This window comes from Streptomyces sp. NPDC039430 (assembly GCF_055639435.1).
In genome coordinates this window covers 745,205-857,500 of the sequence record NZ_JBVKAK010000002.1, presented here as the reverse complement: position 1 = coordinate 857,500, position 112,296 = coordinate 745,205, and the positions used below count along the sequence as shown (strand labels likewise).

Annotated in this window: 108 protein-coding genes, 1 tRNA gene and 1 pseudogene (1 of these 110 running past the window's edge); 41 read left to right on the top strand and 69 right to left on the bottom strand. The window is 70.7% G+C overall.

Annotated elements, in window-relative coordinates; all coding sequences use genetic code 11:
- From ACZ7LS_RS08920 to ACZ7LS_RS08895, 6 genes are all read right to left on the bottom strand, one after another.
- A protein-coding gene (locus ACZ7LS_RS08920) for an ATP-binding cassette domain-containing protein (protein WP_385133214.1) crosses the window boundary here: on the bottom strand, positions 1–118 show its 5' end (the start). 899 nt of this gene lie to the left of the window's left edge; the window shows 118 of its 1,017 coding nt (coding positions 1–118); the start codon lies at positions 116–118; its stop codon lies beyond the left edge, outside the window.
- The gene (locus ACZ7LS_RS08915) at positions 115–549 is read right to left on the bottom strand and encodes a MarR family winged helix-turn-helix transcriptional regulator (RefSeq protein ID WP_382517944.1); all 435 of its coding nucleotides are present in this window, start codon (positions 547–549) and stop codon (positions 115–117) included. Before ACZ7LS_RS08915 ends, ACZ7LS_RS08920 begins: the two co-directional genes overlap by 4 nt.
- A 260-nt stretch (positions 550–809) precedes the next feature.
- The gene (locus ACZ7LS_RS08910; RefSeq protein ID WP_382517635.1) at positions 810–2,504 is read right to left on the bottom strand and encodes an acyl-CoA mutase large subunit family protein; all 1,695 of its coding nucleotides are present in this window, start codon (positions 2,502–2,504) and stop codon (positions 810–812) included.
- A 93-nt stretch (positions 2,505–2,597) separates the two neighbouring features.
- Positions 2,598–2,924, bottom strand: coding sequence for a DUF3817 domain-containing protein (locus ACZ7LS_RS08905; RefSeq protein WP_129769145.1), 327 nt, complete (start codon positions 2,922–2,924; stop codon positions 2,598–2,600).
- Positions 2,925–3,019: 95 nt separating this feature from the next.
- The gene (locus tag ACZ7LS_RS08900) at positions 3,020–3,532 is read right to left on the bottom strand and encodes a MarR family winged helix-turn-helix transcriptional regulator (RefSeq protein WP_129769144.1); all 513 of its coding nucleotides are present in this window, start codon (positions 3,530–3,532) and stop codon (positions 3,020–3,022) included.
- A 21-nt stretch (positions 3,533–3,553) separates the two neighbouring features.
- Positions 3,554–4,852 (bottom strand): MFS transporter, encoded by a 1,299-nt coding sequence (locus ACZ7LS_RS08895; protein ID WP_385133217.1) that lies wholly within the window; start codon positions 4,850–4,852, stop codon positions 3,554–3,556.
- A gap of 83 nt (positions 4,853–4,935) precedes the next feature.
- On the opposite strand from ACZ7LS_RS08895, the gene ACZ7LS_RS08890 reads away from it, so the two are divergent.
- Together ACZ7LS_RS08890 and ACZ7LS_RS08885 are read left to right on the top strand one after the other, a co-directional pair.
- Positions 4,936–5,934, top strand: a complete 999-nt coding sequence (locus ACZ7LS_RS08890) for an ArsR/SmtB family transcription factor (protein ID WP_382664943.1) — start codon at positions 4,936–4,938, stop codon at positions 5,932–5,934.
- 69 nt (positions 5,935–6,003) lie between these two features.
- Positions 6,004–7,104, top strand: coding sequence for a glycoside hydrolase family 6 protein (locus ACZ7LS_RS08885; RefSeq protein ID WP_382517645.1), 1,101 nt, complete (start codon positions 6,004–6,006; stop codon positions 7,102–7,104).
- Between the two features lie 38 nt (positions 7,105–7,142).
- Here the strand turns inward: ACZ7LS_RS08885 and glxA are convergent, their stop codons facing one another.
- From glxA to ACZ7LS_RS08865, 4 genes are all read right to left on the bottom strand, one after another.
- A complete protein-coding gene (gene glxA, locus ACZ7LS_RS08880; RefSeq protein WP_382517648.1) occupies positions 7,143–9,122 on the bottom strand; it encodes a radical copper oxidase GlxA in 1,980 nt (659 codons plus the stop codon).
- A gap of 3 nt (positions 9,123–9,125) precedes the next feature.
- Positions 9,126–11,090 (bottom strand): glycosyltransferase family 2 protein, encoded by a 1,965-nt coding sequence (locus ACZ7LS_RS08875; protein WP_469448296.1) that lies wholly within the window; start codon positions 11,088–11,090, stop codon positions 9,126–9,128.
- 183 nt (positions 11,091–11,273) lie between these two features.
- Positions 11,274–11,567: an MTH1187 family thiamine-binding protein gene (locus ACZ7LS_RS08870; protein ID WP_030916057.1), complete on the bottom strand. Its 294-nt coding sequence runs from the start codon at positions 11,565–11,567 to the stop codon at positions 11,274–11,276.
- Entirely contained in the window at positions 11,564–11,908 is a 345-nt protein-coding gene (locus ACZ7LS_RS08865; protein ID WP_030351952.1) for a DUF3817 domain-containing protein, read from the bottom strand. Before ACZ7LS_RS08865 ends, ACZ7LS_RS08870 begins: the two co-directional genes overlap by 4 nt.
- A gap of 168 nt (positions 11,909–12,076) precedes the next feature.
- Between ACZ7LS_RS08865 and ACZ7LS_RS08860 the strand changes: the two genes are divergently transcribed.
- The 4 genes from ACZ7LS_RS08860 to ACZ7LS_RS08845 all read left to right on the top strand — a co-directional run bounded on the left by ACZ7LS_RS08860 (position 12,077) and on the right by ACZ7LS_RS08845 (position 14,742).
- Positions 12,077–12,715 carry an AIM24 family protein gene (locus tag ACZ7LS_RS08860; protein WP_382517652.1) on the top strand — a complete coding sequence of 213 codons (639 nt, stop codon included), beginning with the start codon at positions 12,077–12,079 and terminating at the stop codon, positions 12,713–12,715.
- Complete coding sequence (locus ACZ7LS_RS08855) at positions 12,715–13,365, top strand: AIM24 family protein (RefSeq protein ID WP_382517655.1); 651 nt, start codon at positions 12,715–12,717, stop codon at positions 13,363–13,365. The genes ACZ7LS_RS08860 and ACZ7LS_RS08855 overlap by 1 nt, the downstream gene beginning before the upstream one ends.
- Positions 13,362–14,150 (top strand): AIM24 family protein, encoded by a 789-nt coding sequence (locus ACZ7LS_RS08850; RefSeq protein WP_382517657.1) that lies wholly within the window; start codon positions 13,362–13,364, stop codon positions 14,148–14,150. The genes ACZ7LS_RS08855 and ACZ7LS_RS08850 overlap by 4 nt, the downstream gene beginning before the upstream one ends.
- Before the next feature lie 115 nt (positions 14,151–14,265).
- On the top strand, positions 14,266–14,742 hold the full coding sequence (locus ACZ7LS_RS08845) for a MarR family winged helix-turn-helix transcriptional regulator (protein WP_382517660.1): 477 nt from the start codon (positions 14,266–14,268) through the stop codon (positions 14,740–14,742).
- A gap of 67 nt (positions 14,743–14,809) precedes the next feature.
- On the opposite strand, the gene ACZ7LS_RS08840 is transcribed toward ACZ7LS_RS08845, so the two are convergent.
- Positions 14,810–16,483 carry a sensor histidine kinase gene (locus ACZ7LS_RS08840; protein WP_385133223.1) on the bottom strand — a complete coding sequence of 558 codons (1,674 nt, stop codon included), beginning with the start codon at positions 16,481–16,483 and terminating at the stop codon, positions 14,810–14,812.
- Positions 16,480–17,142: a response regulator transcription factor gene (locus ACZ7LS_RS08835; protein WP_382517666.1), complete on the bottom strand. Its 663-nt coding sequence runs from the start codon at positions 17,140–17,142 to the stop codon at positions 16,480–16,482. Before ACZ7LS_RS08835 ends, ACZ7LS_RS08840 begins: the two co-directional genes overlap by 4 nt.
- Before the next feature lie 116 nt (positions 17,143–17,258).
- Between ACZ7LS_RS08835 and ACZ7LS_RS08830 the strand changes: the two genes are divergently transcribed.
- Positions 17,259–18,032: a PepSY domain-containing protein gene (locus tag ACZ7LS_RS08830; RefSeq protein WP_385133227.1), complete on the top strand. Its 774-nt coding sequence runs from the start codon at positions 17,259–17,261 to the stop codon at positions 18,030–18,032.
- 289 nt (positions 18,033–18,321) lie between these two features.
- Here the strand turns inward: ACZ7LS_RS08830 and meaB are convergent, their stop codons facing one another.
- Together meaB and ACZ7LS_RS08820 are read right to left on the bottom strand one after the other, a co-directional pair.
- Complete coding sequence (gene meaB, locus ACZ7LS_RS08825; RefSeq protein ID WP_129769185.1) at positions 18,322–19,281, bottom strand: methylmalonyl Co-A mutase-associated GTPase MeaB; 960 nt, start codon at positions 19,279–19,281, stop codon at positions 18,322–18,324.
- Between the two features lie 59 nt (positions 19,282–19,340).
- The gene (locus ACZ7LS_RS08820) at positions 19,341–20,540 is read right to left on the bottom strand and encodes an acetyl-CoA C-acetyltransferase (protein WP_382517672.1); all 1,200 of its coding nucleotides are present in this window, start codon (positions 20,538–20,540) and stop codon (positions 19,341–19,343) included.
- 145 nt (positions 20,541–20,685) lie between these two features.
- Here ACZ7LS_RS08820 and mce point away from each other — a divergent pair, with 145 nt between their 5' ends.
- The 7 genes from mce to ACZ7LS_RS08785 all read left to right on the top strand — a co-directional run bounded on the left by mce (position 20,686) and on the right by ACZ7LS_RS08785 (position 30,359).
- Complete coding sequence (gene mce / locus ACZ7LS_RS08815; protein ID WP_030351962.1) at positions 20,686–21,114, top strand: methylmalonyl-CoA epimerase; 429 nt, start codon at positions 20,686–20,688, stop codon at positions 21,112–21,114.
- A gap of 159 nt (positions 21,115–21,273) precedes the next feature.
- Positions 21,274–24,993 carry a polarized growth protein Scy gene (gene scy, locus ACZ7LS_RS08810; protein ID WP_385133231.1) on the top strand — a complete coding sequence of 1,240 codons (3,720 nt, stop codon included), beginning with the start codon at positions 21,274–21,276 and terminating at the stop codon, positions 24,991–24,993.
- A gap of 152 nt (positions 24,994–25,145) precedes the next feature.
- Positions 25,146–26,084 carry a coiled-coil domain-containing protein gene (locus ACZ7LS_RS08805; protein ID WP_030351964.1) on the top strand — a complete coding sequence of 313 codons (939 nt, stop codon included), beginning with the start codon at positions 25,146–25,148 and terminating at the stop codon, positions 26,082–26,084.
- Positions 26,085–26,206: 122 nt separating this feature from the next.
- Positions 26,207–27,256, top strand: a complete 1,050-nt coding sequence (locus ACZ7LS_RS08800; protein WP_385133234.1) for an ATP-binding cassette domain-containing protein — start codon at positions 26,207–26,209, stop codon at positions 27,254–27,256.
- 1 nt (position 27,257) lies between these two features.
- Positions 27,258–28,037, top strand: coding sequence for an ABC transporter permease (locus ACZ7LS_RS08795; protein ID WP_382664955.1), 780 nt, complete (start codon positions 27,258–27,260; stop codon positions 28,035–28,037).
- 211 nt (positions 28,038–28,248) lie between these two features.
- Positions 28,249–29,469 (top strand): ABC transporter ATP-binding protein, encoded by a 1,221-nt coding sequence (locus ACZ7LS_RS08790; RefSeq protein ID WP_382664957.1) that lies wholly within the window; start codon positions 28,249–28,251, stop codon positions 29,467–29,469.
- Positions 29,466–30,359, top strand: a complete 894-nt coding sequence (locus ACZ7LS_RS08785) for an ABC transporter permease (protein WP_385133237.1) — start codon at positions 29,466–29,468, stop codon at positions 30,357–30,359. The genes ACZ7LS_RS08790 and ACZ7LS_RS08785 overlap by 4 nt, the downstream gene beginning before the upstream one ends.
- Positions 30,360–30,390: 31 nt before the next feature.
- Here ACZ7LS_RS08785 and ACZ7LS_RS08780 read toward each other — a convergent pair whose 3' ends face one another.
- Positions 30,391–30,720, bottom strand: a complete 330-nt coding sequence (locus tag ACZ7LS_RS08780; RefSeq protein ID WP_382517691.1) for an ATP/GTP-binding protein — start codon at positions 30,718–30,720, stop codon at positions 30,391–30,393.
- 211 nt (positions 30,721–30,931) lie between these two features.
- Here ACZ7LS_RS08780 and ACZ7LS_RS08775 point away from each other — a divergent pair, with 211 nt between their 5' ends.
- Positions 30,932–31,960 (top strand): LLM class flavin-dependent oxidoreductase, encoded by a 1,029-nt coding sequence (locus ACZ7LS_RS08775; protein WP_382517694.1) that lies wholly within the window; start codon positions 30,932–30,934, stop codon positions 31,958–31,960.
- Between the two features lie 55 nt (positions 31,961–32,015).
- Here ACZ7LS_RS08775 and ACZ7LS_RS08770 read toward each other — a convergent pair whose 3' ends face one another.
- The gene (locus tag ACZ7LS_RS08770; RefSeq protein ID WP_385133240.1) at positions 32,016–32,408 is read right to left on the bottom strand and encodes an SCO5389 family protein; all 393 of its coding nucleotides are present in this window, start codon (positions 32,406–32,408) and stop codon (positions 32,016–32,018) included.
- 212 nt (positions 32,409–32,620) lie between these two features.
- Between ACZ7LS_RS08770 and nucS the strand changes: the two genes are divergently transcribed.
- The gene (nucS, locus tag ACZ7LS_RS08765; RefSeq protein ID WP_385133243.1) at positions 32,621–33,292 is read left to right on the top strand and encodes an endonuclease NucS; all 672 of its coding nucleotides are present in this window, start codon (positions 32,621–32,623) and stop codon (positions 33,290–33,292) included.
- Between the two features lie 90 nt (positions 33,293–33,382).
- Here the strand turns inward: nucS and ACZ7LS_RS08760 are convergent, their stop codons facing one another.
- Positions 33,383–34,102, bottom strand: coding sequence for a 5-formyltetrahydrofolate cyclo-ligase (locus ACZ7LS_RS08760; protein ID WP_382517703.1), 720 nt, complete (start codon positions 34,100–34,102; stop codon positions 33,383–33,385).
- Positions 34,103–34,117: 15 nt separating this feature from the next.
- On the bottom strand, positions 34,118–35,284 hold the full coding sequence (locus ACZ7LS_RS08755) for a helix-turn-helix transcriptional regulator (protein WP_385133246.1): 1,167 nt from the start codon (positions 35,282–35,284) through the stop codon (positions 34,118–34,120).
- A 243-nt stretch (positions 35,285–35,527) separates the two neighbouring features.
- Here ACZ7LS_RS08755 and ACZ7LS_RS08750 point away from each other — a divergent pair, with 243 nt between their 5' ends.
- The 3 genes from ACZ7LS_RS08750 to ACZ7LS_RS08740 are packed head-to-tail and all read left to right on the top strand — an operon-like array spanning position 35,528 to position 37,031.
- The gene (locus tag ACZ7LS_RS08750; RefSeq protein WP_382517710.1) at positions 35,528–35,827 is read left to right on the top strand and encodes a hypothetical protein; all 300 of its coding nucleotides are present in this window, start codon (positions 35,528–35,530) and stop codon (positions 35,825–35,827) included.
- Complete coding sequence (locus tag ACZ7LS_RS08745) at positions 35,824–36,687, top strand: ATP-binding protein (protein ID WP_385133249.1); 864 nt, start codon at positions 35,824–35,826, stop codon at positions 36,685–36,687. Before ACZ7LS_RS08750 ends, ACZ7LS_RS08745 begins: the two co-directional genes overlap by 4 nt.
- A complete protein-coding gene (locus tag ACZ7LS_RS08740) occupies positions 36,687–37,031 on the top strand; it encodes a DUF7848 domain-containing protein (RefSeq protein WP_469448306.1) in 345 nt (114 codons plus the stop codon). Before ACZ7LS_RS08745 ends, ACZ7LS_RS08740 begins: the two co-directional genes overlap by 1 nt.
- Before the next feature lie 187 nt (positions 37,032–37,218).
- Here ACZ7LS_RS08740 and ACZ7LS_RS08735 read toward each other — a convergent pair whose 3' ends face one another.
- The 4 genes from ACZ7LS_RS08735 to ACZ7LS_RS08720 form a co-directional block, all read right to left on the bottom strand.
- On the bottom strand, positions 37,219–39,783 hold the full coding sequence (locus ACZ7LS_RS08735) for an ATP-binding protein (RefSeq protein ID WP_385133251.1): 2,565 nt from the start codon (positions 39,781–39,783) through the stop codon (positions 37,219–37,221).
- Between the two features lie 205 nt (positions 39,784–39,988).
- Positions 39,989–40,312, bottom strand: a complete 324-nt coding sequence (locus ACZ7LS_RS08730; RefSeq protein ID WP_030351976.1) for an STAS domain-containing protein — start codon at positions 40,310–40,312, stop codon at positions 39,989–39,991.
- A gap of 151 nt (positions 40,313–40,463) precedes the next feature.
- The gene (locus tag ACZ7LS_RS08725) at positions 40,464–41,312 is read right to left on the bottom strand and encodes a 3-hydroxyacyl-CoA dehydrogenase family protein (protein WP_382517719.1); all 849 of its coding nucleotides are present in this window, start codon (positions 41,310–41,312) and stop codon (positions 40,464–40,466) included.
- A 155-nt stretch (positions 41,313–41,467) separates the two neighbouring features.
- Positions 41,468–42,106 carry a TetR/AcrR family transcriptional regulator gene (locus ACZ7LS_RS08720; RefSeq protein ID WP_382874727.1) on the bottom strand — a complete coding sequence of 213 codons (639 nt, stop codon included), beginning with the start codon at positions 42,104–42,106 and terminating at the stop codon, positions 41,468–41,470.
- 80 nt (positions 42,107–42,186) lie between these two features.
- On the opposite strand from ACZ7LS_RS08720, the gene ACZ7LS_RS08715 reads away from it, so the two are divergent.
- The 3 genes from ACZ7LS_RS08715 to ACZ7LS_RS08705 are packed head-to-tail and all read left to right on the top strand — an operon-like array spanning position 42,187 to position 44,360.
- Positions 42,187–42,969, top strand: coding sequence for an ABC transporter ATP-binding protein (locus tag ACZ7LS_RS08715; protein WP_385133256.1), 783 nt, complete (start codon positions 42,187–42,189; stop codon positions 42,967–42,969).
- A 49-nt stretch (positions 42,970–43,018) separates the two neighbouring features.
- Positions 43,019–43,774, top strand: coding sequence for an ABC transporter permease (locus ACZ7LS_RS08710; protein ID WP_385133259.1), 756 nt, complete (start codon positions 43,019–43,021; stop codon positions 43,772–43,774).
- A 13-nt stretch (positions 43,775–43,787) separates the two neighbouring features.
- Positions 43,788–44,360, top strand: a complete 573-nt coding sequence (locus tag ACZ7LS_RS08705) for a cob(I)yrinic acid a,c-diamide adenosyltransferase (RefSeq protein WP_382517730.1) — start codon at positions 43,788–43,790, stop codon at positions 44,358–44,360.
- A gap of 2 nt (positions 44,361–44,362) precedes the next feature.
- On the opposite strand, the gene ACZ7LS_RS08700 is transcribed toward ACZ7LS_RS08705, so the two are convergent.
- Positions 44,363–44,953 carry a hypothetical protein gene (locus ACZ7LS_RS08700; protein ID WP_382517733.1) on the bottom strand — a complete coding sequence of 197 codons (591 nt, stop codon included), beginning with the start codon at positions 44,951–44,953 and terminating at the stop codon, positions 44,363–44,365.
- Positions 44,954–45,041: 88 nt separating this feature from the next.
- Here ACZ7LS_RS08700 and ACZ7LS_RS08695 point away from each other — a divergent pair, with 88 nt between their 5' ends.
- The 3 genes from ACZ7LS_RS08695 to ACZ7LS_RS08685 all read left to right on the top strand — a co-directional run bounded on the left by ACZ7LS_RS08695 (position 45,042) and on the right by ACZ7LS_RS08685 (position 49,005).
- On the top strand, positions 45,042–46,355 hold the full coding sequence (locus tag ACZ7LS_RS08695; RefSeq protein WP_385133262.1) for a sensor histidine kinase: 1,314 nt from the start codon (positions 45,042–45,044) through the stop codon (positions 46,353–46,355).
- Positions 46,352–47,002, top strand: coding sequence for a response regulator (locus tag ACZ7LS_RS08690; RefSeq protein WP_385133265.1), 651 nt, complete (start codon positions 46,352–46,354; stop codon positions 47,000–47,002). Before ACZ7LS_RS08695 ends, ACZ7LS_RS08690 begins: the two co-directional genes overlap by 4 nt.
- Positions 47,003–47,148: 146 nt before the next feature.
- Positions 47,149–49,005: a glycosyl hydrolase family 18 protein gene (locus ACZ7LS_RS08685; RefSeq protein WP_382517742.1), complete on the top strand. Its 1,857-nt coding sequence runs from the start codon at positions 47,149–47,151 to the stop codon at positions 49,003–49,005.
- A 119-nt stretch (positions 49,006–49,124) separates the two neighbouring features.
- Here ACZ7LS_RS08685 and ACZ7LS_RS08680 read toward each other — a convergent pair whose 3' ends face one another.
- The 25 genes from ACZ7LS_RS08680 to ACZ7LS_RS08560 all read right to left on the bottom strand — a co-directional run bounded on the left by ACZ7LS_RS08680 (position 49,125) and on the right by ACZ7LS_RS08560 (position 75,794).
- Positions 49,125–49,571, bottom strand: coding sequence for a DUF2550 domain-containing protein (locus ACZ7LS_RS08680; protein ID WP_129771300.1), 447 nt, complete (start codon positions 49,569–49,571; stop codon positions 49,125–49,127).
- A gap of 127 nt (positions 49,572–49,698) precedes the next feature.
- Complete coding sequence (locus ACZ7LS_RS08675) at positions 49,699–50,073, bottom strand: F0F1 ATP synthase subunit epsilon (RefSeq protein ID WP_129771299.1); 375 nt, start codon at positions 50,071–50,073, stop codon at positions 49,699–49,701.
- 121 nt (positions 50,074–50,194) lie between these two features.
- A complete protein-coding gene (gene atpD / locus ACZ7LS_RS08670) occupies positions 50,195–51,637 on the bottom strand; it encodes a F0F1 ATP synthase subunit beta (RefSeq protein ID WP_129771298.1) in 1,443 nt (480 codons plus the stop codon).
- On the bottom strand, positions 51,637–52,602 hold the full coding sequence (locus ACZ7LS_RS08665) for a F0F1 ATP synthase subunit gamma (protein WP_382875746.1): 966 nt from the start codon (positions 52,600–52,602) through the stop codon (positions 51,637–51,639). Before ACZ7LS_RS08665 ends, atpD begins: the two co-directional genes overlap by 1 nt.
- A 20-nt stretch (positions 52,603–52,622) precedes the next feature.
- Positions 52,623–54,218: a F0F1 ATP synthase subunit alpha gene (gene atpA / locus ACZ7LS_RS08660; protein WP_382517750.1), complete on the bottom strand. Its 1,596-nt coding sequence runs from the start codon at positions 54,216–54,218 to the stop codon at positions 52,623–52,625.
- A 207-nt stretch (positions 54,219–54,425) separates the two neighbouring features.
- On the bottom strand, positions 54,426–55,241 hold the full coding sequence (locus tag ACZ7LS_RS08655; RefSeq protein ID WP_382664980.1) for a F0F1 ATP synthase subunit delta: 816 nt from the start codon (positions 55,239–55,241) through the stop codon (positions 54,426–54,428).
- Complete coding sequence (locus ACZ7LS_RS08650) at positions 55,238–55,792, bottom strand: F0F1 ATP synthase subunit B (RefSeq protein ID WP_129771294.1); 555 nt, start codon at positions 55,790–55,792, stop codon at positions 55,238–55,240. Before ACZ7LS_RS08650 ends, ACZ7LS_RS08655 begins: the two co-directional genes overlap by 4 nt.
- A 41-nt stretch (positions 55,793–55,833) precedes the next feature.
- On the bottom strand, positions 55,834–56,079 hold the full coding sequence (gene atpE, locus ACZ7LS_RS08645; protein WP_129771293.1) for an ATP synthase F0 subunit C: 246 nt from the start codon (positions 56,077–56,079) through the stop codon (positions 55,834–55,836).
- Positions 56,080–56,152: 73 nt separating this feature from the next.
- A complete protein-coding gene (atpB, locus tag ACZ7LS_RS08640) occupies positions 56,153–56,923 on the bottom strand; it encodes a F0F1 ATP synthase subunit A (RefSeq protein ID WP_129771316.1) in 771 nt (256 codons plus the stop codon).
- Between the two features lie 276 nt (positions 56,924–57,199).
- On the bottom strand, positions 57,200–57,637 hold the full coding sequence (locus tag ACZ7LS_RS08635; RefSeq protein WP_382875753.1) for a hypothetical protein: 438 nt from the start codon (positions 57,635–57,637) through the stop codon (positions 57,200–57,202).
- Between the two features lie 273 nt (positions 57,638–57,910).
- Positions 57,911–59,263 (bottom strand): MraY family glycosyltransferase, encoded by a 1,353-nt coding sequence (locus ACZ7LS_RS08630; RefSeq protein WP_382517760.1) that lies wholly within the window; start codon positions 59,261–59,263, stop codon positions 57,911–57,913.
- A gap of 145 nt (positions 59,264–59,408) precedes the next feature.
- A complete protein-coding gene (locus ACZ7LS_RS08625) occupies positions 59,409–60,665 on the bottom strand; it encodes a serine hydroxymethyltransferase (RefSeq protein ID WP_385133272.1) in 1,257 nt (418 codons plus the stop codon).
- Positions 60,666–61,006: 341 nt separating this feature from the next.
- A complete protein-coding gene (locus ACZ7LS_RS08620) occupies positions 61,007–61,666 on the bottom strand; it encodes an arsenate reductase/protein-tyrosine-phosphatase family protein (RefSeq protein ID WP_382664987.1) in 660 nt (219 codons plus the stop codon).
- Positions 61,663–62,310, bottom strand: coding sequence for an L-threonylcarbamoyladenylate synthase (locus ACZ7LS_RS08615; protein ID WP_356512124.1), 648 nt, complete (start codon positions 62,308–62,310; stop codon positions 61,663–61,665). The genes ACZ7LS_RS08620 and ACZ7LS_RS08615 overlap by 4 nt, the downstream gene beginning before the upstream one ends.
- A 110-nt stretch (positions 62,311–62,420) precedes the next feature.
- Positions 62,421–63,260, bottom strand: a complete 840-nt coding sequence (prmC, locus tag ACZ7LS_RS08610) for a peptide chain release factor N(5)-glutamine methyltransferase (protein WP_382517952.1) — start codon at positions 63,258–63,260, stop codon at positions 62,421–62,423.
- A gap of 96 nt (positions 63,261–63,356) precedes the next feature.
- A complete protein-coding gene (prfA, locus tag ACZ7LS_RS08605) occupies positions 63,357–64,436 on the bottom strand; it encodes a peptide chain release factor 1 (protein ID WP_382517767.1) in 1,080 nt (359 codons plus the stop codon).
- Positions 64,437–64,534: 98 nt separating this feature from the next.
- The gene (gene rpmE / locus ACZ7LS_RS08600) at positions 64,535–64,759 is read right to left on the bottom strand and encodes a 50S ribosomal protein L31 (protein WP_066950131.1); all 225 of its coding nucleotides are present in this window, start codon (positions 64,757–64,759) and stop codon (positions 64,535–64,537) included.
- A gap of 203 nt (positions 64,760–64,962) precedes the next feature.
- Positions 64,963–66,063: an LCP family protein gene (locus ACZ7LS_RS08595; protein WP_385133277.1), complete on the bottom strand. Its 1,101-nt coding sequence runs from the start codon at positions 66,061–66,063 to the stop codon at positions 64,963–64,965.
- 398 nt (positions 66,064–66,461) lie between these two features.
- Positions 66,462–68,534, bottom strand: coding sequence for a transcription termination factor Rho (gene rho / locus ACZ7LS_RS08590; RefSeq protein WP_382517772.1), 2,073 nt, complete (start codon positions 68,532–68,534; stop codon positions 66,462–66,464).
- A 394-nt stretch (positions 68,535–68,928) separates the two neighbouring features.
- A complete protein-coding gene (gene thrB, locus ACZ7LS_RS08585) occupies positions 68,929–69,846 on the bottom strand; it encodes a homoserine kinase (RefSeq protein ID WP_382517775.1) in 918 nt (305 codons plus the stop codon).
- 310 nt (positions 69,847–70,156) lie between these two features.
- A complete protein-coding gene (gene thrC / locus ACZ7LS_RS08580; protein WP_382517777.1) occupies positions 70,157–71,239 on the bottom strand; it encodes a threonine synthase in 1,083 nt (360 codons plus the stop codon).
- Positions 71,240–71,246: 7 nt separating this feature from the next.
- Positions 71,247–72,548, bottom strand: a complete 1,302-nt coding sequence (locus ACZ7LS_RS08575; RefSeq protein ID WP_382664993.1) for a homoserine dehydrogenase — start codon at positions 72,546–72,548, stop codon at positions 71,247–71,249.
- 108 nt (positions 72,549–72,656) lie between these two features.
- Positions 72,657–74,051 carry a diaminopimelate decarboxylase gene (lysA, locus tag ACZ7LS_RS08570; protein WP_382517783.1) on the bottom strand — a complete coding sequence of 465 codons (1,395 nt, stop codon included), beginning with the start codon at positions 74,049–74,051 and terminating at the stop codon, positions 72,657–72,659.
- A gap of 23 nt (positions 74,052–74,074) precedes the next feature.
- Complete coding sequence (gene nrtL / locus ACZ7LS_RS08565; RefSeq protein ID WP_385133282.1) at positions 74,075–75,256, bottom strand: ArgS-related anticodon-binding protein NrtL; 1,182 nt, start codon at positions 75,254–75,256, stop codon at positions 74,075–74,077.
- A 55-nt stretch (positions 75,257–75,311) separates the two neighbouring features.
- The gene (locus ACZ7LS_RS08560; protein ID WP_382517788.1) at positions 75,312–75,794 is read right to left on the bottom strand and encodes a response regulator; all 483 of its coding nucleotides are present in this window, start codon (positions 75,792–75,794) and stop codon (positions 75,312–75,314) included.
- A gap of 127 nt (positions 75,795–75,921) precedes the next feature.
- Between ACZ7LS_RS08560 and ACZ7LS_RS08555 the strand changes: the two genes are divergently transcribed.
- On the top strand, positions 75,922–76,347 hold the full coding sequence (locus ACZ7LS_RS08555) for a hypothetical protein (RefSeq protein WP_382664997.1): 426 nt from the start codon (positions 75,922–75,924) through the stop codon (positions 76,345–76,347).
- A 64-nt stretch (positions 76,348–76,411) separates the two neighbouring features.
- Here the strand turns inward: ACZ7LS_RS08555 and ACZ7LS_RS08550 are convergent.
- A pseudogene (locus tag ACZ7LS_RS08550) lies at positions 76,412–76,786 on the bottom strand (MerR family transcriptional regulator); the annotation flags it as partial.
- A gap of 100 nt (positions 76,787–76,886) precedes the next feature.
- Between ACZ7LS_RS08550 and ACZ7LS_RS08545 the strand changes: the two are divergent.
- Positions 76,887–78,095, top strand: coding sequence for an MFS transporter (locus ACZ7LS_RS08545; protein WP_385133285.1), 1,209 nt, complete (start codon positions 76,887–76,889; stop codon positions 78,093–78,095).
- Here the strand turns inward: ACZ7LS_RS08545 and ACZ7LS_RS08540 are convergent.
- From ACZ7LS_RS08540 to ACZ7LS_RS08525, 4 genes are read right to left on the bottom strand one after another with little or no spacing between them, the layout of a single operon-like run.
- A complete protein-coding gene (locus tag ACZ7LS_RS08540; protein WP_385133289.1) occupies positions 78,058–78,462 on the bottom strand; it encodes a MazG nucleotide pyrophosphohydrolase domain-containing protein in 405 nt (134 codons plus the stop codon). The genes ACZ7LS_RS08545 and ACZ7LS_RS08540 overlap by 38 nt on opposite strands.
- On the bottom strand, positions 78,449–79,021 hold the full coding sequence (locus ACZ7LS_RS08535) for an HIT family protein (RefSeq protein ID WP_385133292.1): 573 nt from the start codon (positions 79,019–79,021) through the stop codon (positions 78,449–78,451). The genes ACZ7LS_RS08540 and ACZ7LS_RS08535 overlap by 14 nt, the downstream gene beginning before the upstream one ends.
- Before the next feature lie 18 nt (positions 79,022–79,039).
- The gene (locus ACZ7LS_RS08530) at positions 79,040–80,383 is read right to left on the bottom strand and encodes a DUF5937 family protein (protein WP_385133295.1); all 1,344 of its coding nucleotides are present in this window, start codon (positions 80,381–80,383) and stop codon (positions 79,040–79,042) included.
- Positions 80,384–80,392: 9 nt separating this feature from the next.
- A complete protein-coding gene (locus tag ACZ7LS_RS08525; RefSeq protein WP_385133298.1) occupies positions 80,393–81,544 on the bottom strand; it encodes a M20 family metallopeptidase in 1,152 nt (383 codons plus the stop codon).
- 396 nt (positions 81,545–81,940) lie between these two features.
- On the opposite strand from ACZ7LS_RS08525, the gene ACZ7LS_RS08520 reads away from it, so the two are divergent.
- Both ACZ7LS_RS08520 and ACZ7LS_RS08515 read left to right on the top strand, forming a co-directional pair.
- Positions 81,941–83,509 (top strand): AbgT family transporter, encoded by a 1,569-nt coding sequence (locus tag ACZ7LS_RS08520; protein ID WP_385133301.1) that lies wholly within the window; start codon positions 81,941–81,943, stop codon positions 83,507–83,509.
- Between the two features lie 58 nt (positions 83,510–83,567).
- Positions 83,568–84,224, top strand: coding sequence for a response regulator (locus ACZ7LS_RS08515; protein ID WP_382517813.1), 657 nt, complete (start codon positions 83,568–83,570; stop codon positions 84,222–84,224).
- A gap of 45 nt (positions 84,225–84,269) precedes the next feature.
- Here the strand turns inward: ACZ7LS_RS08515 and ACZ7LS_RS08510 are convergent, their stop codons facing one another.
- From ACZ7LS_RS08510 to ku, 8 genes are all read right to left on the bottom strand, one after another.
- The gene (locus tag ACZ7LS_RS08510; RefSeq protein ID WP_385133305.1) at positions 84,270–85,484 is read right to left on the bottom strand and encodes a hypothetical protein; all 1,215 of its coding nucleotides are present in this window, start codon (positions 85,482–85,484) and stop codon (positions 84,270–84,272) included.
- Positions 85,485–85,674: 190 nt separating this feature from the next.
- Complete coding sequence (locus tag ACZ7LS_RS08505; RefSeq protein ID WP_385133308.1) at positions 85,675–86,886, bottom strand: sensor histidine kinase; 1,212 nt, start codon at positions 86,884–86,886, stop codon at positions 85,675–85,677.
- Between the two features lie 208 nt (positions 86,887–87,094).
- Positions 87,095–87,712, bottom strand: a complete 618-nt coding sequence (locus ACZ7LS_RS08500) for a hypothetical protein (protein WP_385133311.1) — start codon at positions 87,710–87,712, stop codon at positions 87,095–87,097.
- Entirely contained in the window at positions 87,684–88,055 is a 372-nt protein-coding gene (locus ACZ7LS_RS08495; RefSeq protein WP_385133314.1) for a hypothetical protein, read from the bottom strand. The genes ACZ7LS_RS08500 and ACZ7LS_RS08495 overlap by 29 nt, the downstream gene beginning before the upstream one ends.
- Before the next feature lie 245 nt (positions 88,056–88,300).
- A complete protein-coding gene (locus ACZ7LS_RS08490; protein ID WP_382517823.1) occupies positions 88,301–88,507 on the bottom strand; it encodes a hypothetical protein in 207 nt (68 codons plus the stop codon).
- A gap of 605 nt (positions 88,508–89,112) precedes the next feature.
- Positions 89,113–89,184 (bottom strand) — tRNA-Arg (locus ACZ7LS_RS08485).
- A gap of 149 nt (positions 89,185–89,333) precedes the next feature.
- Positions 89,334–89,966 carry a response regulator gene (locus tag ACZ7LS_RS08480; RefSeq protein WP_385133353.1) on the bottom strand — a complete coding sequence of 211 codons (633 nt, stop codon included), beginning with the start codon at positions 89,964–89,966 and terminating at the stop codon, positions 89,334–89,336.
- Positions 89,967–90,083: 117 nt separating this feature from the next.
- Entirely contained in the window at positions 90,084–91,121 is a 1,038-nt protein-coding gene (gene ku / locus ACZ7LS_RS08475; protein ID WP_385133317.1) for a non-homologous end joining protein Ku, read from the bottom strand.
- Positions 91,122–91,171: 50 nt separating this feature from the next.
- Here ku and ligD point away from each other — a divergent pair, with 50 nt between their 5' ends.
- Positions 91,172–92,056 carry a non-homologous end-joining DNA ligase gene (ligD, locus tag ACZ7LS_RS08470; protein ID WP_382517829.1) on the top strand — a complete coding sequence of 295 codons (885 nt, stop codon included), beginning with the start codon at positions 91,172–91,174 and terminating at the stop codon, positions 92,054–92,056.
- A gap of 118 nt (positions 92,057–92,174) precedes the next feature.
- On the opposite strand, the gene ACZ7LS_RS08465 is transcribed toward ligD, so the two are convergent.
- Positions 92,175–93,083, bottom strand: coding sequence for a nuclease-related domain-containing protein (locus ACZ7LS_RS08465; RefSeq protein WP_385133320.1), 909 nt, complete (start codon positions 93,081–93,083; stop codon positions 92,175–92,177).
- A gap of 240 nt (positions 93,084–93,323) precedes the next feature.
- Between ACZ7LS_RS08465 and ACZ7LS_RS08460 the strand changes: the two genes are divergently transcribed.
- The 4 genes from ACZ7LS_RS08460 to ACZ7LS_RS08445 all read left to right on the top strand — a co-directional run bounded on the left by ACZ7LS_RS08460 (position 93,324) and on the right by ACZ7LS_RS08445 (position 98,007).
- Positions 93,324–93,641, top strand: coding sequence for a zinc ribbon domain-containing protein (locus ACZ7LS_RS08460; RefSeq protein WP_385133322.1), 318 nt, complete (start codon positions 93,324–93,326; stop codon positions 93,639–93,641).
- A 139-nt stretch (positions 93,642–93,780) separates the two neighbouring features.
- Positions 93,781–95,178 (top strand): FtsW/RodA/SpoVE family cell cycle protein, encoded by a 1,398-nt coding sequence (locus ACZ7LS_RS08455; RefSeq protein WP_382517835.1) that lies wholly within the window; start codon positions 93,781–93,783, stop codon positions 95,176–95,178.
- 94 nt (positions 95,179–95,272) lie between these two features.
- Positions 95,273–96,730: a penicillin-binding transpeptidase domain-containing protein gene (locus tag ACZ7LS_RS08450; protein ID WP_385133326.1), complete on the top strand. Its 1,458-nt coding sequence runs from the start codon at positions 95,273–95,275 to the stop codon at positions 96,728–96,730.
- Between the two features lie 50 nt (positions 96,731–96,780).
- Positions 96,781–98,007 (top strand): amidase family protein, encoded by a 1,227-nt coding sequence (locus ACZ7LS_RS08445; RefSeq protein WP_385133329.1) that lies wholly within the window; start codon positions 96,781–96,783, stop codon positions 98,005–98,007.
- On the opposite strand, the gene ACZ7LS_RS08440 is transcribed toward ACZ7LS_RS08445, so the two are convergent.
- Positions 97,970–98,869: an ADP-ribosylglycohydrolase family protein gene (locus ACZ7LS_RS08440; protein ID WP_382517844.1), complete on the bottom strand. Its 900-nt coding sequence runs from the start codon at positions 98,867–98,869 to the stop codon at positions 97,970–97,972. The two genes, ACZ7LS_RS08445 and ACZ7LS_RS08440, sit on opposite strands and share 38 nt — an antisense overlap.
- Before the next feature lie 271 nt (positions 98,870–99,140).
- Here ACZ7LS_RS08440 and ACZ7LS_RS08435 point away from each other — a divergent pair, with 271 nt between their 5' ends.
- The 4 genes from ACZ7LS_RS08435 to ACZ7LS_RS08420 all read left to right on the top strand — a co-directional run bounded on the left by ACZ7LS_RS08435 (position 99,141) and on the right by ACZ7LS_RS08420 (position 102,795).
- Entirely contained in the window at positions 99,141–100,076 is a 936-nt protein-coding gene (locus ACZ7LS_RS08435; RefSeq protein WP_382517847.1) for an AurF N-oxygenase family protein, read from the top strand.
- Between the two features lie 131 nt (positions 100,077–100,207).
- On the top strand, positions 100,208–100,987 hold the full coding sequence (locus ACZ7LS_RS08430; RefSeq protein WP_382872034.1) for a TetR/AcrR family transcriptional regulator: 780 nt from the start codon (positions 100,208–100,210) through the stop codon (positions 100,985–100,987).
- A 66-nt stretch (positions 100,988–101,053) separates the two neighbouring features.
- Positions 101,054–101,371: a hypothetical protein gene (locus tag ACZ7LS_RS08425; RefSeq protein ID WP_382517851.1), complete on the top strand. Its 318-nt coding sequence runs from the start codon at positions 101,054–101,056 to the stop codon at positions 101,369–101,371.
- 101 nt (positions 101,372–101,472) lie between these two features.
- Complete coding sequence (locus ACZ7LS_RS08420) at positions 101,473–102,795, top strand: C40 family peptidase (RefSeq protein WP_385133333.1); 1,323 nt, start codon at positions 101,473–101,475, stop codon at positions 102,793–102,795.
- A 158-nt stretch (positions 102,796–102,953) separates the two neighbouring features.
- Here the strand turns inward: ACZ7LS_RS08420 and ACZ7LS_RS08415 are convergent, their stop codons facing one another.
- From ACZ7LS_RS08415 to ACZ7LS_RS08395, 5 genes are all read right to left on the bottom strand, one after another.
- On the bottom strand, positions 102,954–104,222 hold the full coding sequence (locus tag ACZ7LS_RS08415; RefSeq protein WP_385133336.1) for a styrene monooxygenase/indole monooxygenase family protein: 1,269 nt from the start codon (positions 104,220–104,222) through the stop codon (positions 102,954–102,956).
- Positions 104,223–104,321: 99 nt separating this feature from the next.
- The gene (locus ACZ7LS_RS08410; RefSeq protein ID WP_382517860.1) at positions 104,322–105,038 is read right to left on the bottom strand and encodes a GTP-binding protein; all 717 of its coding nucleotides are present in this window, start codon (positions 105,036–105,038) and stop codon (positions 104,322–104,324) included.
- A complete protein-coding gene (locus tag ACZ7LS_RS08405) occupies positions 105,019–105,432 on the bottom strand; it encodes a DUF742 domain-containing protein (RefSeq protein WP_385133339.1) in 414 nt (137 codons plus the stop codon). The genes ACZ7LS_RS08410 and ACZ7LS_RS08405 overlap by 20 nt, the downstream gene beginning before the upstream one ends.
- Positions 105,429–105,911, bottom strand: coding sequence for a roadblock/LC7 domain-containing protein (locus ACZ7LS_RS08400; RefSeq protein ID WP_382517866.1), 483 nt, complete (start codon positions 105,909–105,911; stop codon positions 105,429–105,431). Before ACZ7LS_RS08400 ends, ACZ7LS_RS08405 begins: the two co-directional genes overlap by 4 nt.
- Positions 105,908–108,943, bottom strand: coding sequence for a sensor histidine kinase (locus tag ACZ7LS_RS08395; protein WP_471064050.1), 3,036 nt, complete (start codon positions 108,941–108,943; stop codon positions 105,908–105,910). Before ACZ7LS_RS08395 ends, ACZ7LS_RS08400 begins: the two co-directional genes overlap by 4 nt.
- On the opposite strand from ACZ7LS_RS08395, the gene ACZ7LS_RS08390 reads away from it, so the two are divergent.
- Positions 108,942–109,331, top strand: a complete 390-nt coding sequence (locus ACZ7LS_RS08390) for a hypothetical protein (RefSeq protein WP_382517961.1) — start codon at positions 108,942–108,944, stop codon at positions 109,329–109,331. The genes ACZ7LS_RS08395 and ACZ7LS_RS08390 overlap by 2 nt on opposite strands.
- A gap of 287 nt (positions 109,332–109,618) precedes the next feature.
- Complete coding sequence (locus ACZ7LS_RS08385; protein WP_382517871.1) at positions 109,619–110,401, top strand: protein phosphatase 2C domain-containing protein; 783 nt, start codon at positions 109,619–109,621, stop codon at positions 110,399–110,401.
- A 141-nt stretch (positions 110,402–110,542) separates the two neighbouring features.
- Here the strand turns inward: ACZ7LS_RS08385 and ACZ7LS_RS08380 are convergent, their stop codons facing one another.
- Positions 110,543–111,037 (bottom strand): MarR family winged helix-turn-helix transcriptional regulator, encoded by a 495-nt coding sequence (locus ACZ7LS_RS08380; protein WP_385133346.1) that lies wholly within the window; start codon positions 111,035–111,037, stop codon positions 110,543–110,545.
- Positions 111,038–111,252: 215 nt separating this feature from the next.
- Here ACZ7LS_RS08380 and ACZ7LS_RS08375 point away from each other — a divergent pair, with 215 nt between their 5' ends.
- A complete protein-coding gene (locus ACZ7LS_RS08375) occupies positions 111,253–112,098 on the top strand; it encodes a lysozyme (protein WP_382665026.1) in 846 nt (281 codons plus the stop codon).
- The last annotated feature ends 198 nt before the right edge of the window (positions 112,099–112,296 follow it).

Genomic DNA, 112,296 nt, shown 5'->3' with positions numbered 1-112,296 from the left:
CGCGGCAGCTGACGGCGTCGGGCCCGGCGGGGTCCGCGCGGCCGGCCGCCGGAGGTGCGGTGCCCGCGGGCACCGCCCCGTCCGGGCCCGTGTCGCCGGTGAACGGTGTGTCGGTCATGTTCCCTCCACTCCCTGTCCCCCCGCTCCCGCTGTCGCCGCTCCCCCCTCCTCGCGCAGGTTCGCGGCGAGCCTGCGCAACGCCGGAAGGGCCGCCGCCAGCGCCTCGCGGTCCTCGTCCGACAGATGCTCCACCTGCTCGCGCATGAGCGCGCGCCGGCGGACGTCCCATTCGCCCAGCCGCGCCTCGGCCGCCGGGGTGGGCAGCAGCCGCGCGGAGCGCCGGTCGTCCGGGTCGGTCTCGCGGCGGAGATAGCCGGCCCGGCTGAGCTGATTGACCAGGGTGGAGACCGAGTTGCCGGCGAGATACAGCTCCTTGGCGGCGTCCGACACCCGGATCCCCGGACGCGCCGAGACCAGCCGCAGCAGCTCGATCTGCGCGCCGCGCAGCGGCGGCACGGGAAAGCCCTCACGCAGCCGCCGCCGCGTCATCCGCTGGACGCCCGCGAGGACGACGGCGAGCGAGTCGGGGAACTCGGGGAACTCCTCCGTGGCCACTCCCCTATTTTAGCTCTCACTCAGAGGTATTCGCGAGGAGAGGGACGCGGGGGGACACGCGGAGAGAGACGCGGGGGACGCGCGGAGAGGAACGCGGGGGACGCGCGGAGGAGACCAGCGGGAGGGCGCGGAGAAGAACGGCGGGCGGCCGCCCCCCAGGACCGGGGGACGGCCGCCCGTACCGCGTGCGCTGGCTAGAAACCGGGCGGCTCCGTGTACGTCCCCCACTCGTCGCGCAGCACCCCGCAGATCTCACCGAGCGTCGCCTCGGCTCGTACCGCCTCCAGCATCGGAGCGATCATGTTCGAGCCGTCGCGGGCGGCGCTCAGCATGGCCTCCAGGGCCGTACGGACCCGGGCGTCGTCCCGGGCGCCCTTGCGCTCGGCCAGGACCTGGACCTGGTCGCGCTCGACCTCGTGGCTGACCCGCAGGATCTCCAGATCGCCGGTGACCGAGCCGTGGTGCACATTGACGCCGACGACCCGCTTGTCGCCCTTCTCCAGCGCCCGCTGGTACCGGAACGCGGACTCCGCGATCTCACCGGTGAACCAGCCGTCCTCGATACCGCGCAGAATGCCGGAGGTGACGGGACCGATCGGATGCTGCCCGTCCGGGTGGGAGCGCAGGCCGCGCTCCTTGATCTGCTCGAAGATCTTCTCGGCGTCGGCCTCTATCCGGTCGGTCAGCTGCTCGACGTACCAGGAGCCGCCGAGCGGATCGGCCACATTGGCGACACCCGTCTCCTCCATCAGCACCTGCTGGGTACGGAGCGCGATCTCGGCGGCCTGCTCGCTCGGCAGGGCGAGGGTCTCGTCCAGCGCGTTCGTGTGCAGGGAGTTCGTGCCGCCGAGGACGGCCGCCAGTGCCTCCACCGCCGTCCGTACGACGTTGTTGTACGGCTGCTGCGCGGTGAGCGAGACGCCCGCCGTCTGGGTGTGGAAGCGCAGCCACTGCGCCTTGTCGGTCCGCGCTCCGTACACCTCCTTCATCCAGCGCGCCCAGATCCTTCGGGCCGCGCGGAACTTGGCGATCTCCTCGAAGAAGTCGACATGGGCGTCGAAGAAGAAGGAGAGACCGGACGCGAAGGCGTCCACGTCCAGCCCCCTGCTCAGCCCCAGCTCCACATAGCCGAAGCCGTCCGCGAGGGTGTACGCCAGCTCCTGCGCGGCCGTCGCCCCGGCCTCGCGGATGTGGTAGCCGGAGACCGAGAGCGGCTTGTACGCGGGGATGGAGGCGGCGCAGTGCTCCATCAGATCGCCGATCAGACGCAGATGCGGCTCCGGCTGGAAGAGCCACTCCTTCTGCGCGATGTACTCCTTGAAGATGTCGGTCTGGAGTGTGCCGTTGAGGACGGCGGGATCGACGCCCTGGCGCTCCGCCGCGACCAGATACATGCAGAAGACCGGGACCGCGGGGCCGCTGATGGTCATCGACGTGGTGACCTCGCCGAGCGGGATGCCGCCGAAGAGGATCTCCATGTCGGCGGCGGAGTCGATGGCGACCCCGCAGTGGCCGACCTCGCCGAGCGAGCGCGGGTCGTCGGAGTCGCGGCCCATGAGCGTCGGCATGTCGAAGGCGACGGAGAGCCCGCCGCCGCCGTTGGCCAGGATCTTCTTGTAGCGCTCGTTGGTCTGCAGGGCGTTGCCGAATCCGGCGAACTGGCGGATGGTCCAGGTCCGGCCTCGGTAGCCGGTGGGGTGCAGCCCGCGGGTGAAGGGGTACTCCCCCGGCCAGCCGATCCGCTCGAAGCCCTCATAGGTGTCGCCGGGCCGGGGCCCGTAGACCGGCTCCACCGGGTCACCGGAGAGCGTGCCGAAATCCGCGTCGCGCTTACGAGCCTTGTCGTATCGGGCCTGCCAGCGCAGGCGGCCCTCCTCCATGACGTCCATGCCTTCAAATTTACTAGGACGTCCAAGTAAATGTCGATGCCAAACCGCCCGCAGCTCGTGCGGGCGGGCCGGAACGGGGCCCGAGCGGGCCCGTCAGGCCTTGGCCGTGGCGGGCTCGCGGTCCGTGACCAGCGGCCGGGCCTCGCGGGTGATCTTCGGCTCGACGAAGAACGACGCGACGGGGATGCAGCCCGCGGCCAGCACCCAGAGGAGCTTGCCGAAGGGCCACTTCGCCTTGGTGCCCAGGTCGAAGGCGAACACGACGTACACGATGAACAGCACACCGTGGATCTGGGAGATCAGCATCGTGTCGCCGGTGTCGAATCCGTACTTCAGGATGATCGCCACGGTGAAGACCAGCAGCCATACGGCGGTGACGTACGCCATCACCCGGTAGCGGGACAGCACGCTCTGTTTCATGGCATCGAGCGTATCCCGGGCCCTTCCGGCGCCCGCGGGGCCCCCGGCCCTCGCCCGCCGGCCCCGGCTCCCGGCCCTCATCCCGTGGCCCCGGCTCAGCCCGCGTCGTCGAAGTCCCTGGCCGCCACCCGCAGCGGGCGGAGCATCGCGAAGATCTCCACGCACTCCTCGGCGTCGTACGCCCCGAGCCCGAAGTCCATCTCCGCCAGATCGCGGGTGGCCGACTCCACCACCTCGCGCCCCTTGTCCGTGATGGACGCGAGCGTGCCCCGGCCGTCGTTCGGATTGGGCCGCTTGTCGACCAGGCCGGATCTCACCAGCCGGTCCACGGTGTTGGTGACCGACGTCGGGTGGACCATCAGCCGCTCGCCGATCTTGGACATCGGCAGCTCGCCCTCCTTGGAGAAGGTGAGCAGCACCAGCGCCTCGTATCTGGCGAACGTCAGCCCGTACGGCTTGACCACCGCGTCCACGCCGGCCAGCAGGATCTGCTGCGCGCGCATGATCGAGGTGATCGCCGCCATGGAGGGCATGGGCCCCCAGCGCTGCTGCCAGAGTTCGTCGGCGCGGGCGATGGGATCGAAGGGAAGGCTGAGCGGTTTCGGCACGGCTCCGACCCTACCCAGAGGTCACCAGGCGGACGGCCCTGTCTCGGATTTCGGTCGTACGATCTGATCCTTCGCCCGCCTCTCCGGTCCGTCCGGGGCGGTGCGGTGGACCTCCCGTACCAGGACAAGGCAGCAGAGCGTGCCGATAACGCCCGCCCCGGCGACGACCTGATGCACGGGCAGGAACTCCGCGGCCAGCCCCGCGGCGGCCATGCCGAGCCCCTGGATGGTCATCAGTCCGGCCGTGAGCAGCGTCATGGCCCGGCCGCGCAGTTCCTCGGGGACCGCCGCGACGAACCACTGGTCGAGGCCGATGACGTACGCGGCCCCCGCTCCGGAGAGGGCGAGCGCGGTCAGCGTCCAGCCGAGGCCGGGCTCGGCCCCGTACACCAGCAGCGGCAGCAGGCCGAGGGCGGCGACCGGCAGGACGACACGGGAGCGGGCGCCCGGGGAGAGCGCCGTACCGACGTACAGCTCCGCCACGATGTGCCCCACCGGCATCGCGCACATCAGCAGCCCCAGCGCGGCGGGGCCGAGGCCGAGGGAATCCGCGTACGGCGCCGCCAGGGCCTCGGGCGCGACGACGAACATCGCGGGCACCCAGAAGAGCAGCAGCAGCGCCCGGATACGCCGGTCGCCGAGCAGCAGCCGCGCCCCGCCGAGCGAATCCCGGAGCAGCGCGCCGCCCCGCCCGGCCTCCTGGCCCGCCTCCCGGCCGGTGGCGCGGGCGGGCCGGTCGCGGGTCCCGAAGCGCAGCAGCGCGGCCGAGCAGAGGAACGTACCGACGGTGACACAGATCGCGCCCCGCGCGGGCACGACGGCGAGCAGCACCCCGCCCACCCCGAACCCGGCGAGCTGCGCGCTCTGCGAGACGATCCGCAGCAGCGAGCGGCCGAGTACGTACAGATCGCCCTCGCCGAGGATGTCGGTCAGCGCGGCCATCCTGGTCCCGGTGAAGACGGGCGCGATCGCGGCGACGACGCAGCGCAGGGCCAGCAGGCCGGCGATCGGGGTGCCGGGCAGCACCATCACCCCGACGCACGCGGCGCACAGCAGATCGCAGACCACCAGCACGCGCCGGGCGGGGTAGCGGTCGGCGACCCCGGCGAGGAGGGTCCCGCCGACGAGGTAGGGAAGCAGGCCGAGGGCGAAGGTGAGGGCGCTGAGCAGCGGGGATCCGGTGAGGTCGTAGACGAGGAAGGTCAGCGCGATCTCGCTGACGACCACGCCGAGCAGCGAGAGGAGGTGCGCGGCGAAGACGAACCGGAACTCGCGGACGGCGAAGACGGCGCCGTACCCCCGGGAGGCGTTCTTGGGCATGGAGGCAGACTGACGGGGTCAGCCGATCCGGAGACAGACATTCGGACCAGTCCGAATCTTCGGCACAGGGGGCCGCCCGAGCCATGCCGTTCCAGCTTCACTTCGACGAGAGCGATCTGCTCCGCTGCCGGTTCGCCGTCTCACCGCTCTGGGAGACGCAGGAGGCGGTCCGTACCCTCGCGCGCCCCGAGCGGCACGGCTACCACCTGCCGTGGCTGCGCGGGATCCGGACCGCGGCGGCGGCGATCGATCTCACGCCGCTGCATCTCCTGATGCCCGAGCGCGGGCACAACCCCGACTTCCTCAGCCGTCCGCCGTCGGTCCCGCTGCCCACCTTCGAGGAGGAGATCGCGGCCGTGCGCGCCACCGATCCGGAGCTGGTCAGGACCGACATCACGCTGGCGCTCGCGGACACCCCGGGGGCCGCGGCGAGCGCCGAGGGCCGGGCGATGACGGCGGATCCGGCAGGGGCCCTGCGGAAGCTCGCCGGACTGCTGGAGCGGGTGTGGCACGAGCTGGTCGAGCCCGACTGGCTCCGGCTGCGCACCCTGCTGGAGGCCGATGTGGCGTACCACTCGCGGCGGTTGGCGGAGAAGGGGCTGCACGGGCTGCTGGGGGAGCTGAGTCCGCAGCTCGGCTGGACCGACGGCTCGACGCTGACGATCACGGGGACGCACGGCAGCCATACGCGGGTCCTCGGCGGCGAGGGGCTGGTCCTGATGCCGAGTGTGTTCTGCTGGCCGAACGTCGTCAGCGGTTACCTGCCGCCGTGGCAGCCGGCCGTGATCTACCCGGCTCGGGGTATCGGCGGCCTGTGGACGCGGCCGTCGGACCGTACGCCCGACGCGCTGGCCCGGCTGCTGGGCAGGGCACGGGCGGATGTCCTGTGCGCGCTGGACGAACCGGCCGGGACGACGGCGCTCGCGGGGCTGCTGGGCCTGGCCCCCTCCTCCGTGTCGGCGCACCTGTCGGCGCTGCGCGGGGCGGGGCTTCTGACGTCGCGGCGGTACGGACATCAGGTGCTGTACGAGCGGACGCCGCTCGGGATCGCGCTGTCGGTGTCGCAGAGCGCGACCGACTGAACATTATGTAACGATATGCCGGTATTACCCCGTTCCCGTCGTCGCCCAGTCGTCTTCCGAGGGGGCTGGATGTCCGGCCGCAGACCGCACCGCCCGTACCCACCGCACCGCACGCGCGCACCACACCGCCGCCCGTGCCCGCTCGCCTCGGCCGCCCTCGCGGCGGCGCTCGCGCTGACGGCGGCGGGCTGCTCCCCCGAATCCCGCCAGGACCCCGTCGAGCGGACGGAGCGGGCCGGCCGCACCGGCTCCTCCGCGCTCCGGGGCGAAGTCCCCGCCGCTTCCTCGCCGTTCTGGGTCGATCCGCAGAGCGACGCGGCCCGCCAGGTGCGGGAGTGGGAGCAGCAGGGGCGTACGGACGACGCGAAGGCGCTGCGGCGGATCTCCGAGCGCGCGGTGGCCGACTGGCCGGCCGGCGACAATCCCGAGCCCGGCATCCAGCGGGCGGTACGGGGCGCGAAGGCCGCCAAGCGCACGGCCGTCTTCGTCGCGTACAACATCCCCCACCGCGACTGCGGGCTCTATTCCGCGGGCGGCGCGCACGACGCCGAGTCGTACCGCGACTGGATCGGCTCCTTCGCCGCCGCCCTCGGCGACGCCGACGCCGTCGTGATCCTGGAGCCGGACGCCGTTCCGCATCTGACGGACGGCTGCACCCCGGGGGAGTACCACGACGAGCGGTACGAGCTGCTCGCCCACGCCATCGGCAGGCTCAAGCGGCAGCCACATACCAGGGTCTATCTGGACGCCGGCAATCCGGACTGGATCGCCGACCCCGCCAAGCTCACCGAGCCGCTCCGGCGGGCCGGGATCGCCTCGGCCGACGGCTTCTCGCTCAATGTGTCCAACTTCCAGACGACCGAGGCGGTCAAGGCGTACGGCACCCGGCTCTCCGGGCTGCTGGGCGATGTCCACTTCACCATCGACACCAGCAGGAACGGCGCGGGCCCGCTGCGCGGCGACCGGGACCAGGCGTGGTGCAACCCGCCGGGCAGGGCGCTCGGCCCTGCGCCCACCACCAACACCGGCAACGAGCTGCTGGACGCCTACCTCTGGATCAAGCGCCCCGGCGACTCGGACGGCCCGTGCCGCGGCGGCCCCGCGGCCGGTACCTGGTGGCCCGACTACGCGCTGGGCCTCGCCCGCAGAAGCGGGGACACGACCGCCTGAGGGGCCGCCCCGGGCGCGGACCGCTCGACGCCCGGGGCTCAGTCCACCCGGACCCACTTCGCCTCGGACGGGACACCCGCGGAGTCGGTGACGAAGAGCATGTACCAGCCGGGCGGTACCAGCGCCCGGTCCTTCGGCACCTCCACCGTCACCGCGTCCTTCGTCTTCGTCAGCGCCAGCTCGACCGAGCGCTGCTCGACATCCGTCGTGTGCGTCACGGCGCTCGGCCGCATCAGCCGCGCCTTCGCGATCCGGTCGGGACGGGCGGCGCGGAAGGTGGCCCGGCCGTTCCGGTCGACCGCCTCCGGCCCCTCCCCCAGTGCCGGTCTGTTCGCACCGGCTCTGTCGCCCTGGAGGTAGGGAGGCGTGTAGATCTCCACCCGCTGTTCGAAGGTGCCGAGTCTGGTGTTGTCGGCGTCGCGGAAGAGCGGGTCGGATCCGAACGTGACCACACGTCCGTCGGGCAGCAGCAGCGCCTCCGAGTGGTAGTTGCGCCCCACGGTCGGGTCGGCGGCCGGCCGGAACGTGTTGGTCCGCGGCTCGTAGAACTGCGCCTTGAGGATGTCGCTGGCGCTGCGCCCGCGGTAGTCGGAGGAGCCGCCGGTGGTGAACACCGTGTCGTCCGGGAGCAGCACACTGCTCAGATAGCGCGTGCCCTTCGGCAGCCTGGGCCCCTCCTGGAAGGCCGGGCTGTCCCGGGTGAGGTCGACGATCGCCGTGCGCGCGGTGGCCTCGGAGGACTCGCCGACGCCTCCGCCGCCGAGCAGCATCACCCGCTGGTCCTGGGCCGGCGCCAGCATCAGGGAGGCCGAGGTCTCCGTCTGGTCGGGATCGGTGAGCCCGCCGACCTCGGTGAAGGTGTTCTTCGCGAGGTCCCAGATCCCCGGCTGCCTGCCCTTCTCGGCGGGCCCGTACCCCGCGTTGGAGCCCGAGTAGAAGAGCTTGCCGCCCTTGGTGAGGAAGAGCGCGGGATAGGTCGGGAAGTAGCGGGTGGGGCCCTTCGACCACTCCTTGGTCCTCGGGTCGTACAGCTCGTTGTCCCCGGTGACCACGGCGCCGACGTCGTCGAGACCGGAGACCGCGAGCACCTTCCCGTTGTCCAGGGTCACCAGCGTGGGGTACCAGCGGGCCTCCTTCATCGGGTTCACGGGGAGGTACTTCTCGGCCCTGGGGTCGAATTCGTAGGCGGATCTGATGCCCTGGAAGTCCTGCTTCTCCGTGGTGAGTTTCTGTGCCAGGCCGTAGAGGTTGTCCGCGTCCTTGCCCTTGAGCCCGACGATCTCGTACTGCGCGGCCTGGGTGGTCAGCCCCCGCGGTCCCTTCTCGGCCGCCTCCACGAACACCCGCGCCTCGCCGGCCGTCACCTTCGTACGCCAGGGCAGCATCCGGCCGCCCTTGCCGTACCCGACCTTCAGCTCCTTCTTCGCCCGGGGCACCGTGACATCGAACTTGCTGATGAACTCGACGCCCGAGGGGGAGCGGAAGCGGGTGCCCTTCTTGAAGGTGTGGGCCCGGTCCGGGTTCTCGTTCTTGACCCGCATCCGGCCGCCGGCCCGCTCCACCTCGCCGTCGAGGACCTCGTAGCGCGCCGTGCCGCCGGCCACCAGCAGCCGTCCGTCGGGGAGCTGGGAGTGGCCCGAGCAGAAGAAGTCCTCCGGGGTGGGGATCTTCTTGAAGGAGTTGTCGGCCGGGTTCCAGAGGATCGTGTCGAACGATCCCTCGTCGAACTTCTTCTGGTTGTTGCCCGAGCCGGCGATGATCAGCACCTTGCCGGTGTGCAGCAGGGCCGCGTGGATCGCGTTCGTACGGTATTCCTTCGGGACGTCGAGGATCTCCCAGGAGCCGTACTGCCGCTTGTAGCCCGGCTGCGCGATCTTGTACGCGTGGTACTTCTCCTCGGCGAACGAGAAGGCCGCGGGGGCGTTGAGGGCGGCCAGCACCACCAGCGCTCCGCCGCCGAGCAGCGTCCGCTTGAACTTCTCCGACGGCCTGCGGCGCGGCCTGTACCGCTGGGGCATGGGTCAGTTCCCTCCTGTCATCGTCACAGGCGTCACGGATGTCACTGACTTCACGGACGTCACGGACGTCACGGCCGACGCGGCGTAGACCGACGCGGGCTCCAGCTCGGGGTCCGGATCCGGGGCCGGCCCGGGGTCCAGATCCGAGGCCAGGTCCAGATCCGGGACCAGGTCCAGATCCGAGGCCGGCTCCAGGTCCGGGGCCGGGTCCGCGACGGCTTCCACGGGCGTACGGACGGACGCCGGTACGGTGCCGCCGGCGCGCCCGGCGCGCAGCGTCCAGCACCAGACACCGACCGGGGCGAGCGCGATGGCCAGCGCCAGGACCGCCCAGGTGCGCATCGCCGCGTGCGTGTGGCCGAGGACGACCGACGCGACGAGTGAGGCGGTGAGCACGACGGCCCAGAAGAGATGCAGCCGGAAGGTCATCAGCCGGTCGGGGCTCGCCCGGCCGCCCTTGGGCGTGACCACGAAGCGCCCGCGGGTGCGGAGGAGCGCCGAGACCAGCGATCTGAGATAGACCGGCGCGGAGAGCGCGGACATCGCCATTCCGGCGAGACCGCCCGAGCCGCGCGGCTCGTGGGGCGAGACGTTGTGCCGCCGGTTCCAGAGGTAGAGCCCGATCTGCAGCGCCGCGGCGTCGCTGTAGAGCATCAGCAGGACCGAGGACGAGACCTGGGTGCCCGAGGCGCCGAACCAGAGGAAGAGAACGCAGCTGAGAATGCCGAGGAACCAGTTGACGGCGGTCATCGGGTAGTAGACGAGCATCAGCGTGTAGCTGAGCAGCCGTCCGGGCGGCACCCGGAACGGCGCCTTCCAGTACTGCTTGAGCAGCGTCTCGTACGTCCCCCGCGACCAGCGCAGCTGCTGCGTGAAGAAGTCGGTCCAGGAGGCGGGGCCCTCGCCCACGGCCAGGACGTCGGGGGTGTAGACGGAGCGCCAGAACCGGCCGGTGACCGGGTTCCTGGTGCGGTGCAGCTCGAACCCGGTGGCCATGTCCTCGGTGATCGAGTCGTACAGCCCGCCTACCTGCAGGACCGCCCTGACCCGGACGACGTTGTTCGTACCGACGAACATCGGGGCGTGGTAGCGGTTGCCGGCCCGCTGGATCAGCGCGTGGAAGAGGAACTGCTGGGACTCGGCGGCCTTGGTGACCGGTGAGCTGTAGTTGCCGTACACCTGGGGGCCGACGACGAAGGCGGTGTCCGGGTCGCGGAAGTACCCCATCATCCGCTCCAGGAAGTTCGGGAGCGGCACATGGTCGGTGTCGACGGAGGCGAAGAAGTCGTACTCCTCGCCGTGCGCGGCCAGCCAGGCGTTGTAGTTGCCGTGTTTGGTGCGTGCCTTGTGCACGCCGCGCCGGCGGTTCCACTCCGGTATGCCGTGCCGGGTGAAGTGGCGGACCCCCAGCTCCTCGCAGAGCGCCCTGGCGGCGGTGTCGTCGCCCTCGTCCAGCAGCCAGATGTCGAGCGGGCCGCTGTGGCGCAGCCGTACGGCTCCTTCGAGCGTGGCCCGCACCATGGCGAGCGGTTCCTTGCCCGGGACGTAGGTGGTGAGGAACGCGACGCGGGTGCCGGGCTCGGCGGGGACGGGTATGGGGTCCCTGGCGACCATCGTGGCGTGGGCGACCGACGTGACGTTGACGAGCATGAAGAGGGCGATGAGCCCGATCGAGCCGAGCATCACCTGATCGAGGATCACCAGCAGCCGGCCGCCGCCGTCGCGCTCGGTCCGGTGGGTGGGCCAGACCAGATAGACCAGCAGGACGCCGGAGAGCAGCGGCGCCAGGGCCATCAGCAGGACGGCTCTTATTCGGTGGGGTTCCCGCGCGAGCAGACTCCGGTAGCGCACCCGGTAGGCCACGGCCAGGTCCGGTTCCCTGAGCGGACCGGCCAGGCAGCTGTGGACGTCGTAGTCGTAGTCGAACTCGGAACCCTCCGGCCGCACGGATGCCTCCAGCTGTCGCACCAGATCGATATCCCCACAAAAAGGGACATTCTTCGGCGTGTCGACTGGAGGCGTCCGAGTGAGCGGCGCTCTGCGCGGAGATTACTGCGTACGGGTTGACGCGGGTCGGTACGGATCGAGACGGGGCGGTACGCGTCGAGACGGAGCGGCACGGGCCGAGGCGGGTCGCGGAAGAGGCGGGGCTCAGCCGGCGAGGTAGCGCTCCACCGTCTCGACCTTCGAGGTGAGCCCGTCCGTGACCCCGGGCCGGATATCGGCCTTGAGGACGAGCGAGACGCGCCCGGCGCGGGCCTCGACCGCGGCGACGGCCCGCTTCACGACGTCCATCACCTCGTCCCACTCCCCCTCGATGGAGGTGAACATGGCGTCCGTACGGTTGGGCAGCCCGGACTCGCGGACGACACGGACGGCGTCGGCGACGTACTCCCCGACGTCCTCCCCCACGCCCAGCGGGCTCACCGAGAAGGCGACGATCATGCGCTCACCGTACCCTCGCGGCGCGCGCGGGAGGCGATGACCGCGTCGTCGGCGGCGCGCTTGAGCTTGCGCTCGGCGAAGAAGCCGCCGGCCGGCAGGACCGACAGGACGAAGTAGAGGGCCGCGGTGCCGAAGGACCACTTGGTGCGGTTCCAGGCGTCCAGCCAGAAGACCACGTACAGCACGAAGAGCAGACCGTGGACGGCGCCCATGACGGGGACCGCGTTGAAGTCCGTCGTGCGCTTGAGCACCGAGCAGACGAGGAGCAGCAGGAACGACACGGCCTCCGGGGCGGAGACCAGGCGGAGGCGATGGAGGGAGGAGGCGGTCTTGATGTCCACGGGGAGGCACCTTCGGCGTCGGGGGCAGACGTGATCTTGTGAATGTGTGCACAAGCGCGCTCTTATTGTGGCAGCACGGCTTTGCCCGACCGTTATCAGGGTCGGGTCGGGGGTGATCCCGGACCGTGGGCCCTGTTCCCTGTCGGTGCCGCCCGTTACCTTCGATCCGTGGCTCAGTTCCGACTGCAAGGCAGCAAGGTGCTCGCCGTCGACATGACCGGCGACGCCGTCAAGGCGAAGAACGGCTCGATGGTCGCGTACGACGGCCGGATGGCGTTCAAGAAGATGTCCGGCGGCGGTGAGGGTCTGCGCGGGATGGTGACCCGCCGGCTCACCGGCGAACAGATGACCGTGATGGAGGTGAAGGGCGAGGGCACCTGCTATTTCGCCGACCGCGCGAGCGAGATCAGCCTCGTCTCGCTGCACGGCGACAAGCTCTTCGTCGAGGCGAGCAATCTGCTCTGCGCGGACGCGGGGCTGCGTACCGGCACGTCGTTCACGGGGCTCCGGGGCGGGGCGTCCGGCAGCGGCCTGTTCACCACCACCGTCGAGGGCATGGGCCAGGCCGCGATCATGTCGGACGGCCAGGCGGTGATCCTGCGGGTGACCCCGCAGTACCCGCTCCAGGTCGACCCCGGCGCCTACATCGCCCACCAGGGCAACCTCCAGCAGAAGTTCCAGTCCGGCGTCAACTTCCGTACGTTCATGGGCGAGGGATCGGGCGAGGCCTTCCAGATCCGCTTCGAGGGCGACGGGCTCGTCTATGTCCAGCCGAGCGAGCGGAACACGATCGGGGGCGATGTCTGATGCCGTTCCGCGAGATCAACTCGAAGATGGTCGAGGCGACGGTCCTGCCCGGCCAGAAGATGTTCAGCCAGCGCGGCGCGATGCTCGCGTACCGCGGCGACGTCAGCTTCACGCCCAACATCCAGGGCGGCCAGGGCGGTCTGATGTCCATGATCGGACGGCGGGTGGCCAATGAGGCGACCCCGCTGATGACGGTCGAGGGGAGCGGCACCGTCATGTTCGGCCACGGCGGCCATCACATCCAGGTCATCAATCTGGCGGGCGACACCCTGTGCGTCGAGGCGGACCGGCTGCTCGCCTTCGACGGGACCCTCCAGCAGGGCACGATGTTCCTGGGCTCGCAGGGCGGGGTCATGGGCATGGTGCGCGGACAGGTGACAGGACAGGGCCTGTTCACCACCACGCTCAAGGGCCATGGCGCGGTCGCGGTGATGGCGCACGGCGGGGTGATCGAGGTGCCCATCACCCCGGGCCGGGAGATCCATGTGGACCCGCAGGCGTATGTCGCGCACCACGGCGACGTACGGAACAAGCTGTCCACGGCGCTCGGCTGGCGCGACATGGTCGGGCGCGGCTCCGGCGAGGCGTTCCAGCTGGAGCTGAGCGGCAGTGGCGCGGTGTACGTCCAGGCGTCGGAGGAGAAGCTGTGAGCACGCCCGTGATCCATGACCCGATGACGCTGCCGAGCGACGACAACGTCAACGCGTACACCTTCTGTGTGGAGTTGAAGGGGAGCCAGTGGTTCCTGCAGAAGGGGAAGATGATCGCCTACTACGGGCAGATCAACTTCGACGGCATCGGCCACGGCCGGTTCGAGCGGCTGGTGCGTACGAGCTTCCACTCACCGCTGCACGCCAGTGACTGGGTGGTGGCGGAGGGCAGCGGCAAGATGCTGCTCGCCGACCGCGCCTTCGACGTCAACTCGTTCGATCTGGAGGACGGCAATCTGACGATCCGGTCCGGGAATCTGCTGGCGTACCAGCCGACGCTGGCGCTGAAGCAGTCGATCGTGCCGGGCTTTCTGACGCTGATCGGTACGGGGAAGTTCGTGGCGGCGTCGAACGGACCCGTGGTCTTCATGGAGCCGCCGCTGCGGGTGGACCCGCAGGCGCTGGTGGGCTGGGCGGACTGCCCGTCCCCCTGCCACCACTACGATCATGGCTATATGTCCGGAGTGCTGGGCGGGCTCAGGTCGTTGACGGGGATCGGCGGTACGTCGGGCGAGGAGCATCAGTTCGAGTTCGTCGGAGCCGGGACGGTGCTGTTGCAGTCGACGGAACTGCTGATGGCGGAGCAGCCGTTGGGCGCGGTCGTGTCGGAGCCCGGGGTGCCGGGCGGTGCCCCCTCGGGACACTCCGGGCACCAGGGATCGCAGGGGTCCACGCCCCGGATGCCGGGGCAGCTCGGCGATCTCCAGCGTCGCTTCGGTCTGTGAGCGGTAGTCTGCGGAGTGTGACGTCGAACGCCTGCGCCCCCGGCCGGTGATCGGGTGCGCGGCGTCACATCCGGACGCTTCGTACAGATTTCAACTTCTTAGGTAGAATCCATACATGGAGACCGAGACCGCCACCCGCTGGCTGACCGACGCGGAGCAGTGCGCCTGGCGCACCCATCTGGATGTCAACAAACTGCTGACGCACCAGTTGGAGAAAGACCTTCAGCCGTTCGGCCTGACCATGAACGACTACGAGATCCTGGTGAACCTCTCGGAGTCGGCGGACCGGCGCATGCGGATGAGTGACCTCGCGGCCACCACGCTCCAGTCCAAGAGCCGGCTCTCCCATCAGATCACCCGGATGGAGACCGCGGAGCTGGTCCGCCGGGAGAACTGCGAGTCGGACCGGCGCGGGCTCTACGCGGTCCTGACGGACCACGGGATGGAGACCATGCAGAAGGTCGCGCCACACCATGTCGCGTCCGTACGGAAGCACTTCATCGATCTGCTCACGCCCGAGGCGCTGGCGGAGCTGCGGGCGTCGCTGACGCCGGTGGCCGAGCAGCTGCGCGGACGGCGCGGCAAGAGCTGAGACGAGACCGGGTCTCCCGGTCCGGGGACCCGGCCGCCGGAGCACTCCGGCGGCCGGGCTGCCCGGCTCAGGCGGCGTGACCGGCGTCGTTGGCACCGACGCCGCTGTCGGGGCTGTCGGGGCCGTCGGGGCCGTCGGCGGGGTCCGCCCCGTCCGGCCTGGGCAGGCGCAGCTCGAACAGGGCGCCGCCCTCCGGAGCCCGGCCGACCGTGAGCGTGCCGTCATGGCGCGCGGCCACATCGCGCGCGATGGCCAGACCGAGACCGGCGCCACCGTCGTCACGGCTGCGTGCGTCGTCGAGCCGTACGAACCGCTCGAAGATCCGCTCGCGCTCCGCCTCCGGCACCCCGGAGCCGTCGTCGGCCACCGCGAGCACCACCCGGCCGCCCGACCGGTACACGGACGCGGAGACCGACGCGTGCGCGTGGCGCTGGGCGTTGTCGAGCAGATTCCCCAGCACCCGGGCCAACTGGCCGCGTGATCCGGCCACTTCGAGCCCCGGCCGGACATCGAGCGTGACCGGGACACGGTCCGCGGTCCGCTGCGAGACCTCCTCACGGACCATCGCGCCCAGGTCGAACCGCGCCCGCCCCGGCCGCTCCCCCGCGTCCAGCCGGGCCAGCAGCAGCAGATCCGCGGCGAGCTGCTGGAGCCGTACGGTGTCCGCGACCGCGCCCGGCACGTCCAGCAACTCCGGGTGGGCGTCGCCCACTTCGAGCTGGGTACGGAGCGAGGCGATGGGGCTGCGCAGTTCGTGCGAGGCGTCCGCGACGAAGCGGCGCTGCCGCTCGACCGCGGCCTCCAGCGCGGTGAGCGTCTCGTTGGTCGTACGGGCCAGCCTGGCCACCTCGTCGTCCGTGGCCGGCTCGGGCACCCGCCGGGAGAGATCCGTCGAGGCGGTGATGGCCGCCATCTCGCGCCGGATGCCCTCCACCGGCCGGAACGCCCGCCGGGTCACCAGCCAGGTCACTCCCCCGACGACCAGCAGCAGGACGGGGAGCCCCAGCAGCATGGAAACGGTGGTGGTGTTGACCGCGGCCTGGCGGTCCGCGAGCGAGGCGCCCGCGTGGACGACGACCGTCTCGCCCGCGCGGTCGGTCACCTCCACCGCGGCGAAGCGGTAGTCACCGGTCCTGCCATCGACCGTCGCGCTGCCGTCGGTGTAGGAGGTGCGGTCGCTGATCTCGCCGACCGCGGGGTCGTCGTCGCCGCTCCCGTCGTCGTCCCCGCCCTTGTCGTCGCTCCCGTTGCCGTCCCCGCCGCTGTCGTCACTCCCCTTGCCGTCCCCGCCGCTGTCGTCACTCCCCTTGCCGTCCGCGTCGCTGTCGTCGTCGGCGCTGTCGTCGCCGCCCGGGGCCGCGGTGCCGCCCGGCGCGGGGCTCGCCGCGGGGCTCTTGGCAGGGGTCACCGCGGACACCCCCGTACCGCTGATCCGCTGGAGGTCCTCGCTCGCCCTGAGCAGCCGGCCGCGCTCGTCGCTCACCTGTACGGGATGTTCCGTGTCGTCCGGCAGGTCGAGCCCCGCGTACGACGTCTGGTCCGGCACCAGGGAGGCGATCTCCAGGGCGACATCGCGCGCCGCCCTGTCGGCGCTCCGGTCGGCCTGGGCGGTGAGGTTCGAGCGGAGCGAGAGGACGACCGCGATCCCGGCGGCCACCAGCGCGACCGCCACGACGGCCGTCGCGCCGAGCGAGGCCCTGGCCCGTACGGAGGACGCGAACCGGCGTCCACGCGCGCTCATGACGCGACCAGCCGGTACCCGGCGCCGCGCACCGTCTGGATGGCCGCGGCGCCGAGCTTGCGCCGCAGGGCGCTGATGTAGACCTCGATGATGTTGGGGTCGCCGTCGTAGGCGAAGTCCCAGACGTGCTCCAGGATCTCCGGTTTGCCGACCACCTCGCCGGCCCGGACCGCCAGCTGTTCGAGTACCGCGAACTCCTTGGCGGTGAGCGCCACTTCGGTCCCGTCCCGGAAGACACGGCGGGTGGCGGTGTCGACGGTGAGACGCCCGATCCGCAGCACGGGCGAGGCGCCGGACGAGCCGCGGCGGCGCAGCAGGGCCTTGACCCGGGCGACGAGCACGACGTACGAGAACGGCTTGGTCAGATAGTCGTCGGCGCCGGTGTCCAGCCCCTCCGCCTCGTCGTACTCGCCGTCCTTCGCGGTGAGCATCAGGATCGGTACGTCATGACCGGCCGCGCGCAGAGCGGCGCAGACGCGGTAGCCGTTCATACCGGGCAGCATGATGTCGAGCACGACCAGGTCGTATACGCCCTCGCCCGCCCGGTGCAGCCCTTCGAGGCCGTCGTGGACGACGTCGACGGCGAAGCCCTCGGCCCTCAGCCCCTTGGCGAGCGACACCGCGAGCCGCTTCTCGTCCTCCACGATCAACAAGCGCATGGCCCCAGCTTCCCAAACGGAACCTGAAGATCACTTCAGGTGGCTTCAGGCTGGCTTCAGCTTCCCTCCGCCACATTGAAGTCGTTCCACACAGACCGACTCGGGGAGGACCCCTCATGAAGCGCAATCTCGTCATCGCGGCCATTACCGCGGCGGCACTGATCGGCGGCGGCACCTACACGGCGGTCGCCATGGGAGGCGACGACAGCCGGGGGACCACGGGTTCGGCGACGCCGCCCGCGCCGGTCGCACAGCTCGGAGTGGTGTCGGACGACTCCGGGAACGACATCCTGGACGACTCCCAGGACGACGGGAGGGACGGCGCGAGGGAAGGCGGCAAGGACGATGGGAAGGACGACCGCGCGCCGGTGAAGCGGCAGCAGGCCGGCGGAAGCGGTACGGGCCTGACCGCGAGCGAGGCCGCCGCCGCGGCCCTGAGGGAGCACCCGGGCGCCGTGGCCTCCGTCGAGCGGGACGACGACGGCGGCCGCCACTGGGAGATCGACCTGTTCGGGAAGGACAACCGCCGGCACGAACTGCGCGTCGACGCGGCCACCGGCTCGGTGCGGGTGGACCGCGACGACGACGGTGACGACGACCGGGATGACGACCACGGCGACGACCGCGCCGCGCTGCGCGCCGCCTCCGTGGACGTCCGGCGCGCGGTGGCCGCCGCCCTCGCCTCCGTACCCGGAACGGTGACCTCCGCCGAGATCGACGACGACCACGACGGCCGCTGGGAGATCGACGTACGGGGCGAGGACGGCCGTACGCACGAGCTGAACGTGCACGCCACGACCGGCAAGGTCACCGTGGACCGCGACGACGACGACGGCCGTGACGGCCATGGCGACCGCGCTGACCACGACGACGACCGGTACGACGACTGAGACACCGGCCCGGGACTGCTGAGCCGCCCCACCGGCACGGTCACCCGCGCCCCCGCCCGGCCACCGCGGCCGGGCGGTCCGGCGCGTCGGACCCCATACGCCGGACCCATACGCCGGACCCGTACGTCAGACCCGTACGCCGGACCCCATACGCCAGGCCCGTACGCCGGACCCCGAACGCCGGACCCCGAGTACGTCAGACCCGAACGCCGGACCCGAACGCCGAAACCCGCGCGTCAGGCCCGGCGCGTCAGGCCGGTACGTCAGCCCGGTGCGTCAGAACCCTCCGTCACGCCCCGTCCGTCAGCCCCGCGACCAGCTCGTCCGCCGCCGTGTACGGGTCCAGCTCCCCCGCCACGATCCGCTCCGCCAGCGCGCCGAGCCGCCGGTCGCCGTGCAGATCGCCGATGCGCTCGCGGAGCGTGGTGACCGCGATGGTCTCCACCTCGCGGGCCGCGCGGCGGGCGCGGCGCAGAGCGAGGGCGTCGTGCTCCTCCAGCCAGGCGCGGTGCTTCTCCAGGGCCTCCACCACCTCGTCGATCCCCTCGCCCCGCGCGGCGACGGTCTTGACGATGGGCGGCCGCCAGTCGCCGGGGCCCCGGGATTCGCCGAGGCCCAGCATGTGATTGAGCTCGCGGGCCGTCGCGTCGGCGCCGTCACGGTCCGCCTTGTTGACCACGTACACATCGCCGATCTCCAGGATCCCGGCCTTCGCGGCCTGGATGCCGTCGCCCATGCCCGGCGCGAGCAGCACCACCGAGGTGTCGGCCTGGGAGGCGATCTCGACCTCCGACTGGCCGACCCCGACGGTCTCCACCAGGATCACGTCGCACCCCGCCGCGTCCAGCACCCTGATCGCCTGCGGCGCGGCCCAGGCCAGTCCGCCGAGATGGCCGCGGGTGGCCATGGAGCGGATGTAGACACCGGGGTCGGAGGCGTGCTCGGACATCCGGACGCGGTCGCCGAGCAGGGCGCCGCCGGAGAAGGGGGACGAGGGGTCGACGGCCAGGACCGCGACCCGCTTGCCCGCCTTCCGGTAGGCGGAGACCAGCGCGGAGGTCGAGGTCGATTTGCCGACACCGGGCGATCCGGTCACCCCGATGACATACGCGTTGCCCGCGAGCGGTGCCAGCGCGGCCATCACCTCGCGCAGCTGCGGGGACGCCCCCTCGACCAGTGAGATCAGCCGGGCCACGGCCCGCGGCCGGCCCTCTCGTGCCTGAGCCACCAGCTCGGGGACGTCCTGCATCACAGCTCCGTTCCTTCGGTCCGTACCCGTATCCGCACCGCCGCGTACCCGCTCGGTTCCTACTGGGCCACGCGCACGATCAGCGCGTCACCCTGGCCGCCGCCACCGCACAGCGCCGCCACGCCGGTCCCGCCGCCGCGCCGCTTCAGCTCCAGCGCGAGATGGAGAACGAGCCGGGCGCCCGACATGCCGATCGGGTGCCCGAGGGCGATCGCGCCGCCGTTCACATTCACCTTTTCCGGGGAAACCCCGAGGTCCTTCATTGACTGCACCGCGACGGCCGCGAACGCCTCGTTGATCTCGATGAGGTCGAGGTCGTCGACGCCGAGGCCCTCCTTCTTCAGGGCGTGCTGGATCGCGTTCGACGGCTGGGACTGGAGCGAGTTGTCCGGGCCCGCCACATTGCCGTGCGCGCCGATCTCGGCGATCCACTCAAGACCCAGCTCCAGGGCCTTGGCCTTGCTCATCACCACGACCGCCGCCGCGCCGTCGGAGATCTGCGAGGACGTGCCGGCCGTGATCGTGCCGTCCTTGGAGAACGCGGGCCGCAGTCTGGCCAGGGACTCCACGGTCGTCTCGGCGCGGATGCCCTCGTCCTGCGCGAAGAGCACCGGGTCGCCCTTGCGCTGCGGGATCTCGACGGGCGTGATCTCGGCCTCGAAGACACCGTTCTTCTGCGCCGCCGCGGCCCGCTGGTGGGAGAGCGCGCCGAACTCGTCCTGCGGGGCGCGCGCGATGCCGAGCCGGGTGTTGTGCTTCTCGGTCGAGGCGCCCATGGCGATGTCCTCGAACGAGTCGGTCAGTCCGTCGTACGCCATCGAGTCGAGCATTTCCATGGCGCCGTACTTGTAGCCCTCACGGGACTTGGGGAGCAGGTGGGGGGCGTTGGTCATCGACTCCTGGCCGCCCGCGACCACCACCTCGAACTCGCCGGCGCGGATCAGCTGGTCGGCCAGCGCGATCGCGTCGAGTCCGGAGAGACAGACCTTGTTGACGGTGAGCGCGGGGACGCTCATCGGGATGCCGCCCTTGACCGCGGCCTGGCGTGCCGGGATCTGCCCTGCCCCGGCCTGCAGCACCTGGCCCATGATCACGTACTGCACCTGGTCGCCGCTGATCCCGGCCCGGTCCAGCGCCGCCTTGATCGCGAAGCCGCCCAGCTCCGCGCCGGAGAAGGACTTCAGCGAGCCCAGGAGCCGCCCCATGGGCGTGCGGGCGCCCGCGACGATCACAGATCTGGTGGTGTTCGTATCCGACATGAGACGCGATCCCCTTTGCGTACAGCTTGAGGAGTGAACGAGGGTTTACTTTCAATGTACTGAGCGGTTCTCTCACGGGTCACCAGGCAGCGCGTGTGATCGCGCGCACGTTGCGTAATCACCCCGGTGACGCTGCACTGTCTCCATGCTGACGCGAATCGACCACATCGGAATCGCCTGCTTCGACCTCGACAAGACCGTCGAGTTCTACCGGGCGACCTACGGCTTCGAGGTCTTCCACACCGAGGTCAACGAGGAGCAGGGCGTCCGGGAGGCCATGCTCAAGATCAACGAGACGTCCGACGGCGGGGCTTCGTACCTCCAGCTCCTGGAATCCATCCGGGAGGATTCGGCCGTCGGGAAATGGCTGGCGAAGAACGGCGAGGGCGTTCACCACATCGCGTTCGGTACGGCGGATGTCGACGGTGACGCCCAGTCGGTCCGTGACAAGGGCGTACGCGTTCTGTACGACGAGCCCCGCACCGGCTCCATGGGCTCCCGCATCACGTTCCTCCACCCCAAGGACTGCCACGGCGTACTCACAGAACTCGTCACCTCCCGCCCGGAGCACTGACCTTAAGGATTCCCGGCCCGGTAGAGTGGGGCGCTCCGGGCCGGGGCCGGGCCGGGGCCGCGCCCCTGCCGAAGATCTGTCACCATTCCCCGGGGGGCCGTTCGCCGCGAACGGTGCTCAATTGGGCAGTTGCGACCAGGGGACGGATGGGACCGCGCAGTGCGGGGCTACGAACGCCAGGAGAGCCACCGAGCTGACGACGACCACCTCTCGCGGTTCGAAGCCGAGATGGACCGGCTGAAGACCGCGCGGGAGAAGGCCGTCCAGCACGCCGAGGACCTCGGTTACCAGGTCGAGGTCTTGCGCGCCAAGCTCCACGAGGCACGCCGTACGCTGGCGACCCGTCCCTCGTCGTACGACAGCGGGGACCTCGGCTATCAGGCCGAACAGCACCTGCGGAACGCCCAGATGCAGGCGGAGCAGATGCGCGCGGACGCCGAGCGCGAGCTGCGGGACGCGCGCGCCCAGACACAGCGCATCCTCCAGGAGCACGCCGAGCACCAGGCCAGGCTCCAGGCCGAGCTGCACGCCGAGGCCGTGCAGCGCAGGCAGCGGCTCGACCAGGAGCTGGCGGAGCGCCGGCAGACCGTCGAGTCGCATGTCAACGAGAACGTCGCGTGGGCCGAGCAGCTGCGTGCCCGTACCGAATCCCAGGCCAGGAGGCTGCTCGACGAGTCCCGCGCCGAGGCGGAGCAGTCCCTGGCCGCGGCCCGCGCGGAGGCCGCCCGGGTCACCGAGGAGGCACGGCGGCGGCTGGGCGCGGAGTCCGAGACGGCCCGCTCGGAAGCCGAAGCGATCCTGCTGCGGGCCCGCAGGGACGCCGAGCGGCTGCTGAACGCCGCCTCCTCGCAGGCGCAGGAGGCCACCAGCCACGCCGAGCAGCTCCGTATGTCCACCACCGCCGAGGCCGACCAGGCCCGCCAGCAGGCCGCCGAGCTGGGCCGCGCGGCCGAGCAGCGGATGCAGGAGGCGCAGGAGCGGCTGCGGGAGGCCCGCGCCGAGGCGGAGAAGGTCGCCGCGGAGGCCAAGGAGGCCGCGGTCAAGCGGCTGGCCGCCGCCGAGTCGCAGAACGAGCAGCGCACGCGTACGGCCAAGTCGGAGATCGCGCGGCTGGTCGGTGAGGCGACGCAGGAGGCCGAGGCGACCAAGGCCGAGGCCGAGCAGGCGCTCGCCGACGCCCGCGCCCAGGCCGAGAAGCTCGTCGCGGAGGCCGCCGAGAAGGCCCGTACGGTCGCCGCCGAGGACACCGCGGCCCAGCTGGCCAAGGCGGCCCGTACCGCGGAAGAGGTGCTCACCAAGGCATCCGACGACGCGAAGGCCACCACCAAGTCCGCGAGCGAGGAGGCCGAGCGGATCCGCCGCGAGGCCGAGGCCGAGGCGGACCGGCTGCGCGGCGAGGCCGCGGAACAGGCCGACCAGCTCAAGGGCGCGGCCAAGGACGACACCAAGGAGTACCGCGCCAAGACCGTCGAGCTGCAGGAGGAGGCGCGCAGGCTGCGCGGCGAGGCCGAGCAGCTGCGGGCCGAGGCGGTCGCGGAGGGCGAGCGGATCCGCGGCGAGGCGCGCCGCGAGGCCGTCCAGAAGATCGAGGAGGCGGCCAAGTCCGCCGAGGAACTGCTGACGAAGGCCAAGGCGGACGCGGACGAGCTGCGCTCGGGCGCCACCACCGAGAGCGAGCGCGTACGCACCGAGGCCATCGAGCGCGCCACGACGCTGCGCCGGCAGGCCGAGGAGACCCTGGAGCGCACCCGCGCCGAGGCGGACCGGCTGCGCGCCGAGGGCGAGGAGCAGGCCGAGGCCACCAAGTCCGCCGCCGAGCAGGCCGCGGCCGAGCTGCGCCAGGAGACCGAGCGGGGCGTCGAGTCCCGTAAGGCCGAGGCGGCCGACGAGCTGACGCGGCTGCACACGGAGGCGGAGCAGCGGCTGTCCTCCGCCGAGGAGGCGCTCACCGACGCCCGCGCCGAGAGCGAGCGGATCCGGCGGGAGGCCGCGGAGGAGACCGACCGGCTGCGCGCCGAGGCAGCGGAGCGGATCCGTACGCTCCAGGCGCAGGCCGAGCAGGAGGCGGAGCGGCTGCGTGACGAGGCCGCCGCCGACGCCTCGCAGTCGCGCGCCGAGGCGGAGACCGCGGCCGTACGGCTGCGCTCCGAGGCCGCCACGGAAGCCGAGCGGCTCAAGACCGAGGCGCAGGAGAGCGCCGACCGGATCAGGACCGAGGCAGCCGCCGCCGCCGAGCGGGTCGGCACCGAGGCCGCCGAGGCGCTTTCCGCCGCGCAGGAGGAGGCGACCCGCCGCCGCCGCGAGGCCGAGGAGACGCTGACGGCCGCCCGCGCGGAGGCGGAGCAGGAGCGCGAGCGGGCCCGCGAGCAGAGCGAGGAGCTGCTCGCCTCGGCCCGTAACCGCGTCGAGGAGGCCCAGACCGAGGCGCAGCGGCTGGTCTCGGAGGCGGACTACCGCGCCACGGAACTGGTCGCCGCCGCCGAACAGACCGCCCAGCAGGTACGGGACTCCGTCGCCGGTCTCCAGGACCAGGCCGAGCAGGAGATCACCGGGCTGCGGGCCGCCGCGGAGCACGCGGCCGAGCGGACGAAGACGGAGGCGCAGGAGGAGGCCGACCGGCTGCGCGCCGACGCGTACGCCGAGCGGGAGCGCGCCGCCGAGGACTCCAACCGGATCCGGCTCCGGGCCCAGGAGGAGACGGACGCCGCGCAGGCGCTCGCCGAGCGCACGGTCGGCGAGGCGATCGCGGAGGCGGAGCGGCTGCGTGCCGACACCGCCGAGTACGCGCAGCGGGTACGGACCGAGGCGTCGGACTCGCTCGCCTCGGCGGAGCAGGACGCGGCCCGTGCCCGTGCCGAGGCCCGTGAGGACGCCAACCGGATCCGCGGCGACGCCGCGGGCCAGGCAGACCGGCTCATCGGGGAGGCCACGAGCGAGGCCGAGCGGATGCGCGCGGAGGCCGCCGAGACGGTGGGCGCCGCGCAGCAGGCCGCCGAGCGGCTGCGAATCGACGCCGAGCAGTTCAAGCGGGAGGTCGAGGCCGCGGCGGAACGGCTCAGGAGCGAGGCCCAGGAGGAGACGGACTGGCTCCTGGACGAGGCGCGCAAGGACGCGGCCAAGCGCCGCTCGGACGCCGCGGAACAGGCCGATCAGCTCATCAACAAGGCCCAGGAGGAGGCTCTTCGGGCCGCCACCGAGGCCGAGACGCAGGCCGATACGATGGTGGGGGCCGCCCGCAAGGAGGCGGGCCGTATCACCGCGGACGCCACCGTCGAGGGCAACTCCCTGGTGGAGAGGGCCCGTACGGACGCGGACGAACTGCTCGTCGGCGCGCGCAGAGACGCGACGGCCGTCCGGGAACGGGCCGAGGAGCTGCGCGTACGCGTCGAGGCCGAGATCGAGCAACTGCACGAGCGGGCCAGGCGCGAGACGTCCGAGCAGCTGAGAACCGCGGGCGAGCGCGTCGACAATCTGATGAAGGCGGCCAACGAGCAGCGCGCGGAGGCGGAGGCGAAGGCCAAGGAGCTGGTGGCCGAGGCCGGTTCGGAGGCGAGCAAGGTCCGTATCGCCGCCGTGAAGAAGGCCGAGGGGCTGCTCAAGGAAGCCGAGCTGAAGAAGGCCGAACTCATCAGGGAAGCCGAGAAGTTGCGCGCGGACGCGGCCCAACAGGCCAAACAGACCGTCGACGAGGGCAAACGCGAACTCGACGTACTGGTCCGCAGACGGGAGGACATCCAGGCCGAGATCTCCCGTGTTCAGGACGTACTCGAAGCGTTGGAGTCGTTCGAGGCACCTGCCGTGCCCGCGAAGGACAACCCCGTCAAGGCGGGTGCGGCGGCGGGTACCACCCGTTCGAGTGGAAAATCTTCCGATAGCTAGTGCCGCGACACGGCCGACATGGCCGGGAGAGGCACTAGCCACTCAAAAGGCTGGACATTCTCCATACCAAACCTGCATCGGCTCGATGACACGCCGCTTCGGCCCCTAGGATTCCCTCTATCACCTCACCGGTCTCATTCGACAGGAACCCCATGAGCGACACTTCCTCCCCATTCGGCTTCGAGCTCGTGCGGCGTGGTTACGACCGCGGTCAGGTGGACGACCGCATTACCAAACTCGTCGCCGACCGTGACAGTGCTCTGGCCCGCATCACCTCTCTGGAAAAGCGCATCGAGGAGCTGCACCTCGAAACGCAGAACGCCCAGGCCCAGGTCAGCGACGCGGAGCCGTCGTACGCCGGCCTCGGCGCCCGCGTCGAGAAGATCCTCCGCCTCGCCGAGGAGGAGGCGAAGGACCTGCGCGAGGAGGCCCGCCGCGCGGCCGAGCAGCACCGCGAGCTGGCCGAGTCGGCGGCGCAGCAGGTGCGCAACGACGCCGAGTCGTTCGCCTCGGAGCGCAAGGCCAAGGCCGAGGACGAGGGCGTCCGTATCGTCGAGAAGGCGAAGGGTGACGCCGCGACGCTGCGCTCGGAGGCGCAGAAGGACGCGCAGTCCAAGCGCGAGGAGGCCGACGCGCTCTTCGAGGAGACCCGCGCCAAGGCCGCCCAGGCCGCAGCGGACTTCGAGACGAACCTCGCCAAGCGGCGTGAGCAGTCGGAGCGCGATCTGGCGTCGCGTCAGGCGAAGGCCGAGAAGCGTCTGGCCGAGATCGAGCACCGCGCCGAGCAGCTGCGTCTGGAGGCCGAGAAGCTGCGCACGGACGCGGAGCGCCGGGCGCGTCAGACGGTCGAGACGGCCCAGCGTCAGTCCGAGGACATCGTGGCGGACGCGAACGCCAAGGCCGACCGGATCCGCAGCGAGTCGGAGCGCGAGCTGGCGGCGCTCACCAACCGCCGCGACTCGATCAACGCCCAGCTGACCAACGTCCGCGAGATGCTGGCCACGCTGACCGGTGCCGCGGTGGCCGCCGCCGGCACCCCGGCCGATGACGAGCCGATCTCGCGCGGCGTCCCGGCCCAGCAGTCCCGCTGACCCGGGGCGGCCGTCCGGCCGGGAAAATTCTTCCGGCCGGACAACGCTCCTGATCAGTGCGCACGCCCGGCCCCTCGCCACTCCGGTGGCGGGGGGCTTTGTGCCGTCCTAGGTTGGTCCGCATGATCGAGGTCCAGGGGCTCACCAAACGCTTCGGCCGCACGGTGGCGGTCGATCGGCTCTCCTTCCGGGTGAGACCGGGGGTGGTGACGGGCTTTCTGGGCCCCAACGGCGCGGGCAAGTCGACCACGATGCGGATGATGCTCGATCTGGACAATCCGACCGGCGGTTCGGTACGGATCGATGGCAGGCGCTACCGCGAGCTGGCCGATCCGCTCAAGCACATCGGGGCGCTGCTGGAGGCCGGGGCCATGCACGGCGGGCGCACCGCCTACAACAATCTTCTCTGTCTGGCGCAGAGCAATCGCATCCCGGCGAGCCGGGTGACCGAGGTGCTGGACATGGTCGGACTGAGCGCCGTCGCGAAGAGGAAACCGAAAGGTTTCTCCCTCGGAATGGGGCAGCGGCTAGGGATCGCCTCCGCGCTCCTGGGCGATCCCGAGATCCTGATGTTCGACGAACCGGTGAATGGTCTGGACCCCGAAGGCATCCACTGGGTGCGCAATCTGATGAAGGCTCTGGCCCGTGAGGGACGCACGGTCTTCGTTTCCAGTCATCTGATGAGCGAAATGGCGCTGACCGCCGACCATTTGATCGTGATCGGTCAGGGCCGGCTACTGGCGGACACCTCGATGGCGGACTTCATCCGGGAGAACTCCCGCGGTTACGCGCGGCTGCGTTCGCCGGAGCGCGCGCGGCTCGAAGACGTGCTGCGCGCCGGGGGGTTCACCGTCGTCGAGGCGGAGGGCGACGTACTGGAAGTCGACGGGGCGTCCACCGAGGAGCTGGGGGAACTGGCCGCGCGGCACGGGATCGTGCTGCACGAGCTGACGTCCCGGCGCGCCTCGCTCGAAGAGGCGTTCATGCGGATGACGGCGGAGTCGGTGGAGTACCACGCCCACGCGGGCCCGCGGTGGGGCGAGGACCGGAGGGACGGCGACCGGCGGGGCGAGGGCCGGCGGGGCGAGGGCCGGCAGGACGAGGACCGGCAGGACGAGGACCGGCAGGACGAGGACCGGCAGGACGAGGGCCGGCAGGACGAGGGGGTCTGACATGGCATCGGTGCCGGCGGTCCTCCGGTCCGAGTGGACCAAGATCCGTACCGTCTCCTCCACCACCTGGACGCTGATCAGCGCCCTGGTGGTGACCGTCGCCCTGGGAGCCGCGCTGTCCGCGGTGCTGAACTCCCAGTTCGGTGATCTCTCCCTGGAGGAGCGGGCCACCTTCGACCCGACGTACACCAGCTTCTCGGGGATGGTTCTCGGTCAGCTGGCGATGGTCGTCTTCGGAGTGCTGGTGGTCGGCTCCGAGTACACCTCGGGCATGATCCGCACCTCGCTGGCCGCCGTACCGCGACGCGGCACGTTCCTCTTCTGCAAGGTCCTGGTGGCCGGGGTGCTGGCGCTGGCGGTCGCGGTGGTGACCGGATTCCTCGCCTTCTTCGTGGGCCAGGCGCTGCTCGGCGCGCACGGCACGGCCATCGGCGAGCCGAACGTGCTGCGCGCGGTGATCGGCAGCGGGCTGTACATGACGCTGATCGCGCTCTTCTCGATGGGGGTCGCGGCGATGCTGCGCAGCTCCGTCCTCTCGCTCGGCATTCTGATGCCGTTCTTCTTCCTGGTCTCGCAGATCCTGGCGGCCGTTCCCGGCGCCAAGGAGGTCGCCCGGTACTTCCCCGACCAGGCCGGCCGCCAGATCACCCAGGTCGTCCCCAACGCGCTGAGCTCCAGTCCGGCCCCCTACGGGCCATGGGGCGGTCTCGGGATCATGGCCCTGTGGGTGCTGGCGGCGCTGGCGGGCGGATACGCGGTCATGCGGAGGCGGGACGCGTAGGCTCTTGGCGAGGGGACACGGTTCCCCGCGGCACTTCGCATCGGTTCGCGGCACTTCGCGGCACCTCGTACGAGGAATTCACCCGGCGACGCTCCGTCGTAACGACTTGGCTGGAACCGTCAAGGCGCGGATATCCTCGTAACTCTTACGGGGGCTTTAGGTCAGGAACGGCCACTGCCCCGACGACCTGACCTGTCGATGGGGCTGGAGAATGATCGAGGCAGTCGGCCTGACGAAGCGCTACGGCGCCAAGACGGCCGTGTACAACCTTTCCTTCCAGGTACGGCCCGGATACGTCACCGGGTTCCTGGGCCCCAATGGTTCCGGCAAATCGACGACGATGCGGATGATCCTCGGGCTGGACCGGCCGACCGCCGGGCAGGTACGGGTCGGCGGGCATCCCTTCCGGCAGCTGCCGAACGCGCCGCGCCAGGTGGGCGCGCTGCTCGATGCCAAGGCGGTGCACGGCGGGCGCAGCGCGCGCAGTCACCTGCTGTCGCTGGCCCAGCTCTCCGGGATCCCGGCCTCGCGGGTCGACGAGGTGCTCGGGGTCGTCGGACTCCAGGACGTGGCCAAGAAGCGCTCCAAAGGCTTCTCGCTCGGTATGGGCCAGCGGCTCGGTATCGCGGCGGCGCTGCTCGGCGATCCGCAGGTGCTGCTGTTCGACGAGCCGGTGAACGGTCTCGACCCCGAGGGGATCCTCTGGGTCCGTAACCTGATGAAGCAGCTGGCCTCCGAGGGCCGTACCGTCTTCGTCTCCTCCCATCTGATGAGCGAGATGGCGGTGACCGCCGACCACCTGATAGTGATCGGGCGCGGTCAGCTGCTCGCCGATATGACGATCAAGGATTTCATCTCGGCCAACTCGGCGGACTTCGCGCGGGTGCGCACCCCGGAGACCGATCCGCAGCGGCGCGAGAAGCTGACCACGGCGCTCGCCGAGGCGGGCGGTCAGGTGCTCTCCGAGCCGGACGGGGCGCTGCGGGTCACGGGGCTGCCACTGTCCCGGATCAGCGATCTGGCGCACGAGGCGGAGGTGCGGCTCTGGGAGCTCTCGCCGCACCAGGCCTCGCTGGAGGAGGCGTACATGCGGATGACCCAGAACGCAGTGGACTACCGTTCGACGGCCGACGCGCTGGCCGGCTTCGCGCCGCCCTACCAGCCCGGCTACGGGCCGCCGCAGGGCTCAGCGGGGCCCGTGGGCCCCGTCGTCCCGGAGGTGCCGCAGCAGGGCTGGTACGCCCCGCCGCCGCCCGGAGCCAACCCGTACGCGGGCGCTCCCCCGGCCTCGGCGCCGGCCTCAGCGCCGGCCCCGGCGCCGGCCCCGGCTCCGACGGCGGCACCCGCGGGCGCGTCCGCGCCGCCGGCCGCTCCCGCGGCGGCGCCCGCCGCAGACATGACGAAGCGCGACAGCAACGAGGACGCCCGATGACGACCCCGTACCAGCAGCCTCCGCAGCCTCCGCAGCCTCCGCAGTCCCAGGCGCCACAGCAGGCCCCGCAGTGGCAGGGCGACGGGCTCGCCGCCGGCTACACCTCGCCGATCCCGGTCCGCCGGGCCCATCTCGGCGACGCCCTGGCCTCCGAGTGGACCAAGCTCCGTTCCGTGCGGTCCACGATGTGGACCCTCGGCGTCATGATCGTGCTGATGCTGGGCGTCGGACTCCTCACGGCCGTGGTGGTCTCCAGCGTCTCCGGCCAGCCGGCCCCCAGCGGCCAGGAAGTGCTCTCCCTCGGCTTCTTCGGCGTGCTGCTCGGCTCGATGTGCGTGATCACGCTGGGCGTGCTGACGATCGCGTCGGAGTACGGCACGGGCATGATCCGTACGACCCTCACCGCCTGCCCGAGCCGGGGCCGGGTGCTGGTGGCCAAGTCGCTGGTCTTCTTCCTGCTGGTCTTCGTGATCTCACTGGTGATCACGATGACGGTGTCGGCGCTGCAGCTCTCGATCCTGGGCGCGGAGTCGCCCTCCGGCGCGGACTGGCTGCGGGCCACGGCCGGGGTCAGCCTCTACCTGGCGACGCTCGGACTGCTCTCGCTGGCGGTCGGCACACTGATCCGGCACTCCGCCGGGGCGATCACCATCATGATCGGTGTGCTGCTGCTGCCGCTGGTGCTCGCGATGTTCATGTTCTCGGATTCGCTCACGGCGGTGCGCGAGGCGCTGTTCGACTACTCGGTCCCGAGCCAGTTGTCGGCGTTCTACGAGAGCGGTTCCCGCGTCTCCGGGCCCTCGGGCTGGGAGCCGCTGTGGATCCTGCTGGGTGTGACGGCGATCGCGATGCTCGCGGCGTTCTTCTCGCTCGACAAGCGCGACGTCTGAGCCGTCCCGCGGCCCCGCCGCGGTGTGCCGTTCAGTACTTGGGCGCGTTACGGGACCGCTGCACCCGCGTGGTGCGGCGGTCCTTCGCGTTCCAGCACGCCTGGTGCCAGTGCCGCCGGTCGTCGACACCGCCGTACTCGGGCCAGGCCACCACATGCGGCAGCGCGCCGGGGATCTCCTGGTCGCAGCCGGGGCAGCGATAGCGCTTGCCCGCGGCGCTCGCCCCGGCGACATGGCGCACCGACCAGCTCTCGCCCTGCCAGAACTCCGACCGCTGGAAGCCTCCGTACCGGTCGCCCGCCTCGCCTGCTCGCTCGGTCGGGTTCTCGCCGCCTCGGGGGCGGTTGCGGCGCGGGGACACAGGACACCTCACGGGGCAGACAGCACGGTTCCGTTCCAGCCTACGGCCCACGACATGGGGTACACGTACCTCGCGGCGTGAGTCCGCCACGCGCACGGAAGGCACTGACCGGACAATCGCAAGAATTTCCAAACCGGGCCGTGCCTTTGGCACGTGTCAGACGTTGTTGCCCGTAGGGGGAGCCGCGTCGGCCGCAAGGAGGCAGAAGGCGATGCGTGTTGGAGCTTTTGTACTGGCTGCCCAGTTCCCGGGCCAGGGACAGGGGGAGGCACTGCACCGTGCGGTGCGGACCACGGAGCTGGCGGAGGAATCCGGGCTCGACTCGGTCTGGCTCGCCGAGCACCATTTCGTGCCGTACGGCGTCTGTCCGTCGGCCGTGACCCTGGCCGGGGTGCTGCTCGGCCGAACCCGCCACATCCGGGTGGGTACGGCGGTCAGCGTGTTGCCGAACGTACATCCGGTGGCGCTCGGCGAGCAGGCGGCTCTGCTGCATCTCGTCTCCGGCGGCCGGTTCACGCTCGGTGTGGGGCGCGGCGGCCCCTGGGTCGATCTGGAGGTCTTCGGCACCGGCCTGCGGGCCTACGAGGAGGACTTCCCGGAGTCCCTCGCCCTGCTGCTGCGCTGGCTGCGCGAGCCGCGCGTGGCGGCATCGGGGGAACGCTTCCGCTTCCGCGAGGTCCCCGTCGTACCGCGCCCCGACGAGCTGATCGAACCGAGCACGGGCCCCGAGACGCTCATGGCCTGCACCTCGCCCAAGAGCGTCAGACTGGCCGCCGAGCACGGCCTGCCGATGCTCCTCGGCATGCACTGCGGCGACGAGGAGAAGGCGGAGATGGTCGCCCTGTGGCGTACGCACGCTCGTGCGGCGGGCCGTCCCGAGGACGAGATCGCCGGCGCCGCGCATGTATCGGCCGGGGTGGCGCAGATCGCCGACAGCCGCGCGGAGGCGAGCGAGACGCTCCTCAAGGCGATGCCCGGCTGGCTGCGCCAGGGCCTCGGCGCCCATGTCACGGTCGACGACAGAATCCGGGCGATGCGGGACCCGGTGGAGTACACCGAACTGCTCTGCGACCTCCATCCGGTGGGCCCGCCCGAGCTGGCCGCGGACCGGCTGGCGGCCACCTCGGAGCGCACCGGCATCACCCGCTTCGCCCTGCTCATGGAGGGCTCAGGCGATCTGGCGACGACGGAGGAGAACGTACGGCGGCTGGGCGCGGACGTCCTGCCCCGGCTCGCCTGAGTGACGCTGCCGCTCCGACACCGTCGGACACGGTGCGGAGCGGCAGCAAGAGGCGTCAGCAGTCCCGGAGTTCGGGTGACTGGTTGAGCAACTGAGCCCTCACCGAGGTGAATCGGGACAGCCGCTCGTCGACCGAGGAGTCCAGCGGGAACACCGCGACGCGGTGGCAGTTCTGGAATGCGAGACGCACCCCGAAGTGACGCTGCAGCGCACCGCGAATGGCATCACTCGCGAGCGCGCGCAACAGCTGACTACGTGCTTGCTCGTCCGGCGGGGGCGTCTGGTTGTCGGCGAACTGTCCACCGTCCACCTTCAGCTGTGCCACCAGAGAACTGATCATCTCCCATGCGTAAGGCAGGGAGGTCCGGACGCAGTCGACGAAAGCCGCTTCGTCGACCTCGCCTCGCTCGGCCTGATCCAACAGCGCCGGTGAGACGTCGAGCGACATGGGTTCTCCTCTCGCGACCCCGGGAGGCGGGGTCTTACGGGCAGGGAAGGAGGGGACGACGACGCAGCGTGCACGACCGGCGACCTCCTGCATCCACGTTAGGCGCGCTGTCCGGACCACACCAGCAGAATGGGAACACAACCGGCCAATAACGAAGGGGGCTTCCGGGGCGAATCGCGCGCGGCGGCGGCAGTCGAGTAGCGTTGCCGACCATGCGTCTCGTCATTGCCCGCTGCTCCGTCGACTACGCGGGCCGGCTCACCGCCCACCTGCCCTCCGCACCCCGTCTCATCCTGATCAAGGCTGACGGCAGTGTCTCGATCCACGCCGATGACCGGGCGTACAAACCCCTCAACTGGATGTCACCGCCCTGCACGCTGAAGGAAGGCACCGACGCGGACGCCGGCGTGTGGACCGTGGTGAACAAGGCGGGCGAGAAACTGATCATCACCATGGAGGAGGTCCTCCACGATTCCTCGCACGAACTGGGCGTTGATCCCGGCCTCATCAAAGACGGCGTGGAAGCACACCTCCAGGAGCTGCTCGCCGACCGGATCGAGACGCTCGGCGAGGGCTACACCCTGATCCGCCGCGAATACCCGACGGCGATCGGCCCGGTGGACATCCTGTGCCGGGACGCGGACGGCGTGACGGTGGCGGTGGAGATCAAGCGACGCGGCGAGATCGACGGCGTGGAACAGCTGACGCGCTACCTGGAACTGCTGAACCGGGACCCTCATCTGGCGCCGGTACGAGGTGTGTTCGCGGCGCAGGAGATCAAACCGCAGGCGCGGGTGCTGGCGACGGACCGGGGCATCGGGTGCGTGGTGCTGGACTACAACGGCATGAGGGGCATCGAGGACGACAAGCTGCGCCTGTTCTGACGGCTGGCCTCCGGCGGGGAGTGCGGTTGTCGTGGCTGGGCCGGGGGCCGGGGCCTCCGGCCATCGGTCTGCCGGCGCTCGGGTGCCGTACTACTGGCTGCGCTGCCGCTCCGCCAGTAACGGAATCGCCGCGATCTTCTCGGTCGTCAGGTCGCCCCATACGAGACCACGCGGCCGACGAGGGCTGGTGCAGGAGATCACCTCGTCGGGCGTGACGATGTAGTCGACACTGAAGTCGTGCTCCGTCTCAGGGATGTCTTCCTCGATCACCTGGAGCCCGTGCACCGGAGCGACGATCACCGTTCGATCCGTCACCAGGCCCGCCTCGATCAGAAGTGCCACCTCAAGGTCGGAGTAACCCGCCCCCTTGCCGATGCGCGCGCCCGACCGGTTGACCGCGACGCTGCCGCACACCACCACATCGATCGGCCGCATGTCGTCGACGCCGACGCGACGAGCGACCTGCGACGCACCCTGTTTCCCGGCGGCCTCCTCGGCCGGGATTCCGAGGGAGTCGGGATCGAGCAGGTAGAACGGCTGGAGCGTCGCCATCCTCGGTACGGCCATATAGACCCGCTTGCCATCCTTCAGCGCACGGACACGTACCGGGAGCTGCGCATAGTCAGGGTTGGCCTTGACGGTGGCGGCTCGCTGCCAGACGTCCAGCTCGGCGAGCCCTTCCGCCGTCGCTTCAGCGCCGTAGAACCCGGGAATCTTGCCGTACGAGTCCCCGGGGGCGCCGCCTCCGGCTATGAGACGACGCCACACCATCTCCCGTACGGCCTGCTTGGCTTGGTCGATGCTCCGCACGCGCTCCACCTGTCCTCACATCGCGGCCATCAGAGCAAGAAGACGATCGTTGATGTCCTGCGCCCAGGGCTCTCGCCTCCAGTGTCGAAGCTCCCGACCGGCCGAGAACGCCAGATTAAGACCTCCACCGCCACGCGTCAGTTCCACGGCATCAATCGTCCGATGCATGGCGCCGGCCGCCTCGTCCAGCTTTCCTTGACGGAGGAGTGCGAGTGTCAGGTTCCCGAGCGCGATGGCCTGGCTCTTCTTCTTGGAGACCAGCGCACGGGTGGTCGTGCGGAGGATCGGCTCGGCCAGTTCCGGTCGGTCGAGGAACAGGTAGCACGATCCAGCGAGCCGGTTGAACTCGTTGATCGTGTAGTACCCGGCCGACACATCGTCGTCATTCACACGGTCGAACTGGGCCTCTGCCCTCCTCAGCGCGGCCTCGCACTCCTTGAGCTCGCCGGTCATGGCGTACCCCTCGGCAACGTGCAGCAGGCTCAGGCCGGTCAAGGACGGACTGGCCGGCTTCGCGACGTCGGCAGCCTGCTGCGCGAGCAGCACGCCTTGTTCTGGTTTCTTCTCGCCGTAGAGGGCCACGAAGCTCATGCGTAGCGTGGCGTACGACTCGGTCGAGGGATCACGCACATGGCGCGCGGCGCTCACCGCTTCCTCGAAGTAGCCGAGCGGTGCTTGGTGGTCGCGCCGTTGGCTGACGTCCCAGACCAGTTGCCCCATGAGCATTGCCGAGTCCGCTTCCACCTCATACAGAGCCCTGCGCACGCGCGCATCGGCGGCGTTCTCACGGAGGAACCGCACCTGCCCGTGAATGGCACCGGCGGGCCCCAGCAAGCTGGTGGACGACGCTTGATCGTAGGATTCGTCAACCTGTCGCAGCCGCTCGTGCAGATAGGCGACAACCAGCAGGTCGGCCGAAGCCGGGTTATCAAGCGCATAGTTCACACGTTCACTTGATCGCGCTTCAGTGATCGTCACATCATCCAGAGCGGCTTGCAGTTCTTCGCGGCTGATGTGGAACGCACGAGCGAGCTTCGGCCGTAACCAAGCCTGCGGCTCTGTTTCAGCACTCTCCCAGCGACCCACTGTCGAACGCTCGACACCCAGGTATCCGGCAAGGGACTCCTGTGTGAAGCCTGCCGACTTACGACGCTGAACGAGCCGTATCCGCTTCGCGGCCATCGCCCATCCCTCCGACTGACGCGGGGCGGGAAACAGCCTAGCCAATCGAGTGACGTCTCCGCAGGCCAGTCGATCGTATGCGGCGTGGATGCGGCATTCACGCGGCAATCATGCTGTGGGTTTCCCCAGGTCAAACCGGTTTCCTGGCCATCGGGTCGACCGACGGCGCAGTGGATACCCACCGCCGGTCGAGTCCTCATGTTCCACCAGGAGGAATGGATGCGACTTGGAATGTATGGATATATGAGGCTGGCTGCTTCCGATGAATACGGCGTCGAAGACGACGCCTTGCAAAACGAGATGGCGGCGCACGCCGAGCGTGAGGGCTTCGCGTTGGAGCGCATCTTCATCGAGCGGCTTCGCTCCAACGAACCTGCCTTCGACTGCCTGACGGACGCGCTCAGAACGAGCCGCATCCGCGACGTAATCGTGCCGTCCCTTTGGCACTTCGCCCGGCTTCCCGGTCTGCAGAGAGCGATGCGCGAACACATCGAACAGGAAATCGGCGCGCGGATCTGGATCATCCAGGGGGCACAACAGTGAAGGACGAAAAGGATTTCGCGTATGGCTATATGCGCGTCTTCTCTGATGAGGCCGAACAGGAGGCATACGAGGTGGAGCGAATCCTGCGGCGCTACGCCGAGGCCAACCATCTCCACCTCGGTGGTATCTACCACGAGTTCGTCAGCGGCTCACTCGACGGCTTCAACGAGATGGTCGACGTACTCAGATGCACTGGTGCGGGCAACGTGATCCTGCCGTCCCTCCGTCACCTCAGCGAGAACCGTGCGCTCCGGAAGGCGTTGCTGGACCGGCTGGAGTTCAGCTTCTCAATCGAGGTGCACTCCCTTGCTGAACACCACGCCCAAACCAGTGATCGGCTACGGGCCTGGGACCGGCTGACACTCGTCGCGTTGCCCACAGCAGTGGGCTGCGCACGGGCGTTCACCAAGGTGATGCTGCGATGGTGGAGAGCATCGCGCATCCTCGACGAGGCACTACTCGTGACCTCCGAGTTGGTCACGAACGCTGTTCAGGCCACCGAGGCGGAGCGCCTCATCGGAGTGCAGCTTCAGATCATTGACGACAGCGTGCTTGTCGAGGTCTGGGACGACAGCCCAGCTCTCCCCGTTCTGAAAGATCCTGATGCGGACGCCGAAATCGGGCGCGGCCTCTGCCTCGTAGACGAGTTGGCCAAGCGCTGGGGCACCTCTGAGGCGCCGGCCGGAGGAAAGATCGTCTGGGCTGAGCTGGCGCTTTCACAGCAATCAGAGCCGTTCACTGGACCCGCGCCACTTCCGCATCGAGTGCCGGGCAACCTGCGGGTACCGGAAGGGCCGGCCAAAGAGAAGGTCGAGACCGCGCTGATGCGGCGCGTCTTGGAAGGGTTGGGCAACCTGTGATGCCTCAATTCGAAGAACCTCAGCTGCCCACGGTGATTCACCGGATCGGGTCCCTGGTACTGGGATCAGACAGCTCCGACAGGCCTGCGGCCCGCTTCATGGTGGAGTGCGAGGATTGCCACGACACGTCCGACCCGGTGGACGACGTCCAGCGGATTACGGAGGCGTGGGCGCTCAATCACGCGGCCGACAACCCCGGCCATGAGTACTACCAACTCACGGCACACCGATTCTGGCGGGTGACCCGCGGTCCGGCGCGGGACGGTGCCGCCGCCCCCGGGCACGGCCGGGTCGCTTGTGCGGGCGGTGAAGGGGGGCGCGCAGGGGGCGTGGCCGGGACGTAGAGCGTGCTGTGTGGTGCGCGGACGCCCGGACCAACGACAGGGCAGAGTCCCGCCGTACGGGGGTCCGGGGGTGTCCCCGGAAAAGCACGGCATGCAGTCCCGGACGCGAGCCCCGTACCGAACCACCGGCGCCGGCCCAACGGACCCCGGACCACGCCCCCGCCGAAGGCGACGACGCTGCGCCGGGCTACGCCTCCGTCGGTTCCGGGGACGTCTCGGACAGCGACGGGTCGGGGCCGCTCACCGTCGTCTGTGGGGACGACGGTGGTGGCGCGGTGTCCGTGGGGTCCTCCGTGGGGTCCTCGCTCGGTGACGGGGACGACGGTGACGACGGCGGGGTCGACGGGCTCGTCGGCGGCTTGCTCGGGGAGGTCGGGGGCTTCGACGTGGGCTTGGACGGGCTGCCCGGCTTCGACGGGGTGTCGTCGGGGGACGACGCGCTGTCCGACGGTGTGCCCGACGGTGACGCCGAGTCGGACGGGCTCGCGCTGTCCGAGGGGACGGCGCTTCCCGAGGTGCTCGGTGCGGGGAGCTGGACGTCCGTGTTCGGGGGCGCCTCGTCGACGGGCTGGTCGGCCGGCGGGTCGCCCTCGCCGTTGTCCGGGTCCGGGGACTGTCCCGTACGGACCCTGTCCGTACCGGTGTTGTCGCTGCCCGAGGTCGCGCCGAGCGTCACCACCGTGCCCAGGACGGCCGCGAGTACCGCGCCCGCTCCCGCCGCGACCAGGTTGCGGCGGGCGCCGGGCGCCGGGCGGCGGCGGTGGGGTACAGGCGTCGGCGCGGTGCGGTACCCCGGTCCTGGCGCCGGGGTATCGCGCCGGGTGACCAGCGTGACGTTCTCGTCCGACAGCGCGGCCGGGGCCGCGGACACGTCGGGGGCGAGTCCCGGTCCCGCCCCCGGCGGGAGCGCCAACGGCGTGGACGTGCCCGGCCGGCCCGTCTCGCGGTCCGTGACCAGTGCCAGCGCCCTGCGTCCCGCGACCGTGCCGACCTTGTCGGCGACGGCCCCGCGCATGCCGATCGACGCCTCCAGCTCCGCGCGGGCGCGGTCCAGGTTTCCGACGCAGAGCGCGAGGATGCCCAACTCGTGGTGGAAGTACGCCTCTTCCGCGACTTCTCCGGCGATCCTGGCGGCCTCGGAGCCGGACCGCAGGACGCGTTCCCAGGCGCCCCAGTGGAGCCCCGCCAGGAAGGCGGGCGCGGCGCTGCGGGCCAGCAGGACGGCCGCGCTCGGGTGTCCCGACTCCTGTCCGGGGACCAGCGGACCCATCGCCGCGAGGATGGCGTCCGCCTCGGCGGCGACGCGTTCGGGGGTGACGGACGGGTGCGCCGCCCACCAGGCGTAGTGCTGGGCGGCGGTGTGCGCGTGGGCCACGGCGTCGTCCGCGTACCCCTTCGCCTCCAACTGCGTGACGACGCCCGGGGCGAGCCGGTAGCGCGCGCCGACCGGGGTGAGGAGGCCGCAGCTCATCAGTTCGCCGAGCGCGGCGTCCGCGTGGGTGTCGCCCACCAGGGCCGGCAGATGCGCCTGGTGCGGGACCTCACCGCCGAGCGCGACCGCGAACCGCAGGGTGGCGCGGGCGGCCTCGCTCAGCCGGGAGGCGAGCAGGACCGCGGGCGCGGCGCCCTCGCCGAGGGTGGGCAGCGGAATGTCGTAGCCGTCGGGGGTACCGGCGGTGAGCGACGGCGCGTCGTCGGAGACCCGCTCGAACGGCCGGACAAAGGGCTCGAACTCGTCGGAGGCCTCGGAGCTGCCGCGCAGTTGGTCGCGCTGCCGCAGCAGCGCGCCCGCCTGGACGAAGCGGACGGGCAGGCCCTCGGACTCGAACCAGAGGTCGCCCGCCCAGTTCGCCTCCTCGTCGGTGAGGGACCGTTCGACGACGCGCTCCAGCAGTTCCAGCGAGGAGCCGCGGCCGAGGCCGCCGAGCGCGACCTCCTCCAGGCCCGCGTCCGCGGACGGCGGGTCGGTGTCGGGGGTCGCTGCCAGCAGATAGGCGCATTCGGGCGTGGCGGCGAGGAGTTCGTCCAGCGTGTCCCCGCCCAGCTCCAGATCGTCCAGGACGACGACCGCGCCGATGCCATGGACCAGTTCGAGCAGTCCCGCGCGGTCGGGGCGGCAGCGCGTGGAGTGGTGAACGGCCGCGTACAGCTCATACAGCAGCTCGGTGGTGGTGCGCCGGTGGCCGGAGAGGCGTACGACTCCGTCGGGCGCGAGATCCGCGCAGTCCGCGGCGACGGCTTCGAGCAGTGCGGTACGTCCCGACCCCGGGGCGCCGGTGAGGCGTACGGACCGGCCGCGCCCCAGCAGCCCCGTCAGCCGCTCCCGTTCGGCACCGCGCTCCAGCAGCGGAAGGGGTGGTGCGGCGGGTCCCGGCGGTACGGACGGCCGGCCCGCGCGCTGGAGATCGGCGCGTTCGGCGGCGGTGCGCCGTGTGGGGGCGTCGGGCCCTCTGCCGGGCGGGCAGAGCTCGATCTCGCTGCCGTCGACGGGGTTGACGGTCAGCAGGTACTCGCCGGAGATGAGCTGGACGGTGCGGACGGGCGGTGGGGTGGTCACAGGCCCTGCGCCCTTGAGGTGCGCGAGAGCCGGGGTGACCTGGGCAGGGGTGATACGGGCGGGGCCGGCGTGGGAAGGCATCGCGGGCGCGGCCGCGGGCACGATGTCGGTGCCCGGCGGACGTGCCGAATCCGCGCTCTCAGCCGCGCGTTCGTCGTGACCGTACTCGTCCGGTCCCCGGTCTATCGGGTCCATGGTGAAAAGCTCCCCAGATCGTGGCGTGCGATGCCCCCCGGCCTCACACGCCCATCTGTCGCTTCTGGTGCCGGTGTCTGCGCCTACGGGTCAGTCAATCGGCAGACGGCCGAACCCTAGACCTCCGCAGGGTATCCGCGTCCAGCCGGGGTACCACGCCGTCCAAGACATCACGATCTCATGAGAATTGTGCGAGCTGGGACGGTCAGACCCGAGGGAGCGATTCCGCGGCGATTCCGCCCTCGATGGCGAGAATGCGGTGCAATCGGGTCGCCACCAGCAGTCGCTGCATCTGCGGTGGGACACCGCGCAGCACAAGCCTACGGCCGCACCGCCCCGCGCGTCGGTGGGCTCCCATGATGACGCCGAGTCCCGTGGCGTCCCAGGAGTCCAGTGCGGTCAGGTCGAGCACCAGATCGCCGACTCCGTCGTCGACCGCCGAGTGCAGGACCGTACGGGCGTCCGCCGCGCTGCGTACGTCGAGGCGGCCCCCGACGACCAGCTCGGCGTGGTCGCCCCTGATGTGCATATGCGCTCCCCGAGAGTGCTTTCCGTGCTCCGTAGTCTGTTCCGGTCTTCCAACAACTGACTGCCACGCGGCCGAAGAAGTTGCCGTCTGTAAGCGAACCGATATCGAATTCACCCTGTGGGGTGCGGTGCGGGTACCGGTGTGACGCGGCTCAGTGCTTGTAGAACCCCTGCCCGCTCTTGCGCCCGATGTCACCCGCGTCCACCATCCGGCGCATCAGCTCCGGCGGGGCGAACTTCTCGTCCTGCGACTCGGTGTAGATGTTGTCGGCCGCGTGGAGCAGGATGTCGACGCCCGTCAGGTCGGCTGTGGCGAGCGGGCCCATGGCGTGGCCGAACCCCAGCTTGCAGGCGATGTCGATGTCCTCGGCCGACGCGACGCCCGACTCGTAGAGCTTGGCGGCCTCGACGACGAGGGCGGAGATCAGCCGTGTGGTCACGAAGCCCGCCACATCGCGGTTGACGACGACGCACGTCTTGCCCACCGACTCGGCGAATTCCCGTGCCGCGGCGAGGGTTTCGTCGCTCGTCTTGTAGCCGCGCACCAGTTCGCACAGGCGCATCATCGGCACGGGCGAGAAGAAGTGCGTCCCGACGACGCTCTCCGGACGCCCGGTCACGGCCGCGATCTTGGTGATCGGGATCGCCGAGGTGTTGGAGGCGAGCACGGCGTCGTCCCGTACGAGCTTGTCGAGCGTACGGAAGATCTCGTGCTTGACGTCGAGCTTCTCGAAGACGGCCTCGACGACGATGTCGGCGTCGGCGACGGCGTCCAGGTCGGTGGTCGTGGTGATCCGGGCGAGCGCCGCGTCGGCGTCGGCCTCTTCGAGCTTGCCCTTGGCGACGAACTTGCCGTACGAGGCCCTGATCCCGTCGATGCCCCGGGCCAGCGCCGCGTCGGTGACATCACGCAGGACGACGTCCCAGCCCGCCTGCGCCGAGACCTGCGCGATTCCGGACCCCATGAGTCCGGCCCCGATGACGGCGAGCTTCTTTGCCACGACGCACCCCACGATTCCTGTTCGGCTTCTGTTCAGCCTTAACACCTGTTTACATGCGAGCTCTCTGCCGGAGATTAGCGGGCGCGGACGGTCAAGTGACGGTGAAGAGATGCGCGTCACGTCTCACATGACGGACATCACACCGACGGGGACCATCAGGCGTCGCGCACCGCGTACTTGAGCACCTTCCCCCCCAGCACCGCTTCCATGTCGTCCAGCAGAACGAGCGCTTCGCGCGACACCGGGCCCGGCTTCCCGCCCTCCATCATCCGCTGGGCGATCCGCGCCATGAGCGTCCCGTGCACCCAGGAGAGCTGGCCGGCCACGAGCGTGGGGAGCGTGTCGTCCTCGTCGGCGCCGGTCTCCTCCCGCAGCGTCCTGTCGAGATCGACGAGGACTTCGTGCTGGAGGAGTCCGAGCCGCGAGCCGAGGACGTGCGAGCCGTGCACGACCTCCATGAAGCGCGCGTACCCATCCGAGAGCCCGACGACGGGTGACACGGCCTCGACCAGTTCGCGCAGCTCGCGGAAGACGGCGTCCGAGGCGGACTCGCCCTTGCCCCGGCCCCGTACGTAGCGCGAGAGCCGGTCCACGATGGACTTGCTGCGGTCGAGGAAGAGGTCTTCCTTCGCCTCGAAGTAGTTGTAGACGGTGTTGACGGAGACATCCGCCGCCTCGGCCACCTCCGCGATCGTCACCGCGTCGAAGCCCCGCTCCAGGAAGAGACCCGTGGCCACATCCGAGATGTGCTGCCTGGTCTGGCGCTTCTTCCGTTCCCTGAGGCCCTCGGACATGCCCCCATCCTAGGCTTCGCTGCAACCGACGAAAATTTGGAGTCATTGCAAACTTTAAGAGATTCTGTTTTTCTGTGGCCATGCCCATCATCAGTACGGCCGGGCTCGCCCGGACCTTCCAGACCGGGAACGGACCCGTCGAGGCCGTTCGCGGTATCGATCTGACCGTCAGGACCGGCGAGATCATCGGTTTCCTCGGCCCCAACGGCGCCGGCAAGACCACCACCCTGCGGATGCTCACCACGCTGCTGCCGCCCACCGGGGGCGCGGCGACCGTCGCGGGCTTCGACCTGGAGCGCGAACCGGACGCCGTGCGGCGGAAGATCGGGTACGTCGCCCAGGCCGGCGGCGTCGACCCGCAGATCTCCGTACGCGAGGAACTGGTCACCCAGGGACGGCTCTACCGCCTCGGCACACCGGCCGCCGTCGACCGGGCCGGGGAACTGGCCCGCGATCTCGGCCTCATGGAGCTGCTCGACCGCCCGTGCGGCGCGCTCTCCGGCGGCCAGCGGCGCCGGCTCGACATCGCGCTGGGGCTCATCCACCGGCCCGAGGTGCTCTTCCTCGACGAGCCGACCACCGGACTCGACCCGGGCAGCCGGGCCGATCTGTGGGAGCTGATCCGCTCCGTCCGCGAGCGGTACGGCACGACCGTCTTCCTGACCACGCACTATCTGGACGAGGCGGACGAGCTGTCCGACCGGCTGATCGTGGTCGACCGGGGCGTGGTGGCCGCCGAGGGCACCCCGAGCGCGCTCAAGCACGCGTACGCGGGCTCCCCAGGCGCCACGCTCCAGGACACCTTCCTCGCGATCACGGGGCGCGGGCTCGCCCCGGGCGACACCGCGCCCGTGGCCGTATGACCGCCGTCCCCCGGCCCGCCCGCCACCGTCCGGCCCCAGGAGTCACACGATGACCGCGCTGCTGTCCGACACCGCGCTGATCTTCGGGCGCTACGCCCGCCAGACCCTGCGCTCCCGTTTCCAGATCTTCTTCGGCGTGCTGATGCCGCTGCTCCATCTGCTCTTCTTCGGTCCGTTGCTGACCGGGCTGCCGCTCGGCGGCGCGGGTGACTCCTGGCAGGTCCTCGTCCCCGGCCTGCTGCTCCAGCTCGCCCTGTTCGGCGCGCTCTTCGCCGGTTTCTCGGTCATCGTCGAGAAGCAGCTCGGTGTGGTGGAGCGGATGCGGGTCACGCCCGTCAGCCGGCTCGCGCTGCTGCTGGGGCGGGTGCTGCGGGACGCCGCGCTCCTCGTCCTCCAGGCGGTGCTGCTGGTGCTGGCCGCGCTGCTGATGGGGTTGCGGGCGCCGCTCGCCGGGGTCCTCATCGGCTTCGGGTTCGTGGCCGTGCTGACGGTCGCGCTCGCCTCGCTCTCGTACGCCCTCGCCCTCAGGATCCGCTCACCGCAGGAGTTCGGACCCGCCATCAACGCCGTGAGCATGCCCTCGATGCTGCTCTCCGGGCTGATGCTGCCGATGACGCTCGCGCCGGGCTGGCTGGACGTGCTGTCGCACTTCGTCCCGTTCCGCTATCTGGTGGACGCGGTCCGGGCCGGCTACGTGGGCGACTACGCCGGTACGGCCATGCTGTACGGCGCCCTGGCGGCGATCGCGCTCACGCTCGTATCCGTCACTGTCGGTACGCGAGTCTTCCGGAAGGCCGGGGCCTAACTACTCTGGCCATATGGTCAATCTGACGCGCATCTACACCCGCACCGGCGACAACGGCACGACGGCGCTCGGCGACATGAGCCGTACCGCCAAGACCGATCTGCGGATCGCCGCGTACGCCGACGCCAACGAGGCCAACGCGGCCATCGGTACGGCGATCGCCCTCGGGCAGCTGTCCCCCGAGCTCGTGAAGGTCCTCGTCCGGGTCCAGAACGACCTGTTCGACGTGGGCGCGGATCTGTCCGCGCCGGTGGTGGAGAAGCCGGAGTTCCCGCCGCTGCGCGTCGAGCAGCAGTACATCGACAAGCTGGAGGCGGACTGCGACGCGTTCCTGGCGGAGCTGGACAAGCTGCGCAGCTTCATCCTCCCCGGCGGCACCCCGGGCGCGGCGCTGCTGCACCAGGCGTGCACGGTCGTACGGCGCGCGGAGCGCTCCACCTGGGCGGCGCTCGACGTGCACGGCGCGACCATGAACGCGCTCACGGCCACTTATCTGAACCGCCTCTCCGACCTCCTGTTCATTCTGGCCCGCGTGGCCAACAAGGAGGTCGGAGACGTGCTCTGGGTTCCCGGCGGGGAGCGCTGAGGTCAGCTCCGCGCGCCGGCGGACGGGGGGCGTTCCACCCGGGTGGGTTCCGCCGCGTCCGCCGGGGGCTTCTTCGGCCAGAGCGTGTACGTCAGGGCGATCACGCCGTGGATACCGGCGATACGCGCCGCGTTGAGCTGCCACGCGACCAGCGACTCGGTGCTGCCCGCGTCGCCCACGTACCAGATCGCGAGCTGGAGCAGGACGGCCGCGACGGCGGCGGCCACGACCGTACGGAGCCACAGCCGGCCCTCGTGCCGGGCGCGGGCCATGCCGTACTCGGGCGGTTTGACGGGCGGGGGGCCGCCGGCGAAGCGGTGGGCGACCCAGCCGTCGATCCGCTTGATCGTGTAGTGGCCGTAGCCGATGGTGAAGCCGATGTACATCGCGGCCAGACCGTGCTTCCAGTCCGGCTCCGCGCCGTTCCTGAGGTCGATGGTCGTGACCACCAGCAGCACGACCTCCAGCAGCGGTTCCAGCAGCAGGACCGCCGCGCCGAGCCTCGGCATCCTGGCCAGGTAGCGCAGGATCAACCCCGCGGCCAGCAACGCCCAGAAGCCGACCTCGCAGGCGACGATCAGTGTGACGATCACGGCGCCTCTCCTTTCTGTCGGTTCCAGCCTCCCGTCCGTCCGGCCACGGGTCGTCGTCGTCAGTGACGAACCGCGACTGCATCCTTCGATGTACCGGGCGCTCGGCCCGGATGGGGAGGACGGTGGCCGACGGGCCGTGTTGGATGGGGGGATGATCGCTTCTCCCCGATCTGCCGCGTCTGTCCTCCCGCGCCGGCCCAGGCCCTCCCCCTCCCCCTCCCGCCGGCCGCACCGCGTCGACGTGCTGATCGCCCTCGCCGGTCTGGCCGGCGGCGTCGCCCTGTGGGCCGTGGGACTTCACACCCAGGGGGGCCGCCTGCTGCCCGGGGCCTGGGTGCTGCTGCCGCTGGCCGTCATGGCGGGAGTGGAGCTGCTGCGCAGATCGGCGCCGGGGACCGCGCTGGTCGTCGGCACGCTCGCGCTGGTCGCCGATCAGTTCACGCGGGGCAGTCTGGCGACGGTGGTGATGTTCACGGATGTGATCTACGCGGCCGTGCTCTACGGGACACCGGCCGCCGCCCGCCGTATCCCCTGGACCGCCGGGCTGATCACGGTCGCGGTGACGATCGGGTTCGTGACCTGGCTGCGAACGCCCGAGGCGCTGCTGCTCGGGGTGGTCACCGCGTTGGTCGGCTTCTTCCCGGCCAGTACCGGTGTTCTCGTACGCAACCACCGGGACGCCGCCGAGTCGGCCAGGCTGCGCGCCGAGCAGACGGCGCTGCTGGCCGAGATGGACCGGACCCAGGCGGTGGCGGCGGAGCGCGCGCGGATGGCCCGGGAGCTGCATGACATGGTCGCCAACCATCTCTCGGCGATCGCCATCCACTCGACGGCCGCGCTCTCGCTGGACGACGAGCGCACGAGCCGGGACGCGCTCGGCGTCATCCGGGAGAACAGCGTCGAGGGGCTGGCCGAGATGCGCCGGCTGATCGGGCTGCTGCGGGAGCGTGACGACACCGGCACGGTCTCCGCCGCGCCGACGCTGCGGGCCGTGGACACACTGCTGGAGCAGGCCCGTACGAACGGTGCCTCCAGCGGGCTGCGGTTCACGCTGGACGACCGGCGCGGCGAGGGCGCCGCCCTGCCCGCGCCCATCGATCTGGCCGCGTACCGCATCGTCCAGGAGTCGCTGACCAACGCCCTCAAGCACGCGGTCCCCGGCACGACCACCGTCGAGCTGGACGGCTCGGAGCGCGCGCTGACGGTACGGGTCCGCAGTCCGTTCGGTGACCGCCCCGGGCCGCGCGCGCCGGGGTCGGCCGCCGGTCTGATCGGGATGCGCGAACGGGTCGAGCTGCTGGACGGAGAGTTCGAGGCGGGTCCCGTCACGGGCGCCGACGGGGCGAAGATCTGGCTGGTGAGGGCCGAACTGCCGGTCATGGAAGGGCGGGAGAGAACATGACGATCCGGGTGCTGGTCGCGGAGGACCAGTCGGCGGTACGCGCGGGGCTGGTGCTCATTCTGCGCAGCGCGCCGGACATCGAGGTCGTCGGGGAGGCGTCGGACGGCGAGGAGGCGGTCGCGCTGGCCCGGGAGCTGCGGCCCGATCTGGTGCTGATGGATGTGCAGATGCCACGGCTCGACGGGGTGTCGGCGACCGGGAAGGTGGTCGCGGAGCGGCTGGCCGATGTGCTGGTGCTGACCACCTTCGATCTGGACGAGTATGTCTTCGGGGCGCTGCGCGCCGGGGCCTCGGGCTTTCTGCTGAAGAACGCGGAGGCCGGTGAACTGCTCGCGGCGGTCCGTACGGTGGCGCGCGGCGAGGGCCTGATCGCCCCGGCCGTCACCCGCAGGCTCATCGCCGAATTCGCGGCGCCGACCCCCGTACGCACCTCGGACGCGCCCGATCCGGAGATCCTGAAGCCCCTCACGCGCCGCGAGCGCGAGGTGCTTTCGTGCCTCGGTGAGGGGATGTCGAACGCCGAGATCGCGGGGCGTCTCACGATGGCCGAGGCGACCGTGAAAACCCATGTGAGCAGGCTGCTGGCCAAGTTGGGGCTGCGCAGCCGGGTGCAGGCAGCCGTCCTCGCGCAGGAGCTGGGAATCTGACCGGCGAACTCCCACCTTTGGTCTGGACCTATTGACGAGTGGTCCAGACCTTCCTACTCTCACCGCACACACTGCGGTGAGCCGTCGCAGGGTGAGCAGTGCACGGACCCACCCCGTTTTGTCCTGTACTCATCTGAGGAGCACGCTTGAACTCCCAATCCGCCCTCCCTGGAGCCCGGTTCAGATCCAGAGCCGTCGCGGGTCTCACCGCGCTGCTGCTGCCTCTCGCCGCGCTCGTCGGGCTGGCCACCCCCGCGCAGGCCGCCACCTCGGCGACCGCCACGTACACCAAAGCCTCCGACTGGGGCTCGGGCTTCGAGGGCAAGTGGACGGTGAAGAACACCGGAACCACCAGCCTCAGCTCCTGGACCGTCGAGTGGGACTTCCCCGCCGGTACGGCGGTGACCTCCGGCTGGGACGCCGACATCACCGGAGCGGCCAACCACTGGACCGCCAAGAACAAGACCTGGAACGGCACGCTCGCCCCCGGCGCGAGCGTCACCTTCGGCTTCAACGGCACCGGCGCGGGCGCCCCGACCGGCTGCAAGCTCAACGGCGGTTCGTGCGACGGCGGCCCGAGCGTCCCGGGCGACAACCCGCCCTCGGCGCCCGGCACCCCGGCCGCGAGCGAGATCACCAATACCTCGGTCAAGCTGAGCTGGACCGCGGCCACCGACGACAAGGGCGTCAAGAACTACGACGTCCTGCGGGACGGCGCGAAGGTCGCCACGGTCACCGGTACGACGTACACCAACACCGGTCTGACCGCGGGCACCGACTACTCGTACACCGTCCAGGCCCGTGACACGGCCGACCAGACGGGCCCGGTCAGCGGCGCCCGCGCGGTCCGCACCACCGGAGGCGACACGGGCCCCGGCCCGGGTCCCGGCAGCAAGGTCAAGCTCGGCTACTTCACCGAGTGGGGCGTCTACGGCCGGAACTACCACGTCAAGAACCTGGACACGTCCGGTTCCGCCGCCAAGATCACCCACATCAACTACGCCTTCGGCAATGTCACCGGCGGCAAGTGCACGGTCGGCGACTCCTACGCCGACTACGAGAAGGCGTACACCGCCGACCAGTCCGTCGACGGCGTCGCCGACACCTGGGACCAGCCGCTGCGCGGCAGCTTCAACCAGCTGCGCAAGCTCAAGGCCAAGTACCCGCACATCAAGGTCCTCTGGTCGTTCGGCGGCTGGACCTGGTCCGGCGGCTTCGGCCAGGCCGTGCAGAACCCGGCCGCCTTCGCGCAGTCCTGCTACGACCTGGTGGAGGACCCGCGCTGGGCCGATGTCTTCGACGGCATCGACCTGGACTGGGAGTACCCCAACGCCTGCGGTCTGACCTGTGACACCAGCGGCCCGGCGTCGTTCAAGAACATGATGCAGGCCATGCGCGCCAAGTTCGGCGCCAACAACCTGGTCACGGCGGCCACCACGGCGGACGCCTCGGCCGGCGGCAAGATCGACAAGGTCGACTACGCGGGCGCGGCCCAGTACATGGACTGGTTCAACGTCATGACGTACGACTTCTTCGGCGCCTTCGCCGCGCAGGGCCCGACGGCTCCGCACTCCCCGCTCACCTCGTACCCGGGCATCCCGCAGGCGGGCTTCAACTCCGCCGAGGCGATCGCCAAGTTCAAGGCGCAGGGCGTGCCGGCCAACAAGCTCCTGCTCGGTATCGGCTTCTACGGGCGCGGCTGGACCGGCGTGACCCAGGCGACCCCGGGCGGCACCGCGACCGGCGCCGCTCCCGGTACGTACGAGCCCGGCATCGAGGACTACAAGGTCCTCAAGAACACCTGCCCGCCCACCGGCACCATCGCGGGCACCTCGTACGCCAAGTGCGGCAGCAACTGGTGGAGTTACGACACCCCGGCCACCATCACGTCCAAGATGGCCTGGGCGAAGCAGCAGAGCCTGGGAGGCGCCTTCTTCTGGGACTTCACGGGCGACACCGCCAACGGCGAGCTGGTGACCGCGATCAACAGCGGTCTCGGATAGCCCGAGCGGCACAGATGACCCGAACGGCACAGTGAAGGGGGCGGCGCCCGAGCGCCGCCCCCTTCTTCACGTTCACTGAGGTCTTCACGTCCGCTGAGGCCCCGCCAGGACGCCGGGGCTCAGGCCACGTTCACCCGCTGCCCCGGAGGAGCCGCCTCCAGCCAGGCGAGGAAACCGGTGAGGGCGTCATCACTCATCGCCAGCTCCAGCCGGACATCGCGGTGCGCGCAGCCCAGAATGACCGCGTCGGAGAGCAGCGCCAGCTCCTCCTCGCCCTCGGGCGCGCGGCGCGACAGCACCTCGATCGCGGAGCGCTCCAGCGTGCGGCGCGGGCGCGGGGCGTAGGAGAAGACCCGGAACCAGTTGATGCGGTCGCCGTTGTAGCGGGCGACGCCGTACACCCAGCCCTTGCCGGAGAGATCGGGCTCCGCCGGTACGTTCCAGCGCAGACTGCAGTCGAACGTCCCGCCGGAGCGCTGGATCAGCCGCCGGCGCAGACCGAAGACGAAGAGCCCCACCGCAACCAGTACGACGACCAGTCCGCAAATGAGCAGAGCGAGGACCATCAAACACCGACCTCCTCGCCTCATTCAGTACCGGAACAGGAACCGCACCCGCATCGCCTCAGCCGCGACCCGGTCCGGAGGGATCCGGAACGAGCCGCGGCTGAGGATAAATCAGTGGTGACAGCGCTCAGCGCACCGCCACCGCACGCAGTCGGACGTCGGCGCGCCGTTCGGCGGCGTCGTCGTCACCCGACTTCGCGCGCTCCAGCGCACGCTCGGCGCGCTGGGTGTCGATCTCATCCGCCAGCTCGGCGATCTCCGCCAGCAGCGAAAGCTTGTTGTCGGCGAACGAGAGGAAGCCGCCGTGCACAGCGGCCACGACCGTTTCGCCCTCACTCGTACGAATGGTCACCGGGCCCGACTCCAGCACACCGAGCAGCGGCTGGTGACCGGGCATGACGCCGATGTCGCCGGACGCGGTGCGCGCGACGACCAGGGTGGCCTCGCCGGACCAGATACTGCGGTCAGCGGCGACCAGCTCGACATGCAGCTCAGCAGCCAAGGGTGGCTCCTCGGGTCACCACCCGGCCGTATCGCCGGGTGTTGGCTTCAATTCTATGGGGTGTCGATAAGAGCGACGGAGGGGGGCGGGAGGTACCCGCCCCCCTCCATGCGCCGACGGGTCAGGAGACGCCGAGTTCCTTGGCCTTGGCCTTCAGGTCCTCGATGCCACCGCACATGAAGAACGCCTGCTCGGGGAAGTGGTCGTACTCCCCGTCACAGATCGCGTTGAACGCGGCGATCGACTCGTCGAGCGGCACGTCGGAACCGTCCAGGCCGGTGAACTGCTTGGCGGCGTGGGTGTTCTGCGACAGGAAGCGCTCGACGCGACGGGCACGGTGGACAACGAGCTTGTCCTCCTCGCCCAGCTCGTCGATACCGAGGATCGCGATGATGTCCTGGAGGTCCTTGTACTTCTGCAGGATTCCCTTGACGCGGCTGGCCGCGTCGTAGTGGGCCTGCGAGATGTAGCGCGGGTCCAGGATGCGGGACGTCGAGTCCAGCGGGTCCACCGCCGGGTAGATGCCCTTCTCCGAGATCGGACGCGACAGCACGGTCGTCGCGTCGAGGTGCGCGAAGGTCGTGGCCGGCGCCGGGTCGGTCAGGTCGTCGGCGGGGACGTAGATCGCCTGCATCGAGGTGATCGAGTGACCGCGGGTCGACGTGATGCGCTCCTGGAGCACACCCATCTCGTCCGCCAGGGTCGGCTGGTAACCCACCGCGGACGGCATACGGCCGAGCAGCGTGGAGACCTCGGAACCGGCCTGGGTGAAGCGGAAGATGTTGTCGATGAAGAGCAGCACGTCCTGCTTCTGCACATCGCGGAAGTACTCCGCCATGGTCAGCGCGGAGAGCGCCACACGCAGACGCGTGCCCGGCGGCTCGTCCATCTGGCCGAAGACCAGCGCGGTCTTGTCCAGCACGCCGGAGTCGGTCATCTCGTCGATGAGGTCGTTGCCCTCACGGGTGCGCTCACCGACACCGGCGAACACGGAAACACCGTCGTGCAGCTTGGCCACACGCATGATCATTTCCTGGATGAGGACCGTCTTGCCGACGCCCGCGCCACCGAACAGACCGATCTTGCCGCCCTTGACGTACGGGGTCAGCAGGTCGACGACCTTCAGGCCGGTCTCGAACATCTCGGTCTTGGACTCAAGCTGGTCGAAGGCCGGGGCCTTGCGGTGGATCGGCCAGCGCTCCGTGATCTGGGACTCGGCCTCGGGCTCGTTCAGGATCTGACCGAGGGTGTTGAACACCTTGCCCTTGGTCACATCGCCGACCGGAACGGTGATGCCGTTGCCCGTGTCGGTCACCGGGGCCTGGCGGACCAGACCGTCGGTGGGCTGCATCGAGACCGCGCGGACCACACCGTCGCCCAGGTGCTGGGCGACTTCGAGGGTCAGCGTCTTGAGCTTGCCCTCCTCGGCCGGGTCGGCGACCTCGACGTGCAGCGCGTTGTAGATGTCCGGCATCGCGTCGACGGGGAACTCCACGTCGACGACCGGGCCGATGACCCGGGCAACGCGGCCCGTGGCTGCGGCCGTCTCAACAGTGGTCGTCATTAATTTTCACTCCCCGCGGTCGCGTCGGCCAGGGCGCTCGCGCCACCGACGATCTCGCTGATTTCCTGGGTGATTTCGGCCTGGCGGGCCGCGTTGGCAAGCCGGGAGAGGCTCTTGATGAGGTCCCCGGCGTTGTCGGTCGCCGACTTCATCGCGCGGCGGGTGGCAGCGTGCTTGGAAGCGGCGGCCTGGAGCAGCGCGTTGTAGATACGGCTCTCGACGTAGCGCGGCAGCAGGGCGTCGAGGACGTCCTCCGCCGACGGCTCGAAGTCGAAGAGCGGAAGGATCTCGCCCTTCCCCGTGGCGGCAGCCGCTGATGTGCCCGTCGACTCCTCGGCCGCCCCCGCGGCGGCAGCCGCTGATGTCTGCGTCAGGCTGAGCGGCAGCAGCCGGTGCTGCACCGGCGTCTGCGTCAGCATCGACACGAACTCGGTGAAGACGATGTGGAGCTCGTCCACGCCGCCCTCGGCCGTGTCCTGCTGGACGGCCGCGATCAGCGGCGCCGCGACCTGCTTGGCGTCCGCGTACGTCGGGCTGTCGGTGAAGCCGCTCCACGAGTCCGTGACCTTGCGCTCACGGAAGCCGTAGTAGGCGACACCCTTGCGGCCGACGATGTACGTGTCGACCTCCTTGCCCTCACCGCGGAGCCGCTCGGTGAGCCGCTCCGCCGCCTTGATGGCGTTCGAGGAGTAGCCGCCGGCCAGACCGCGGTCGCTCGTGACGAGCAGGACCGCGGCGCGGGTCGGCGTCTCCGCCTCGGTGGTCAGGGGGTGCTTGGTCGTCGACCCCGTCGCCACCGCGGTGACCGCGCGGGTCAGCTCGGTCGCGTACGGAGTGGAGGCCGCCACCTGGCGCTGCGCCTTGACGATGCGCGAGGCGGCGATCATCTCCATCGCCTTGGTGATCTTCTTGGTCGCGGTGACGGATTTGATGCGACGCTTGTAGACCCGGAGCTGGGCTCCCATGAGTCAGGTCCCTTCCGTCGTCACTTGGAGACGTTGACGGCCGGCGCGTCGTCGCCGAGGAGCTTGCCGTCCGAGGTCTCGAACTGCCGCTTGAAGGCGGTGATGGCGTCCGCGATCGACTGGATCGTGTCGTCGGACATCTTGGCGCCCTCGGCGATGCTGGTCAGGAGGTCCTTGCGCTCACGGCGCAGGTACTCCAGCAGCTCGCTCTCGAAGCGGCGGATGTCGGCGACCGGTACGTCGTCCATCTTGCCGTTGGTGCCGGCCCAGACGGAGACGACCTGCTCCTCCACCGGGAACGGCGCGTACTGCGGCTGCTTCAGCAGCTCGACCATGCGCTTGCCGCGCTCCAGGGAGGCCTTGGAGGCCGCGTCCAGGTCGGAACCGAAGGACGCGAACGCCTCCAGCTCACGGTACTGGGCGAGGTCCACACGCAGTCGGCCGGAGACCTGCCGCATGGCCTTGTGCTGGGCGGAGCCACCGACTCGGGAGACCGAGATACCGACGTTCAGCGCGGGCCGCTGGCCGGCGTTGAACAGGTCGGACTCCAGGAAGCACTGGCCGTCGGTGATGGAGATGACGTTGGTCGGAATGAACGCCGACACGTCGTTGGCCTTCGTCTCGACGATCGGGAGACCCGTCATCGAACCGGCGCCCATGTCGTCGGAGAGCTTGGCGCAGCGCTCCAGCAGACGCGAGTGCAGGTAGAAGACGTCGCCCGGGTAGGCCTCACGGCCCGGCGGACGGCGCAGCAGCAGGGACACGGCGCGGTAGGCGTCGGCCTGCTTCGAGAGGTCGTCGAAGATGATCAGGACGTGCTTGCCCTGGTACATCCAGTGCTGGCCGATGGCCGAGCCGGTGTACGGCGCCAGGTACTTGAAGCCGGCCGGGTCGGACGCGGGGGCGGCGACGATCGTCGTGTACTCAAGGGCGCCCGCCTCCTCCAGCGCACCGCGGACGCCCGCGATGGTGGAGCCCTTCTGGCCGATGGCGACGTAGATGCAGCGGACCTGCTTGTTGGTGTCGCCCGAGCGCCAGTTGTCGCGCTGGTTGATGATCGTGTCGACGGCCAGAGCGGTCTTGCCGGTCTGCCGGTCGCCGATGATCAGCTGACGCTGGCCACGGCCGATCGGCACCATGGCGTCGACAGCCTTGTAGCCGGTCTGCATCGGCTCGTGGACCGACTTGCGGACCATGACGCCCGGGGCCTGCAGCTCCAGGGCGCGGCGGCCTTCGGTCTCGATCTCGCCGAGGCCGTCGATCGGGTTGCCGAGCGGGTCGACGACGCGACCCAGGTAGCCCTCGCCGACGGCGACGGAGAGGACCTCGCCGGTACGGGTGACCGACTGACCCTCCTCGATACCGCTGAACTCGCCGAGGATGATCGAACCGATCTCGCGCTCCTCAAGGTTGAGGGCGAGGCCGAGGGTGCCGTCCTCGAACTTCAGCAGTTCGTTCGCCATGGCCGAGGGCAGACCCTCGACCTTCGCGATGCCGTCACCGGCCACGCTGACCGTACCGACCTCCTCGCGCGAGGCCGCGTCCGGCTTGTACGACTGGACAAAGTTCTCCAGCGCGTCCCGGATCTCCTCCGGCCGGATCGTGAGCTCCGCCATCTGGGTTCCCTGCTCTCCTTGTTGGGCCCGAAGTTTCTTTGGGGGTCTGCGGGTCTGGGGGCGACCCCCAGGAATCTTCTGCAATCTCTGCACGGCCCAACCGGGCCGCTGGTGTTGCTCTGTTCTGTTGCCTGCGTCTGCGTTCTGTTGCCTGCGTCTGCCCGCGTCCGCTGTGCCCGCGTCCGTGGGCGGCTCCGCCGCTCGTCGTCAGCCCGCGAGCCGCCGTTCCGCCTCTTCGAGACGGTCCGCGACGGTGCCGTTGATGACCTCGTCGCCGACGCGCACCGAGATCCCGCCGAGGACCTCGGGGTCCACGTCCAGGTTCAGATGCATCGGGTGGCCGTACAGCCTGGCCAGAGCGGCGCCGAGACGCTGCTTCTGCCCGTCGCTGAGCGGCACGGCCGAGGTGACGACGGCGACCATCCGGTCCCGGCGCGCCGCGGCGAGCCGGGACAGGGTCTGGAGACCCGCTTCCAGGCTACGTCCCCGGGGCCGGGTCACGAGACGCACAACCAGACGCTCGGTGGCCGGATTGGCCCGGCCGCCCAGCAGACCGGCGAGGAGCCCGGTCTTGGCGGTGGCCGTCGCCGACCTGTCGGTCAGCGCGGACCGCAGTGCGGGACTGGACTCGACGATCCGGCCGAACCGGAACAGCTCGTCCTCCACGTCGTCGAGCGAACCGGTCTGCTGCGCGGCGGTGAGCTCGGCGGTCGCCGAGAGCTCCTCCACCGAGTCGACCAGGTCACGCGGCTGCGACCAGCGGGAACGGACCATGCCGGAGACCAGATCGGCGGCGGGACCGCCCACCTGGCCGCTCAGCAGCCGTCCGGCCAGCTCGGCCTTGGCCTCGCCGGCCTGCGCCGGGTCGGTCAGGACCCGACGCAGCGAGACCTCACGGTCGAGCAGCGCGGTCACGGCGGCCAGTTCGTCGGCGAGCTTCGCCGCGTCGACCGACGTGCTGTCGGTCAGCGTGTCGAGACGCTCACGCGCGGCGGCCAGCGCCTCGCGGCTCGCTCCGTTCATCGCGTGGCCTCGGCCTTCGAAGCGCCGTCCTCAAGCTCGTCGAGGAAGCGGTCGATGGTGCGGCTCTGCCGGGCGTGGTCCTCAAGGGACTCCCCGACCAGCTTGCCGGCCAGTTCGGTGGCGAGCTTGCCCACGTCCTGACGCAGCGCGCTGGCCGCGGCCTTGCGGTCGGCCTCGATCTGGGCGTGACCGGCGGCGACGATCTCCTCACGCTGCCGCTGCCCTTCCGCCCTCATCTCCTGGATGATGACGGTGCCCTGCTCGGTCGCCTCCTGGCGGAGACGGGCGGCCTCGTGGCGGGCCTCGGCGAGCTGAGCCTTGTACTGCTCCAGGACGCTTTGCGCCTCGGTCTTGGCCTCCTCCGCCTTCTCGATGCCACCCTCGATGGCCTCGCGACGCTCTTCCAGAACCTTGTTGATGTTCGGGAGGAGCTTCTTGGCGAGGAAGAAGAAGACGATGGCGAAGGCGATCAGCCCGACGAGGAGCTCCGGTCCGGGCGGGATGAGCGGGTTCTGCTGCTCCTCCGCCGCCAGGGATACCAGCGCGTTCACATCAGTGCCTTTCGTCGTAATGGGCTATTCGTCCCAGAACGTCAGCTGCCGTAGACGAACGGCATGACGATGCCGATCAGGGCGAGCGCCTCACAGAAGGCGAAACCGAGGATCTGGTTGGTACGGATCAGGCCGGCGGCCTCGGGCTGACGGGCCAGCGCCTGGGTGCCGTTACCGAAGATGATGCCGACGCCGACGCCGGGGCCGATGGCCGAGAGACCGTAACCGATGGAGCCGAGGGCCTTGAGGTCACCGGTGACGGCGGCGAGGTTCGAGAGAGCGGACATGCCGGTTCTTCCTTCTCTTTCACGGACCGGTGGGGGTTGGCCACCGGACGACAGGGGTGAGTGTGGAGAGGGCTCAGTGGCTCTTGGCCACAGCGCCCTGCAGGTAGGTGCAGGCCAGGAGTACGAAGACGTAGGCCTGGATGGCCTGGACGAACAGCTCGAAGACGATCATGCCCATGGTCATCACGAACGAGACGCCGGCGGCCGGGATCAGGAAGCCGTTCAGCAGGTACCAGCTGGCGACGGTGAACATCACGAGCAGCAGGTGACCGGCGAACATGTTGGCGAAGAGCCGGACCATGTGTGTGAAGGGCCGGACAAGGACGTTCGAGAAGAACTCGATGAGGACGACGAGCGGCAGGACCGGGCCGAGCGACTTGTCGTAGCCGGTGACGTTCTTCAGTCCGCCGACGAAGCCGTGGCGCTTGAACGTCACGGACATCCACATCAGGTACACGATGATCGCGAGACCCGCGGGGTAGGCGATGACGGAGGCGACCGGGAACTGGGCGAGCGGAACGACCGACCAGATGTTCATGATCCAGACGAAGAAGAACAGCGAGACCATGAACGGTACGTACTTCTCGCCCTCGCGCTTGCCCAGCGTCTCGTAGACGATGCCGCGGCGGACGAAGTCGTAACCGGCCTCACCGATCATCTGGACCTTGCCGGGGATCAACTTCGGCTTGTTGAACGCCATCCAGAAGAAGCCGACCACGATCACCGAGGCGAGCAGCGCCAGAAGCATCGTCTTGTTGAAGTAGAAGCCGCCGACCTCGACGATCGGCTTGAAGAGGAAGGAGTGCAGGCCCGGAGCCGGAAAGCCGCAGCCGTTGTCGGCCAAAATGCGGCAACTCCAGTCGAAGGCGAGCGTCGTCTGGTCAGCACTCACCGCGGGCTCCTTCAGAGTGGCGCATAGGTACGGCAACCTCGTTGTGTCGGTGCGGCGCAGGGCCGCGGTTCGGCACCGGACAGGTCTTACAGGTGTGGGAGCGGCAGCTCTCGGGCTTCAAGCCTCGCGTGAGAACAGGCGTCAGCTCGGATGCCCGCGCCCGCAATGCCGCAGTTGGAACCGGACGATAGCAGGGTTCCGAACGGGTACTTATCCCGGCCCTACTCCTCACGCCGACGACCCCGTCTTCTCGGCCTTACCGGCAGACGAAGACTCGGGTTCGACGTAGAGGATCTTGGCCTTCATGTGCGCACGCGCCTGAGCGGAAACCCAAGCGACGGTCGCCACGATCAATGTGATGGCGAACGCCTTCGGGTGGAACAGGGTGGTGTCCTTGAACAGGGCCACGAAGATGAACAGCAACAGCAGCTGGGCCGTATAGAGCATCAGCCCCATCGCCTGGAACAACTGCGGCAGGGACTTCGCCGTCCGCTGGAGGACCACCAGCCCGATGCCCATGAAGAGGATGACCACCAGCGTGCCGACGGCGGCTCCCAGAGCTCCCTTGCCGCCCACGACCACACCGCTGACCACAGCGGCGACAACGCCGACGGCAGCAGTGGGCACGGCGGTGTGAAGGAGGTTCCGGACGTCGTTGGACGGCATGGCGGCAGCTCCGCTGAATGGGTGGGGCAGATGGTGTCGTCATGGACGAGCGTAGGCCCGGTCCGAGAGAGGGTTTCTCGGGCCAACGGACCGTCGCACTACGGTCCTTCGGCTCTGTCGCCGGGTCTCGTGAACAGTATCACAAACTATTTGATGAGGTCTTTACCATGGTGGTGTGCTGACTGTCACACATGAGAGTTACCCCGCGCGTGTGCGCGGGACAGCAGGCGTTGTGTCTGGTATTAGGCCCTGACGAGGGTAATGGCCCCAGGGTCAGTGACTGGAATCGGCCTTGCTTCTGTCGGAAAAACGCGAACGAGCGCCGATGGCGGTCGCCCCGTTGACGCCGGCGGGAACAGGCGTACGCTCCCCCGCCATCGCCTGCGCTCCCAGCGGCTCGGGGACCGGCTCGGCAACGATCTCCTCGTGCGATCCGTCGGGTCCGGCGGCGGCCCGCTTACGGCGCCGGTAGCGCGGCGGTACGAAGGCCTGCGCCCAGAGCGGGGCCCGCGGCGTGAAGCGCGGCAGCAGCAGAAGCACCAGGCCCACGGCGCTCAGGACGACGACGACCGGCAGGATCCACATCGACGCCGAGTGCACCGAGTACAGGACCACTCCGAACGCGATCAGCGCCGACCAGAAGTACATGATCAGGACGGACCTGCTGTGCGAGTGCCCGATCTCCAGCAGCCGGTGGTGGAGATGGCCCCGGTCGGCCGCGAACGGCGACTGGCCGTTCCAGGCGCGGCGTACGACGGCCAGCACCAGGTCCGCGAACGGGATCGCGATGATCGTCAGCGGCAGCAGGAGCGGGATGAAGACCGGCAGGGCCGCGTGCGTGGCCGCGCGTCCCGACCCCTCGAAGACCTTCAGGACGTCCAGATCGACCTGGCCCGTCACGGAGATCGCGCCCGCCGAGAGCACCAGGCCGATCAGCATCGATCCGGAGTCGCCCATGAAGATGCGCGCCGGATGCATGTTGTGCGGCAGGAAGCCCACACACATGCCCATCAGGATGACGGCGAAGAGCGTGGCGGGGGCGGCGGCCTCGATGCCGTACCCGTACCAGAGCCGGTAGGTGTAGAGGAAGAAGGCGGTGGCGGCGATGCAGACCATGCCGGCCGCGAGCCCGTCGAGACCGTCCACGAAGTTGACCGCGTTGATGGTGATCACCACGAGCGCGACGGTGAGCAGCGTGCCCTGCCAGGAGGTCAGCGAGACCATGCCGATTCCGGGCACCGGGATCCACAGGATCGTCAGACCCTGCATGACCATCACACCCGCGGCGATCATCTGGGCGCCCAGCTTGATCAGGGCGTCGATCTCGAACTTGTCGTCGAGGACACCGATCAGCCAGATCAGCGCGGCGCCGGAGAGCAGCGCGCGCGGTTCGTTGGAGAGTTCGAAGACCCCGTTGAGGTTCTGCAGGTTGTCGGCGACGAGCAGTCCGGCGCACAGGCCGAAGAACATGGCGATGCCGCCGAGCCTCGGCGTCGGTTCGCGGTGCACGTCGCGGGCGCGGATCTCCGGCATCGCTCCGGTCGCGATGGCGAACTTCCGCACCGGGCCGGTCAGCAGATAGGTCACCGCAGCCGTCACACAGAGCGTCAGCAGGTAATCACGCACGGGCTGCCCCACAGGAATCGCTGGCCATCTCAGCCCCACACACTAGCCCGCTCCGGATCCGCCGATGGAAACCGAGTCGCGTTATGAGCGAGGACAACGCAATGGACGAGATGGTTGCACGGCTTCCCGCCCCCGGATGTTTCATTCAGGAAAGGGTCGCATACGGAGGAAAACGCCCGGTCAGACTCCGCACTTCACCGCGGATCCCCCGCGTCTTCGCAACATCCTCACCCAGCGCCGCGGTGAAGAGGGCCGCGATCCGGCGCATTTCCGCCTCTCCCATGCCCTGGGTGGTCACCGCGGCGGTGCCCAGCCGGAGGCCCCGGCGGTCCGCGTGGGGCAGCGCGCAGGTGTCCAGCACCACACCGGCGGCGGCCAGCCGGCCGCGGGCCGCTCTGCCGTCCACTCCCAGGGGCGACGGATCGGCGGTGATCAGATGGGTGTCGGTACCACCCGTGGTGATAAGGAAACCCTCCGTGGCCAACGCCTCGGCCAGCGCACGGGCGTTGGCGACGACCCGGTGCGCGTACGCCGTGAACGCGGGGGCCGCGGCCTCCCCGAAGGCGACCCCCTTGGCGGCGATGGTGTGCATCTGCGCGCCGCCCTGCGTGAACGGGAACACGGCCCGGTCGACGCGCTCCGCGTACTCCTCACCGCACAGGATCATTCCGCCGCGCGGCCCGCGCAGCACCTTGTGCGTCGTCGCGCACACGACATCGGCGTACGGCACGGGATTGGGCGCCGCTCCCCCGGCGACCAGCCCGATCGGATGGGCGGCGTCCGCGATCAGATACGCGCCGACGTCGTCGGCGATCTCCCGGAACGTGGCGTAGTCGATATGGCGGGGATAGGAGATCGACCCGCAGACGATGGCCTTGGGCCGGTGTGTCCGCGCCAGCTGGTGCACCTGCGCGTAGTCGATGATCCCGCTCTCCGCGTCGACCCCGTATCCGACGAAGTCGAACCACCGTCCGGAGAAGTTCACGGGCGCGCCATGGGTGAGATGGCCGCCGTACGGCAGCCCCATGGCCAGCACGGTGTCTTCCGGGCGCAGCAGGGCGGCGTACGTGGCGAGGACGGCGGAGGAGCCGGAGTGCGGCTGTACGTTGGCGTGCTCGGCCCCGAAGAGCGCCTTCGCCCGCGCGACGGCGATCCGCTCGGCGGCGTCGACCAGCTCGCAGCCGCCGTGGTGGCGGGCGCCGGGATAGCCCTCGGCGTACTTGTTGGCGAGCGGGGAGCCGAGGGCGGCGAGGACGGCGGGCGAGGTGAAGTTCTCCGCGGCGATGAGCTGAAGACTGTCCGCCTGCCGTCGCGCCTCTCCGAGGATGACCTCGGCCATCTCGGGGTCCTGCCGCCGCAGGACGTCCGGCGCTGTCGTGTGGGGGGCGGTGACGACGGGCATGGCGGACTCCGGACCTCGGAGGGGGTGCGTGCCTTCCAATGTAGGCCGGTGGGGACGCCGATGCGCGACGGGCGACGCGGCTGCCCCGGGCGCCGATCCGTTCCGGGCGCCGTCTTTCCGGCGGCGAGTGAGCCGAAGGGGCGCGCCGACGTCGTAAGGGAGAGCGCGCGGAGGTTCGTGAGGAACGAGCGAATCGAGCACGGTCGACCGTCGACGTTGGCTCAAGGCGCCCCGGAGGCGAACCGAGCCCTCAAAAAAGAGGCCGCGCGGCGGTTGCGCGAACGTAGGCGCTCACGTCTGTCTTGTGCACCCCGGCCCACGACCGGAGGCGAACCGAGCCCTCAAAAAAGAGGCGGCCGCGCCGGTACTCCCGTCAGGGCCGTCACGACCGGGTCCAGCGCCTGGTGGATCTCCTCGCCGATCGAGCGGAAGAACGTGATGGGCGCGCCGTACGGGTCGTAGACCTCGTCCGCCTCCGCCGTGGGCGCCAGCAGCCAGCCGCGCAGCGCGGCCGCAGCGCGGACCAGCGCGCGGGCGCGCTCGACGACCCCCTCGTCGAGGGGGTCGGGCAGGGTCGCCGGGTCTATGGCGCGCACCAGCCGGGTGAACTCCTTGAGCGTGAAGGTGCGCAGCCCCGCGGAGTGCCCCATGGAGATCACCTGGGCGCGGTGGTCGCGGGTCGCGGTGAGGACCAGGTCGGCGCGGATGACGTGTTCGTCGAGCAGTTCGCGGCCGACGAAACCGGAGGCGTCCGCGCCGAAGTCGGCCAGTACGGCTTCGGCGTTGGCCTCCATGGCGGCGCCTTCGTGCCCCCAGGTGCCCGCGCTCTCCACGATCAGGCCGCCGGTGAGCCGTTCGCCGAGGCGGACGGTCAGGGCATGCCGGTTCAGCCGCTCGGTGATCGGCGAGCGGCAGACGTTGCCGGTGCTGACGTGGAGGATGCGGAAGGTGTTGCCGGTGAATGCGGTCTCCGCTATGCCACGCCCCTCAGGGGCGGTCAATTGGCCACCTCAAGGTCGGGTACCACCTTGCGGAGCTCCTCCGCGTCGAGGGCGCCGGCCCGCAGCAGCACCGGGACCTTGCCGGTGACGTCGACGATGGAGGAGGGGACGTTGCCGGGCGTCGGGCCGCCGTCGAGGTAGACGGAGACGGCGTCCCCGAGCATCTCCTGGGCGGCGTCGCAGTCCTCGGGGGCCGGGTGTCCCGTGAGGTTGGCGCTGGAGACGGCCATCGGGCCGACCTCGGTGAGCAGTTCGATGGCGACGGGGTGGAGCGGCATCCGGATGGCGACGGTGCCGCGGGTGTCCCCGAGGTCCCACTGGAGGGACGGCTGGTGCTTGGCGACGAGCGTGAGGGCGCCGGGCCAGAACGCGTCGACCAGTTCCCAGGCCTGCTCGGAGAAGTCGGTGACGAGGCCGTGCAGGGTGTTCGGGGAGCCGATCAGGACAGGGGTGGGCATATTGCGGCCGCGCCCCTTGGCCTCCAGCAGGTCGACGACGGCCTCGGAGCTGAAGGCGTCCGCACCGATCCCGTAGACGGTGTCGGTGGGCAGCACGACCAGCTCACCACGGCGGACGGCCGACGCGGCCTCGCGCAGACCCGTCGTACGGTCGGTCGCGTCGTTGCAGTCGTATCGCCGTGCCATTTAGCCGGCCCTCCTGTGGTGTGATGCCCGGTGGTGTGGTGACCAGTGGTGTGCTGCCCGGTTCGCTGCCGGGACGGCCGCCCGTGCGGCTCTCGGTGCGGCCGGCGCTGTCACGGCATGGCCTTGCGGGCTGTCGCGAAGCGCGGTCGCTTGTTCAGATCGGGGTGGTCGGCGGCGTCGGCCCAGCCGGATTCCTCGCTGAAGATCCACGGCACCTGGCCGCCCTGGGTGTCCGCGTGTTCGACGACGACCAGACCGCCCGGCCGCAGCAGCCGGTGCGCGGTGCGTTCGATGCCGCGGATCGTGTCGAGGCCGTCCTCGCCGGAGAAGAGGGCCATCTCCGGATCGTGGTCACGGGCCTCGGGGGCGACGTACTCCCATTCGGTCAGCGGGATGTACGGCGGGTTGGAGATGACCAGGTCGACCTGGCCGTCGAACTCGGGAAGGGCGCTCAGAGCGTCTCCCCGGTGGACGGTGACCCTGGACCCCTCCGCGTTCTTCCGCGTCCAGGTGAGGGCCTGCTCGGACAGTTCCACGGCGTGTACGCGCGAGCGCGGCACCTCCTGCGCCATGGCGAGCGCGATCGCGCCGGAGCCCGAGCACAGGTCGACGATCAGCGGCTCGACGACGTCCATGGCGCGTACGGCGTCTATCGCCCAGCCGACGACCGATTCGGTCTCCGGGCGCGGCACGAACACGCCGGGGCCCACCTGGAGTTCCAGATAGCGGAAGAAGGCGCGTCCGGTGATGTGCTGGAGCGGCTCGCGGGCCTCACGGCGGGCGACGGCCTCCCAGTAGCGTGCGTCGAAGTCCGCGTCCTTGACGTGGTGCAGCTCTCCCCGCTTGACGCCGTGCACATACGCGGCGAGCTCCTCCGCGTCGAAGCGCGGCGAGGGGACGCCCGCGTCCGCCAGCCGCTGGGTGGCCTGCGCCACCTCGGCGAGCAGCAGGCTGCCGCGGCCGGCGGGCCCGCGACGGAGCCGCTGAGGGTCGCTGTGCCCACCGGGAAGTGGCTGCACGCTGGTTCCTCCGGACTGCGAGAGTGGTTACTGGGCGGCGGCGAGCTTCGCTGCGGAGTCGGCGTCGACACAGGCCTGGATGACGGCGTCCAGCTCTCCGTCGAGCACCTGGTCCAAGTTGTACGCCTTGAACCCGACGCGGTGGTCGGAGATCCGGTTTTCCGGGAAGTTGTATGTCCGGATCTTCTCGGACCTGTCGACCGTCCGCACCTGGCTGCGCCGGGCGTCGGCCGCGTTCTTCTCCGCCTCCTCCTGCGCGGCCGCGAGAAGCCGCGAGCGAAGGATACGCAGTGCCTGCTCCTTGTTCTGGAGCTGGCTCTTCTCGTTCTGGCAGGAGGCGACGACTCCGGTCGGCAGATGGGTGATGCGTACGGCGGAGTCGGTGGTGTTGACGGACTGGCCGCCGGGGCCCGAGGAGCGGTAGACGTCGATCCGCAGATCGTTCGCGTGGATCTCGACGTCGACCTCCTCGGCCTCGGGCGTGACGAGCACACCGGCGGCGGAGGTGTGGATACGGCCCTGCGACTCGGTGGACGGCACGCGCTGGACGCGGTGCACCCCGCCCTCGTACTTCAGCCGCGCCCAGACGCCCTGTCCCGGCTCGGTGGCGCCGTTGCCGCCCTTGGTCTTCACCGCGACCTGGACGTCCTTGTAGCCGCCCAGCTCGGATTCGGTGGCGTCGATGATCTCGGTCTTCCAGCCGACGCGCTCCGCGTACCGCAGATACATGCGCAGCAGGTCACCGGCGAAGAGCGCGGATTCGTCGCCGCCCGCGCCGGCCTTGACCTCAAGGATGACGTCCTTGTCGTCGCTGGGGTCGCGCGGTACGAGCAGCAGGCGGAGCTTCTCGGTCAGCTCTTCGCGCTGCTTCTCCAGTTCCTTGACCTCGGCGGCGAAATCGGGATCGTCGGCCGCGAACTCGCGGGCGGTCACGATGTCCTCGCCGGTCTGCTTCCAGGAGCGGTACGTGCCGATGATCGGGGTGAGCTCGGCGTAACGCTTGTTGAGCTTGCGCGCGTGTCCCTGGTCCGCGTGGACCGACGGGTCGGCGAGCTTCTTCTCCAGATCGGCGTGCTCGCCGATCAGTTCCTCGACCGCCTCGAACATCGGGGGCTCCTGGTTCGTACGTAAGGTGCTTCGGGACGCCAAAGCGCCGGTCTCGGCGCCCCGGATACGGGGCGCCGAGGACCGGCGCGGGTTGCTCGCTACTTCTTGGCGGAGGCGGCGGCCTTGCCGAAGCGGGCCTCGAAGCGGGCCACGCGGCCACCGGTGTCGAGGATCTTCTGCTTGCCCGTGTAGAACGGGTGGCACTCGGAGCAGAGGTCGGCACGGATGGTGCCGGACTCGATGGTGCTCCGGGTGGTGAACGACGCACCGCAGGTGCAGCTGACCTGGGTCTCGACGTACGCGGGGTGGATGTCGCGCTTCAAGGGGTTCTCCTAGGGAACATCCCCGCGCGGAGGCGGGGAGGGCGCCGGGTCGCACGTGCGGAGTGCGCGTGCGTGAACCGGGACCGACGTACCAGTCTGCCAGGACCGGCCGTATCTCCCAAAACGGGGGTACGGCGGAAAGTATTCCGGATTCCGCCGGGCACCTGTGGAAAGCCGGTGCCGATCGCCCGGGGCGGGACCGGTCAGCCGCTCCTGACCACGCCGTTCGCGTCGCCCTGGTCGCCCGCGGAGTCCTTGGTCGCGGAGGCGGGGATGGGCTTGTCCTGCCTGAGCGCCGTCCAGACCTGCCGGGAGGGGGCCTGGAGGGGCAGGACGCGGTTCGGGTCGGCGGGGTCGTACTGGACCGGGAGCGTGATCATCTTGACGTCCTTGGCCCCGAGGTCCTTGAGCCCGTCGGCGAATCCGATCAGCTTGTCGACCGAGTCGAGCTGGGTGTCGGGGGTGATCGCGCGGGTGGCGGTGTCGGCGAGGTCGTAGAGCTTCTTCGGGTTGCTGAACACGCCGATGCTCTTGACCTGCTCGATCAGCGCCTTGATGAACGCCTGCTGGAGCTCTATCCGCCCCAGGTCGCTGCCGTCGCCGACGCTGTGGCGGGTCCGTACGAGACCGAGGGACTGCTCACCGTCGAGGGTGTGGGTGCCGGGTGCCAGCTTCAGATGGCTCTTGGGGTCGTCGATGGCCCGCGTGGTGGTGATCTTCACGCCGCCGAGCTGGTCGACGAGCTTCTTGAAGCCGGTGAAGTCGACCTCGATGTAGTGGTCCATGCGGATGCCGGACATCTTCTCGACGGTCTTCACGGCGCAGGCGGGGCCGCCGACCTCGTACGCCGTGTTGAACATGGCCATCGGCGCGGCGGGCACGGCGGCGCCCCTGGAGTCGGTGCACTCGGGGCGGTCGATCAGGGTGTCCCGCGGTACGGAGACGACGCTGGCCGTCTTGTGGCCCTTGTAGACGTGGACGATCATCGCGGTGTCGGAGCGGGCGCCGCCGCCGTCCGTGCCGTACGCGGCGTTCGCGCCGGACCGGGAGTCCGAGCCGAGGACGAGGATGTCCTCGGAGCCGTTGTCGGCGTTGGCCGGGCGGTCGCCGCCGAGCTGGGCGTTGATGTCGACGCCCAGGAGGTTGCCGTTGAGCTTGTAGTAGACGTAACCGAGCCCGGATCCGCCGAGGAGGACCAGCCCCGCCGCCGACCACGCCACGATGGCGGTCGTGCGCCGGCGCTTGCCCGAGGTCTTGCGGCGCTTGCCGCCGCCGCGTATTCGGCTGTCGCTCCGGTCGGTCATGATCTCCCTCTGTCCGTCGTGCCGGTTCCGTTACCTCCCGCCGTGCGATGTGGGACGTTTCGTCGCCACTTGTACAGACAGTGAAGCACCAAGAAGGGTTGCACAGCATGCTGTGGCCGTCCCGGCGGAACGGGCGGCGGCGCCTGCCGGGGCGCTGCGCCGACCGGGTGGCGTCGCCCGTGGTCACCTGTGTCTTCGGCGTACGGAGCCGCCCACGGGCGGTTCAGGGCCGGTCCAGGGGGGTGTGGCGAAGGTCTCCGGGCGGCCGTCACCGGAAAGCGGCGGGCCCGGAGACGGAAAACCGCCCCCTCGCCGGAGCGAGGGGGCGGTTTCTGTGTCCATCCGACCTGGTCAGGCCGGTTCAGCCCGGTCGGTCATTACTGGCCCATAGTTACCCGTCAGTCGTTGCCGTTGCCGTTTCCGGGGCCCGGCGTCGTCTTCTGGATCTGGAGCAGGAACTCCGCGTTCGACTTCGTCTGCTTCATCTTGTCCAGCAGCAGCTCGATCGCCTGCTGCTGGTCGAGGGCGTGCAGCACCCGGCGCAGCTTCCAGACGACGGCCAGCTCGTCGCTGCCGAGCAGGATCTCTTCCTTACGCGTGCTGGACGCGTCCACGTCCACCGCCGGGAAGATGCGCTTGTCGGAGAGCTTCCGGTCGAGCTTGAGCTCCATGTTGCCGGTGCCCTTGAACTCCTCGAAGATCACCTCGTCCATGCGCGAGCCGGTCTCGACCAGCGCGGTGGCCAGGATGGTCAGCGAGCCGCCGTCCTCGATGTTGCGCGCCGCGCCGAAGAAGCGCTTCGGCGGGTAGAGCGCGGTCGAGTCGACACCACCGGACAGGATGCGTCCGGAGGCGGGAGCCGCGAGGTTGTACGCACGGCCCAGACGGGTGATGGAGTCCAGCAGGACGACCACGTCGTGACCCAGCTCGACGAGACGCTTGGCGCGCTCGATGGCCAGCTCGGCGACGGTGGTGTGGTCCTCGGCCGGGCGGTCGAAGGTCGAGGAGATGACCTCGCCCTTGACCGAGCGCTGCATGTCGGTGACCTCTTCAGGGCGCTCGTCGACGAGGACGACCATCAGATGGCACTCGGGGCTGTTGACCGTGATCGCGTTGGCGATGGCCTGGAGGATCATGGTCTTACCGGTCTTCGGCGGGGCCACGATCAGACCGCGCTGGCCCTTGCCGATGGGGGCGACCAGGTCGATGATCCGCGTCGTCAGCACACCCGGGTCGGTCTCCAGCCGGAGCCGGTCCTGCGGGTAGAGCGGCGTCAGCTTCTGGAACTCCGGTCGGCCACGGCCGGTTTCGGGCGCCATGCCGTTGACGGAGTCGAGGCGGACCAGCGCGTTGAACTTCTCGCGGCGCTCGCCTTCCTTCGGCTGGCGCACCGCGCCGGTGACGTGGTCGCCCTTGCGCAGGCCGTTCTTGCGGACCTGGGCGAGCGAGACGTACACGTCGTTCGGACCGGGCAGGTAGCCGGAGGTCCTGATGAACGCGTAGTTGTCGAGGATGTCGAGGATGCCCGCGACGGGGATCAGCACATCGTCGTCGGCGACCTGCGGCTCGCCGGGCCCGAACTCGTCGCGCCCACGGCGGCCACGGCGGTCGCGGTAGCGCCCGCGACGGCCGCGACGGCCGCCCGCCTCGTCGTCGAAGTCGTCCTGCGGGCCGGTGTTCTGGCCGCCGCCCTGGCTCTGGCCCTGGCCGCCGCCGCGGTTGTCGCGCTGCTGGCGCCCGCCGCCCTGCTGCTGACCGCCCTGGCCGCCCTGCTGGTCGTCGCCCTTGCCCCGCCGGTCGCGCTGGCGGTCACGGCGGTCGCCGCGCTCGCCGCGGTCACGGTCGCCTCGCTGGCCGCGGTCCTGGCGCTCGCCGCGCCGGCCGTCGGCCTCGGCCTGCGCCGAGCCGCCGGCGGACGCGGAGACGGCCGCCTCGGCCTTGGCGTCGGGCTGGGCCTCGACCTTCACGTCGGCCGGGGCCTCGGCCCTGGCGTCCGTGCTGGTCTCGGGGCTTCCCGCCTGCGCGGTGGCCCTGCGACGGCGGCGCTCGCCCGCGGGCTGGTCGTCACTGGCGGGCTGACCGGGGATGTCGATCTGCTGCTGGGCCACGGCCTTGTCTGCCTTGCCGGACTTCTCCTCGGCGGCCTCGCCCGTACGGGCCTTGGAGGTCGCGCGCCGCTTCGGCTTGGTCTCGGCGTCCGCGCTGCCGGAGTCGGCGCTCTTGGCGGCGGACGAGCCCCCGGCCTGCGCCTCCTTGATGACCTCGATCAGCTGGCTCTTGCGCATCCGCGCGGTGCCCCTGATGCCGAGGCCTGACGCGACCTGCTGCAGCTCGGCCAGGACCATGCCCTCGAGGCCGGTGCCGGAGCGGCGGCGCCGTGCGGTGGTGCCAGTGGCAGCACCTTCGGCGGGCGCGGTCGTGTCGACAGTGCTGTCGGCAGTCACGCCCATCAGATCGGTGGTGTCGCTCACGAAGGGTCCTTCCCTGGAGCGGACGTCGGCCTTCTGGCTCGGCGACCGGTTGTGCTGTCCGACTGCGGTCCTGTCTTGTGGACCGTGCCGGGGCGGTGGTCCCGCCGGGTATGGCGGAGAGATCTGCAAACGTGCGTACGTGCAATGGGTCCGGCCCGAGGTCCCCCTGCTCGGCCCACCGCTGGGAAAAACGGGGGGTGTCGTGCCGGTTCCGGTGCGTGCTCAAAACTGCTCAGGCAGGCTGCTCAGGCAGTTGGGGAGGCTCCCGGAAGAAGGGTGGTCCCGAAGCGGGACACGAAGCACCGCGCCTCAAAGACGTCGGTAGCAGACTTGAGGTTAACACTACCGGCTCCAACAAACATTCCCCCTCTCACTCACCGGCAATCTCCTGTGGCTACGAGCCGAGCGGCAGAACGCTCGTCCCCGCGGCGTCGAGGGAGAGCCGATTGGCCGCCCATCCCTCGCCCGCCAGCCGTGCGACCTTGTCGGCCGCACCGTCCTCGACCAGCGCGAGGACCGTGGGGCCCGCGCCGGAGACAACCGCTGGGACGCCGTCCGCGCGCAGCCGGTTGACAAGCGCGACGCTCTGCGGCATCGCCGGGGTCCGGTAATCCTGGTGGAGCCGGTCCTCGGTGGCCGGCAGCAGCAGCTCGGGGCGCCTGGTCAGCGCCTCGACGAGCAGGGCCGCGCGACCGGCGTTGACCGCCGCGTCCACATGGGGGACGGTGCGCGGCAGCAGGCCGCGCGCGGTCTCGGTGAGAACCGGGCTGCCGGGTACGAAAACCACCGGAACGATGGAATCGGCGGGCTTCATCCTGATGGCGCGCGCCGCTCCGCCGTCCATCCAGGCCACCGTGAATCCGCCGAGCAGACAGGCGGCGACATTGTCGGGATGCCCCTCGATCTCGGTGGCCAGTTCGAGCAGTGCCGCGTCGTCGAGCCGGGCGTCGCCGCCTATGGTCACCGCGCGGGCGGCCACGATCCCGGCGCAGATCGCGGCGGACGAGGAGCCCAGGCCGCGGCCGTGCGGGATGCGGTTGGCGCAGACGACCTCCAGGCCGCGCGGCTGCCCGCCGAGCAGTTCGAAGGCCGTGCGCAGGGACCGTACGAGCAGATGAGTTTCGTCACGGGGAAGCGTCTCGGCGCCCTCACCCGCGATGTCGACATGCAGGCCGGAGTCGGCGACGCGGACGACCACGTCGTCGTAGAGCCCCAGCGACAGGCCGAAGGCGTCGAAGCCCGGACCGAGATTGGCGCTGGTGGCGGGGGTGCGCACCCGTACGGCGGCGGCGCGGAACGCGGGACCGGCCATCGCTCTGACGACTCTCCTTGTGACTGCGGGACTACGGGACTACAGGGGTGGTGACTTGCGGGACTGCGGGATTCGGCTGCGAGACAGAGGCGGCTGCGAGACGTTCGAGGACATACGGAACACCCGAGGGCCACAGGGGCAACACCGCGGCATATGCGGCGGGGCGGGTTGGGTACAGCCTATCGAAGGAAGGTTCCATGGCGACATAGGGCGCACAGGAGGCGCACGATGCGTGTCGCATGGCTCCTGTGCGCCGACGCCGGGGCCGGCTCCCCGGACCGATACCGTGCCGGGCGCCTATGCCGCGCTGTTATGCCAGGCCCAGGCGCTGCGCCGCCGCGACGGCGTCGACCGGCACGGTGACCGGCTGGGGTGCTCCCGCGACCGCCCAGTCCGGGTCCTTGAGGCCGTTTCCGGTGACGGTGCAGACGATGCGCTGGCCGGGGTCGACCTTGCCCTCCTCCGCGGCCTTGAGCAGACCGGCGACCGAGGCGGCCGAGGCGGGCTCGACGAAAACGCCCTCCTGGGAGGCCAACAGCCGGTAGGCGGCCAGGATCTGCCGGTCCGTCACCTCGTCGATGAAGCCGCCGGACTCGTCACGGGCCGCCAGCGCGTACTGCCAGGACGCGGGGTTGCCGATCCGGATCGCGGTGGCGACGGTGTGCGGGTCCTTGACGATCTCGCCGCGCACGATCGGCGCGGAACCGGACGCCTGATAACCCCACATACGGGGGGTCTTCGCGGCCGGGCCGTCCGCGGCGTACTGGGTGTATCCCTTCCAGTACGCCGTGATGTTGCCGGCGTTCCCGACGGGCAGCACATGAATGTCGGGGGCGTCGCCCAGCGCGTCCACGATTTCGAAGGCGGCGGTCTTCTGGCCCTCGATACGGACCGGATTGACCGAATTGACCAGCGCCACCGGGAAGTTGTCGGACAGCGAGCGTGCCAGCGTCAGGCAGTCGTCGAAGTTGCCCTCGACCTGGAGGATGCGCGCGCCGTGGACCAGCGCCTGGCCCATCTTGCCCAGCGCGATCTTCCCCTGGGGCACGAGCACGGCGCAGACCATTCCGGCGCGTACCGCGTAGGCGGCGGCCGAGGCCGAGGTGTTGCCGGTGGAGGCGCAGATGACCGCCTGGGCGCCCTCCTCCTTGGCCCGGGTGATGGCCATGGTCATGCCACGGTCCTTGAAGGATCCGGTGGGGTTGGCGCCCTCGACCTTGAGATGAACCTCACACCCCGTGCGCTCGGACAGCACCTGGGCGGGGACGAGCGGCGTACCACCCTCACGAAGGGTGACAACCCGCGTCTTCTCCGTCACCGGGAGGCGGTCCCGGTACTCCTCGATGATGCCGCGCCACTGGTGGGTGCCCTGGCGGGTGCCGATGCTGGTCATGGGTCCCTTACTCCCCTTCAACACGCATGATGCTGGCGACACCGCGCACGGTGTCGAGCTTGCGCAGCGCTTCGACGGTCCCGGAGAGGGCGGCGTCTGGCGCGCGGTGGGTGACGACGACGAGGGCGGCCTCGCCGCCGCCGTCCTGTCGGCCTTTCTGACGTACGGTATCGATCGATACGCCATGCTCGGCGAAGACCGTCGCGACCTGGGCGAGTACACCCGGTTTGTCGGCCACGTCGAGGCTGATGTGGTAGCGCGTCACGACCTCGCCCATGGGGCTCACGGGCAGCTGCGTGTACGCCGACTCGCCGGGGCCCGTGGCCTCGTTGAGCTTGTTGCGGCAGACGGCGACGAGATCGCCGAGCACGGCGGAGGCCGTCGGGGAGCCGCCCGCGCCGGGGCCGTAGAACATCAGCTGTCCGGCCGCCTCGGCCTCGACGAAGACGGCGTTGTACGCCTCGCGCACAGAGGCGAGCGGATGGCTGAGCGGGATCATCGCCGGGTGGACCCGCGCGGTGACGGACTGGCCGTCGGCGGCGCGCTCGCAGATGGCGAGGAGTTTGACGGTGCAGCCCATCCGTGTCGCCGAGGCGAGATCGGCGGAGGTGACCTCCGTGATGCCCTCGCGGTGCACATCGTCGAGGCGTACCCGGGTGTGGAAGGCGATCCCGGCGAGGATCGCGGCCTTGGCGGCGGCGTCGAAGCCCTCGACGTCCGCGGTCGGATCGGCTTCCGCGTAGCCGAGGGCGGTGGCCTCGTCGAGCGCCTCGGAGTAGCCGGCGCCCGCGGTGTCCATCCGGTCGAGGATGAAGTTGGTGGTGCCGTTGACGATGCCGAGGACCCGGTTCACCTTGTCCCCGGCGAGGGACTCGCGCAGCGGCCTGATCAGCGGGATGGCTCCGGCGACGGCCGCCTCGAAGTACAGATCCCGGCCGTGGCGCTCGGCCGCCGCGTAGAGCGTCGCGCCGTCCTCGGCCAGCAGCGCCTTGTTGGCGGAGACGACGGAGGCGCCGTGCTCGAACGCGGTGGTGATGAGCGTACGGGCGGGCTCGATCCCGCCGATGACCTCGACCACCACATCTATGTCACCGCGCTTGACCAGCGCGGTCGCGTCGGTGGTGATCAGTGCGGGGTCGATGCCCGCACGCACCTTGGAGGGGCGCCGGACGGCCACCCCGGTCAGCTCGACCGGGGCGCCGATCCGCGCTTCGAGGTCGTCGGCGTGCGTCGTCATGATGCGCGCCACCTCTGAGCCGACCACACCACAGCCCAGCAGCGCCACCTTCAGCGGACGCGTACGCATCATCCGACCTACGCCTTTCATCCATCACAGCTGTTTGAAGCAGGAATCCGAACCAGTCTCACTCACCGGACGGGGGTTTCTGTGCCTCGTCCAGATTGCGAGACATGTATTTCAGTGGCCGACATCGAGACGCAGAAGATCTTCCTCCGTCTCACGCCGGACGATCACCCGGGCCTCACCGTCCCTGACGGCGACGACGGGCGGCCGGAGCGCGTGGTTGTAATTGCTCGCCATCGAGCGGCAGTACGCGCCGGTGGCGGGGACGGCGATCAGGTCACCGGGCGCCAGGTCGGCGGGCAGGAACGCGTCCCGTACGACGATGTCGCCGCTCTCGCAGTGCTTGCCGACGACGCGTGTCAGCATCGGCTCGGCGTCGGAGCGGCGGGAGACGAGCGCCACGCTGTACTCGGCGTCGTACAGGGCCGTACGGATGTTGTCGGACATGCCACCGTCCACACTGACATACGTACGAAGCCCTTCGAGCGGCTTGATGGTGCCGACCTCGTACAGGGTGAAGGCCGTGGGTCCCACGATCGCGCGTCCGGGCTCGACGGAGATGCGCGGGGTGCGCAGCCCGGCGGACTCACACTCACGGGTGACGATGTCGTTGAGGGCCTTCGCGATGTCGTGCGGCTCGCGCGGATCGTCCTCGGAGGTGTACGCGATGCCGAGGCCGCCGCCGAGATCGATCTCGGGCAGCTCCACGCCGTGCTCGTCGCGTACGTCGGCGAGGAGCTGGACGACGCGGCGGGCGGAGACCTCGAAGCCGGCCATGTCGAAGATCTGCGAGCCGATGTGGGAGTGGATGCCGATCAGTTCGAGCCCGTCGAGCTTGAGGGCCCGCCTGACGGCCTCGGCGGCCTGGCCGCCGGCGAGGGCGACCCCGAACTTCTGGTCCTCGTGCGCGGTGGCGATGAACTCGTGTGTGTGCGCCTCGACGCCGACCGTGACCCGGATCTGGACCGGCTGGCGCCTGCCGAGGCGCTGCGCGACATGCGCGACCTGCACGATCTCCTGGAAGGAGTCGAGGACGATACGGCCGACACCGGCGGAGACGGCGCGCTCGATCTCCTGGACGGACTTGTTGTTGCCGTGGAAGGCGATCCGCTCGGCGGGCATGCCGGCCGCGAGCGCGGTGGCGAGTTCACCGCCCGAGCAGACATCGAGGTTGAGGCCCTCCTCGTCGAGCCAGCGGACGACGGCCCGGGAGAGGAACGCCTTGCCCGCGTAGAACACGTCGGCGTCCTCGCCGAAGGCGTCGGCCCAGGCGCGGCAGCGGGCACGGAAGTCCGCCTCGTCGAGGAAGTACGCGGGGGTGCCGAACTCCTCGGCCAGCCGGGTCACTTCGATGCCCGCGACGGTCGCCACCCCGTCCTCGTTCCTGCGGACGGTTCGCGACCAGACCTTCTCGTCGAGGACGTTGAGGTCGGCGGCGGGCGCGGTGTAGTGCCCCTCGGGGAGGACATCCGCGTGACGGGGGCCTGCGGGGTGTGCGGAACGGCTCATGTTCTTGGCTCTCTTGGGTCTCTTCAGAGGTACGCGGGGGCATCGATGCCGAGCAGGGACAGGCCGCCGGCCAGCACGGCCCCGGCGGCGTCGGCGAGCGCGAGCCGGGAGCGGTGGGCGGCCGAGCGTTTCTCGTCGCCGAGGGGCAGCGGGCGGCAGGTCTCCTGGAAGCGCAGGAACGCGTCCGCGGTGTGTTCGAGATGGCGGGCGAGCCGGTCGGGCGCGCGCAGCCGGGCGGCGGCTTCGAGGACGGCGGGGTGGTCGCCGAGGGCGGTGAGGAGGAGCGCGGTGGCGCTGTCGTGACCGGTGGCCTCGGGGGTGCCGTCGGAGTTGCCGCCGCGGGCGGGGGCGGGCGCCGGGTCGGGGGCGGGCGCCGGGTCGGAGGCCGGGGCCGGGTCGGGGGTGATGCCGAGTTCCGCCGCGTTGCGGGCGAGGGCGCGCGTACGGGCGTACGCGTAGCGCACCCGGAAGAGGGGGTTGCTCTCGCGCTGGACCAGCAACTCGGCGCCGGTGTACGGGCGGTCGTGGGCGGCGGGCCGCAGCAGCCCCCAGCGGGCCGCGTCGGGGCCCAGCCGGGCGAAGGGGTCGTCGCCGGCGGGCGCGGGGAGCGGGCGCAGCCTCTCGCCGGCCCCGGGCACGATCTCCGCCGCCGCGCCCTGGCTGCGGAGCAGCTCCACGACCGTGTCGGCCCAGAGCGCGGCCCGGGGCTCGTCGGAGGGGGCGAAGGTCACGGCCGTACCGGCGAGCGCGTCGCCGTGTCCGTAGCGCGGTCCCGCCCGCAGGATCGTACGGACCAGTTCGGCGCGGGTGTCGCGGGCCAGGGTGAAGTTCAGGAAGCCGGGGCCGGTGATCTCGATGCGGTCGATGCCGGGGCTTGTGCGGGGTGCCGCGCCGGTCGAGGGGCCGGTCGAGGAGGCGGCTGCGGAGCCGGACTCGGAGGTGGCCGGGGATGTGGTCACGGAGGTGGCCGGGGAGGTGGTCGCCGAGAGCAGGATGTTCGCGCGTACGATCTCGGCCACCTCTCGGGGCGGGCGCCCGGCCGGGCCCGCGAGCTGCAGCGCGATATTGCTGGCGTAGTCCCCCCGGCCGCCGGGCCGGGGCCGTTCGATCGTGACCCGTTCGGGCACGGGCCCGGGGAGGGCGTCGTCCTCGACCGCGCGGCACACGGCGCGCCGTACGGTTCGGGAGAGCTCGGCGGGGGTCACGGGACAAGCGTATGGGAGGAGGGGGGCCTCTTCGCGAACCGGTTTCGCGATGCGGTCAGCCGCGGGCGCTTCCGGCCCGCCCGGCACCGTGTCTGCCGTCCACCGGCGGCGGGCCCTCCCGGTGCGTCAGCCGCCGTACGAGCCGGACCAGCTCGGCCGGCTCGAAGGGCTTGGCGAGGAAGGCGTCCACTCCGGCGGCTATGCCGGACTCCACCTCGTACTGCGTACAGGCGCTGATGATCGCGACCGGCAGACCACTGGTGCGGGGGTCGGCCCGCAGCCGCTGCGCCGTACGGACACCGTCGAGGCGGGGCATCACCACATCGAGGGTGATGGCGTCGGGCATGACGTCGTGGACCACTTCCAGGCACTCGGCACCATCGGCCGCGGTCACGACCTCGAACCCTTCTAGTTCGAGATTGACCCTGATCAACTGCCTGATGACCCTGTTGTCATCGACAACAAGCACCCGGCCGGACTCGCCCGACACCACTTGAGGGTAGGTCCGAACCCGGTGTCGCGTCCGGGTTTTGCCCACTTCCACCTCGCGCGGGGGACGCGGACACGGCGCCCGAGCGGGCGCCCGCGCCTTGACCACGTCTTGACCGCGCCATGAGGAGCCGTGGACCGGCCACGGACCGCGGCGCGACCCATAGGCTCGGGGTATGGAGCAGAGCGAAGTCGTTCTCAGGGCCATCGGCATTCTCACGCAGTCCGCGGAGTGGATCCGGACCGCCAACCGCGACGCGGGCGGGGAGACGGACGGGCACACGGGCGGGCACGGGAACGGACAGGCGGGCGGGGGCATCGGCGCGGAGAGCGGCGAGCGGGGCTCGGGCGAGGGGCAGATCGGATCGCTGCTGGCCGAGGTCTTCCCGTCCTTCACGGTCTCACCGGAGTCCACCCCGCTCGAAGCGGCGCACGCGGTGACCGCCGCCGCGCTGCCGCCGATGATGCAGTTGATCGGCGCGTTCACGTATGTCTTCGCGCAACTGGCCGAGGTCCACGACAGCGGCCGTACGGACATCACCTCGGAGGATCTGCTGCGGGAGCTGGCGCTTCGGATGTCCCGTCCGAACGACGCGGTGTAGCCGAGGCGGGGGCTCGGGCGGGGGTGGGGGCTCGGGCAGGGGCCGGGCCCGGGGCGGGGGTGTCGGCCGCTGCCGCGGACGGCTGCACCGCGGCGAGGTAGGCGTAGATGGCGTCGCGGTTGCGGGCCAGGCATTCGATGCGCTGATGAATGCGCTCGGCCTCGTCGCGGAGCAGCCCCGCGGTCTCCGGAGTCAGGCATTCCGGGTGGAGATGGATCTGATCGGGCCGGCTGAGGAAGGGCAGGATCCGGCGGATGATCTCGGTGGTGAGCCCCGAGTCGAGCAGTCCGCGGATCTGCTGGACGCGGTGGACCGCCGAGGAGTCGTAGGAGCGGTAGCCGTTGTCGGCGCGCTCGGGGTGGAGCAGCTCCTGTTCCTCGTAGTAGCGGAGCATCCGGGTGGGGACGCCGGTGCGCCGGGACAGTTCACCGATCTTCATGCGCGCCTCGCCTGATCCTCGCGTCTCCGCGTTCTCGCGTTCTCGCGGTCGGCCTCGATGACTTGCCTTCACACTGATGTGAAGGTTTCACGATGGTCGCATGTCCCCCGCGTCGACTTCGAAGGGCACAGCTGTGCCCGTTTCCGGTACCGCGGCGAAGCTGCCCCTGTGGGGGCTGCTGGCGCTGTTCATGGCGGCGTTCACCGCCGTGCTGACCGAGCTGCTGCCCGCCGGGCTGCTGCCGGGCATGAGCCGGAGCCTCCAGGTGTCCGAGGGCCGGGTCGGGTTCCTGGTGACCGGTTACGCCGCCGCCTCGTTCCTCGCCGCGATACCGCTCACCGCCGCGCTGCGCGGCCTGCGCCGCCGACCGGTGCTCGTCGGCGCGCTCGTCGGTTTCGCGCTCTGCAACGCCGTCACCGCGCTCTCGTCCGTATACGCGCTGACGTTCGCGGCCCGGCTGCTGGCCGGGGCGATGGGCGGCACGCTGTGGGCGATGCTCGCCGGTTACGCCGCGCGGATGGCCCCGGCCGGACACCGGGGCCGTGCCATCGCCGTCGTCCTGGCCGGTATCACCGTCGCGCTCTCCCTGGGCATCCCGGCGGGCACCGCCCTGGCCGCCGCCCTCGGCTGGCGCGTGGCCTTCGCGACGGTGGCCGTGCTGGCGCTGGTCCTGGTGGGCTGGGTGTACCGGCATGTCCCTGACTTCCCGGGCGAGCCTGCCGCGGACAGGGTGCCGGTGCGCCGGATCGCGGCCGTGCCCGGCATCCCCGCGGTGCTGGCCACCACGCTGCTCCTGCTGCTCGGGCACCAGGCCATGTACACGTATCTGGCGCCGTTCACCGAGCGCGCGGGCTTCGGCCGTACCGGAGTGGTCCTGCTCGTGTTCGGCGTCGCCACGGTCGGCGGGATCTGGCTGGTGGGCGTCCTGATCGACCGCCACCCGCGCCCGGCGCTCGTCGGGGCGCTCGCCCTGATCGCGGCCGCGATGCTCGCGCTGGGCCTGGCCGGGCGGCACCCCGTGGTCCTGCTGGCCTCGGTCGCCGCGTGGGGCGTCGCGTTCGGCGGGGCGCCCACACTGATCCAGACGGCGCTGGTCCATGTCTCGGGCCCCGACAGGGCGGATGTCGCGACCGCCCTGCAGACCACCGTCTACAACGCGGGCATCGCGGCGGGTTCGCTCGCGGGCGGGGTGGTCCTGGAGTCCGCCGGAGCCGGCGCGGGCGCGCTGCCCTGGACGGCACTCCCCCTGATCGCCGGCGCCCTGACCACGGTCACCCTGGCCCGTCGTCGCGCCTTCCCGGCGCGCTGACCGGCTGGTCACTGACCGGCTCGTCGCTTCCCGGCCGGCCGCCGACCCGCCGGCCGCTGATCGACCGGTCGAGTTCGTCCATCGTGCGCAGGAACGCGGCGTCCAGATCGACGTCGTACCGATGCGCCAGGATCAGCACCGACCAGAGGCAGTCGGCCAGTTCGTGTTCCAGAGCGGCGCGTCCGCCGCCCGGCACCTCGCGGGCGCCCTCCTCCGCCATGACGAGCTTCGCCAGATCGCCGACGTCCCCGACGAAGCCGAGCATGAACTCCTCGCGCGTCCAGACCCGGCCGCGCTCCCGCAGGTTCAGTTCGTCATAGAGGTCGTGGATGCGCAGGGCCCGGCGCTGGAGTTCATCGAGGTCCATGCCCCAGCCTTTCCCGCACCGCCCGGCGCAACCTCTCGGCCAGGGCCGCGTTCTCCTCGGGAGGCGTGGCCAGTACGCCGTGTTCGGCCATGAGCGCGTGGTATTGCTGCCGTTCGTACGGCACCCCCGGCGGCAGCCCGGCGATGTGCCAGTGCAGATGCGCGTTGCCCTGCCCGCTCCCCAACGAGAGCAGGTACGTGCGCTCGGGCGCCAGTACGTCCTCCATCGCCAGCGCGACCGTCCGTACGAACAGCATGAGCCGGGTGTACGCGGTCTCGTCCAGGTCGCCGACGACCTGCTCGACATGGGCCTTCGGCGCGACCAGGAGCTTCCCCGGCAGGGTGGGGTAGCGGTCGAGGAAGGCCACGTGGTCCTCGTCCTCGTACACCGTCTCGTGCCGGAACGCGGGGTCCCCCGCGAGGAACGCGCAGACGAAGCAGGGGCCGCGCCTGGCCCGTTCCTCGTACGCCGTGAGATCCATCGGCCGGCGGTTCGTACGGTCCGTAGCGTCCGTACCGGTCGCACCGGTCGCACCGGTCGCACCCGTCGTACCGTCCACCCGGATGCCTCCTCAGGCTCAGTGCTGGAGCGCTCTGACGACGTCCTGGCCGATGCGTTCGACCGCCGAGAGATCGAGACGGTAGTGCACGAACCGGCCGCTGCGCTCCGCTCCGACCAGGCCGAGATCGCGCAGCGCCCGCAGATGGCGGGAGACCTGGGGCTGGGTCATGGAGAGTCTCGCCGCCAGGTCCAGGGTGGTCATCGGCTCTCTGGCGATCAGCCGGCACAGCCGGACCCTGTGCGGATCGGTCAGCGCGAGCATCCGGCTGCGGGCGAGCGTGACGCCGACCTCGGGGGCATCGATGGGGTAGTGCAGAACGGGCGGCAGGCCGGGCTCGTTCTTGACCACCAGATGCGGTGCGTTGAAGCGGGTGGGTACGAGGACAACCGGGGTGCGGGCCGGAGTGATCACCGAGTGGTGCAGTTTGTCGAAGACGACGCGCGGCGGGGCGCCGAGGCGGGAGGAGTCGGGGCTGAGCGACGCGAGGGCCTCTGCCAGGTCTTCGGTGGTGCGCGTGGCGCGGGTGACGCGGGTGACGCGCGTGGTGCGGGCCGTATGGGCGGTTCGACTGTTTTCGCTGGCGCTGCCACTGCCACTGCCTCCGGCCCGTCCCGCGCCCGACGCCAGTCGTCCGCGTACCGCGAGCGCGGAGCGGGTGAGTTCGGGCTCGGCCCCCGCCCACACCTCCGCGAAGAACTCCGACCGGCAGCGGTCGAGGAAGCCGAGCAGGTCGGCGCGGCAGGCCTCGGGGTCGCGCAGCAGTTGCGCGGCGAGCTCCCGCCGTCCGGCGGACAGCGCGGTGGCGGCGTGTTCGAGCGCCGCCCGCTGATCGGCGGAGCGCAGCAGCCGGGAGAAGTCGAAGCGGGTGTAGCCGTTGACGCAGGCGAAGGCGGTCAGTTCGGCGAACCGGCCGATCGGCAGGCGCGCGACGGTACGGAGCTGCTCCTCCAGGACGGAGCCCAGTCCGGGGCCTGCGCCGGGGCCTGCGCCGGGGCCTGCGCCGGGGCCTGCGCCGGGGCCTGCGCCGGGGCCGGGGCCCGCGGAGGGGCCCGCGAAGGCCCCGGGGCCCGCGCCGATGCCAAGGCCGACTCCGGTCCCGGCTCCTGCCGGTCTCGTACCGTCGAGCCCCGGATAGAAACCGCGCCAGCGCAGCGCCGACCAGAGCGGCGAGAACCGGCGCAGCCCGGCGCGCAGTTCCGCCGACGCGTTCGCGGTGACCGCGCGCCCCCAGTCCCTCAGCTCCGGGTGATGGGCGGACTCGGTCAGCGCGTGCAGACAGGCGGAGAGTTCCGCGAGCGGGGACACCGCCACCGTGAAGGAGCCGGGCCCGGCCCCCTCCAGGACGATGACGACCGACATACGGGGAGTTTACGTACGGACGGACCGCGCGCACGCTCCCCCGGACGCGCCCGCGAACTCCGCCCGCGCCGCCGCCAGGAACGCCGGGTCGCCGACGAGGTCGCACACCACCCGGGCAAGTCCCGTCGCCGCGATCGCCGTACGGTCGTGCGCGTGCGCCGTCGCCGCGGCCTCGCGCATCGCCTCCGAGTGGCTCGGCGTGCCCGTCTCGGCGATCTGTACGTACGGATGGATGACCGGCAGCAGCTGCGAGAGGTTGCCGATGTCGGAGGAGCCCGCGGGGGTGGCCGGATCTCCCGGCACGATGTCCAGGCCGAGCGCCCGTACCGTCTCGCCGAAGCGTTCGGCGAGCACGGTGTTGTTCCGGCGGTCGGCGTACATCGGGCCCGTCTTGGACACCTCGGCCTCGGTCTCGGTGGCCAGGGCCGCCCCGTACGCCGCCTTGTGGACGCGGGCGACCAGCGCCTCGGCGGACGCCGCCGTACGGTCCCGCACATACAGATCCACCGCGGCGTAGGCCGGGACCACATTCGGGGCCTGGCCGCCGTCCGTGATGATCCCGTGGATCCGCGCGGTGGGCGGTATGAACTGCCGCATGGCGTCGAGCGCGTTGAGGAAGAGCTGCGCGCCCGCCAGCGCGCTCCTGCCCTCCCACGGGGACTTGGCGGCGTGCGCGCTGACGCCGCTGAAACCGACCCGCAGATGCGCCGCCGCCAGGCCGTGCCTGGTGGTCAGGGAGCGGTCCGCCGGGTGGAACATCACGGCCGCGTCCACCGCGTCGAAGACCCCCGCGTCGGCCAGCTTGATCTTCCCCGCGCCGCCCATCTCCTCGCCCGGGGTACCGATCACGGCGATGGTCCCGGGGTGGCCGGGGAGCGCGCGTACGGCGGCGATCGCAGCCGCCGCGCCGCCCGCCGCGATGAGGTTGTGGCCGCAGCCGTGGCCGATGCCGGGCAGGGCGTCGTACTCGACGAGCACGGCGACGTACGGTCCGGGTGAGCTCCCCTCGTGGGCCGCCACGAACGCCGTACCGATCCCGCCGGCCCCCGTCGTCACCGTGAAGCCGGTCTCGGCGAGCCAGCCGGTCAGCACCTCCTGGGCGTGGACCTCTTCGAACTTCAGCTCCGGTCTGGCGTGGATCGCGCGGCTGACGCGCTCCATGCGCGGGCGCAGCGCGGAGATCTCCGAGGCGAGCGACAGCGGAGACGGTGCCGGCTGTGGCGACGCCGGAGACCGCGGAGACCGCGGAGACTGCGGAGACCGCGGAGACCGCGGCGTGGGGGCGGCAGCGGACAAGAGGACTCCCGTGGTGCGAGGTGAGCCACGCGCACCGGAGGGCGCCGCGTGGCCGGGCACCGCCGCACAGGGCGCGGCGGTATACCGCCGAGACTGCGGCCCCGGCGGTCTCGCGGGGCCCCGATTACCGCGCCCCAGGTAACCCTGGCCGGACTTCTCCCGGCTGCTCGTAAGGTCACCGCACCACAGACCGTCACCGGCTCGGCCGCCCCGCACGCGAGGCGTCCATCCACAGCAGTCGCACCGCAGAAGGAGGGACCCATGGCAGCCGTGGACACCACAGCCGTCGACCCCGTACCGCCGAGACTCATCAGATTCCTGGGCGTGATCGAGCGCACCGGAAACCGGTTGCCGCACCCCTTCTGGCTCTTCTGGATCCTCTTCGCGGTCACGGCGGTGGCGAGCTGGGCGATGGCGTCGGGCGGGCTCCAGGTCACGGATCCGGGGACCGGCAAGCGGGTCGCCGTACAGACGGTGCTCTCCGTGCCGGGGTCCCGCGAGTTCCTCTCGATGATCGAGGAGAACTTCGTGACCTTCGGTCCGCTCGGGACCGTCACGATCGTCATGCTGGGCGTCGCCGTCGCCGAGCGCGCGGGTTTCTTCGAGACGCTGGCGCGCAAGTCCCTGGCCCGGGTGCCCGGCAAGTACGTGGTGCTGGCCGTGGCGCTCGCGGGCGCGCTGTCGAAGTTTCTGTCCGACTCGGCGTACATCATCCTGATACCGCTCGGCGCGATCGCCTTCCGGACGGTGGGCCGCTCCCCGCTCCTCGGCATGATCGTGGCCTTCGTCTCCATCAACGCGGCCGGTGACGCCAATCCGCTGATCGCGCCGGGCGACGCGGCGTTCGCGGCGATGGCGACCGAGGCGGCGCAGACGGTCTCGCCGCACGCGGTCGTGCGTCCGACGGACAACATGTACTTCACGACCGTGTCGGCGCTCGTCCTCGCGTTCGTCATCACCTTCGTCGTCGAACGGGTGCTGGCCCGGCGCGAGCACACCCTGCTGCCCGACGAACCCGAGGAGCCGGCTCACGGCCCCGAGGCCGCGACGGACGGCACCGCCCGCCCGGCGCCCGGCCCCCGCGAGATCCGCGCGCTGAGGCTGACGGGCTGGGCCGCGCTGGGCTACTGGGCCCTGGTCGCCCTCGCCACGGTTCCCGGCGGCTCGCCGCTGCGGGCCGAGGACGGCGGGATCATTGAATCCCCGCTCTTCGACAACATCGCGATCTTCCTCGCGCTGTTCTTCCTCGTCATCGGGGTGCTGTACGGCAGGCTCACCCGCGCGATCGTCTCCAACCACGACGTGCCGGCCTTCATGGCGGACGGGCTGCGCTCCATCGCGCCGCTGCTGGTGATCTTCTTCGCCGTCTCGCAGTTCGTGGCGCTCTTCAAGTGGACGAACATCGGGACATGGGTCGCGGTGACCGGCGCGGACGCCATCCGCGGCCTGGGCGCGCCGACCCTCGTCCTCTTCGCGGCCCTCATCATCGCCATCGCGTGCATGAACCTGCTCATCACCAGCGGCCAGGCGCTGTGGGCCCTGGTCGCGCCGGTCCTGGTGCCGATGCTGATGCTGCTGCACATCAACCCGGCGACGACGATGGCGCTCTACCGGATCGCCGACTCCTGTACGAACTCGATCACGCCGATGAGCACCACCTTCACGCTGACGGTCGGTTTCCTCCAGACCCGCAAGAAGAGCGCGGGCATCGGCACGCTCGTCTCCTGCACGCTCCCGGTGGCGATGGCGATGCTGGTCGCCTGGACGGCGCTGTTCTTCGTCTGGTGGCTGCTCGGTATCCCCCTGGGCCCGGGGGCTCCGGTGCGCTGAGGCCCGGGGAGGGGCGAGGGCATGGCGGCGCGTCGCCGGTGGAGGGAAGATGACGGGCATGCCGGAAAACGAGTCCGTGAGCGTGGCGCTGATCGACGACCATCCCGTGGTTCTCGCGGGGATCGAATCCTGGTACGCCGCCTCGGAACGGCCGATCACCGTCACGGCCAAGGGCCCCGCTCTCTCCGTCGCGACCAGCGGGCCGGGCCGGGCGGCCGATGTGGTGGTGCTCGACCTCCAGCTCTCGCACGGGGTGCCCGCGTACCCCGAGCTGAAGCAACTGGTCGCGCAGGAGCGCCAGGTGATCGTCTACACCATGCAGGAAAGCCAGGAGACGGCGCTGACCTGTCTGGATCTGGGCGCGTTCACCTATCTGACGAAGGCCGAGGGCGAGCGGCATCTCATGGCGGCCACCCTGGCCGCGGCCGACTGCCGGCCCTATACGCCGCCCGCCCTCGCCGGTGCTTTCGGCAGCGATGTCAGAAAGGGCCGCCCCGCGCTGACCCCGCGCGAGGTGGAGGTGCTGCTGGAGTGGTTCCAGTCGGAGTCGAAGGCGATGGTCGGGGAGAGCCTCGGGATCTCCGTACGTACGGTCAATACGTATCTGGAGCGGGTACGGATCAAGTACGCGAACGCGGGGCGGCCCGCGACGACCAAGGCGAATCTGGTCGCGAGGGCCATTCAGGACGGGCTGACCTCGCTGGACGAACTCTGAGCGGTCCAGATGGGTCCTGGTGCTCCAGTGCTCCACCTCGGCGGTCTAGGGGTTCCGGGTCTCGGCGGTCTGATCGCTCGCGGTGCTCCGGGGGCTCCGGGGGCTCTGGGGCTTCTGGGGGCTCTGAGGTCTCTGGGTCTTCGGAACGTCGAGGTTGCGCGTGCGGACGCCGCCGGACGGAGACGGCGCGAGCAGCGTGTACGACGCCTCGACGAGGAGCCGGCCCTCGCTGTGCACCGTACGTACGCGGATACCGCGCTCGGTCGGTTCCGGGATGTCCGTCTCGGGCGCGTCCGTCACCACACTGACCCGTACCTGCCCGCCGCCGCGTACGACGGTCGCCCGCGCGCTGCGCTCGGCGGTCGCGAGCGCGGCGAGTACGGGCTCGGTCAGCGCGCGGCGCAGATGCCGGGGCACCGGAGCGGACGCGCCCCGTACGGCGAGCTGCACATCCACCCCGTGGCGTTCGGCCACCCCGATACCCGCCCGTAGTTCATGGAGCAACGGGTCCGACGCGTGGTCCCGTTCCGCGAAGAGACGCCGCATCCGGGCGGCCTCGAAGGCGCATCGGCGGCGTACCCGCTCGTCCCCGGGGTCGAGCGTTCCGTCGGCCAGCCCGGTCAGCAGCGGCAGTACCGAGCGGCCGAGATCGCGGTAGCGCGACCGCTGGTCGGCGTGGACCTGGGCGGAGACCGCCGCCTCGGTACGTACGCGCTCCTGCTCCCGTGCCGTGGCGCCGGCCGCGGTCGCGCACCCCCGCAGCAGCCTGGCCATCACCGCGGCGGCGATCTGGAACGCGCAGATGGCGAGGGCGCTGACGGCCATACCGGCCGCGGCCTGCCGGGACGGGATCCCGGCGAGCACCAACTGCCCGAGCGTCACGACGACATGGAGCGCGACGAAGAGCAGCGTCGCGTTCAGACCCGCGTCGAAGAGCAGCAGGACACCGAACCAGCCGATCTCCAGGAACGTCCAGTGCGGGGTGGCGAGGAAGTGATCGCCCGGGAGCTGGCTGGTGGCGACGACGGCCGTCGCGAGCGAGCACAGCAGCCCGGCCGCGACCCAGCGGCGCGGCCGGCGCCGCCCGGCCATGCCGAGGAGCGCGTCGACCACGATGATGAGCGTCAGCAGGCCGAACGCGGCGAGCTGCACCCAGGCGTGCCGGTATCCGTCGAGGTTGGACAGCAGGGCGGGAAGCGCCAGTCCGAAGTGGACGGCGGAGAGGATGACAAGCCCTGCCAGCCGCAGCGCGCCGAGCATGCCGGCGGCGATACGGTCCGTCAGCGGATCGGACAGCGGTGGTTCGCCGTCGAGGGGGTCGGACGGTCGCGGATCGGACGGTGGCGAATCGGACGGCCCCGAGTCAAGCGGCCCCGAATGGGGTGGTCGTGAGTCGAACGCTCGCGGATCGGACGGCCCCGAATGGGGCGGACCGGAAGGCCGAGGGGCGTCAGACATGCGGCCACTCCAGCCGTACGGCGGTGCCGTGGCCCGGCCGCGAGTCGACCGTCGCCCGGCCACCTACGGCGGCCATGCGCTCCACTACCGAGCGGGCCAGCCCCTGGCAGTGCGGCGGCACCCGCGTCACCTCGAATCCGGCGCCGTCGTCGCTGATGACGACCGTGACGGTGTCACCCTCCCGGCTGGCCGTCACGTTCGCGGAGTTGACACCCGCGTGGCGCGCGACGTTACGCAGCGCCTCACCGACGCTGCCGCGCAGCGCCTCGACGGCAGGGCGCCAGATGAGACCGAGCGAGCCGTCGAACTCGGCGCGTACGACGAGCGGGTGGTCGCCGGTCTCCGCGAACAGTGCCTGTGCCACATCCGTCTCTCCCGATGTCGCCCGCTCCGGCGCCAGGCGCCGCAGGTCCTTGGCCGCCTGGGTGCGCAGTATCTCCGGCCGGAGGGACTGGCCGTGGGCCGAGACCATCAGCATCGTGGCGCACGCGGTGTCGTGCAGGGTCGCCAGATGCTCGCGCTCCGCCGAACGCTGCGCCTGCGCCACTTCGTGCCGGCGCCGGGCGGCGGCCGCCTTCGTACCGACGGCGTCGGCGGCTCTGCTCGCGCGCAGCACCAGCCGGTAGAGCCCCTGGGCGAGGAGGCTCTGCACCAGCAGCCAGCTGACATTGGGCACCGCGTAGTCCCAGCCGTCGGGGCGGTCGAGCACGGCACCGGCCAGATCCACGACGGCGAGCAGCAGCGCCATCGCCAGCGCGAGCCCCGCCGGGTACATCATCTGATACCCGACCGCCACGATGCTGACGACCACCAGCAGCCAGGTGCTTCCGTACATCGACTGGCTGTCCGGAATCGTCAGTTCCTGGGTGAGGCAGAGGCCGGTCAGCACCGCCATGTCGGCGGCGAGCAACGGCCCGGGGCGGGCCCCCGCCATCCCCAGCCGGTAGTGCAGAACGCTCCAGCCGAGCACGACACAGGAGATGGCCGAGGCGACGGCCATACGGTCGGCGGGCATCGCCGGTACGGCCAGAACCGCGCAGGAGCAGACCACCACCGCCCGGATCCGGTACGCGTAGCGATACGCGAACCGTACGAACTCCCGCTCGGCAGGCCCCGCGCGCCCGGCGGATCCTGTGCTCTCGGCGCGTCCTGTGCTCTCGGCGGGTTCGGGCGGGGCCTGAGAATCGTCCGGCTCATGTGCCACTCGGTGCCCCGCCTGTCGCTGTGCCTCGTCGGTTTGTCGGTCGATTGACCGTCACATGCCGAGGGGCTCCAGCGATAGCGTTTCTTTGGTCACTGTGTTGGCGCTTCGGGGTGGTGGGGGAGCTGTCCCGTTGACCGCGCGCACACCTGCCTCATGGGGGTGGGCAGGGGTGCGCGCGGGACCATCCGCCCGGCCGCGGACACCGCCGTCAGCGCACGGGCACAGGGACGGGAACAGACACGGAAAGAGACGCGGGGACCGCGACAGGACCGGGTGCGGAAACAGAACCCGGAACGGAGACGGGCAGAGCCGGTACGGACAACGCGCCGGCGAGCACTCGCGGGAGGCGCATCAAGCAGGCCACCGGCGGCCCGAACCGATCCGGTCCGCGCCTCTCCACCAAATGAACCCGTACCAGTTCATCGAGCAGGCACACCGCCTCCTCCCGGGAGACGCCCAGCAACGCCGCCGCGTCCGCCGGACCGATCCGCTCCTCCCCCGCCACGCCCGGGGCCATGCCTGGAGTCATACCCGGGGCCGCGCCCGCGAGGGTCCACGCGCTCGCGCCCGCCGCGAGCACTCCGTACAGCCGGGCCGCCGCTTCGGTCAGCCCCTTGAGCAACCAGGAGAGCACGCTGTCCAGGTCGGTGCCGTCCTCGCTCAGCCGGAACGCGTTGAGCGGCTCCTCACCGCGGATGTCCGTCACCAACCGCCGCAGGCTCACCTCAGGCTGGCGCGCGGCCCGCTCGGCGAGGATGCGCAGGGCGAGCGGCAGACCGCCGCAGAGCGCGGCGAGTTCATCCAGCGCGGCGAGGGCGCCTGTCATCGAGGGCGAACCCGCCGAGCCCGGCCAGGACATCCGCCCGGTCGGACACCACGCGCACCCCGTCGATCACGGCGTGGAACACCCGCCTCAGCCCGCTCGCGGACCCCTGCACCCGGAGCCGCTCGCCGTCGGCGGCCACCAGATGGAAGCTGCCGGCCAGGGAGTGCCCCAGCTCCTCCAGGAGCCGGACACCCCCCGGCCGCCCCAGCCGCCCCCGCGGCCCCTTCTCCGTGGCGGAGGATCCCCCGATGACGGCGACCCGTACGGCCCCTCCCTCCACCACCACACGCTCGCCTCCCGCGCAGTCCGGAAGCGCGACGAAGTACCAGCCGTCACTGTTCATTTGCCCTCCTGCCGTCCATGTCGCCGTTTTGCCGATGACTTCATGCTCGGCGGTGGCTGTGGCAGTGGAGTGGCACTCCCGTGGCAGATCAGTGCCACTCACCTGACCTGCGAAAACGCCCGCCGCCCGCGACTCGCTGTCAGGCGATTACGGGCAGGCGGGCGTTCGGGCGTACGGCCGTACAGGCGTGCTGGCGTGCTGGCGTGCGGACGGGCGGGTTGGGAGGGCCGGCCGCTCAGGCGGGGTTAGTTGCCGAGGAGGTCGCCGATGATGTCGCCCAACTCTCCGAGGCCGTCATCATCGATGCTGCCCTTGGCGACCCCGGCGGTGCTGTGGCCGGTGGCCGTGCTGTGGGTAGCGGTGGTGCTGTGCGCGGTGGCCGCCGGGGCGGTGATGGTCGCGACCCCGAGCAGTGCGACGGCTCCGAGGAGCGCGGTGGTGATGCGGCGCATAGATGGTCCCTTTCTCGATCGGTGCATCGGTGCATCGGTGCAAAGCGCCGTCAGCATGGCCCAGCCGTTTCCGCGTCACGCGGTCCGCCGCTCGAACGGCAGCCGCCGAAACGTTCTCCCCTCACCCGGAAGGCGGCCTAGGCAGCCTGCCTGGCAGGGCTCTCGCAGGGCCCTCGCAGGGCCCGGGGAGGGCAGAGCCAGTCCTCGTCCCAGGCGACCGGCAGCCGGCGCACACCGTAGATGTTCATGTTGGTTCGTAGCGGCACCTCCTCCGCCGGCACGTCCAACAGCCGTCCTCCGCGACCGCGAGTCAGTCCCGGAGTCTGGGCGAGTAGGGGCGAACTCCACAACGCCATCGTGGCGCCACTATAGCGCCACATCAAGCCAAGATGGCACCATGCAGGCTACGACTCTCTGTGCGGAGCTTTCTGCGACCGCCCTAACGGCCTCGCCGCACATCTCCCGCAATGTCCCACGCCCAGCGCGCTGCTGACGCGTGATCACAGGGCAAAGGCCGGCTTCAGCGGCATACGGCCGCACATACGCGAAGACCCCGGCCTCAGCGTTTCCGCTGGTGACGGGGTCTTGGGCACACTTACACAGTGTGCCCCCGGCAGGATTCGAACCTGCGCACACGGCTCCGGAGGCCGTTGCTCTATCCCCTGAGCTACGGGGGCGTATCGCCGTGGTGCTTGGCGACGAAGGAAACCCTACCAGCTTCGGCGGGGTGGCCGTGAACAGGTATTTCCAGGTCGGTGGGGCGGGGCGGGGACAGGGGCGGAGCGAGGTGGGGCGGGGTGGGGCGGGGTGGGGAAGGGAGAGTGGGTCAGGCGCGGAGGTAGGTGAGGACCGCCAGGACTCGGCGGTGGGTGTCGTCCGCCGGGGGGAGGTTCAGTTTGGCGAGGATGCTGCCGATGTGTTTGCCCACGGCCGCCTCGGAGACGACGAGTTGGCGGGCGATCGCCGCGTTGGATTTGCCCTCGGCGACCAGGGCCAGGACCTCGCGTTCGCGGGGGGTCAGGCGTTCCAGGGGGTCTCTGCGGCGGCGGAGCAGGTGGCGGACCACTTCCGGGTCGACGACCGTGCCGCCGGAGGCCACGGACTGGAGGGCGGCCTCGAAGTCCTCCACCTGGCCCACGCGGTCCTTGAGGAGGTAGCCGACGCCGGAGCCGTCGCCCGAGTCGAGGAGTTCGGCCGCGTAGGCGCGCTGGACGTACTGGCTGAGGACGAGCACGGGAAGGGACGGCTGCCGCTCGCGGAGGCGGACGGCCGCGTGGAGGCCCTCGTCCTGGAAGCCCGGGGGCATCCGTACGTCGGTGACCACGATGTCCGGGGTGTGCTCCGCCACCGCCGCCAGCAGGGCGGGCGCGTCACCCACCGCCGCGGCGACCTTGTGGCCGAAGCGGTCCAGCAGGGCGATCAGGCCTTCTCGGAGCAGCACGCTGTCCTCGGCCAGCACGATGCGCAGCGTTCGGTCCACTCACGCAGTGTGCCAGCAGTGCGCCATCCGGAGCGAGGGCGCTGCCGGGGGCACCGCGGGGCGAAGCCGAGCGAGGGCGCCGCCGGAGACACCGCCTCAGGCCGAGGCGCGCTTCCGGGCGCCGGTGGCTGTCTTCGAGGCCGTCTTCGCGGCGGTCTTCTTCGCCGACTTGGCCGCCGTCTTCGAGGTCGCCTTCGAGGCCGTCCTCGCGGCGGTCTTCGACGTCGTCTTCGCCGTGGTCTTCGACGCCGGCTTGGACGTGGTCTTCTTCGCCTCCGTCGCCTTCTTCGCCGGCGCCCTCTTCGCCGTCTTCTTCGCCGGCAGCCGCGTCACCTCCGCCACCTCGTCGCCCTCCGCCCTGCCCTCCTTCGCCGCGCGCACGCTGTTCTCCAGCGCCGCCATCAGGTCGAGGACCTTCCCTCCCCCGCCCGCCGCCGGCTCCCGTTCCGGCACCGGCGCGCCTTCCGCCTTGGCGGCGATCATTTCCTCGACCGCCTCGCGGTAGTCGTCGTGCAGCGAGTCGAGGTCGACCGAGCCGAGGGTGTCCATCAGTGCGTCGGCCAGGTCGAGTTCGGCCTCCCGTACGGTGACGTCCGTCTCCGGCGCGACGCCCTCCGGGGCGCGGATCTCGTCCGGCCAGAGCAGACCGTGCATCGCGATCACGTCGTCGACCACCCGCAGCATCCCGAGCCGCTCCCGCCCCCGCAGCGCGAACTTGGCGACGGCCACCTTCCGGCTGCGCTTGAGCGCCTCACGCAGCAGGGTGTACGGCTTGGCAGCGGGCACCCCGGCGGCGGAGAGGTAGTACGCCGTGTCCATCTGGAGCGGATCGATCGAGTCCGCCGGTACGAACGCGACGATCTCGATCGTCTTCGCCGTCGGCAGCGGCAGCGCGGCCAGATCGTCATCGGTGATCGGGATCATGGACCCCTCCCCGTCCTCGTACGCCTTGCCGATCTCCGGCGTCGAGACCTCCTCACCGTCCAGCTCGCACACCTTCCGGTAGCGGATACGGCCGCCGTCCGTCTTGTGGATCTGCCGGAAGGAGATCGAGTGGTTCTCGGTGGCGTTGACCAGTTTGATCGGGATGCTGACCAGCCCGAAGGAGATCGCGCCGTTCCATATGGATCGCACGTTCAATCCCTTTCATCCGAGATGCACGAAATATATGGGATTCTCATCGTATGACGCCGATCACAGAGGTGGAGGGGCGACGCCTGGCGCTCAGCAACCTGGACAAGGTCCTGTACACCACCACCGGCACCACCAAGGGCGAGGTCCTGCACTACTACGCCCGTGCGGCGGCCCCCCTGCTGGCCCATCTCGCCGACCGCCCCGTCTCCTTCCTCCGCTATCCGGACGGGCCCGACGGACAGCTCTTCTTCACCAAGAACCCGCCACCCGGTACGCCCGACTGGGTGCGGATCGCCGATGTGCCCAGGAGGACGGCCGACACCGGCCGACAGGTGGTGGTGGAGGACCTGGCGTCGCTGATGTGGGCGGCAAACCTGGTCGTGGAGTTCCACACGCATCAGTGGCGCGCCGACGCGCCCGAGCGCGCCGACAGGCTCATCCTCGATCTGGACCCCGGGGCGCCCGCCACCGCCGTCGAGTGCTGTGCGGTGGCGCTCTGGCTGCGCGAGCGGCTGGGTACGGACGGGCTGGAGGCGTACGTGAAGACCTCGGGGTCGAAGGGCCTGCACCTCCTCGTACCGCTGGAGCGCGCCCCGTCCGCCGAGGTCTCGGCGTACGCGAAGGGGCTGGCCGTCGAGGCGGAGGCGGCGATGCCGGAGCTGGTCGTGCACCGGATGCGGCGCTCGCTGCGGCCCGGGAAGGTCTTCGTCGACCACAGCCAGAACGCCGCCGCGAAGACCACCGCGGCGCCCTACACGCTGCGCGCCAGGGCGGAGCCGACCGTCTCCACCCCCCTGACCTGGGAGGAGGTCGCGGGCTGTACGGACGCCGGGCAGCTGGTCTTCCGGCTGGGGGACATCGAAGGGCGGCTGGAGCGGTACGGCGACCTCCTCGGCCCGCTCACCGACCCCGACAGCGCCGCGCCGCTGCCCTGAGCCGGGCGGGGCGCGTCGGACGGGATACGTCGGACGGGAAGCGCCAGACGGGACCTCGGACCTCGGGTCTCGGACCTCGGGTCTCGGACCTCGGGTCTCGGACCTCGGACTTGCTCGTCTAGACGCGCAGCCAGCTGTGACGGTCCCGCGCCGTCGCGTACAGGGACTCGATGTCCGCCGGTTTCAGTACGCCCCCGGCCGACGCCAGAGCCGCGATCTCGGTGTCGCGCAGAATCCGTACGTCCGCCGGCGCCGGCAGCACGTCCAGGCGTCCTGGCTCGACGACCGCGAGTACGGGGCGCACTTCGGCCGCCAGGGCGCGCGCGGCGCGTTCCGCGGCGCGGCGGGCCCAGCGGAGATGGGGCGCGGGCGCGGCGCGCCCCACGCGGACCAGCGGGTCGTCGACACCGACCCGGCGTTTTCGGGCCGGGAGCGTCCGTACGGCCAGGATTCCGGCGGGACCGATCGCCAGATGGTCGATACGGGCGGCGCCGGGGAGCGGGATCGAGTGCAGCACCCGCCAGCCCGCGCCCTCCAGCCCGTCGAGCCGGTCACCGACGGTCTCCTGAGCCAGCAGTTCCGCCCGCCGGGGGTCCTGATGCCATCGGCGCCACAGCGGAGACGAGGGGGACAAGGGCGCTGAGAGGGACGAGAGGGACGAGGAAGAAGACCTGGAGGGGCGGGCGGAGCCCGCGGCCCGCGGCGCGTCCGGTTCCGTCAGTTCCGTCGGTTCCGCCAGTTCCGCGTGGAGCGCCTCGCCCGGACGGTTCGGGGCCAGGTCGTCATCGGGGTGGAGCGCGAGCCGGTCGAGATCCGCCGGAGTCGGCACTCGCGGCGGCCCTACGGTCACCTCACCGGTGAGATACGGCGCCAGGGCGGACAGCACCTCGTCGCGCCCCGCCCCGGAGAGCACACTCACCCGGCCGGTGTCCTTGTCGTACCAGGCGACGGTCGTACCGTCCCTGAGGCTGACGTACAGCCGGTCCCGGCCCTGTCCGCGCGTCGGCGTGACGCGTAATCGGCTCATGCCCCACCACCCCCCCCACGACCATGGGAACAGCACCCGGGCCACGGGGGCAAGAGCCCTCGGCCGCCACAACCTCCCGCCCCGGCGGGCCCCGACCATTCCGTCCCGTATCGCGCGCCAGTCTTCACCCGCGTGCGGCAAACTCTCCCTCAGTACGCGGGCACCCGCGTACCCGCGTACCCGCGTACCTGAGTGCGCGCTCCCTCCGCACGCGCCGGTCCACCCTAAGGAAACCCACTCATGATCATCTTCGGCACCAAGGGCTACCTCTACCAACTGGCGATACTGACGCTGGTCTGCGGCCAGTGCGGCAACCCGTCGGCGCACACGCTCCGCAAGCGCGTCACCAAATTCACGCTGTTCTTCGTGCCGCTGGTCCCGTTCTCCACCAAATTCGCGACCCAGTGCACGTTCTGCGGCGCGGAGCGGCAGGTGACCAAGGAGCAGGCCGACCAGCTCATGGCCCAGGGCACCGGCCAGGCGAGCGGACAGGGCTACGGACAGGGCGGCGGTCAGCCGTACGGGCAGCCGCAGCAGCAGAACCCCTACCAGCGCTGAACGACAGTCACAGCGACAGCGACAGCGACACCAAGAAGCAGGAACGAGAACGAGCCGGAAGCCCGCCTGAGGAGTCCGGCATGCCTTACGTCCCCACATAAGCGGACATAAGGCACGTCGCCTTGCTACGTTTCGACGCATGACCGCAACGACGGCGGACGCTCCCCCACCCGCGATTCGCCACCCCAAGCGCCGGGGTGTCGAACTCTCGCTCCTCGTCTGCGCCGTCCTCATCTCCGTCTTCGGCTACATCGGCGTCGGCCTCGGCAGGAACCACGCCGTACCGCCCGACGCGGCCGGATACGGCGCCGGTCTGGGCATGCTCGCCCTCCTCGCGCATATCGCCGTCCGGCTGCGCGCTCCGTACGCGGATCCCCTGCTGCTGCCCATCGCGGTGCTGCTCAACGGCCTCGGTCTGGTTCTGATCTACCGCCTCGACCTGGAGACTCCGGGCGACAAGGCCGCGCCCACCCAGCTGGTCTGGTCCACGCTCGGTGTGGCGCTGTTCATCGCCGTCGTCGTGTTCCTGGTCGACCACCGGGTGCTTCAGCGGTACGCCTATCTGTCCGTCGCCACCGCGCTGGTGCTGATGATCGTGCCGATCTTCTTCCCCGCCGTGAACGGGGCCAAGATCTGGATCCGGATCGACGGACTCTCCTTTCAGCCCGGCGAGTTCGCCAAGATCCTGCTGGCGGTCTTCTTCGCCGCGTATCTCGCCGCCAACCGCAACGCCCTCGCCTACACCGGCCGCAGGGTCTGGCGGCTCCAACTGCCCACCGGCCGCGTGCTGGGCCCGATCGTGGCGATCTGGCTGCTCAGTGTCTTCGTCCTCGTCATCGAACGGGATCTGGGGACTTCGCTGCTCTTCTTCGGGCTCTTCGTGATCCTGCTCTACGTCGCGACCGGGCGCACCGGCTGGATCGCCGTCGGGCTGCTGCTCGCCGCGCTCGGGGCGTTCGCCGTCGGTTCGCTGGAGCCGCACGTCCACAGCCGTGTACAGGACTGGCTCGACCCGTACGCCTCCATCGCCGCCGGCCGCGGACCCGGCCAGCTCGCGCAGTCCCTCTTCGCCTTCGCGGCCGGAGGAATGCTCGGCACCGGTCTCGGTCTCGGCCGGTCCATCCTGATCGGTTTCGCCGCCAAGTCCGACTTCATCCTGGCCACGGCGGGCGAGGAGCTGGGCCTGGTCGGCCTGACCGCCCTCTTCCTGCTGTACGCCCTGCTGGTCGCCCGCGGCTTCCGCGCCGCCCTCGCCCTGCTCGACCCCTTCGGCCGGCTGCTCGCCGTCGGGCTCTCCGCGATCCTCGCCCTCCAGGTCTTCGTCATCGCGGGCGGGGTGACGGGGCTCATCCCGCTGACCGGCATGGCAATGCCCTTCCTCGCCCAGGGCGGCTCGTCCGTCGTCACCAACTGGGTGATGGTCGCGCTGCTCATCCGGCTGAGCGACTCGGCCCGCAGCCCGCGCCCGGAGAACGCGGAGCCGGGTGTCATCGCACCGGCCGAGGAGAACGGGAACGCCTGGAGGAACCAGTGGTGACCCGCCACACCCATCATGAGGGACCCGCGGTGACCCGGCACACCCATCGAGAGGGCCCCGCGGTGACCCGGCACAACCGGCCGAAGGAGCAACGGTGACTCGCTATATCCGGCGGACCGCCGCCTTCTGTCTCCTCCTCCTGCTCGCCCTGCTGGTCAACGCGGCCAGAATCCAGGTCATCGAGGAGCACTCCCTCGATCACAACCCCGCCAACCGCCGTGACGCCGTGGCCCGTTACTCGCAGCCGCGCGGCACCATCCTCATCGGCGGCCGAGCGGTCACCGGCTCCAGGGACAGCGGACAGCAGCTGCGCTTCGAACGTACGTATACGCGGGGCCCGCTGTACGCGCCCGTCACCGGCTACGCCTCCCAGACATACGGCACGACACTGCTGGAGAACGCCGAGGACGCCATCCTCTCCGGTACGGACCCGATGCTCGCCCCGTTCCCCTTCTGGAACGAGATCACCCGAGGCCGGCGCCCCGGCGGGCACGTCGCCACCACGATCAAGCCGTCCATGCAGCGGGCCGCGTACGACGGACTGGCCGGCAGACGCGGCGCGGTCGCGGCCGTCGAGCCGTTCAGCGGCAGGATCCTGGCGCTGGTCAGCAGTCCCTCGTACGACCCCGGGCAGCTGTCGGGCACCGGCGCGGCCGTCGACGACGCCTGGGCGCGGCTGACCGGCGCGGACGCGCAGCCCCTGCTCAACCGGGCCATCCGGCAGACCTATCCGCCCGGTTCCGCCTTCAAGATCGTGACGGCGGCGGCCGCGCTGGACTCCGGGACGGTCACCGACGTCAACGCCCCCACCGACATCCCCGAGCCCTACGTCCTGCCGGGCACCAGGACCGAACTGCCCAACGAGGCCGACGGGTGCGACAAGGAGTCACTGGACTACGCGATCAGATGGTCCTGCAACACGGTGCTGGCCGGCCTCGGGGTGAAGACCGGGCTGTCCGCGATGGTGGGGACGGCGGAGAAGTTCGGCTTCAACGACACCGGCATCACGATCCCTTCGGGGGTCGCCGCGTCCCGTTTCGACACCCGCATGAGCGACGATCAGCTGGCGCTGTCGTCGATCGGGCAGTTCGACACGCGGGCCACTCCGCTCCAGATGGCGATGGTCGCGTCGGCGGTCGCGAACGACGGGGAGCTCAAGTACCCCTTCCTGGTGGACCGGACCATGAACGCGGACGGCGACATCGTCTCCCGTACCGGCGAGCGCTCCTACCGGCGTGCGATGGAGCCGGCCACGGCGCGGTTGCTGCGGCAGATGATGATCGGGGTCGTCGAGGACGGGACGGGGGCGAACGCGGCGATCGACGGGGCGACGGTCGGCGGCAAGACGGGGACGGCGCAGCACGGGGTGGGCAACGCCGGTACGCCGTACGCCTGGTTCATCGCCTGGGCGCAGGCGGGCAATTCGAGCAGACCGGCGGTCGCGGTGGCAGTGGTCGTGGAGTCCGCGGAGGCGAAGCGGTCGGACATCAGCGGCGGGGGCGACGCGGCGCCGATCGCGCGGGCGGTGATGCGGGCGGCGCTGCGAGACTAGGGCTGGAGGGGCGGTAGGGCCTCGGGGATGCCGGGAAAGGCTGCGGGGGGATGTACGTGCTGGACGGGGTCGCGGAGGCGCTGGAGCGGATCGAGCGGTTCGATCCCTCTCTGTGCGCCTTCATCGAGGTATGGGACGCGGAGGCCAGGGAACGGGCGCGGACGGTGGACCGCCGACTGCCGCTCGCGGGGCTGCCGTTCGCGGTGAAGGGGCCGTCCGGCCTCCGGTCGTACGCGGCCGGGCGGCTGATCGCGGCGGGCGCGGTGCCGGTGGGATCGACGGCGGTGCCGGGGCCCGGCACGTACTGGCAGACCTGGGGGCAGGGCAGGCACGGCCGTACGGTCAACCCGTACCGCGCGGACCGTACCCCCGGCGGGTCCTCCGCCGGGTCGGCGGTGGCGGTCGCGGCGGGCATGGTGCCGCTGGCGACCGGCAGCGACGGCGCCGGTTCCGTCCGGATCCCGGCGGCCTGGTGCGGGGTGTTCGGGCTGAAGACGACCAACGGGCTGCTGCCGTCCCCTGACCGCACCGGCCTGGCATCGGCGGGGGTGCTGGCGCGTTCGGCGGCGGAGGCGCGGGCGTATCTGCGGTGTGTGGTGGGCGGTGACGAGACGCCGCCGCCCGCCTTCCCCGTGCCCGCCGTCTTCTCCCCCGACCTGGGGTACGCGCGGCCGGACCCGGAAGTGGCGGCGGTGGTACGCGCGGCGGTGGACCGGCTGGTGGCCGCGGGGGTCATACGCCTCGTCGAGCCGCCGCGGCGGCCCTTCACGCTGCTGGATCCGCGCGAGGCCTGGATGGCGATACGGGGAGGCCGGGGCCCGGAGACGGCGGCGGGGGTACGGGCGGAGAACGACCGGCGGCTCGACGCGCTCTTCGCCCGTACGCCGCTGCTGCTCACCCCGGTCACCCCCAACAGGCCGCATGGTCACGACGGTCCGGGCGAGCTGTACTCCACGGCGCTGACCTGGGCGTTCAATCTGAGCGGGCATCCCGCGGCGAGCACTCCGGCCGGTTTCACGGCGGACGGATGTCCGGTGGGGCTGCAACTGGTGGCGGCGCGCGGGGCGGACGCCTCGCTTCCCGACATCGCCCTCGCGGCGCCTGCCGGTGCCATTCCCGTTGCCATTCCCGTTGCCATTCCCGTTCCCGTACCCGCCACTGTCCCTGCCCCTGTCCCCGCGCCTCCCTCCATCTCCGCTCCTGCTCCCGCTCCCGCTCCTGCTCCCGCCCCTCAGCCGCCTACGTCAGCGCCTCCCGGCGCTCGCGCCACGCCGTAGGGACCGAGCCCGTTCCGGTGCGGGCGGCGACGATGCCCGCCGTGATCGCACAGGTCGTGTCGACGTCACCGAAGCCCTCCGCCGTCGACCAGAGCGCGGCGGCCAGATCGTCGCGGTGCCTGGCCGCCGTCCATACCGCGAACGGCACGGTGTCGTCGGCGCGGATCCGCTGGCCGTTGCCGAGCAGATCCGCCGCCTTCCAGGGCTCGGTGGTGAAGGGCAGCTCCGCCGCCCGCGCCAGGCCGTCCCGTACCGGACCCTCGGGGGTGGCCTCCGCCACCGTCGCCACGGAGAGTTCGGACCGTACCGACAGCGCCGCCGCCACCGCGACCGCCACCGCGCCAGCTATGCCCTGCGGGTGTGCGTGGGTGACCTCGGCCGACAGCACGGCCTGTTCGGCCACGCGCTCCAGGTCGGCCGCGAACCAGGCACCGAGCGGCGCCACGCGCATCGCCGCGCCGTTGCCCAGGCTGCCGCCCTCGAACAGTCCGGGGGCCAGGGTGCGCCAGCTCGCCGGCTCCGCCAGCAGGGCCGGCAGCAGCATGTGCATACCGTGCCCGTAACCGCGGGCCGGATCGGCGTCGTACGTGCGGGCGAAGCAGAGCGCGAGCCGGTCCTGGTCGATGGCGCCGCGTTCGTCGAGGACGCGCTGCACGGCGAGGGCCATCGCGGTGTCGTCCGTCCAGTGCCACTCCAGCTCCGGCGGCGTGATCCTGGCCCTGATCTCCGCGTACGCGCGCTGACGTTCGCGGAAGAGAGGGAACCAGCGTTCGCCGAAGGCGTCACCCAGGGCGAGTCCTTCGAGGCTGCGACGGGCGGCGGCGCGGTCGGCACCGGGGTGTGGGGCGGTCATACGCGCCATCGTGCCGTGCGACGCGGTGTGACGCCCGGGATTCGGGCGTATATCCGCCATGAGCGGGCCGCGGTCGGCCGCCGGCGGACACACCCGTTGGTAGACGTGATGTCAACAAGTCGCGCGCAAGGGATTGACGCCCTTGTTGACGAGCGGTCTCATAAGGGGTGACCGCCGGTAACACCGCTCGAAGACCCGGCCCGGCAAACCGACATGGCGCCCCGACCCGGTGCCCGGCGCGTCACACAGCCCGTACTCCAGCCATGAGGTGCGCTCAGCCATGACGACAGTGACCGAACGCGACGTACAGCTGCTCCGCGACGCACTCGGCCCGCTCCGGGACCGCGAACAGGTCGCCGAGCGGCTGCTCGAATCCTCCGCCAAGCACTCCTTCGACCCCGACAAGGAACTCGACTGGGACGCACCGGTCGAGGACGGCAAGTGGTTCTGGCCGCCGGAGCTGGTCTCGCTCTACGACACCCCGCTCTGGCGGACGATGTCCGAGGAGCAGCGGATGGAGCTGGCCAGGCACGAGGCCGCGTCGCTCGCCTCGCTCGGTATCTGGTTCGAGATCATCCTGATGCAGCTGCTGGTCCGTCACATCTACGACAAGCCCGTGACCAGCAACCACGTCCGCTACGCCCTCACCGAGATCGCGGACGAGTGCCGGCACTCGATGATGTTCGCGCGGCTGATCGGCAAGGGCGGGAGCCCGGGGTATCCCGTGCCGCGCTACTACCACAATCTCGCGCGCATCCTGAAGACCGTCTCCACCACCCCCGGTTCCTTCGCCGCCACTCTCCTCGGCGAGGAGATCCTCGACTGGATGCAGCGGCTGACCTTCCCGGACGAGCGGATCCAGCCCCTCGTGCGCGGGGTGACCCGTATCCATGTCATCGAGGAGGCGCGCCATGTCCGGTACGCCCGCGAGGAGCTGCGCCGCCAGATGGTGACCGCGCCGCGCTGGGAGCGGGAGTTCACCCGGCTCAGCTGCGGTCAGGCCGCCCGGGTCTTCTCGGTGTGCTTCATCAATCCGCAGGTGTACGAGAACGTCGGCCTCGACCGCCGGCAGGCCGTCGCGCAGGTGCGGGAGAGCGGCCACCGCCGCGAGGTGATGCAGTCGGGCGCCAGGCGGCTCACCGACTTCCTGGACGACATCGGTGTGCTGCGCGGGCCGGGGCGCAGGCTCTGGAAGTCCTCGGGCCTGCTCGCCTGACCGCCGCCCTCCCACCCTCTCCGCTGCCCCTCTCCGCCGCCCCTGCCACGCCTGCCACAGCCCTACTCCCCCCGCTGCCCCGTTCCCCGTCCCGCCCGGCCGCCCGGCCGCCCGGCGGTTACGCTGCGGACATGACCGCGCCCGCAACGCCCGCGTACCGAAGGCTCAGCGTCGAGGAGCGCCGTACGCAACTGCTCGACGCGGCCCTCGGCCTGTTCGCGCACCGGGCGCCCGAGGAGGTCTCGCTCGACGACGTCGCCGCGGCGGCCGGGGTGTCCCGGCCGCTCGTCTACCGCTACTTCAGCGGCGGAAAGCAGCAGTTGTACGAGGAAGCGCTGCGCTCCGCCGCCGACGAACTGGAACTGTGCTTCACCGAGCCCCCGGTGGGGCCGCCGACCGAACGGCTGGGGCGCGTCCTGGACCGCTATCTCGCGTTCGTCGACCAGCACGACACCGGGTTCAGCGCGCTGCTCCGGGGCGGCAGCGTCTGCGAGACGTCCCGGACCACCGCGATCGTCGACGAGGTACGGCGGGCCGCGGCCGAACAGATCCTGCTGCACCTCGGGACCGACAACACCGTCAGCGCCGTCAGCGCCGTCAGCAGCACAGACGGCACCGACGGCACGACGGCGCCCGGCGCGCGACTGCGGATGCTGGTGCGCACCTGGATCGCGGCCGTCGAATCCGCCTCCCTCATATGGCTGGACGAGGAGAAGCGCCCGCCCGCCGACGAGCTGCGCGACTGGCTGGTCGACCATCTGATCGCGCTGCTGGTGGTCACGGCCGCCACCGACGAGGACACCGCGAACGCCATCGGCGCACTCGTGGCGTACGAACACCCGGACGGCCCCGTGGGAGCGCTGGCCCGCCGGGTGCTGCCGCTGGTCAACGCGGCGGCGCAGCTCACATAGGAGCGCGCCTCGCGCAGGGCGCACCTCGCGTAGGTGAGACGGTGGCCCGTGGCTGAGACTGAGGGTGTGAGAAGCGAAGACACTCCCTTTGTCGGCGGGCCGCTGGACGGGCGCGTACTGCCCGTACTGACCGGACCGACCGGGCAGCCGCCCAAGTGGTACGAGGTCCCGGTGCCGGACGCGGACGGCGGGCCGCCCACCGTGTTCGCCTACCGTCGCGCCCCGGCCGGGTACACCAAGCGGCTCGGGATCCAGCGCGGCTGGAAGTACGAGTACGTGGCCGAGGGCCGTGAGCGACACACGCTGAAGTGGCCCTGGTCGAAGCCCGCCGACGGTACGGACCAGGGCGACCGTCCCCAGGGCGACCGTCCCTCACACGAATGATCCTGTTGCGCCACTCCGCCTATTAATGCGCTCTTCACAAGCCATATCACCTCATCATCCCCTAGTGCTGGACTGCCCGTCCCGCAACCGGAGGTGATGACGTGTCAGGCAGAGTGTCGCAATCCGTCTGCACGGCGGCGCTGGCCGCCGCGACGGTCTTCGCGGCGGTGCCGATCGCGTCGGCGTCGCCGTCTCCCGTACCCGTTCCGTCGGCGCTCCCCCCAGCCGTCACGTCGGGCGTTCCGTCGGCCGTCCCCTCCCCATCGGCTTCCGCCGCACCAGGAGGACCCGACGGCGTCGACGGCGTCACCGACGACGCCCCGCCCCGTACCGTCGCGGAGATGCTCACCCGGCTCCAGCAGCTCTACCGCGAGGCCGAGAAGGCCACCGAGGCGTACAACGCCACCGCCGCCGAGCTGACCCGGCAGCGCGCCGAGACCAAGCGGGTGGACTCCGAACTCACGCGGGCCCGCTCCGCGCTGGCCCTCAGCCGCGTCAACGCCGGACGGCTGGCCCGCGAGCAGTACCAGGGGCAGTCCGGGCTCTCCGGCTATCTGCGGCTGCTGCTCGCCCGCGATCCGCAGAGCGCCCTGGACGAGACGTATCTGCTGGCGCGCGCGGCGCGTGGCAGGGCCGAGACGCTGAACCGGCTGACGGGCGGCGAGCAGCGCGCCCAGGCCCTCGCCCAGGCGTCCCGCGAGGCCCTCGACAGGCAACAGGCCCTCGCCACGAAGCAGAAGCGACAGCGCGACATGGTCAGATCCCGGCTCCAGGAGGTCGAGAAGCTGCTCGCCTCTCTCAGCCGCGCCCAGATCACGGCACTGAACGATCTGGAACGGGCCGGTACGGACAAGGCCCAGCGCGAACTGCTCGCCTCCGGCGCCCTCGGCGACGGCACGTCCCCGGGCGCGGGCGGTCCGCAAGGAGCGGGCGGTCCGGCCGGCACCCCGGTCCGTAAGGCGCCCTCCCGTGCGGGCCAGGCGGCCCTGGGGTACGCCGTCGAGCAGATCGGCAAACCGTACGAATGGGGCGCCGAAGGGCCCGACTCGTTCGACTGTTCCGGGCTGACCTCGCAGGCCTGGGCGCGCGCCGGCCTCACCATCCCCCGCACCAGCCAGGAGCAGTGGAGCGAACTCCCCAAGGTCTCGCTGCGCGAGCTGCGCCCCGGCGATCTGGTGGTCTACTTCCCGGGGGCCACGCATGTGGCGATCTATCTGGGCGACGGAATGGTGATCCAGGCGCCGCGCCCCGGGACCAACGTCAAGGTCTCCCCCATCGCGGCGAACCCCCTGCTGGGCGCGGTACGTCCGGACCCGGAGGCCGGGGCGCTGGCCCCAGGGGTGTACGAGCCACCGGCCCTGCCCCCGGGCGCACTGGACGGCTCGGACTCCGGTTACGGCGAGGAGGCCGCACCGGAGGTCTGAACGAGCGAGTCGGACGGCGGGCCGGGCGTCAGGCGTCCACGGCCCGGCGTCGGACGGCGGGCCGGAGGTCAAGCGCCCACGGCCCGGCATCGGACGGCCACGGACCAGCGGCGTCAGGCGGCCACAGCTCAGCGTCAGCCGGCCGCGACCCGGCGGCGTCAGGCCGTGCCCGCGGCCTCCGCCGCCTCCGCCGCCTCCGCCTCCGCCTCCGCCAGGAACGCGTTCGTCTTCTCCGGCTCGTAGAAGAAGTTCTCGAAGTCCGCCGGGTCGTTGAAGCCGTTCGCGAACCGGTCGGCGACCCGCGGCAGCTGCCCCGCCGCGCCGATCAGGTTGAGGACATGCTCCGGCGGCACGCCCAGCATCGCGTTCGTCCACTTGGTGACATGCCGCGCGGTGTCCCAGTACCGGTCGAACGCCGACCGCATCCACGCCTCGTCGAACGGCCGGTCGCCATGGCTCACTATCGAGTCCAGATACGAAGCGGCGCACTTGGAGGCCGAGTTGGAGCCCTGTCCCGTGATCGGGTCGTTCGCGACGACGACATCGGCGACACCGAGCACGAGACCGCCGCTCGGCAGCCGCCCTATCGGCTTGCGTACGGTCGGCGCGTACCGCCCGGACAGCGTCCCGTTGGCGTCCGTCAGCTCGGCCTTCGTGGCGCGCGCGTACTCCCAGGGCGTGAAGCGTTCCATCAGCTTCAGCGTCAGCGAGAGATGCTCGGCGGGATCCTTGATGCCCTGGAAGGCATCGAGCGGGCCGCCGGGTATGCCCTCCCAGAACAGGATGTCCGCGCGTCCTGAGGTGGTGAGGGTGGGCATCACGAACAGCTCGCCGACACCGGGCACCAGATTGCAGCGGACCGCGTCGTACTCCGGGTGCTCGGGACGCGGGCCCAGACCGTGGACGTAGGAGACGGCGAGCGCGCGCTGCGGCGCGTCGTACGGGGAGCGTGCGGCGTCGCGGCCGAACATCGAGACGAGTTCGCCCTTGCCCGCCGAAACCAGCACCAGGTCGTACGTACGGGCGAAGAAGTCCAGGTCGGAGACTGCCGCACCATGGATCACCAGCTGGCCGCCGCGCTGGGCGAAGGTCTCCATCCAGCCGGCCATCTTGACCCGCTGGTCGACGGACTGGGCGTAGCCGTCCAGCGTGCCGACCCAGTCCACGGCCCGGGAGGAGTCGGGCGCGGCGACCGAGACGCCCAGGCCCTCGATCCGCGGCGCCTGGGACTCCCAGAAGCCCAGCTTGAGATCGCGCTCGTGCTGAAGCGCGGTATGGAACATGCACTGCGTGGACATGACCCGGCCGGACCGGATCTCGTCCGCCGTGCGGTTGGACATCAGGGTGATCTCGTACCCCTGCGACTGGAGCCCGAGGGCGAGCTGGAGCCCGGACTGGCCTGCTCCGACGATGAGTATCTTCCGCATGGCGGGTTCTCCGTTTGCGTACGTGCTGCTACGTGTGGCGTCTGGTGTGCGGCGTACGCTGACGTCGGCTCAGGCTACTCGGCTGCTCCGGAGAGGCTGCTACTCCGGGGAGGCTTCGAGCGCATGCCGCACCAGCGCGAGCAGCGACTCGACGGCCGTGTTCCGTTTGCGTGCGTCCATGATCAGTACAGGCACGCTCGGCGGAATCGTCAAGGCGTCACGCACATCCGCCGGCTCGAACGCCGGTGTTCCCTCGAAGTGGTTGACGGCCACGACATACGGCAGTCCGCAGCTCTCGAAGTAGTCGAGCGCCGGGAAGCAGTCGGGCAGCCGTCGGGTGTCGGCCAGGACGACGGCGCCGATCGCACCGCGCACCAGGTCGTCCCACATGAACCAGAAGCGCTTCTGGCCCGGGGTGCCGAAGAGGTACAGGACGAGGTCGTCGTCGAGGGTGATGCGCCCGTAGTCCATCGCCACGGTCGTGGTGACCTTGTCGGGCGTCGCGCTGAGATCGTCCAGCTCGGCGCTGGCCTGGGTCATCAGCGCCTCGGTCTGGAGCGGCGGGATCTCCGAGACCGATCCGACGAACGTCGTCTTGCCGACACCGAAGCCGCCGGCCACCACGATCTTGGTGGCGATCGGCGCGCGCGTCCGGTCCAGCTGCCAGGGCTGGAGATCCTCTTCACGTTCGGGTTCGACGGCGACCGGCGGCGCACCGGCCGGACCCGAACCGGCCGAACCCGAACGGGCCGAACTCGAAGGGGCCGTACCGGCGACGCCGAACGCGGCGATGACGTCAGAGGCGGCGGAGTCCACTCAACACCCTTTCCAGCAGTGCGTGGTCGGGCTGGCCGGTGTCGTGCCCGGTCCCGTACACACGGATCTTTCCCTGGTCGGCGAGGTCGCTCAGCAGCACCCTCACCACCCCCAGCGGTATCTTGAGCAGCGCCGACACCTCGGCGACGGTACGCATGCGCCGGCACAGCTCGACGATGGCGAGCATCTCGGGCATGACGCGCGACACGCCCGCACCGTCCGTCAGTTCCCTGCGGTCGTCGGCCGCTTCGAGCGCGGCGACGAAGGTCTCGACCAGCAGGACATGGCCGAACCGGGTACGTCCGCCGGTGAGCGAGTACGGACGGACCCGGGCGGGCCTGCGGTCGGAGCCGCGCACCGGCAGCCCCCGGGCCGGTTCGGCGGACGGCGTCACTTAGTGCTCTCCATCGACTTGCGCAACTCGTCGCGGAGTTCGGGCGTCAGTACGTGTCCGGCGCGCCCGACGAAGAGCGCCATGTGGTAGGCCACCACGCTCATGTCGCAGTCGGGGGTGGCGTGCACCCCGAGCAGCGAGCCGTCGCTGATCGCCATGACGAAGACGCTGCCCTCCTCCATGGCGACCATGGTCTGCTTGACCCCGCCGCCGTCCATCAGCTTCGCCGCTCCGATGGTGAGGCTGCCGATGCCCGAGACGATGGTGGCCAGATCGGCGCTGGAGCCGCGGGGGCCCTTCCTGCGCACGGGAGTGGCCGCCTCGGTGTTCAGCCCCGGGTCGGAGGAGAGCAACAGGAGTCCGTCGGACGAGACGACGGCGACCGAGTGCACCCCTGGCACCTCCTCGACGAGGTTGCTCAACAGCCAGTGCAGGTTACGTGCTTCGCTGCTCAGTCCGAATGTGCCGGTCGCAGTCAACTGCGTGCCTCCTCGACTGTCTCCCCCGACTGTCCGGTATGTTCCTCGGTCCGTGCCGCGGCGGCTCTGGGCTCCGCGTGCTCGGCCCGGTCAGACTCCTCCGACGGCTCCCACTGCTCCGACTGCTCCGTCAGTTCGGCCTCGACATCGCGCCGGCCTTCCTTCGCCCCCCGATGGAAGCCGCCGAGCCTGCGGCGCAGGGCTTCCGCGTCCACACTGCCGGTACGCGCGGTGGGCGCGGCGGCAGGTCTGACGATCTTGGGGGTGCGCTTGGGCAGCCCCTTGTCGGTGATGCTCTCCGGTCCGTCCGCGTCGTCCGGCGCGTCCGGCTCCGCCTCGGCGGAGCGCGGCTGCCGGGGCAGCCGCATCGTGAACGTGTCCTGGTCGGGGCCGGTGGTCGGCGGCTCGCCGTCATGGACACGCTCGTGCGCGTCGGGGCCGATGGCGTACGGGCCGACGGCCGTGTCCGGGGTGGTCGCCCCGTACGCGGCGACGGCGCCCGCGCCCGTGTCGGTCTCGGTCTCGATGCCGGTGCCGGTGTCAGCGCCGGTGTAGGCGCCCGCGTCGGTCGTACGTTCGCGCTCCGGCGTGCTCGGCCCACGGGCCTCTTCGGCCTCGGCCCTGCGGATCGCCGCCTCGGCGGCCAGCACCATCGGGTCGACTTCCGGGACCGCGGTTTCGACGGGACCAGCGGGACCGGCGGGTCCAGCGTGTTCCGGGGCTCCAGCGTGTTCCGCGGGGCCGGCGGGCTCCGCGGGCTTCCCGGCGCCTGCGGGACTCCCGGCGTCCGCGGGAGTCCCGGCATCCGCCGTCGGCCCCCGCAGCTCCGAACGACCGCGGAGCGTATTGGAGTTGGCCTCCGCCGTCGAGCCCGGCAGGTGGAGCGCGGGGGCCGAGGCCCCGGCTCCCGCCCGGTGCTGCGGCGAGGCGCCCGACGGGGACGCGGGCAGCAGCGCCTGCGGCAGTACGACGACCGCGGCCACACCGCCCTGCTGGTGCTCGCGCAGCTCGATCCGTACGCCGTGGCGCGCGGCGAGCAGTCCGGCGACGCGCAGACCGAGCCCCTCGCCCTCCGGCTCGCTCAGGTACGGCTCGCGCGGAGCGCCGTCGCCCCCCTCGCGGACGTCCGGGTCGGCGAGCCGCGCGTTGAGCGCGCCGAGCCGGTCAGCGGACATGCCGATGCCCTGGTCCTGAACGGAGAGCATCACCTCGCCGGTCTCCAGCAGCCAGCCGGAGAGCTGGACCTCGGCCTCGGGCGGTGAGAAGGAGGTGGCGTTCTCCAGCAGCTCGGCGACGAGATGGCTGAGATCGTCCGCCGCGAAGCCGGCCACCTGCGCGTGCGGCGGCAGGGACTGGATGGTGACCCGCTCGTACCGTTCGATCTCGCTGACGGCCGCGCGCAGTACGTCCACGAGCGGTACGGGCCCGGTCGAGCCGTGGCCGTGCTCGTGGCCGGCGAGCACGAGCAGATTCTCGCTGTGCCGGCGCATGACGGTGGCCATGTGGTCCAGCTTGAAGAGGGTCGCGAGCTGCTCGGGGTCCTGCTCGCGCTCCTCCAGGCCCTCGATCACACCGAGCTGGCGTTCCACGAGTCCGAGAGTGCGCAGCGAGAGGTTGACGAAGGTGTGGTGCACGGTGTGGCGCAACCGCTGGAGCTGCGCGGCGAGTTCGGTCGTACGCTCCTGGAGTTCGGCGCGCTGGGCGACGATCTTCTCGCGCGCGCCGATCAGGCCGAGCCGCTCCCTGTCCAGCTCCCCGGCGCGGGTGGAGAGGTCGAGGAGCTTGCTGTGCAGGCTGTTGAGGGACCGTACGACCTGCGCGAACTCGTCGTTGCGGCCGGTGAACCTGACCGGCTCCTCGGTCTCCGGCGCCGCCGACAGGCGGGCCGCTCCGATCCGTACGACCGCGAGCGGGCGGGTGAGCGTACGGGCGACGGCGGTGGAGACCCCGACGGCGATCAGGAAACAGCCGCCGAGCAGCGCGATCCGCAGTTCGAGGCCGGTGACGGCGTCGTCGCGGAGCTTTTCTAGCCGCTCCACCTGGCTGGTGCCGAGGCCCGACTCCACGCCGCGCATCTGGTCGATCCTGGCGGTGAGCGCGGATTCGACCTTCTCCTGATCGGCCTCGCGGTCGGAGTCGGAGAGTTCGGGCCGGTCGGTGAGCCGGGTCAGATACCCCTCGGCGGTCTTGATCTCGGGCCCGGTGACGGTGCCGGTGAGGGACTCGCGCGCCTGGGTGTCCGCGCTCTGGTCGAAGTCGGCGAGCGCGCCGAGTTCGCGCACGTGCGCCTTCTGCGCGCCGGTGCTGAGATCGTCGCGGAGCTGGTCGTTCTTCTCGTTGTCCGAGCCGGACCCGGACTCGACGGGGAGGCCCGTGACCGGGTCGTACTGCGGTGCGGTGTCGGTGGGGCCGGGCACGGCGAGCGCGGCCAGCAGCAGTCCGCGGGTGGCGGAGGCCTGCTCGACGGCGCGGGAGAGCGCGGCGGGGGCGCGGGTCCCGTCGGCGGCCTCGGCCGGCGTCCGCTCGGCCAGCTCGTCGGCGAGGGCCTGGAGCTTGGCGATGACCTCGGAGTACGCGCGGTACGCCTCCAGCGCGGAGCCCTCGCCCGTGAGGGCGGTGCGGCGGATGGAGGGGACGGTGGAGAGGTCGCGGAGCAGACCGGGAGAGACGGACGCGGCGGCCCGCATCTCGTCGATCTGCCGGTCGACCCGGGCGCTGCGGGTGTCCGAGATCGTGTGCTTGTCCTTGTCGCCCTTGCCGCCGGTCCCGCCGGGCTGCTCATCGCGGCCCGCGGCGATATAGACGATGACCTCGTCGCGCTCGTCCGCGAGGGAGTGGCTGAGGATCACGGCCTGCCGGTTCAATTCGGCGAGGACGACCAGGTTCTGGGCGTCGTTCAGCTCGGTGGAGGCGGTGAGTACGGCGGGGGTGCCTGCCGCGATGACGGTGACCCCCAGGACCGCGACACCGGCGACCAGCCGGTTGCGTACCCGCACTCGGCGTCCTTCCTGAGCCTTGGCGGCATCGGTCATGGAATTCCCGGGCGTGGCGTTCTGTGCCATGGCGCTGTGGGCGGTGGCGTTCCGGGCCGTCATTTCACCGGTCCCGGCGTTCGCGGCCCGAGAGTTTCCGGACTTCTTCTTTCCGGACTTCTTCTTTCCAGCCTTCGTGGCCGAAGTGGAGGAAGTGACCGAAGTGGTCGGACTGGTCCCGGCGGTGGTGTCCGAGGTGGCCTCGTCCCGCCCGACACCGTTGTCCCGAGGCCGCTTCTTCTGCACCGGTGCTCGCATTCTTGATTCGTCCGCCCATGAAGCAGAGGTGACGACCGGTCACTCCATGAGAACCCCCACCCCTGGCACGGCTGTCGACCATTCCAGCGCCCTTGGGAGGAAGGCGCGCATCGGCCGCTCCGCCACCTGAACGAGTGAACATCAAGAAGGAGTTGACGAACAACTCTTCCCACTCGGGGGCCCTCGTGAACATGGCGCGCCGGGTGGACCTTCCGCGCGCGCTTTGGCAGGATGCGCGCCCGCAGCTTCCCCTGTCCCCTCAATCCGGCCCCTCTCCCGCCCTCGTCCGGCTTCGTACGGGACTCATTCTGACCGAATGAGAGCGGTTGACCTGGCGGAACGGACCGATCGGCACGGCGTGCAGACAGCGTGAAGAGTTCATGCGGATTACCGGGAGAGTCATGCACACTGGTGCGCATGCGCATCGAACTCGCCACCAGGCCCGGCACCGCCGTACGGCCCAATGAGGACTGGACTTCCGTGGTCCTGCCCGCCGCGGGCGAGGGGGGCGCGCTGGTCGTGCTGGACGGAGTGACACCCCCGGCCGGGGACGACGGATGTGTACACGGTGTGCCCTGGTTCACCGCCGGACTGGGTGGCGCGCTCGCCGAACTGTCCGGTTCACGACGGGATATGCCACTGGCAGAGATCCTCGCGGCGGCCATCGCGCGTACGGCGGACGCCCATCGCGAAACCTGTGACCTTTCTCACGTACGTACACCTCAGGCGACCGTCGTCCTCGCACGGTGGGGTTCGGACACCGTCGAACATCTGGTGCTCTCCGACTCGACGCTGCTGCTGGAGTCACCGGACGGCGAGGTACGCGCGGTACTGGACGACCGGCTGGACCGCGTCCCGCGCGAGGCGCTGCGCTCGGTGGCCACGGCGGACGCGCTGCGCAACGCGGAGGGCGGCTTCTTCACGGCGGCGGCGGACCCGGCGGTCGCCGCGAAGGCCGTGACGGGCCGTACGCCGGCGGCCGAGGTGCGCGCCCTGCTGGGGCTGACGGACGGCGCGGCCCGCTGGGTGGAGATCTTCCGGGAGGGCGGCTGGGCGGACTGTCTGGCGCTGGTGCGCAAGAACGGCGCGCAGGAGCTGATCGACCGGGTGAGGGCGTCGGAGTCGGCGGACCCGGACGGGGTGGCGTTCCGGCGGGGGAAGGCGAGCGACGACGCGACGGTGACGTACGTGGAGCTGTAGGGGGCCACGCACACGGGACCCCGCCCCTCCTGCCTGGCCGGGCGCCCTCGCCCGCCCCCACGCCCCGTCCTGCCCGGCGCCCCCTCCCCGTCCTGCCCGGCGCCCCCTCCCCGTCCGCCTCTCCTCCCCCGCCTTCCCCGGTCAGCTCTCGGCGCGGGCGTTCAGCTGGTGGAGCAGCCGGGCCAGTTCGGCGACCTCGCCGCGGTCCCAGTCGGCGAGCTTCCGCACGTACCGCTCGCGGCGCGCGTCGCGTACCCGCCGGAAGCGGGTGCGGCCCTCGTCGGTGATCCGGACCAGCGAGGCGCGCCCGTCGGCCGGATCGGGCTCGCGCGTCACCAGTCCCAGTTCCTCCAGGGCACGCAGCTGACGGCTTATCGTCGCCTTGCCGACCCCGAAATAGGCGGCGAGTTCGGTGGCCCGCTGACAGCTGTTCTCCTCCAGCCGTACGAGCAGTCCGTACGCGGCGGGCTCCAGCTCGGGGTGGACCTCGCGCGCCATTTCTCCGGAGTTGGCGCGAGCACGGCGCAGAAAGACCGCCAGTTCCCGTTCCAGTGCCAGGAATTCGTGGTCCACACCACTGCTTCCGGCGGGACCGGGATCTTTCGCCGTACCATTTCCGTGCACGTCAGCACCCATCGCGCGCTTTTCCGCTCCTGAAAGTTTCTTTCGCCGACGGCCGTTGCCGCAGCTCCGCCAGTATTTCGCAGGTTTATACCAACGGAAGCCGCGTGGCGCTCTTCCGTCGTAAGGGTCTACGTGCGTAGCGTCAATACTGGCATGTCCATTGCACTACATGTCGACGTGTCAGACCCGTCATGAGATCCCCCCACCGAGGTCTTCGGAGGCACGCAATGCCCGTGCACAGATCCGGAACGACCGGCCGTTCGTTCGCCACCGCGGCCGGCGCTCTCCTCGCAAGTCTCGCCCTGCTCCTCACCCTCCCGGGTGCGGCGGGCGCCACCACCCCGGCCGACCCACCGGCCGGCCTCCCCGAACGCGGCTCGGCCCACATGGGCATGGGCGTCATCGAGCACGACGGCCAGGGCGGCCTGCCCCGCGCGGACCGCGTCGTCCAGACGGAAGGCGTGGACGTCTCCGGCCATCAGGGGAACGTCGACTGGGCGTCCCTGTGGAACAGCGGCGTGAAGTGGGCCTACGCCAAGGCCACCGAGGGGAACTACTACAAGAACCCCTCCTTCGCGCAGCAGTACAACGGCTCCTACAACATCGGCATGATCCGCGGCGCGTACCACTTCGGTACGCCGAACGACTCCAGCGGCGCCAACCAGGCCAACTACTTCGTGGACGGCGGCGGCGGCTGGTCCCGCGACGGCAAGACCCTGCCCGGCGTGCTGGACATCGAGTGGAACCCGTACGGCGCGCAGTGCTACGGCAAGACCCAGGACCAGATGATCGCCTGGATCCGCGACTTCCTGACCACCTACAAGGCCCGCACCAGCCGCGACGCCGTGATCTACACGGCCACGAGCTGGTGGAAGGCGTGCACCGGCAACTACACCGGCTTCGGCTCCACGAACCCGCTCTGGATCGCCCGCTACGACACCACGATCGGCGAGCTGCCGGCGGGCTGGGGCTTCCAGACGATCTGGCAGTACACGTCGACGGGCCCCATCGTCGGCGACCACAACCGTTTCAACGGCGCCCTGGACCGAGTCCAGGCCCTGGCGAACGGCTGACCGCGCCACGACACCGCGCGGTCCCGGCCGGAACGGAGGACCGGCCGGGACCGCGCGATGTCATACAGGGCCGGGGGGACGGCGGTGGGGGGGGGGGGGGGGGTCGGTTCCTGGCGGGGGGCTTCCCCTCCGCCTCGGTTCGTGGGGTCTTTTGGTGTTTTGATCTCTCCCCTCCCCCACCCCCCCCCCTGGACCACT

Coding starts and splice junctions, on each gene's coding strand:
- ACZ7LS_RS08715 (WP_385133256.1), top strand. CDS start 42,187: ATGCCCATCATCAGTACGGCCGGGCTCGCCCGGACCTTCCAGACCGGG.
- ACZ7LS_RS08490 (WP_382517823.1), bottom strand. CDS start 88,507: ATGCGCCGCATCACCACCGCGCTCCTCGGAGCCGTCGCACTGCTCGGG.
- ACZ7LS_RS08805 (WP_030351964.1), top strand. CDS start 25,146: ATGAGCGACACTTCCTCCCCATTCGGCTTCGAGCTCGTGCGGCGTGGT.
- ACZ7LS_RS08770 (WP_385133240.1), bottom strand. CDS start 32,408: ATGTCGCTCGACGTCTCACCGGCGCTGTTGGATCAGGCCGAGCGAGGC.
- ACZ7LS_RS08465 (WP_385133320.1), bottom strand. CDS start 93,083: ATGAGCCGATTACGCGTCACGCCGACGCGCGGACAGGGCCGGGACCGG.
- ACZ7LS_RS08785 (WP_385133237.1), top strand. CDS start 29,466: ATGACGACCCCGTACCAGCAGCCTCCGCAGCCTCCGCAGCCTCCGCAG.
- ACZ7LS_RS08690 (WP_385133265.1), top strand. CDS start 46,352: ATGACGATCCGGGTGCTGGTCGCGGAGGACCAGTCGGCGGTACGCGCG.
- atpD (WP_129771298.1), bottom strand. CDS start 51,637: ATGACGACCACTGTTGAGACGGCCGCAGCCACGGGCCGCGTTGCCCGG.
- ACZ7LS_RS08885 (WP_382517645.1), top strand. CDS start 6,004: ATGTCCGGCCGCAGACCGCACCGCCCGTACCCACCGCACCGCACGCGC.
- ACZ7LS_RS08430 (WP_382872034.1), top strand. CDS start 100,208: ATGACCGCGCCCGCAACGCCCGCGTACCGAAGGCTCAGCGTCGAGGAG.
- ACZ7LS_RS08895 (WP_385133217.1), bottom strand. CDS start 4,852: ATGCCCAAGAACGCCTCCCGGGGGTACGGCGCCGTCTTCGCCGTCCGC.
- ACZ7LS_RS08790 (WP_382664957.1), top strand. CDS start 28,249: ATGATCGAGGCAGTCGGCCTGACGAAGCGCTACGGCGCCAAGACGGCC.
- ACZ7LS_RS08495 (WP_385133314.1), bottom strand. CDS start 88,055: ATGAACAGTGACGGCTGGTACTTCGTCGCGCTTCCGGACTGCGCGGGA.
- ACZ7LS_RS08750 (WP_382517710.1), top strand. CDS start 35,528: ATGAGGCTGGCTGCTTCCGATGAATACGGCGTCGAAGACGACGCCTTG.
- ACZ7LS_RS08520 (WP_385133301.1), top strand. CDS start 81,941: ATGGCAGCCGTGGACACCACAGCCGTCGACCCCGTACCGCCGAGACTC.
- thrB (WP_382517775.1), bottom strand. CDS start 69,846: ATGGCCGGTCCCGCGTTCCGCGCCGCCGCCGTACGGGTGCGCACCCCC.
- ACZ7LS_RS08735 (WP_385133251.1), bottom strand. CDS start 39,783: ATGGACCCGATAGACCGGGGACCGGACGAGTACGGTCACGACGAACGC.
- ACZ7LS_RS08870 (WP_030916057.1), bottom strand. CDS start 11,567: ATGATCGTCGCCTTCTCGGTGAGCCCGCTGGGCGTGGGGGAGGACGTC.
- ACZ7LS_RS08795 (WP_382664955.1), top strand. CDS start 27,258: ATGGCATCGGTGCCGGCGGTCCTCCGGTCCGAGTGGACCAAGATCCGT.
- atpA (WP_382517750.1), bottom strand. CDS start 54,218: ATGGCGGAGCTCACGATCCGGCCGGAGGAGATCCGGGACGCGCTGGAG.
- ACZ7LS_RS08380 (WP_385133346.1), bottom strand. CDS start 111,037: ATGGGTGCTGACGTGCACGGAAATGGTACGGCGAAAGATCCCGGTCCC.
- ACZ7LS_RS08445 (WP_385133329.1), top strand. CDS start 96,781: ATGTACGTGCTGGACGGGGTCGCGGAGGCGCTGGAGCGGATCGAGCGG.
- ACZ7LS_RS08835 (WP_382517666.1), bottom strand. CDS start 17,142: ATGCGCTTGTTGATCGTGGAGGACGAGAAGCGGCTCGCGGTGTCGCTC.
- glxA (WP_382517648.1), bottom strand. CDS start 9,122: ATGCCCCAGCGGTACAGGCCGCGCCGCAGGCCGTCGGAGAAGTTCAAG.
- lysA (WP_382517783.1), bottom strand. CDS start 74,051: ATGAGCCGTTCCGCACACCCCGCAGGCCCCCGTCACGCGGATGTCCTC.
- ACZ7LS_RS08455 (WP_382517835.1), top strand. CDS start 93,781: ATGACCGCAACGACGGCGGACGCTCCCCCACCCGCGATTCGCCACCCC.
- ACZ7LS_RS08910 (WP_382517635.1), bottom strand. CDS start 2,504: ATGGACGTCATGGAGGAGGGCCGCCTGCGCTGGCAGGCCCGATACGAC.
- ACZ7LS_RS08710 (WP_385133259.1), top strand. CDS start 43,019: ATGACCGCGCTGCTGTCCGACACCGCGCTGATCTTCGGGCGCTACGCC.
- thrC (WP_382517777.1), bottom strand. CDS start 71,239: ATGACCAGCATCGGCACCCGCCAGGGCACCCACCAGTGGCGCGGCATC.
- mce (WP_030351962.1), top strand. CDS start 20,686: ATGCTGACGCGAATCGACCACATCGGAATCGCCTGCTTCGACCTCGAC.
- ACZ7LS_RS08720 (WP_382874727.1), bottom strand. CDS start 42,106: ATGTCCGAGGGCCTCAGGGAACGGAAGAAGCGCCAGACCAGGCAGCAC.
- ACZ7LS_RS08830 (WP_385133227.1), top strand. CDS start 17,259: ATGAAGCGCAATCTCGTCATCGCGGCCATTACCGCGGCGGCACTGATC.
- ACZ7LS_RS08460 (WP_385133322.1), top strand. CDS start 93,324: ATGATCATCTTCGGCACCAAGGGCTACCTCTACCAACTGGCGATACTG.
- ACZ7LS_RS08525 (WP_385133298.1), bottom strand. CDS start 81,544: ATGGAGCGCGTCAGCCGCGCGATCCACGCCAGACCGGAGCTGAAGTTC.
- ACZ7LS_RS08705 (WP_382517730.1), top strand. CDS start 43,788: ATGGTCAATCTGACGCGCATCTACACCCGCACCGGCGACAACGGCACG.
- ACZ7LS_RS08545 (WP_385133285.1), top strand. CDS start 76,887: ATGTCCCCCGCGTCGACTTCGAAGGGCACAGCTGTGCCCGTTTCCGGT.
- meaB (WP_129769185.1), bottom strand. CDS start 19,281: ATGCAGGACGTCCCCGAGCTGGTGGCTCAGGCACGAGAGGGCCGGCCG.
- nucS (WP_385133243.1), top strand. CDS start 32,621: ATGCGTCTCGTCATTGCCCGCTGCTCCGTCGACTACGCGGGCCGGCTC.
- ACZ7LS_RS08435 (WP_382517847.1), top strand. CDS start 99,141: ATGACGACAGTGACCGAACGCGACGTACAGCTGCTCCGCGACGCACTC.
- ACZ7LS_RS08625 (WP_385133272.1), bottom strand. CDS start 60,665: ATGCCCGTCGTCACCGCCCCCCACACGACAGCGCCGGACGTCCTGCGG.
- ACZ7LS_RS08680 (WP_129771300.1), bottom strand. CDS start 49,571: ATGGTCCTCGCTCTGCTCATTTGCGGACTGGTCGTCGTACTGGTTGCG.
- ACZ7LS_RS08665 (WP_382875746.1), bottom strand. CDS start 52,602: ATGGGAGCCCAGCTCCGGGTCTACAAGCGTCGCATCAAATCCGTCACC.
- ACZ7LS_RS08655 (WP_382664980.1), bottom strand. CDS start 55,241: ATGAACGGAGCGAGCCGCGAGGCGCTGGCCGCCGCGCGTGAGCGTCTC.
- ACZ7LS_RS08385 (WP_382517871.1), top strand. CDS start 109,619: ATGCGCATCGAACTCGCCACCAGGCCCGGCACCGCCGTACGGCCCAAT.
- ACZ7LS_RS08390 (WP_382517961.1), top strand. CDS start 108,942: ATGGAATTCCCGGGCGTGGCGTTCTGTGCCATGGCGCTGTGGGCGGTG.
- ACZ7LS_RS08515 (WP_382517813.1), top strand. CDS start 83,568: ATGCCGGAAAACGAGTCCGTGAGCGTGGCGCTGATCGACGACCATCCC.
- ACZ7LS_RS08575 (WP_382664993.1), bottom strand. CDS start 72,548: ATGATGCGTACGCGTCCGCTGAAGGTGGCGCTGCTGGGCTGTGGTGTG.
- ACZ7LS_RS08845 (WP_382517660.1), top strand. CDS start 14,266: ATGGAGACCGAGACCGCCACCCGCTGGCTGACCGACGCGGAGCAGTGC.
- ACZ7LS_RS08890 (WP_382664943.1), top strand. CDS start 4,936: ATGCCGTTCCAGCTTCACTTCGACGAGAGCGATCTGCTCCGCTGCCGG.
- ACZ7LS_RS08740 (WP_469448306.1), top strand. CDS start 36,687: ATGCCTCAATTCGAAGAACCTCAGCTGCCCACGGTGATTCACCGGATC.
- ligD (WP_382517829.1), top strand. CDS start 91,172: ATGACGCCGATCACAGAGGTGGAGGGGCGACGCCTGGCGCTCAGCAAC.
- ACZ7LS_RS08500 (WP_385133311.1), bottom strand. CDS start 87,712: ATGACAGGCGCCCTCGCCGCGCTGGATGAACTCGCCGCGCTCTGCGGC.
- ACZ7LS_RS08905 (WP_129769145.1), bottom strand. CDS start 2,924: ATGAAACAGAGCGTGCTGTCCCGCTACCGGGTGATGGCGTACGTCACC.
- ACZ7LS_RS08635 (WP_382875753.1), bottom strand. CDS start 57,637: ATGCCGTCCAACGACGTCCGGAACCTCCTTCACACCGCCGTGCCCACT.
- ACZ7LS_RS08840 (WP_385133223.1), bottom strand. CDS start 16,483: ATGAGCGCGCGTGGACGCCGGTTCGCGTCCTCCGTACGGGCCAGGGCC.
- ACZ7LS_RS08555 (WP_382664997.1), top strand. CDS start 75,922: ATGGAGCAGAGCGAAGTCGTTCTCAGGGCCATCGGCATTCTCACGCAG.
- ACZ7LS_RS08755 (WP_385133246.1), bottom strand. CDS start 35,284: ATGGCCGCGAAGCGGATACGGCTCGTTCAGCGTCGTAAGTCGGCAGGC.
- ACZ7LS_RS08775 (WP_382517694.1), top strand. CDS start 30,932: ATGCGTGTTGGAGCTTTTGTACTGGCTGCCCAGTTCCCGGGCCAGGGA.
- ACZ7LS_RS08415 (WP_385133336.1), bottom strand. CDS start 104,222: ATGCGGAAGATACTCATCGTCGGAGCAGGCCAGTCCGGGCTCCAGCTC.
- ACZ7LS_RS08440 (WP_382517844.1), bottom strand. CDS start 98,869: ATGGCGCGTATGACCGCCCCACACCCCGGTGCCGACCGCGCCGCCGCC.
- ACZ7LS_RS08375 (WP_382665026.1), top strand. CDS start 111,253: ATGCCCGTGCACAGATCCGGAACGACCGGCCGTTCGTTCGCCACCGCG.
- ACZ7LS_RS08695 (WP_385133262.1), top strand. CDS start 45,042: ATGTACCGGGCGCTCGGCCCGGATGGGGAGGACGGTGGCCGACGGGCC.
- ACZ7LS_RS08510 (WP_385133305.1), bottom strand. CDS start 85,484: ATGCTCGGCGCGCTGCGGCTGGCAGGGCTTGTCATCCTCTCCGCCGTC.
- ACZ7LS_RS08800 (WP_385133234.1), top strand. CDS start 26,207: ATGATCGAGGTCCAGGGGCTCACCAAACGCTTCGGCCGCACGGTGGCG.
- ACZ7LS_RS08915 (WP_382517944.1), bottom strand. CDS start 549: ATGACGCGGCGGCGGCTGCGTGAGGGCTTTCCCGTGCCGCCGCTGCGC.
- ACZ7LS_RS08730 (WP_030351976.1), bottom strand. CDS start 40,312: ATGCACATCAGGGGCGACCACGCCGAGCTGGTCGTCGGGGGCCGCCTC.
- ACZ7LS_RS08615 (WP_356512124.1), bottom strand. CDS start 62,310: ATGGCACGGCGATACGACTGCAACGACGCGACCGACCGTACGACGGGT.
- ACZ7LS_RS08540 (WP_385133289.1), bottom strand. CDS start 78,462: ATGGACCTCGATGAACTCCAGCGCCGGGCCCTGCGCATCCACGACCTC.
- prfA (WP_382517767.1), bottom strand. CDS start 64,436: ATGTTCGAGGCGGTCGAGGAACTGATCGGCGAGCACGCCGATCTGGAG.
- ACZ7LS_RS08530 (WP_385133295.1), bottom strand. CDS start 80,383: ATGTCGGTCGTCATCGTCCTGGAGGGGGCCGGGCCCGGCTCCTTCACG.
- atpE (WP_129771293.1), bottom strand. CDS start 56,079: ATGTCCGCTCTCTCGAACCTCGCCGCCGTCACCGGTGACCTCAAGGCC.
- ACZ7LS_RS08595 (WP_385133277.1), bottom strand. CDS start 66,063: ATGACCGACCGGAGCGACAGCCGAATACGCGGCGGCGGCAAGCGCCGC.
- ACZ7LS_RS08395 (WP_471064050.1), bottom strand. CDS start 108,943: ATGACCGATGCCGCCAAGGCTCAGGAAGGACGCCGAGTGCGGGTACGC.
- ACZ7LS_RS08855 (WP_382517655.1), top strand. CDS start 12,715: ATGCCGTTCCGCGAGATCAACTCGAAGATGGTCGAGGCGACGGTCCTG.
- ACZ7LS_RS08820 (WP_382517672.1), bottom strand. CDS start 20,540: ATGTCGGATACGAACACCACCAGATCTGTGATCGTCGCGGGCGCCCGC.